This is a genomic window from Maricaulis sp. (genome assembly GCF_039978735.1).
In the GTDB taxonomy this organism is placed as follows: Bacteria; Pseudomonadota; Alphaproteobacteria; order Caulobacterales; family Maricaulaceae; genus Maricaulis.
The window spans coordinates 109,172-212,639 of record NZ_JBDWAS010000043.1; the positions used below are offsets into that span (position 1 = coordinate 109,172).

General features: G+C 64.7%; 96 protein-coding genes and 1 tRNA gene (1 of these 97 only partly in view). 32 read left to right on the plus strand and 65 right to left on the minus strand.

The features are described 5' to 3' along the window. Positions 1-502: the 5' end (the start) of a pentapeptide repeat-containing protein gene (locus tag ABJO18_RS11895; RefSeq protein WP_348506722.1), read on the minus strand. The gene continues 605 nt to the left of window position 1, outside the view; the window shows 502 of its 1,107 coding nt (coding positions 1-502); its start codon is at positions 500-502; the stop codon falls past the left edge of the window. 190 nt (positions 503-692) lie between these two features. Here ABJO18_RS11895 and ABJO18_RS11900 point away from each other — a divergent pair, with 190 nt between their 5' ends. After that, entirely contained in the window at positions 693-1,376 is a 684-nt protein-coding gene (locus ABJO18_RS11900; protein ID WP_348506724.1) for a helix-turn-helix domain-containing protein, read from the plus strand. On the opposite strand, the gene ABJO18_RS11905 is transcribed toward ABJO18_RS11900, so the two are convergent. The 3 genes from ABJO18_RS11905 to ABJO18_RS11915 form a co-directional block, all read right to left on the minus strand. After that, entirely contained in the window at positions 1,328-1,723 is a 396-nt protein-coding gene (locus tag ABJO18_RS11905) for a VOC family protein (protein WP_348506725.1), read from the minus strand. The two genes, ABJO18_RS11900 and ABJO18_RS11905, sit on opposite strands and share 49 nt — an antisense overlap. A gap of 93 nt (positions 1,724-1,816) precedes the next feature. Continuing rightward, positions 1,817-3,253: a serine hydrolase domain-containing protein gene (locus ABJO18_RS11910; RefSeq protein ID WP_348506727.1), complete on the minus strand. Its 1,437-nt coding sequence runs from the start codon at positions 3,251-3,253 to the stop codon at positions 1,817-1,819. Continuing rightward, positions 3,250-4,626: a hypothetical protein gene (locus ABJO18_RS11915; RefSeq protein WP_348506729.1), complete on the minus strand. Its 1,377-nt coding sequence runs from the start codon at positions 4,624-4,626 to the stop codon at positions 3,250-3,252. Before ABJO18_RS11915 ends, ABJO18_RS11910 begins: the two co-directional genes overlap by 4 nt. Positions 4,627-4,739: 113 nt before the next feature. Between ABJO18_RS11915 and ABJO18_RS11920 the strand changes: the two genes are divergently transcribed. The 3 genes from ABJO18_RS11920 to ABJO18_RS11930 all read left to right on the plus strand — a co-directional run bounded on the left by ABJO18_RS11920 (position 4,740) and on the right by ABJO18_RS11930 (position 8,179). Beyond that, positions 4,740-5,978, plus strand: a complete 1,239-nt coding sequence (locus ABJO18_RS11920) for a winged helix-turn-helix domain-containing protein (RefSeq protein WP_348506730.1) — start codon at positions 4,740-4,742, stop codon at positions 5,976-5,978. 611 nt (positions 5,979-6,589) lie between these two features. Then, the gene (locus tag ABJO18_RS11925; protein ID WP_348506732.1) at positions 6,590-6,997 is read left to right on the plus strand and encodes a helix-turn-helix domain-containing protein; all 408 of its coding nucleotides are present in this window, start codon (positions 6,590-6,592) and stop codon (positions 6,995-6,997) included. A gap of 114 nt (positions 6,998-7,111) precedes the next feature. After that, entirely contained in the window at positions 7,112-8,179 is a 1,068-nt protein-coding gene (locus ABJO18_RS11930) for an alkene reductase (protein ID WP_348506734.1), read from the plus strand. A gap of 382 nt (positions 8,180-8,561) precedes the next feature. On the opposite strand, the gene ABJO18_RS11935 is transcribed toward ABJO18_RS11930, so the two are convergent. Beyond that, positions 8,562-8,649 (minus strand) — tRNA-Ser (locus tag ABJO18_RS11935). A gap of 169 nt (positions 8,650-8,818) precedes the next feature. Here ABJO18_RS11935 and ABJO18_RS11940 point away from each other — a divergent pair. The 6 genes from ABJO18_RS11940 to ABJO18_RS11965 all read left to right on the plus strand — a co-directional run bounded on the left by ABJO18_RS11940 (position 8,819) and on the right by ABJO18_RS11965 (position 14,298). Further along, positions 8,819-9,727 carry a septal ring lytic transglycosylase RlpA family protein gene (locus ABJO18_RS11940; RefSeq protein WP_348506736.1) on the plus strand — a complete coding sequence of 303 codons (909 nt, stop codon included), beginning with the start codon at positions 8,819-8,821 and terminating at the stop codon, positions 9,725-9,727. Between the two features lie 99 nt (positions 9,728-9,826). After that, positions 9,827-10,972, plus strand: a complete 1,146-nt coding sequence (locus ABJO18_RS11945; protein ID WP_348506738.1) for a D-alanyl-D-alanine carboxypeptidase family protein — start codon at positions 9,827-9,829, stop codon at positions 10,970-10,972. A gap of 5 nt (positions 10,973-10,977) precedes the next feature. After that, a complete protein-coding gene (gene tmk, locus ABJO18_RS11950; protein ID WP_348506740.1) occupies positions 10,978-11,610 on the plus strand; it encodes a dTMP kinase in 633 nt (210 codons plus the stop codon). Continuing rightward, entirely contained in the window at positions 11,607-12,650 is a 1,044-nt protein-coding gene (locus tag ABJO18_RS11955) for a DNA polymerase III subunit delta' (protein WP_348506742.1), read from the plus strand. The genes tmk and ABJO18_RS11955 overlap by 4 nt, the downstream gene beginning before the upstream one ends. 8 nt (positions 12,651-12,658) lie before the next feature. Continuing rightward, a complete protein-coding gene (locus tag ABJO18_RS11960; protein WP_348506744.1) occupies positions 12,659-13,441 on the plus strand; it encodes a TatD family hydrolase in 783 nt (260 codons plus the stop codon). Next, complete coding sequence (locus ABJO18_RS11965; protein ID WP_348506746.1) at positions 13,438-14,298, plus strand: MBL fold metallo-hydrolase; 861 nt, start codon at positions 13,438-13,440, stop codon at positions 14,296-14,298. Before ABJO18_RS11960 ends, ABJO18_RS11965 begins: the two co-directional genes overlap by 4 nt. 6 nt (positions 14,299-14,304) lie before the next feature. Here the strand turns inward: ABJO18_RS11965 and ABJO18_RS11970 are convergent, their stop codons facing one another. Continuing rightward, positions 14,305-14,754, minus strand: a complete 450-nt coding sequence (locus ABJO18_RS11970) for a DUF411 domain-containing protein (RefSeq protein ID WP_348506748.1) — start codon at positions 14,752-14,754, stop codon at positions 14,305-14,307. A gap of 93 nt (positions 14,755-14,847) precedes the next feature. Beyond that, positions 14,848-16,713 (minus strand): glycoside hydrolase, encoded by a 1,866-nt coding sequence (locus ABJO18_RS11975; protein WP_348506750.1) that lies wholly within the window; start codon positions 16,711-16,713, stop codon positions 14,848-14,850. 568 nt (positions 16,714-17,281) lie between these two features. Between ABJO18_RS11975 and ABJO18_RS11980 the strand changes: the two genes are divergently transcribed. After that, entirely contained in the window at positions 17,282-17,746 is a 465-nt protein-coding gene (locus tag ABJO18_RS11980) for a hypothetical protein (protein ID WP_348506752.1), read from the plus strand. A 160-nt stretch (positions 17,747-17,906) separates the two neighbouring features. Here the strand turns inward: ABJO18_RS11980 and ABJO18_RS11985 are convergent, their stop codons facing one another. After that, positions 17,907-18,125 carry a hypothetical protein gene (locus ABJO18_RS11985; protein ID WP_348506754.1) on the minus strand — a complete coding sequence of 73 codons (219 nt, stop codon included), beginning with the start codon at positions 18,123-18,125 and terminating at the stop codon, positions 17,907-17,909. Between the two features lie 216 nt (positions 18,126-18,341). Between ABJO18_RS11985 and ABJO18_RS11990 the strand changes: the two genes are divergently transcribed. The 3 genes from ABJO18_RS11990 to ABJO18_RS12000 are packed head-to-tail and all read left to right on the plus strand — an operon-like array spanning position 18,342 to position 21,964. Then, the gene (locus ABJO18_RS11990) at positions 18,342-20,015 is read left to right on the plus strand and encodes a DDE-type integrase/transposase/recombinase (RefSeq protein WP_348506756.1); all 1,674 of its coding nucleotides are present in this window, start codon (positions 18,342-18,344) and stop codon (positions 20,013-20,015) included. Beyond that, positions 20,008-20,850, plus strand: coding sequence for a TniB family NTP-binding protein (locus tag ABJO18_RS11995; RefSeq protein WP_348506758.1), 843 nt, complete (start codon positions 20,008-20,010; stop codon positions 20,848-20,850). The genes ABJO18_RS11990 and ABJO18_RS11995 overlap by 8 nt, the downstream gene beginning before the upstream one ends. Beyond that, positions 20,840-21,964, plus strand: coding sequence for a TniQ family protein (locus ABJO18_RS12000; protein WP_348515925.1), 1,125 nt, complete (start codon positions 20,840-20,842; stop codon positions 21,962-21,964). The genes ABJO18_RS11995 and ABJO18_RS12000 overlap by 11 nt, the downstream gene beginning before the upstream one ends. A 61-nt stretch (positions 21,965-22,025) precedes the next feature. Here ABJO18_RS12000 and ABJO18_RS12005 read toward each other — a convergent pair whose 3' ends face one another. Beyond that, complete coding sequence (locus ABJO18_RS12005) at positions 22,026-22,442, minus strand: antitoxin Xre/MbcA/ParS toxin-binding domain-containing protein (RefSeq protein ID WP_348508020.1); 417 nt, start codon at positions 22,440-22,442, stop codon at positions 22,026-22,028. A gap of 328 nt (positions 22,443-22,770) precedes the next feature. Here ABJO18_RS12005 and ABJO18_RS12010 point away from each other — a divergent pair, with 328 nt between their 5' ends. Then, entirely contained in the window at positions 22,771-23,475 is a 705-nt protein-coding gene (locus tag ABJO18_RS12010; RefSeq protein ID WP_348508021.1) for a hypothetical protein, read from the plus strand. A 309-nt stretch (positions 23,476-23,784) separates the two neighbouring features. Here ABJO18_RS12010 and ABJO18_RS12015 read toward each other — a convergent pair whose 3' ends face one another. The 5 genes from ABJO18_RS12015 to ABJO18_RS12035 form a co-directional block, all read right to left on the minus strand. Continuing rightward, a complete protein-coding gene (locus ABJO18_RS12015) occupies positions 23,785-24,204 on the minus strand; it encodes a DUF3703 domain-containing protein (protein ID WP_348515926.1) in 420 nt (139 codons plus the stop codon). 35 nt (positions 24,205-24,239) lie between these two features. Next, positions 24,240-25,205, minus strand: a complete 966-nt coding sequence (locus tag ABJO18_RS12020; protein ID WP_348508023.1) for a cation diffusion facilitator family transporter — start codon at positions 25,203-25,205, stop codon at positions 24,240-24,242. A gap of 222 nt (positions 25,206-25,427) precedes the next feature. After that, positions 25,428-28,565, minus strand: coding sequence for a CusA/CzcA family heavy metal efflux RND transporter (locus tag ABJO18_RS12025; RefSeq protein WP_348515927.1), 3,138 nt, complete (start codon positions 28,563-28,565; stop codon positions 25,428-25,430). Beyond that, entirely contained in the window at positions 28,549-29,787 is a 1,239-nt protein-coding gene (locus ABJO18_RS12030) for an efflux RND transporter periplasmic adaptor subunit (RefSeq protein WP_348515928.1), read from the minus strand. Before ABJO18_RS12030 ends, ABJO18_RS12025 begins: the two co-directional genes overlap by 17 nt. Then, positions 29,784-31,031, minus strand: a complete 1,248-nt coding sequence (locus tag ABJO18_RS12035; RefSeq protein ID WP_348515929.1) for a TolC family protein — start codon at positions 31,029-31,031, stop codon at positions 29,784-29,786. The genes ABJO18_RS12030 and ABJO18_RS12035 overlap by 4 nt, the downstream gene beginning before the upstream one ends. 231 nt (positions 31,032-31,262) lie before the next feature. Between ABJO18_RS12035 and ABJO18_RS12040 the strand changes: the two genes are divergently transcribed. Beyond that, entirely contained in the window at positions 31,263-31,406 is a 144-nt protein-coding gene (locus tag ABJO18_RS12040; protein WP_348515930.1) for a hypothetical protein, read from the plus strand. Positions 31,407-31,545: 139 nt separating this feature from the next. Here ABJO18_RS12040 and ABJO18_RS12045 read toward each other — a convergent pair whose 3' ends face one another. Further along, a complete protein-coding gene (locus ABJO18_RS12045; RefSeq protein WP_348515931.1) occupies positions 31,546-31,755 on the minus strand; it encodes a hypothetical protein in 210 nt (69 codons plus the stop codon). Between the two features lie 176 nt (positions 31,756-31,931). Between ABJO18_RS12045 and ABJO18_RS12050 the strand changes: the two genes are divergently transcribed. The 8 genes from ABJO18_RS12050 (at position 31,932) to ABJO18_RS12085 (ending at position 41,089) form a co-directional block, all read left to right on the plus strand. Further along, entirely contained in the window at positions 31,932-32,318 is a 387-nt protein-coding gene (locus ABJO18_RS12050; protein ID WP_348515932.1) for a hypothetical protein, read from the plus strand. A 64-nt stretch (positions 32,319-32,382) separates the two neighbouring features. Continuing rightward, positions 32,383-33,651: a TolC family protein gene (locus ABJO18_RS12055; protein WP_348515933.1), complete on the plus strand. Its 1,269-nt coding sequence runs from the start codon at positions 32,383-32,385 to the stop codon at positions 33,649-33,651. Beyond that, positions 33,648-34,904, plus strand: a complete 1,257-nt coding sequence (locus ABJO18_RS12060) for an HlyD family efflux transporter periplasmic adaptor subunit (RefSeq protein WP_348515934.1) — start codon at positions 33,648-33,650, stop codon at positions 34,902-34,904. The genes ABJO18_RS12055 and ABJO18_RS12060 overlap by 4 nt, the downstream gene beginning before the upstream one ends. 9 nt (positions 34,905-34,913) lie before the next feature. Beyond that, on the plus strand, positions 34,914-38,081 hold the full coding sequence (locus ABJO18_RS12065; protein ID WP_348515935.1) for a CusA/CzcA family heavy metal efflux RND transporter: 3,168 nt from the start codon (positions 34,914-34,916) through the stop codon (positions 38,079-38,081). Between the two features lie 64 nt (positions 38,082-38,145). Next, a complete protein-coding gene (locus tag ABJO18_RS12070; protein ID WP_348515936.1) occupies positions 38,146-38,862 on the plus strand; it encodes a HupE/UreJ family protein in 717 nt (238 codons plus the stop codon). Positions 38,863-38,884: 22 nt separating this feature from the next. Further along, complete coding sequence (locus ABJO18_RS12075; protein WP_348515937.1) at positions 38,885-39,583, plus strand: transmembrane anchor protein; 699 nt, start codon at positions 38,885-38,887, stop codon at positions 39,581-39,583. A 53-nt stretch (positions 39,584-39,636) separates the two neighbouring features. Next, positions 39,637-40,686, plus strand: coding sequence for an acyltransferase (locus ABJO18_RS12080; RefSeq protein WP_348515938.1), 1,050 nt, complete (start codon positions 39,637-39,639; stop codon positions 40,684-40,686). 46 nt (positions 40,687-40,732) lie between these two features. Further along, positions 40,733-41,089, plus strand: coding sequence for a DUF3147 family protein (locus ABJO18_RS12085; protein WP_348515939.1), 357 nt, complete (start codon positions 40,733-40,735; stop codon positions 41,087-41,089). 202 nt (positions 41,090-41,291) lie between these two features. Here ABJO18_RS12085 and ABJO18_RS12090 read toward each other — a convergent pair whose 3' ends face one another. The 5 genes from ABJO18_RS12090 to ABJO18_RS12110 all read right to left on the minus strand — a co-directional run bounded on the left by ABJO18_RS12090 (position 41,292) and on the right by ABJO18_RS12110 (position 48,028). Continuing rightward, complete coding sequence (locus tag ABJO18_RS12090) at positions 41,292-41,921, minus strand: tyrosine-type recombinase/integrase (RefSeq protein ID WP_348515940.1); 630 nt, start codon at positions 41,919-41,921, stop codon at positions 41,292-41,294. A 229-nt stretch (positions 41,922-42,150) separates the two neighbouring features. Next, a complete protein-coding gene (locus ABJO18_RS12095) occupies positions 42,151-42,573 on the minus strand; it encodes a DUF3703 domain-containing protein (RefSeq protein ID WP_348515941.1) in 423 nt (140 codons plus the stop codon). Continuing rightward, positions 42,570-45,761 carry a CusA/CzcA family heavy metal efflux RND transporter gene (locus ABJO18_RS12100; RefSeq protein WP_348515942.1) on the minus strand — a complete coding sequence of 1,064 codons (3,192 nt, stop codon included), beginning with the start codon at positions 45,759-45,761 and terminating at the stop codon, positions 42,570-42,572. The genes ABJO18_RS12095 and ABJO18_RS12100 overlap by 4 nt, the downstream gene beginning before the upstream one ends. Before the next feature lie 9 nt (positions 45,762-45,770). Further along, positions 45,771-46,769, minus strand: coding sequence for an HlyD family efflux transporter periplasmic adaptor subunit (locus ABJO18_RS12105; protein WP_348515943.1), 999 nt, complete (start codon positions 46,767-46,769; stop codon positions 45,771-45,773). Continuing rightward, the gene (locus ABJO18_RS12110; protein ID WP_348515944.1) at positions 46,766-48,028 is read right to left on the minus strand and encodes a TolC family protein; all 1,263 of its coding nucleotides are present in this window, start codon (positions 48,026-48,028) and stop codon (positions 46,766-46,768) included. Before ABJO18_RS12110 ends, ABJO18_RS12105 begins: the two co-directional genes overlap by 4 nt. Before the next feature lie 689 nt (positions 48,029-48,717). Here ABJO18_RS12110 and ABJO18_RS12115 point away from each other — a divergent pair. Continuing rightward, on the plus strand, positions 48,718-49,311 hold the full coding sequence (locus ABJO18_RS12115; RefSeq protein ID WP_348515945.1) for a DUF6088 family protein: 594 nt from the start codon (positions 48,718-48,720) through the stop codon (positions 49,309-49,311). Next, positions 49,304-50,329: a nucleotidyl transferase AbiEii/AbiGii toxin family protein gene (locus ABJO18_RS12120; RefSeq protein ID WP_348515946.1), complete on the plus strand. Its 1,026-nt coding sequence runs from the start codon at positions 49,304-49,306 to the stop codon at positions 50,327-50,329. Before ABJO18_RS12115 ends, ABJO18_RS12120 begins: the two co-directional genes overlap by 8 nt. 36 nt (positions 50,330-50,365) lie before the next feature. On the opposite strand, the gene ABJO18_RS12125 is transcribed toward ABJO18_RS12120, so the two are convergent. The 10 genes from ABJO18_RS12125 to ABJO18_RS12170 form a co-directional block, all read right to left on the minus strand. After that, positions 50,366-50,782 (minus strand): ribbon-helix-helix protein, CopG family, encoded by a 417-nt coding sequence (locus tag ABJO18_RS12125; RefSeq protein WP_348515947.1) that lies wholly within the window; start codon positions 50,780-50,782, stop codon positions 50,366-50,368. A 14-nt stretch (positions 50,783-50,796) separates the two neighbouring features. Further along, positions 50,797-52,803, minus strand: coding sequence for a conjugal transfer protein TraG (locus ABJO18_RS12130; protein WP_348515948.1), 2,007 nt, complete (start codon positions 52,801-52,803; stop codon positions 50,797-50,799). 24 nt (positions 52,804-52,827) lie between these two features. Further along, positions 52,828-54,597: a DUF3363 domain-containing protein gene (locus ABJO18_RS12135; protein ID WP_348515949.1), complete on the minus strand. Its 1,770-nt coding sequence runs from the start codon at positions 54,595-54,597 to the stop codon at positions 52,828-52,830. A gap of 247 nt (positions 54,598-54,844) precedes the next feature. Beyond that, positions 54,845-55,498 (minus strand): lytic transglycosylase domain-containing protein, encoded by a 654-nt coding sequence (locus tag ABJO18_RS12140; RefSeq protein ID WP_348515955.1) that lies wholly within the window; start codon positions 55,496-55,498, stop codon positions 54,845-54,847. Between the two features lie 119 nt (positions 55,499-55,617). Further along, entirely contained in the window at positions 55,618-56,196 is a 579-nt protein-coding gene (locus ABJO18_RS12145) for a S26 family signal peptidase (protein ID WP_348515950.1), read from the minus strand. Then, positions 56,193-56,705: a DUF2840 domain-containing protein gene (locus tag ABJO18_RS12150; RefSeq protein WP_348515951.1), complete on the minus strand. Its 513-nt coding sequence runs from the start codon at positions 56,703-56,705 to the stop codon at positions 56,193-56,195. The genes ABJO18_RS12145 and ABJO18_RS12150 overlap by 4 nt, the downstream gene beginning before the upstream one ends. A gap of 5 nt (positions 56,706-56,710) precedes the next feature. Next, positions 56,711-56,992: a helix-turn-helix domain-containing protein gene (locus ABJO18_RS12155; protein ID WP_348509023.1), complete on the minus strand. Its 282-nt coding sequence runs from the start codon at positions 56,990-56,992 to the stop codon at positions 56,711-56,713. A 198-nt stretch (positions 56,993-57,190) separates the two neighbouring features. Further along, the gene (locus ABJO18_RS12160; protein ID WP_348509024.1) at positions 57,191-57,562 is read right to left on the minus strand and encodes a DUF2285 domain-containing protein; all 372 of its coding nucleotides are present in this window, start codon (positions 57,560-57,562) and stop codon (positions 57,191-57,193) included. A gap of 169 nt (positions 57,563-57,731) precedes the next feature. Next, the gene (locus ABJO18_RS12165) at positions 57,732-57,914 is read right to left on the minus strand and encodes a DUF6499 domain-containing protein (protein WP_348509025.1); all 183 of its coding nucleotides are present in this window, start codon (positions 57,912-57,914) and stop codon (positions 57,732-57,734) included. Between the two features lie 117 nt (positions 57,915-58,031). Beyond that, positions 58,032-58,325 (minus strand): DUF2285 domain-containing protein, encoded by a 294-nt coding sequence (locus ABJO18_RS12170; protein WP_348509026.1) that lies wholly within the window; start codon positions 58,323-58,325, stop codon positions 58,032-58,034. 145 nt (positions 58,326-58,470) lie between these two features. Between ABJO18_RS12170 and ABJO18_RS12175 the strand changes: the two genes are divergently transcribed. Next, positions 58,471-58,689, plus strand: a complete 219-nt coding sequence (locus tag ABJO18_RS12175) for a helix-turn-helix transcriptional regulator (RefSeq protein WP_348509027.1) — start codon at positions 58,471-58,473, stop codon at positions 58,687-58,689. 22 nt (positions 58,690-58,711) lie between these two features. On the opposite strand, the gene ABJO18_RS12180 is transcribed toward ABJO18_RS12175, so the two are convergent. After that, the gene (locus ABJO18_RS12180; protein WP_348509028.1) at positions 58,712-59,002 is read right to left on the minus strand and encodes a DUF2285 domain-containing protein; all 291 of its coding nucleotides are present in this window, start codon (positions 59,000-59,002) and stop codon (positions 58,712-58,714) included. Positions 59,003-59,087: 85 nt separating this feature from the next. Between ABJO18_RS12180 and ABJO18_RS12185 the strand changes: the two genes are divergently transcribed. Continuing rightward, positions 59,088-59,318 carry a helix-turn-helix transcriptional regulator gene (locus tag ABJO18_RS12185; RefSeq protein ID WP_348509029.1) on the plus strand — a complete coding sequence of 77 codons (231 nt, stop codon included), beginning with the start codon at positions 59,088-59,090 and terminating at the stop codon, positions 59,316-59,318. A 146-nt stretch (positions 59,319-59,464) separates the two neighbouring features. Here ABJO18_RS12185 and ABJO18_RS12190 read toward each other — a convergent pair whose 3' ends face one another. From ABJO18_RS12190 to ABJO18_RS12285, 20 genes are all read right to left on the minus strand, one after another. Then, positions 59,465-60,697 carry an ATP-binding protein gene (locus ABJO18_RS12190; protein ID WP_348509030.1) on the minus strand — a complete coding sequence of 411 codons (1,233 nt, stop codon included), beginning with the start codon at positions 60,695-60,697 and terminating at the stop codon, positions 59,465-59,467. Between the two features lie 345 nt (positions 60,698-61,042). Then, positions 61,043-61,375 carry a DUF736 domain-containing protein gene (locus ABJO18_RS12195; RefSeq protein WP_348509031.1) on the minus strand — a complete coding sequence of 111 codons (333 nt, stop codon included), beginning with the start codon at positions 61,373-61,375 and terminating at the stop codon, positions 61,043-61,045. Between the two features lie 465 nt (positions 61,376-61,840). Then, positions 61,841-62,275, minus strand: a complete 435-nt coding sequence (locus ABJO18_RS12200; RefSeq protein WP_348509032.1) for a hypothetical protein — start codon at positions 62,273-62,275, stop codon at positions 61,841-61,843. A 129-nt stretch (positions 62,276-62,404) separates the two neighbouring features. Further along, on the minus strand, positions 62,405-63,325 hold the full coding sequence (locus tag ABJO18_RS12205; protein WP_348509033.1) for a DUF2493 domain-containing protein: 921 nt from the start codon (positions 63,323-63,325) through the stop codon (positions 62,405-62,407). Between the two features lie 245 nt (positions 63,326-63,570). Then, positions 63,571-64,623 (minus strand): toprim domain-containing protein, encoded by a 1,053-nt coding sequence (locus ABJO18_RS12210; protein ID WP_348509034.1) that lies wholly within the window; start codon positions 64,621-64,623, stop codon positions 63,571-63,573. Positions 64,624-64,717: 94 nt separating this feature from the next. After that, positions 64,718-66,841 (minus strand): ParB/RepB/Spo0J family partition protein, encoded by a 2,124-nt coding sequence (locus ABJO18_RS12215; protein ID WP_348515952.1) that lies wholly within the window; start codon positions 66,839-66,841, stop codon positions 64,718-64,720. Between the two features lie 127 nt (positions 66,842-66,968). Then, positions 66,969-67,925, minus strand: a complete 957-nt coding sequence (locus ABJO18_RS12220; protein WP_348509036.1) for a zincin-like metallopeptidase domain-containing protein — start codon at positions 67,923-67,925, stop codon at positions 66,969-66,971. A 455-nt stretch (positions 67,926-68,380) separates the two neighbouring features. Continuing rightward, positions 68,381-69,463, minus strand: a complete 1,083-nt coding sequence (locus ABJO18_RS12225; RefSeq protein WP_348509037.1) for an acyltransferase — start codon at positions 69,461-69,463, stop codon at positions 68,381-68,383. Between the two features lie 73 nt (positions 69,464-69,536). Continuing rightward, entirely contained in the window at positions 69,537-70,268 is a 732-nt protein-coding gene (locus tag ABJO18_RS12230; RefSeq protein WP_348509038.1) for a PepSY domain-containing protein, read from the minus strand. A gap of 75 nt (positions 70,269-70,343) precedes the next feature. Next, complete coding sequence (locus tag ABJO18_RS12235) at positions 70,344-70,724, minus strand: hypothetical protein (RefSeq protein WP_348509039.1); 381 nt, start codon at positions 70,722-70,724, stop codon at positions 70,344-70,346. Between the two features lie 40 nt (positions 70,725-70,764). Beyond that, positions 70,765-71,298: an RNA polymerase sigma factor gene (locus ABJO18_RS12240; RefSeq protein WP_348509040.1), complete on the minus strand. Its 534-nt coding sequence runs from the start codon at positions 71,296-71,298 to the stop codon at positions 70,765-70,767. 34 nt (positions 71,299-71,332) lie between these two features. Continuing rightward, complete coding sequence (locus ABJO18_RS12245; protein ID WP_348509041.1) at positions 71,333-71,767, minus strand: periplasmic heavy metal sensor; 435 nt, start codon at positions 71,765-71,767, stop codon at positions 71,333-71,335. After that, the gene (locus tag ABJO18_RS12250; protein WP_348509042.1) at positions 71,764-72,075 is read right to left on the minus strand and encodes a hypothetical protein; all 312 of its coding nucleotides are present in this window, start codon (positions 72,073-72,075) and stop codon (positions 71,764-71,766) included. Before ABJO18_RS12250 ends, ABJO18_RS12245 begins: the two co-directional genes overlap by 4 nt. 15 nt (positions 72,076-72,090) lie before the next feature. Then, positions 72,091-72,519 (minus strand): hypothetical protein, encoded by a 429-nt coding sequence (locus ABJO18_RS12255; RefSeq protein WP_348509043.1) that lies wholly within the window; start codon positions 72,517-72,519, stop codon positions 72,091-72,093. A 418-nt stretch (positions 72,520-72,937) separates the two neighbouring features. Next, positions 72,938-73,696: a polyphosphate kinase 2 gene (gene ppk2 / locus ABJO18_RS12260; protein ID WP_348509044.1), complete on the minus strand. Its 759-nt coding sequence runs from the start codon at positions 73,694-73,696 to the stop codon at positions 72,938-72,940. Next, entirely contained in the window at positions 73,683-75,062 is a 1,380-nt protein-coding gene (locus tag ABJO18_RS12265) for an APC family permease (RefSeq protein ID WP_348509045.1), read from the minus strand. The genes ppk2 and ABJO18_RS12265 overlap by 14 nt, the downstream gene beginning before the upstream one ends. Positions 75,063-75,074: 12 nt before the next feature. Further along, the gene (locus ABJO18_RS12270; protein ID WP_348509046.1) at positions 75,075-77,450 is read right to left on the minus strand and encodes a heavy metal translocating P-type ATPase; all 2,376 of its coding nucleotides are present in this window, start codon (positions 77,448-77,450) and stop codon (positions 75,075-75,077) included. Between the two features lie 123 nt (positions 77,451-77,573). Next, positions 77,574-80,714, minus strand: coding sequence for an efflux RND transporter permease subunit (locus ABJO18_RS12275; protein ID WP_348509047.1), 3,141 nt, complete (start codon positions 80,712-80,714; stop codon positions 77,574-77,576). Then, a complete protein-coding gene (locus ABJO18_RS12280; protein WP_348509048.1) occupies positions 80,711-82,315 on the minus strand; it encodes an efflux RND transporter periplasmic adaptor subunit in 1,605 nt (534 codons plus the stop codon). The genes ABJO18_RS12275 and ABJO18_RS12280 overlap by 4 nt, the downstream gene beginning before the upstream one ends. After that, on the minus strand, positions 82,312-83,562 hold the full coding sequence (locus ABJO18_RS12285; RefSeq protein WP_348509049.1) for a TolC family protein: 1,251 nt from the start codon (positions 83,560-83,562) through the stop codon (positions 82,312-82,314). The genes ABJO18_RS12280 and ABJO18_RS12285 overlap by 4 nt, the downstream gene beginning before the upstream one ends. 856 nt (positions 83,563-84,418) lie before the next feature. On the opposite strand from ABJO18_RS12285, the gene ABJO18_RS12290 reads away from it, so the two are divergent. Next, on the plus strand, positions 84,419-84,640 hold the full coding sequence (locus ABJO18_RS12290) for a hypothetical protein (protein WP_348509050.1): 222 nt from the start codon (positions 84,419-84,421) through the stop codon (positions 84,638-84,640). A 6-nt stretch (positions 84,641-84,646) separates the two neighbouring features. Here ABJO18_RS12290 and ABJO18_RS12295 read toward each other — a convergent pair whose 3' ends face one another. Together ABJO18_RS12295 and ABJO18_RS12300 are read right to left on the minus strand one after the other, a co-directional pair. Further along, entirely contained in the window at positions 84,647-85,903 is a 1,257-nt protein-coding gene (locus ABJO18_RS12295; protein ID WP_348509051.1) for a site-specific integrase, read from the minus strand. A 557-nt stretch (positions 85,904-86,460) separates the two neighbouring features. Continuing rightward, positions 86,461-86,667 (minus strand): hypothetical protein, encoded by a 207-nt coding sequence (locus ABJO18_RS12300; RefSeq protein WP_348509052.1) that lies wholly within the window; start codon positions 86,665-86,667, stop codon positions 86,461-86,463. Positions 86,668-86,797: 130 nt separating this feature from the next. Here ABJO18_RS12300 and mazG point away from each other — a divergent pair, with 130 nt between their 5' ends. Then, on the plus strand, positions 86,798-87,616 hold the full coding sequence (mazG, locus tag ABJO18_RS12305) for a nucleoside triphosphate pyrophosphohydrolase (RefSeq protein ID WP_348509053.1): 819 nt from the start codon (positions 86,798-86,800) through the stop codon (positions 87,614-87,616). A 9-nt stretch (positions 87,617-87,625) separates the two neighbouring features. Here mazG and hflX read toward each other — a convergent pair whose 3' ends face one another. From hflX to dusB, 10 genes are all read right to left on the minus strand, one after another. Continuing rightward, on the minus strand, positions 87,626-88,975 hold the full coding sequence (gene hflX, locus ABJO18_RS12310; RefSeq protein ID WP_348515953.1) for a GTPase HflX: 1,350 nt from the start codon (positions 88,973-88,975) through the stop codon (positions 87,626-87,628). Then, positions 88,972-89,247, minus strand: a complete 276-nt coding sequence (gene hfq / locus ABJO18_RS12315) for an RNA chaperone Hfq (RefSeq protein ID WP_291887800.1) — start codon at positions 89,245-89,247, stop codon at positions 88,972-88,974. Before hfq ends, hflX begins: the two co-directional genes overlap by 4 nt. Positions 89,248-89,354: 107 nt before the next feature. Next, entirely contained in the window at positions 89,355-90,203 is an 849-nt protein-coding gene (locus ABJO18_RS12320; RefSeq protein ID WP_348515954.1) for a D-amino-acid transaminase, read from the minus strand. 10 nt (positions 90,204-90,213) lie between these two features. Continuing rightward, positions 90,214-91,617 carry a potassium transporter TrkG gene (locus tag ABJO18_RS12325; RefSeq protein ID WP_348508251.1) on the minus strand — a complete coding sequence of 468 codons (1,404 nt, stop codon included), beginning with the start codon at positions 91,615-91,617 and terminating at the stop codon, positions 90,214-90,216. A gap of 3 nt (positions 91,618-91,620) precedes the next feature. Further along, the gene (gene trkA / locus ABJO18_RS12330) at positions 91,621-92,994 is read right to left on the minus strand and encodes a Trk system potassium transporter TrkA (RefSeq protein WP_271186658.1); all 1,374 of its coding nucleotides are present in this window, start codon (positions 92,992-92,994) and stop codon (positions 91,621-91,623) included. A 21-nt stretch (positions 92,995-93,015) separates the two neighbouring features. After that, on the minus strand, positions 93,016-94,404 hold the full coding sequence (locus ABJO18_RS12335) for a sigma-54 dependent transcriptional regulator (protein WP_348508252.1): 1,389 nt from the start codon (positions 94,402-94,404) through the stop codon (positions 93,016-93,018). Positions 94,405-94,407: 3 nt separating this feature from the next. Next, positions 94,408-96,621: a PAS domain-containing sensor histidine kinase gene (locus tag ABJO18_RS12340; RefSeq protein WP_348508253.1), complete on the minus strand. Its 2,214-nt coding sequence runs from the start codon at positions 96,619-96,621 to the stop codon at positions 94,408-94,410. 77 nt (positions 96,622-96,698) lie between these two features. Further along, on the minus strand, positions 96,699-97,967 hold the full coding sequence (locus tag ABJO18_RS12345) for a response regulator (protein ID WP_348508254.1): 1,269 nt from the start codon (positions 97,965-97,967) through the stop codon (positions 96,699-96,701). Beyond that, the gene (locus tag ABJO18_RS12350) at positions 97,964-99,016 is read right to left on the minus strand and encodes an ATP-binding protein (RefSeq protein ID WP_348508255.1); all 1,053 of its coding nucleotides are present in this window, start codon (positions 99,014-99,016) and stop codon (positions 97,964-97,966) included. Before ABJO18_RS12350 ends, ABJO18_RS12345 begins: the two co-directional genes overlap by 4 nt. After that, positions 99,013-100,014 (minus strand): tRNA dihydrouridine synthase DusB, encoded by a 1,002-nt coding sequence (dusB, locus tag ABJO18_RS12355; RefSeq protein ID WP_348508256.1) that lies wholly within the window; start codon positions 100,012-100,014, stop codon positions 99,013-99,015. Before dusB ends, ABJO18_RS12350 begins: the two co-directional genes overlap by 4 nt. Before the next feature lie 84 nt (positions 100,015-100,098). Between dusB and ABJO18_RS12360 the strand changes: the two genes are divergently transcribed. Both ABJO18_RS12360 and ABJO18_RS12365 read left to right on the plus strand, forming a co-directional pair. Continuing rightward, a complete protein-coding gene (locus ABJO18_RS12360) occupies positions 100,099-101,250 on the plus strand; it encodes a bifunctional 2-C-methyl-D-erythritol 4-phosphate cytidylyltransferase/2-C-methyl-D-erythritol 2,4-cyclodiphosphate synthase (RefSeq protein ID WP_348508257.1) in 1,152 nt (383 codons plus the stop codon). Further along, positions 101,247-101,747, plus strand: a complete 501-nt coding sequence (locus ABJO18_RS12365) for a nicotinamide-nucleotide amidohydrolase family protein (RefSeq protein WP_348508258.1) — start codon at positions 101,247-101,249, stop codon at positions 101,745-101,747. The genes ABJO18_RS12360 and ABJO18_RS12365 overlap by 4 nt, the downstream gene beginning before the upstream one ends. Here the strand turns inward: ABJO18_RS12365 and ABJO18_RS12370 are convergent. Both ABJO18_RS12370 and lipA read right to left on the minus strand, forming a co-directional pair. Beyond that, entirely contained in the window at positions 101,718-102,218 is a 501-nt protein-coding gene (locus ABJO18_RS12370) for a type II toxin-antitoxin system RatA family toxin (RefSeq protein WP_348508259.1), read from the minus strand. The two genes, ABJO18_RS12365 and ABJO18_RS12370, sit on opposite strands and share 30 nt — an antisense overlap. A 10-nt stretch (positions 102,219-102,228) precedes the next feature. Continuing rightward, positions 102,229-103,206, minus strand: coding sequence for a lipoyl synthase (gene lipA / locus ABJO18_RS12375; protein WP_348508260.1), 978 nt, complete (start codon positions 103,204-103,206; stop codon positions 102,229-102,231). Positions 103,207-103,468 lie beyond the last annotated feature (262 nt).

The following is a 103,468-nucleotide window of genomic DNA, read 5'->3' on the forward strand; positions in this document are numbered from 1 at the left end:
CCGAAAAGTCAGCCCCCTGAAGCCGCGCACCATTGAGACGGGCGCCTTTCAGCGAGCAGTGTGAAAAATCCACGCTGGCGACCAGGCCGTCCGCTCCGTCATGCGTCTGGCGGTCACTGTGGACGATATGGCGAACGAAACGCTCTTCTTCGTCAATCCGGGCCAACTCCGCGCTCCGGAAATCGGCTTCGTCGAGCCGAGCGCCGTTGAGGCGCGTTCCCCGCAGGGATACGCCCCGGAGGTCGGCACGGGTCAGGTCGCTGCCCCGGAAGTCGCATTGCTCAAGCCGTGAGCAGTAGAACGACGCAAAGCGCAGGTCGCTTTCGGCAAAGCGGCCGCCCGAGAGGTCACAGCCAATAAACTGGATTCCCTCCAGTTTGCGGCGAAGCAGGCGCAGGTCACAAAGCGCGTCGAAGCGGAAGACGGTGCGGCATCCGCCCGGCACGCCCTGCGCGAAATCCTCGTGCGCTGCGATCAGCTCCTCGTTGGAGGTAAGCCCCATATCCCGTCAGTCCCGCGCTTGTGCAGCTGCCAGACATCCGCGGCCAAGCTTAAAACCGGGTCAAGTTCGGGCTGTTTCCTGCTGATATTGCGGCATAATTTATTACGGCGAGCGTGGGCCGGACGAACACGAACACCAGGCGGCAAAGCGCGCCGACGCGGACGCGCTTATGGTCTAGGCAGTCTGTGCAATGCTTGCTACTCCCCGCCGGATGATGGCTTCGCACGGATATGAAAAATGGGCGTTCACCGCGGCTGGCGACGATGACGCGCCTGTCTATCCCGATGGTTGCCGCGACGTCCTCGTGATCGAGACGCAGGGCGGGCCGCCGCGCATCATTCTGACCGATCACGACCTCGTGCCGCGCCAGGCTCGCCTGACAGCGGGAACACGCATCACGGGCTTCCGGCTTCGTCCCGGTTCGCAACTCGACCCGGGTGTCCTGGATGCCATCGCAAGACAGCCCGGGGAGGCGGTGAACATCCTCGCCGAAGCCCGGCGCGATCCCGAAGATCTCGGCGATGCGATCAGGGCGCTGACCCGGCCGGGTGCCAGCCTTCGATCCGTGGCCGCAGCGGCCGGCGTATCGCAACGCACCCTGCAGCGGCGGTTTCGCGAATTCGATCTGCCTGCGCCGGACTATTGGCGCCTGCTGGCGCGGGCGCGCAGCGCGGCCCAACGCCTGGCGTCTGCATGCACGCTCGCCGACATTGCCGGTGAAAGCGGCTATGCCGACCAGGCCCACATGACGCGCGAATGCCTGCGCTGGTTCGGCGCGACGCCGGCCAGCCTGCGCCGGGATCCGCGCCGTCTTGCGTTGATATCTCAGCCGGCGCTGGGCAACTGGACCGGAGAACAGATCTCCACCAGATAGCCGTCCGGATCGCTGACATAGGACGTGATCTGGCCCCAGGGCTCCTCGCGCGCGTCCTGCTTCAGCGTGGCGCCGGCCTTGACGGCGCAGACGAGGGCGGCCGCCACATCGTCCGTCTCGAAGGCCAGTTCGAAGACCGGCGCATCGGCGTCCGGCTTTTTCGGCGACTTGCCGAGCTGCCGCATCAGGGCCGTCGAGGAAAAGGCCAGGCGCGTCTCGCCGGTTTTCAGCTCGCCATAATCCCCGCCCTCATGCAGGAAATTCCGCTCCAGTCCGAAAGCGGCTTCGTAGAAGGTCATCGATGCGGCGACGTTGTCGACATAGAGAATGGTGTAGCGAAAGATCATGCGAGGCTCCGGTGTTGCAAAATCGATCCGGGCGTCTAGCGCATGCCACGCCGGTCTGTCTTGAAGGATCGCGACAAGGGTTCGGCGCAGGTATCACTCCTGCCGGATATGGATCACGATTTCCCGCGAGCCGATTGCGGCTTCAAGCACACCATCAAGCATTCCTGCGACAGGAAAAACACCGACAGGTGTAACCAGCATCGCCTCGATCTCGTCGCCGATCTGACCACGCACGAGCAGAACCATGTGATCGGTGTCGGACTGGTCAAAGCCATTGAACCAGGTTTGCAGCCTGCCTCTGACAGCGAGTGTGACACGGCATATCTCTCCGGACTGCATGGCACGCGATCGCGCGCTTGCCGTCTCTTCTTCGAAGCCGATCGTGACCTCACCCTCGAACAAGCTGCAGTCCGCGAAGGGTTCGAGTGCCGGGATACTGTCGCTGGCCCGAGCAAGCGTCATCGCTGTGGCTTCGATCGCCGACGTCCAGGCAGAATTGGTCAGAAGCGCGACGGCTTGCCCGCTATCGGGAAAGACAACCAGCGCAGAGCGTCCCCCCGGAGAAAGGCCGGAGTGATGCCAAACCCGTTCTCCCCAAGGGGACTCGGAAAGGCGCCAGCCCAAACCGATCCGGGAGCCCGAGGTCTCGATCAGGCTTCCATCGGCCACTCGGCCAGGCGTTGTCATCTCTGTCAGAGTCGACGCTGAAACCAGGTGCCCCGCAGCAAAGTTCTGTCCGAACCGGGCGAGCCCCAGCGCACTCGCGGTCAAACCGCCGCCCGACCAGGTATAGCTGTAGTCATGGGGCGGAACCGCTTGCGGGCGGCCCTGCGAGAACTCAAACAGATTGCCTGTCAGGCGATACGTGCCCCAATCCGCTCGCGGACCGTCATCGCGCGGGAAGCCTGCGGCCATCTGTTCAGGAAAGGGCGTGTTCGTCACGGTTTCCAGAACGGCTGCAATCACCGTGTAGCCATAGCTCGAGTAGATGTACTCCGCGCCGGGCTCGCTATTGCCGGCCCTGTCCTGGAACAGGGAAAATGCATCGCGTGACCGGTCATAGTGTTCCTGGCCGAGCGTCGCGCGTTCCACGCCGTAGTGCGGCAGGCCCGACGTGTGGGCGAGCAATTGCCTTAGCGTCAGCTGGCGCAGGGACGCCGGCAGGTCCGGGAGGTAGAGCTCGATCGGCTGGTCGAGTTGCAGGCGGCCGGCATCGATTTCCCGGCCGACAAGCACCGCTGTGACCGGCTTTGAAATACTGCCGATTCTGAAACGCGTCCGCGGCTCCACAGCAGTGCCAGATTGCAGGTCGACGATCCCGGCTTCGGCATGGAGTTCGCGTCCATCTGCGGCGACAACCGCCAGCGCCATTCCGGGCACGCCGGTCATCTCCTGAAGCGTCTCCAGCGCGATTTCGGCCACATCCGGAGTATCCGGGTTCGATTGGCAGACCGCTATGCCGGTCGCGCCGAGAGCAAGCGAAACAGCGGATATCGCCAGGCGGGAGGAGTTCAAGCCTCGCCGCGTCATGGCGCCAGCACCTCGCCATTGAGGTCGAAACGCTGGACAGCGTCAGCGAACCCGAACTCGCCATAGATGTAGGCGATGCGAGCGACACCGGTCTGCCGATCCTCAACCGGATTTCCAGCCGCATCGACATACTCGCGCGCGATCAGGCGGCCGCGGCCGTCATAGGTCTGAAGCACCCGGGCATAGCCGGTGTCGTGCCGGGCAATGACAGCGCCATCCGTGTCGAGATAGCGGATCTCGATGACATTCCCGTCTGCGTCATGATCGAACTCCGTGCGCGCCCAGCCCTGATCGGCACGCGCGACCGGCGCTCCGGTTTCGTCGAACAGCTCCAGGCTTGTTCGCATTAGTCCCGTGGGATCGAACTCCATGCGATATCCGGCATAGCCGTCAGCGCGCGCCTGCAAATGAGCACCGTCGAGGGTGTAATTGGCCCGTTCGATGCGGTTTCCGAAACGGTCATAGCTGGCGCGTGTATACCCAAAACCATAGGCGCTGTGCATCGCGGCACCCGACGCGTCGGCATATCGTTCAACGCTTTCATAGCCGTATGCGTCCCGCTCGATGATGCCATGGGCGACGGCGGGGCCATTACCCTCGGCGGGCCGACCCTCGGCATCCAGCACATTCCAGGACAGAAGATCGCCGGCGGCGGTGTATTCCAGCCTGTCCTGGGCGGCATTCAGTTCATTCACGACCGGATTACCCTCGGCGTCGACGTTTCGCATGACGGCAAGCCAGCCATCCGCGCCATAGTGGAAATGGACGGTGTAGAATGGCAGGCCCGGGCGCAGCGGCAGAAGGCTGCCGTCCGCCGCATGACGCGTTTCCACGACAACGCCGTCCTCGCGGCGCAGCCATTCATAGCGGACCACGCCCCAGCTGTTGGCTGCAGGCTGGCCATCCTCGTCGAAGAAATCGAGCCGTTCCGGATAACCGTGCTCGTCGAGTGTGTAGACTTCCGTGAAGACATCGCCGTCGCTGCGGATGCCGTTGCCATGACGATCGAAGAAGCGCCTGATTTCCTGACCGTCCCGGTATTGAACCTCGACCTGTGGCGCGTGGTGATAGTAGTTCGCCGTATCATTGAGGCCGCGAACCGTCTCGCCGAGGCGGAACCGGATCCAGGTCACGCGGCCGCACCCGTCATAGTCGAACCGGTAATGATTGCGGTTGGCCGCCATTTCGGCCGTCATGGGATGAATGCCGCGCTGCGGGGCGAACGGAGTTTCGCGGAAGGGCAGGGTCGCAAAGTATTGCGGCTCCATCATGCCTGTCGAAGCGGTGCATCCTTCATCCCCCGATGCCGCGGCATTGAGCGCACAAACCAGCCCGCCGGCGATCACTGCGTTGTGAAGTATTCGAGTATCCATGAGGTGCTTCCCTGCCTATTCTCTCGAGCAATCCGACTCTATCGCCGGTCCGGACGAGCGCTTTCACGAGATGCCGCGACGCGACAGCAAATACGGGTGAAAAAGGGTGAAAAATGGTAGGGGCTGACACCCATGGCACAGGCATCCCCGTGTTGCGGCTTGATCCGGTCGCGATGACTGCGGAGTGGGGCGGCAAAGCCGTCAGCTTGCCGGATCTCTCGTTCAAACTGCTGGCACTTCTCAGCGAGCGAAGCCCGGAACCGGTTGCCTTTTCGGAGATCGAAGCGGCTGTCTGGGGGCATTCTGTCACTCGCGAGACACTCAAGCAGCGTGCCCGCCTTGTCCGCAGCGCGCTCAAGGAGACCGGCGCACCGGACGACCTCATCCGGCCCGTTCATGCCAGAGGTTACAGGCTCGCTGTCGCCTCGCAGCCCGCGACGGCCATGCCGGCGCCGGCGAACTCCAGGCTCGTCCTGCGGATCGCCGCAGGCCTGGCCGGTATGCTGCTGATATGCGCCGGGCTCGCGACCGGAATCTGGAACAAGGCCAGCAGCGCATCGGAACGTGATGCTCGCGTCATCGTGCTCGACACCGGATCCTTTGCGCGCTCAACGCCCGAACAACGCATCCGGCGGAATGAGATCAACCGCGACCTGACGTCCCGCCTGTCGCGCCTGCAGCGGGTTCATGGCCTGATCGCGCTTTCAGAAGCCCAGGGCAGTGTCGCGGATCAGGCCCGGCAAGCCGGTGCGGACTATCTCGTTGATATGCGGGTTACCGGCGGTGAGGGCGGAGATGCCGGATCTGTCGATCTCCGGCTGGTTTCAGTTCGTGACGCCCGGATACTCCATACGGCGCGCTACGGGCTGGCTGACGCGTCGATGGGGCGAGTACTGGATCACTTCGCCCTGGATGTTCAGGCTGCCCTGGAGAGCGATCGTCGCCTGCGGCGTGCGGACCTTCAGAACGACCCGGCTGCGCGCGCCTATTTCTCAGCGCTTGAACTTAGCGAAGCGCCCACACGAACCAATCTTGAGCAGGCGATCGCCTTGCTGTCCGCCGTCGAACCGGACGAGAGCCAGGCCTTCATCCTGTCGCTACGCGCACGCCTGCGGGCCGATCTGGTGCTCAGGCATGGGGCCAATGCCCAGCTGGCGGCTACGGCCTTGCAGGACGCCGAGACCGCCATTGCCGCGGCACCGGAACTTGCCGAATTCCGCTATAGTCTTGCACGGGCGCAACTCGCATCGGGTCAGCGGGAGGCGGCCCTGGAAACCCTGCGATCGATCGAGCCCCACATGCCGGGCGTGGCACGTGACATTGCAGCGCTGGATGCGGGTCAGGAAGGGTAGTGAGCCTGGTGGCGGTGCTCGACGAACTGATATCGATCACTGGGTTCGCAAGCGCGGCGGCGCGCCGCCCCATCGGAGGCATCTGCGAAGCAAATCGCCGTGAGATCGAGACAATGGCGGGCCGCGCCCGATAAAGATGAGCACTACGACATTGTCATAACCCTTTGACGATCATGAAGATACTTCGTGTTGTGCGGTTATCGGCGGGTTTCTGCGGCATTTGGGTGGCTAACGGCGCCCATTTCGGGCGTTTGACGGGGTATTTCCGTTTCGTCGGCGGATTACCGCCATGCACTTGCTCCTTGGATCTGCCGGTCTGGCAAACCTGCGCGACCGCTTAATCAAACGGCAATAACTGGGACCAAGCCGTCATTCCGGTCTCGCCCGTTGAAGGGCGGCTTCCGGCGAGAGCTGACGCTCCCTCCACCGGAGCAGGCAGCTTAACGCGTTAGGCATCAGCGGGGAGTCCGTCGGTATGAGAGTACAAGTGCTGATCTCGGCAGGAACTCGACGTTCCAGATACGAGCGGAGCTCCGAGATACAAAAGTTTACAATGTATACTAGGGCGCGTTAAATACTGATTTTGGATGAAACGTTAGGTGTACGCCTCCATGGAACTGGAATCGATCTGCTTCTCGTCGGACTGCCGCAGCCGGGGCGTTTTCGATCAGATCGCCGACAAATGGTCGGCAATGGTATTGGCGATCCTGTCCGCTCGGCCGCATCGGTTCAACGTAATTCGCAGGCGATTGGAGGGCGTTAGCCAGAAGGCGTTGACACAATGTCTCCGCCGGCTTGAACGCAACGGGTTGGTCAACCGTCGCGTCGTCTCCCTCTCACCGGTGGCCGTCGAGTACGAGATCACTCCGCTGGGACGCAGCCTACAAAAGCCGCTGGGCGCATTGCACCAGTGGACGCTGGACAATCTCGCGGAGGTCGATGCGGCACGCGAGGCCTTCGATGATCGACAATCGGACGACGCTTTCGGCGGCGTCCAGGTGGGGAATCGTACGGACTAGGACCCGGCGGGTCGGATGTCAGGTTACCTCAGCCCTACCAAGTCACCTTATGGTTCCTAATTGACACTTGGTCTACAAGTTATACCTAGACGTCCAGATTAACTGGAGTGTCAAATGACCGACCTGAAACTACTGTCCCCGCTGAAAACCGACGCGTTCGAATTCAAGAACCGCGTCTTCATGGCTCCCATGTCGCGAGGCAGGTCGCCCGACCGCGTCGCGAATGAACTGACCGCACACTACTACGCCCAACGCGCCACGGCTGGCCTGATCATCACAGAAGGCACGCAGATCAGCGAGCAAGCGATCGGCTGGACGAATTCGCCCGGGATCCACACCGAAGACCAGATTAAAGGATGGCGAAAGGTCACCCATGCCGTGCACGAGGCCGGCGGCCTCATCTTCGCGCAACTCTGGCATACGGGCCGGGCGTCACATCCGGACTTTCACGGCGGTGCCCTGCCCGTCGCGCCATCGGCGGTACCCTTTGACAGCCAGGTCTTCACGCCCGAAGGACCGAAGCCTGCCGTCACTCCCCGGGCGATGACTTTGGAGGAGATCCAAAGCACGATCCTGGACTATGAGACGGCCGCACGCGCAGCAAAGGCTGCGGGTTTTGACGGTGTGGAGGTGCATGGTGCCAATGGCTATCTGCCGGCTCAGTTCCTTGAAGACGGGCCCAACAAACGAACCGACGCCTATGGTGGGCCGATCGAGAACCGCGCCCGCTTCCTGCTCGAAGCGACCGATTCCGCCATCCGGGTCTTTGGGCCATCCCGCGTGTCCGTCCGGCTTTCGCCCCGCATCCCCTATAACGACATGGGCGATAGCGACCTGGAAGGCACGTACATGTTTGCCGTCGAAGCCCTTGAGGCGAGGAAGGTAGGGATGCTCCACTTCATGGAGCCGGCCCAGCTTCCGGACGGTCTCAAGCTGCTGGCACCCGAAGCAAGAAAGCGGTTTACCGGTAAGTTCATCGTGAACGTTGGATATGATCGCGACACTGCCGAACGGGCGATAGCCACCGGTCTGGCCGATGCGGTGACGTTCGGAACGCTCTTCATCAGCAACCCTGATCTCCCCGAACGCTTCCGTCGCGACGCCGCCTTGGCTCCTTCCGACACCGCCACATACTATGTGGGTGGCGAGCAGGGTTACACGGACTACCCGCTTCTCGGCTGAGGCTTCTGCCCAGGCAGCCTTCTCGATCCAGCCGCCCCGTTGCAAAAGGATAAAGCGAGCGGCCGGATCGAGATTTTTACAAGTCTTGTCCCGCTGTCACGTTCTGCCCAGAACATTTCCGCTCTGGGGAAAGGCTAAGCTGTTGGCTCATATTTGGCGTCAACCGACCGGGAGGACGGCAAGGCGCGGACGGCCGGTTTCATCAGAAGAGGTCGTTCGCTCGGACGTAAAGGGAGGTCTTGATCTGGTCGAAAGCTACCGCGCTGTCGGTCTGGGCACGGAAGTATCGGACAATAGCGTGGAAACGGCGGTTCGCTATACCGCATGGTGGTGTGCGGTGATCGGCGGCGATATCGGGTCATAGAGGGACCCTGGGTGGGTATGGCGGAGGGGGAGGGATTCGAACCCCCGGAACCTCGCGGTTCAACGGTTTTCAAGACCGCCGCAATCGACCACTCTGCCACCCCTCCGGTCCCGTGCAGATAACGGCGATGCGTTCTGCAGTGCAAGTGCGGATGCAGAACGCATGGCAGCCGAGGAGCCTGCCCAAGACAGTCGCGACATGAAACAGGGTTACCCTCCCTTCACCAATCCGGGATAATCTCGCAGGAACTTCGTCAGCGGAAATCCGGTTCAGCCTTGTCCAGACTGTCTCTCGCTCTTGTTGGCCTCGCCGCTGCGTCGCTCGCAGCGTGTGCATCCTCGCCCGAACGCTATTCCAGCTATCCGGCTTCGGTACCGTCTACACCGCCACAGACGAGCGGGACAGCGACGCCGGTCGATATCGATGTGGCAGGACTGATTGCGACAGACAGCGGTCACCAGAAGGTCGGCAACCCCTATCGCGTGGGAAGCCGGACCTATAGACCGCAGCGCGACGATCGCTATGACCGCACCGGCATTGCGTCCTGGTACGGTCCAAATTTCCATGGAAGGCCAACGGCTAATGGCGAAGTCTTCGACCAGTACGCGATGACGGCCGCGCACACGACCCTGCCGATTCCCTCGATCGCGGAAGTCACCAATCTGGAGAACGGGCGCAGCATTATCGTTCGCGTCAATGATCGCGGCCCCTTCGTGGACGACCGGATTATCGACCTGTCACGGGCCGCGGCAACCGAGCTCGACTATGTCGGCTCGGGCCTTGCCCGCGTACGGGTCCGCTATCTCGGCCCGGCCCATCCCGACGCGCCGCCGCCTCAGCGCAATGTCCGGGTCGCCGGCGCGCCGCCGGCCGCCGCGCCCGCCATGCAACCATCCAGCCCGGCCACAGCGCAGACCGTAGCTGCCGTCGAGAACATCCCGGTCCGCGCGGGACGGGATGTGACGCTGCAGCTCGGGGCTTTCAGCGATGCGGACAATGCCGACCGGCTGGTCCGGCGTGTCGCCGGAGCGGGCGAGGTGTGGGTCGAGCCCGGCCAGTCCGACCATGGCCCGATATACCGGGTCTTCTTCGGACGCTGGGCCGATCGCAGCGGCGCCGATGCGGCACGGGCCAGCCTGGCCGACTGGGGCGTTTTCGGCGCCCGGATCGTCGCCCTCGACTGAGCCTGCTGCGTCCGTGACGCTGGACGCCATGGTCTTGCCGCGCTTTGATGCTTCCTGTTGCCAAGCCGCCCCATCTGATTCCGGCCAGGGAGTTCCTCCGTGCGCAGTCTTCTTGCGATTCTTCTTCTCGCCATTCCGGTTGCAGCCGCACCGGCCGTCGCCCAGAACACCTATGAGACCGATGCCAGCCATGCGGTGATCATGGATTTCGAGACCGGCACGATCCTGTTCTCGAAAAATGGCGACGAGCCCATGCCGCCGGCCTCAATGTCCAAGATGATGACGGTGCTGATGACGCTCGAGGCTATCGAGTCGGGCTCGCTGTCGCTGGATGACGAATTGCCCGTCTCCGAAGAGGCCTGGCGCCGCGGCGGCGCGGCTTCGGGGTCGTCGACCATGTTCCTGGACGTGAACAGCCGGGCGCGGGTCGAGGACCTGCTGCGCGGTGTCATCATCCAGTCCGGCAATGATGCCTGCATCGTTCTGGCCGAGGCGATCGGCGGCAGCGAGGCGGCCTTTGCCGACATGATGACCCAGCGTGCCCGTGAACTGGGCCTGGAGAACGCGCATTTTGCCAATGCGACCGGCTGGCCTGATCCCGGCCACATGGTCAGCGCGGAAGACCTTGCCCGCATTGCCCAAATCCTGATCCGCGATCACCCGGATTTCTATGGCATCTGGGCCGAACGGGAATTCACCTATAACGGCATCCGCCAGTATAATCGCAACCCGCTGCTGGGCGTGTTTTCGGGTGCTGACGGTCTGAAGACCGGCCATACGGAAGACAGCGGCTATGGCCTCGTCGGGTCTGCCGAACGCGATGGCGAACGCCGTATTATCGTGTTCAACGGCATGGACTCGAATGCGGCCCGCGCCGCCGAGGCCGAACGCATGATGCGCGCGGCGCTGACCGATTACGGCGTCTACGATCTTTTCGCGGCCGGTGACACCGTCGAGCATGAAGCCGAGGTCTTCATGGGCACGGCGTCCACCGTCGCGCTTCGTGTCGATGAGGACATTGCCGTCGGCCTGCATCGCCGGGCCCGCCGCGACATGACGGTTTCGGTGAACTATGACGGCCCCGTTTCCGCGCCGATCGTGGAAGGCGATGTCATCGCCACGCTGACCGTCGAAGCGCCCGGCATGGAGCCGCAGGATTTCCCGCTGGTCGCAGCGAATGACGTTCCCCGCAAGGGGCTGATGGGCCGTATCGGGGCTGCACTTGTCCACATGATCCGGGGCTGATTGGCGTGCGGGGCAAGTTCATCACACTTGAAGGCGGCGAGGGCGCCGGCAAGACGACGCTGATCAAGGCCTTGCAGGCCGCTCTTGCGGCAAAAGGCCTGGATGTGGTCGTCACCCGGGAGCCCGGCGGCACGCCCGGCGCCGAAGTCTTGCGCGACATCCTGCTCAAGGGCGCGACGGATCGCTGGTCCCCGGTCACCGAAGCGCTGTTGATGTATGCCGCCCGTGTGGATCATGTCGAACGGTTGATCGAGCCCGCGCTGGCCCGGGGTGCCTGGGTGATTTCCGACCGCTTTGCCGATTCCACCATGGCCTATCAGGGCACGGCAGGTGGCGTTCCGCTCGACCGTATCCGTCAGCTTCATGGCGCCGCATTGGGCGATTTCCGGCCGGATCTGACCCTGGTGCTCGATCTCGACCCGCGGACCGGGCTGGAGCGGACGGTCGCGCGCGGCGAGGATGCGACACGCTTTGAGCGTTTCGACGCGGACTTTCATGCGCGCCTGCGCCAGGCCTTTCTGGATATCGCTGCGCGCGAGCCTGAGCGCTGCGTTGTGCTGGATGCGGGGTCCGATGCGGATGCCGTTGCCGCGGCGGCCCTTCAGGCCATCGAGACGCGGCTCGGCGCCCCGGCATGAGTACGGATCCCGACATCGGGTCCGACGTCCAGCCGGGCTGTCTGCCGCCGCGCGAGCGCTATGACCTGTTCGGCCACGAGGCCGCAGAACAGGCTTTTGCAAAAGCCTGGCAGAGCGGGCGCCTGCATCACGCCTGGATGATCACCGGACCGCGCGGCGTCGGCAAGGCCAGCTTCGCCTGGCGGGCCGCACGCCGGGTTCTCGGGGCCGCGCCGATGGACGAGGGCGGCCCGCTCGGTTCCAGCCCGCAGGACCCTGTCTGCAAGCTGCTGGAAGCCCAGGCCAATCCGGACCTCCTGCTGCTGCGGCGTCCATGGGACGAGAAGCGCAAGCGCTGGCGTGCCGAGATCACCGTGGAAGAGGCGCGCCGGGCGCCGCATTTTTTCGAGATGAGTTCCGGTGCCAAGGGTGGTTGGCGTGTCTGTATCGTCGATAGCGCCGACGAGATGAATACCAATGCCGCCAACGCCTTGTTGAAAACTCTTGAGGAGCCACCCAAACGCGGTGTCCTGTTTCTGGTGACCCATACACCGGGCCGCCTTCCGGCGACGATCCGTTCACGCTGCCGCCGTCTCGATCTGCGCGCGCCATCCGTTGAGGCGACAGCCGGGTGGCTTGCCGGAATCAGCGATGCCGGTGCCGGCGATGCGCTGGCTGCGTCCAGGCTGGCTGCGGGCGCACCGGGCCGGGCGCTGTCCCTGCATGTCTCTGGCGGCGTCGGTCTGGCCCGCGATGTCGAAGCCATCGTCGAGAAAGGGCGGTCCGCGGGTGAGCCGGAGATGCGCCGTCTGGCCGACCGGATTTCCACCAAGGCCGGCGAGGATCTGCGCGGCCTGTTCTACGAGGCGCTTGCCGGCGCCCTGCGCAATCAGGCGCGCCGCCGCGCCGCCAATGGCGAGGATGTGACGGCCTGGCTTGCTGCCTGGCGGGAGCTTGGTTCGCTTGTCCGCGATGCCGAGGCACTTTATCTCGACCCGAAACAGAGCGCGCTTGCAGCCCTCTCGCTCGCCCGGGATGCCGCGCGCAAGGAAACCGCCTGAGACCTGCCATGTTCATCGACACACACGTCAATCTTCACGGCGAGCAATTTGCCGACGATCTGGACGCCGTCATTGAACGGGCCCGTGCGGCGGGCGTTGAGCGCATGATCGCGATCTGCTGCCGCCTGAGCGATTTCGAAGCCGTCTCCGCCATCGCCGAGGCCCATGACGACATCTACTGTACGATCGGCGCCCATCCGCACCACGCCAAGGACCGGCCGGACATCACCGCCGGCGAACTGATCGAGATCGCCCGCCATCCCAAGGTCGTCGGCATCGGCGAGACGGGGCTGGACTTCCACTACGGCTATTCCCCGCGTGAGGACCAGTTCGCCAGCCTGAAAGCGCATATCGAGGCGGCGCGCCAGACGGATCTGCCGCTCGTGCTGCATACCCGCGAAGCGGATGAGGCGATGGCGGACCTTCTGGAAGAGGAAATGGGGAAGGGGGCCTTCCGGCCCTTGCTGCACTGTTATACCGGCGGTGCCGATCTGGCCCGCCGGGCCGCCCGTCTGGGCGCGTATTTTTCGGCGTCCGGGATTGTCACCTTCAAGAAGGCCGAAGATGTGCGGGCCGTGTTCCGCGACGAGGTGCCGGATGACCGGGTGATCCTGGAAACCGACTGCCCCTATCTCGCCCCCGTGCCGCATCGCGGCAAGCGCTGCGAACCGGCCTTCCTGCCCGATGTTGCGGCCGGACTTGCCACGGTGAAGGGCTGGACGATCGAGGAGTGCGCGACCCGGACTACACAAGCCGCGCTCAACCTGTTCGACCGGATCGTGAAACCGTGACGGGCCTGGTCCGGATAACCCTGCTGGGCACGGGATCCTCGGGCGGTGTGCCGCGTGCAAACGGTGACTGGGGCGACTGCAATCCGAACAATCCCCGCAACCGCCGCCGCCGCTGTTCTGCCCTGGTGGAGCGGGCGCACACCCGTGCCGACCTGGACGGCGGGGAGGCGGTGACGCGGGTCGTCATCGACACCTCGCCGGACTTCCGCGAGCAGATGTTGTCGGCCCGGGTGACGCGGATCGATGGTGTCGTCCTTACCCATGACCATGCCGACCAGACCCACGGCATCGACGACCTGCGGGCCTTTGCATACCTGCAACGTCAGCGCATCCCTGTGTGGATGGACAGCCCCACAGCAGCAACATTGGTGTCGCGTTTCGGCTACACATTCGACACACCGCCGGGCTCCAGCTATCCGGCCATTCTCGATCGCCGCGACATGCCGCATTTCGGCGAGCCGGTGACGATTAACGGGCCGGGCGGTGAGGTTTCGCTCATTCCGGTCGACCAGGAGCACGGATCGATCCGCTCGCTCGGCTTCCGGATCGGCGACATCGCCTATTCGCCGGACATCAACGCCCTGCCGGAGGCGAGCGTACCGCTGCTGGACGGTGTGGGCTGCTGGATTGTCGATGCCCTGCGCCGCGAACCGCATCCCACCCATTTCACCGTCGACGATGCCCTGGCCGCGCTGGAGCGGGTTGGCGCCCGCTTCGGCGTGCTGACGAATATGCACATCACGCTGGATTACGACGTTCTGGTCGACACGCTGCCCGAGCATGTCTGGCCCGGCTATGACGGGATGCGGCTGATCTGGGATGGCGAGCGCGTGCGGTTCGACGACCTGCCGGAATAGGGCGCCTCAGCCCTCATGGCTGGCAAAAACCGACAGGTTGTCGCCGGAAAAGGCATAGACATCATAGGGTTCACTATAGCCCGGGACTTCCATGCCCGGCGATCCGGCCGGCATGCCCGGCACCGCGATACCGGCAATCTGCGGCCGGGTGTCCAGCATCCGCAGGATATCCTCGGCCGGGACATGTCCCTCGATCGTATAGTCGCCGATCCGGGCCGTGTGACAGGACCACAAGGCCTGCGGCACGCCGAACTCGGTCTTGACCGGCACCACATCCGGCATGTTGCGGACCGCAACCCGGAAACCGGCCGCCTCGACATGCTCGATCCATGCACCACAGCAGCCGCAGGTCGGTGACTTGTAGACCACCATGACAGGGTGATCCTCTGCGCGGGCGCGACCGGCGAGCGCCAGGCAGGCCAGACCGGTCAGGACAAGGGTGCGGCGGTCGATCATGAGAGGCTCCGGATTTTCGCGTTTCTTCGACATAATTAGCAGATGAGCGCCGGCAGGACGATGCGGCGTTCTGCGCGTTCCAGTTTGGCGGTGCTAGTTCGGCGGGCAGACGATCTGGCTTTCACCGTCACGCTCGGCCCGGACGCAATCGGGCTCAAGCCCGCCACGGACCTCGCCGGAGAAGTTCGCGGTCACCGTCAGGCCATTGGCGAAGCTTGTGCGCTGGACCAGGCGGTCATCGCTGACCCATTCGAAGCCGGTCATTGCAGCAGGCGCATCCGTGCCGTGAACTGCGCGGAAAGCGGTCTCGGCAGCGCGCAGCTGAGGTGCGATCCGCGCCAGCTCCCGCCGGTCGAGATGCCAGAGCGTGGGTGTGCCGTACAGGAGGGCGAGGGCAAAGCGGCGCGGGGCGAGGGCGGGGAATTTCGCCTGTCCGAACTCCCAGCGATCCGTGGAAATCATCGCATCGTGGAAGACCGCCTCGAACAGCGGCAGGCGCCGGGCTGGCGAGAACAGGGCTTCGGCTTCCGCATCCGTCAACTCGGCCGGCTGGAAATAGCGACGAGGGCGGTCTTCCGGCCAGTAGCCGCCAAACCGCTCACGCTGGCGCAGCAGCGGCCAGATGGCGTCGAGATTGACGCTGTTGCCACCATGCGAGTAATGCGTCACGCCATGGGCCCAGCCGCCGACATGCTCGGACCCCAGGACAAGATCGTGATCGTCGATCGCGCTTCGCATCCGCTCGAGCCGGTTCTGCCGGTCGCGGACGCGGTCCATGGGGTGATCGGGGTGATGGTCGGCATAAAAACTGCCGAAAGCATCGACATCGAGGAAGACATGGCGCGCGCCGGCTGACGCATGACCGGCATAGCGCGAGGCCACATTCGGTGCGCCTTCACGGCGGCGCAGGGCCTCGCTGGAGAGCTCGCAGCCGCGACCGGCAAAGCCTGTGTGACGCGCGCCGTCTTCTCCGGTGATACAGCCGGCCGGGAAAAGATCGCCCCAGTCGGCCGTGACGGTATCGGCCTCGCCGGAGGGCTGGGCGTTGGCAAAGCTTTCATAGGGGCCGGCCAGCCATCCTGCAGCATCCGCAGCCGCCAGATAGGCCGGACGCAGGGCTTCATCCCAGCCATCGGCCTCATAGGCCAGCAGGATGCGCTCAATGCCGGCGGCTCCCAGATCGTCCAGAAAGGCCGGACTACGGCCATCGCCCCAGACATAGGCGTGCGGCGCTCCGAAAAGCCGCTCGATCGGCGCGGTGGCCGGCTGCTTGTCCGCAAAGGTGACCAGGCCGTCCCGCATCTGCAGACGTTCACGATAGAGCCGGGCCGCGGCGAGCGGGTCGGCCGGCCCGGCGGACAGGGCCAGTTCCAGGGCCGGCGCATCCGGCGTGAAGCTGTAATGCAGACGAACGCGGCCATCAGCGTCTTCGGGCCAGCAGATTTCCGCCTGCAGCCCGTCCGACAGGGCGTATGCGCCGCTGTGCTCCGCGGTCAGATAGGCCCAGGCGGGATAGGACAGGGCGCCCGTGCCCGCCCGGCATCCGGCCAGATCCGCGTGTCCGGCCGGCAAAATCACACCCTGGCCATCGGGTAGGGCCCATTCCGCTGCCGCCGGTGACGCCAGCGGCCAGTCCAGCTCCGTCACGTCATGCGATGTGACACGCAGAACCAGTTTCTCATGTTCGATCCGGACAAGGAACGCCAGGCCGGTCCCGGGCCATTGCCAGCTCGCGCTCGCACCTGACGTTTCAAGCGAGCCGACCACACCGGCGGTTTCGACCGCGGACATCAGCGGGACCGGAGGTCCGTCCGGCAATATCCGGACGACGGCCAGTGTCGCGGTGTCGATCCTGTAGTGCGCGTCACCCTCGGCCAGCTGGACCTCGGTGCCGGTGATCGCCGCGACGCCCTGAAGGCCGGTCAGGGTGCTGAGGATGACAAGAGCGGGAAACGACATGAGGAACCTCTAGAGACGCGATACCAGGAGCACTTCGTTACAAGTGTAGCATCGATTCCCGCCATGTTTTCGTGACATCACTGCCGGATGCGAAATCTGTGGTCTTCAAGAAGTCGAGAACCCGACTGAGCGCCCTGAACTCCGGTCACGGGGCGACAGAGTCCGCCGAGGAAAGAAAGGCCGATGGCACCGTCAAGCGATGCCCGCCGACGCCGGGGGCGGTAGTTCGTGTCGCGCGCGCTCAAGGAGGGGCAAGAGCGAGCCATGCACCGCCTGCCCGATCCGCGGTGTAAAGTCCGAGACTTCGCGAGATCAATTGTAATTCCATAAAAAACGGATCATATCTAGTATTCATAAAAACACATTATGGAGTGAAAAATGTTGCCTCCTGAATCTCCGATAAAAAACAAGAAAAATATTTCAGAAAACCTCAAAGAAGCAGAAAGATACGGAATAAAGTGTCTTCCTGTAGATTGTTTTCATTATCGCGAATTTCGATATACGAGCCTGACGGATGCTATTGCGCAAGCCAGGCGCGATGAGGAAAGCCGTGAACGGGAGGCTTGTCATGCCAACCGCACGACCTAACCCGCCGGAAATAACCGAACTGGAGCGCCGCGTTCTGGCACACGAGCGTATTCTTCAGTCACTCATCGCCTACATGTCCAGAACCGAGCCGCGCTTTCTGGACCACCTGCGGGATCGGTTTGTCGAGCCCATGAAGATGGCCCGACACGAGCACAACTACAGGGAGGTGGATGATTTCGCTGAAGAATTCATCCGCGCGATCATGTTGATCGGGGAGACAGGCAAACCCGCCCGTCCGGTAGAATACGCTGCTCGAACCGCGGGGACACCGGCTGCGACTCGCGAACAAACCTGCGGCCCCGCCAAGCTGCCGGCCGACCGGATACAGCTCAAGGAGACGGGCGGAATCTGGCGCGTCACCGTTGATGGCGCGTTTTGGGGTGACTTTCACAGGGAAGAGCAGGCGCTTGCCGGCATGGCGTTGGCCAAGCTTTCTCTTCGCTGACCCCCGGCCACAGCGACGACCTACGGTCGACGCACTGCGGACCGGAAAGCCAAGTACCGTTCATGGGCCGATCCGGAAACCGGGGCTTCATGACCGATCGGATCCAGCCAGAAAGGCCTTGTGACGCCGCCGGTCGGATCACGAAGTCGTTCGCGCGATTTCAGAAGATTAGGGCGGCGGCATGCGGCTCGCTGTTGGCGAACGCGCTCGGGGTGTCCGGAGTGGAACTCAGGTGTGTCAAACGTCCGATGGTTTCCCGGACTCGGTGGCCATGCTCGCGTCTTTTGATGGCGCTTTCCAAAAATCCTGAGAATTGAACCGCTGATTCCCCACAGATTTTTGGAAAGTTTTGGTCAAAAATGCTGAGAATATCGAGCATCGTTGATCAAAAATATTGAGAATCCCGTTCTCAGCCGTTTTGACAAAATTCCATATAAACAATGAGTAACAGTCTTTTTTGCGCGACCCGGATATTTACCTGCTTTCAATTTTAGCGAATAATAGAAACAATTCTTATTTGAGGATTCGAAAGCGCCTGCGTTGTTAGAATAGATTTCGTATAGTTCGCGCGCATCACAAACAGGTAGCGCGATTCATGAAGTCATCGCGAAACGAGTACGAAAAGCATCCGGGATGGAAGTTCGCTCAGAAGGCCTTTGCGGCGCTCAGGCCTTGTCTGAGCTCGGGGAAGCTGGCGGAAGACGTTCGTGCTGAACTGATGGAAGAGCTGGGTATCAGTGAAGCCACCCTGTACCGCTATCTCGATAGGCTTCGCGCACGGCCTGTTGCTTCTTCTCTCTTGCCCAAGCGGGCAAGCACTGGTTCAGGGCGAAATATAGACGGGGGCGTTTCCGCTGAGGCGCTCATGCAAACCGTCATAGAGAAATACTACCTCGCGGCGCAGAAGCGCACCGTGGCTGCTGCCTACAAGCAGCTCCTAAGGGTTTGTGTCGAGGAAAACGTCGACGTGCCCAGCTACTCCACCTTTCACCGCCGCGTTCGCGCATTGTCGAAGGCAGCTGCCAGCGAGCGCCGGCTTGGTGCACGCGCGCACCGTAGTAAGTATTCACCCAAGACAACCCATTTCGAAACCAGCGCTCCGATGGAGATTGTCCAGATCGACAGCACCATCATGGATGTCATGCTTGTCGATCGGAACCACCGCGAGGAAATTGGCCGCCCCGTCCTCACCGTTGCCGTCGATGTCTACACGCGGATGATCGTCGGTTTTCACATCGACTTCATCGGGCCCTCGACCGAGAGTATTGCTGCGACTTTGCGCCAGCTGGCTTTCCCGAAAGACGATTTTCTGCGTCGATACGGCATCACCGGAGACTGGCCGACACTGGGTTTGCCTAAAGCCCTGCACATGGACAATGGCAAAGAGTTTCGGTCGACAGCTATGAGCCGGGGGGCAGGGGAGCACGGCATCGAGCTGCTCTATCGGCCGGTCGGGACCCCACACTTCGGGGGGCACGTCGAAAGCGTCATACGTACCTTGATGCTCAAGACGCACGAATTGCCGGGCACGACCTTCTCCAATATCACCGACAAAGGGCGATACGACAGCAGCGCTAAAGCGTCTCTGACCATGCCTGAGCTGCTGACGTTCATCGGCCGCTATATCGTCTGCCAGTACCATCATACGGTCCACTCGCGCACCGGCATGACTCCGATCGCTCGGTATCAAGTAGCTCTGGAGAACGGCTTCGCGCCTCTTATTCCGGCCAAGGAAGCCGCACTCTTCGAGGCGGACTTTCGTACGCGAGTTGTACGGATGACGGGACGCGGCGGCATTCAGTTCGAGCGGATCGAGTACTGGAGCCCAGACGTGCAGGCTTGGTACGACAACAACGTTCGGAAAATCAGCGTCCTCCCGGTTTCCTACGATGTCAGCGTGATCGATGTCATCGGTCCCGACGGCGCTCTCTACACCGTGCCGGCCAAGAGCGATCGAGTTCCAAACATCAGTCGAGCCGAGTGGAGGGCATATCGCGACACTATCGACAAACGCCAACCCCTAAACGCTCTCACAGATCGAGAGCTCGCGAAACTGATTGAGCAGGAACATCAACATGTTCAGCGGGCAAAGGAGCTGACGCGCAAGGCAAAACGCTCGCGAGATCGACAAGCCTACTACAGCGAGGTGGCAACATCCTCTCCAGCGATACACTCGTCAAAAGCGAGCCTGGACAGCGAGGTTACGTTCGACGCTTCCGACATGCTGCCCATCAGGCTTCGCCGAGAGGGAATGATCGACGATGACTGATCTCCAACATCTCGAGCTCAAGGCCAGCGACGAAGTTCTCAGAGAGTTCTTCGCGGACCGTTTCGTCGAACATCCGTCCGCCACGGCGATCATGGAGGAAATGAGGTTTATTTACGAGACTGGCGCGCTAAAACGGCGCCCGTACAACCTCATGGTCGTCGGCGATTCCGGTGCCGGAAAAACCGCGTTGCTTGAAGAATTTGTGCGTCGCTATGCAAAAGTCGATCTCGCAGAAGGGATCGTGAACCAGGTACGCACGATTGCGATCACCGAAATGCCGGTGAACCCATCTGAGGGAACTCTCCTATCGGCGATCTCGGAAGCCGGCGGCCTGGGGCCTATGGACAAACCCAATCTCGGACGGTTCGTCACTGGAGCGGACCGCAGCGGCCTAAGGCTCATCATCATCGACGAGTTTCACAATCTTGATGCCGCCACCCGCAATCACAAGCTCGCCTGCCTCAACCTTCTGAAATGGCTAGGCAACCAGACCGGGCTCTCGCTGATTATTGCGGGCACCCAGAACATCTCGAGAATCATGTCCTACGACGAACAGTTCGAGAAAAGATTTCGAGCTCTTAAGCTGCCCAATTGGCGATCCGACAGACATCTTGAGCGTTTCGTCTACAGCTATCTCGCCTCGCTTCCGATCGAGACACCCAAATCGCTTCCGCGCCGGTTATTCGTCGCGCTTCTTAAGGGGCCCAGCCCACGAACGGTGGATATCGCCTTTACGCTGTCTCAGGCCGCCTACGAAGCACAGCGATCGGGCGATCCCGGACGATTGACCGAAATCGTCGAGGAAATAATTGGGCGGAGCGGATATGTCTCCTGACATGGGCTATGCCAGCGCTCGAGAGCTTCAGCCTCATCCCGGGCAGAGGCTTACGGAGTGGGCCCGGCGGGTGGATGATCGCCGGCCGGAATCCAAAATAAAAGTGACGCCCCTGCCGTGTTTCGAAGTCACTTGGGACGGCGATGGGAAGCGCAGCGTGAAGAACCCAGACGCTGCGGGCGAGATGGCCGCACTGACGGGCGTCGCCGCAATGGCTGTACTTGAAATGCTTGAGCGGGAACTTAGGGTTTTTGACCGATACGCACCATGGATACGGCTCAGCGCCGAATACGGATATCTGACGACGACCTTTCCAAGGAAAGAAGTGCGAATTTGCCCGCTGTGTGCTCTGGGAAATGTCGAACGCAAAGCGCTTCCGGTGGCGCGGCCAGAACATCAACTCCCGCTATCCACGGTATGTCTGAAGCATAACACCTCCTTATTCGCAATCGGATCCGAACGCCGGGGCTCGGAGTGGGAACCGGATGTCCTGACTCCGCCATTTCCGGGCGAGATATGGACGACCATCGAGCGGCTCACCGGCGGACGGGGCAGGGATCTCGATCGGCGAAAGGGCACCATCACTCCGAACGCAGTCAGGATGAACGGGCTCTTCGGAGATGATCGGCGGGCCGCCTCAACCGCTCGGGACCTCGGCTTTGCCGGCGTGGCGGAGGCTCGAGAAGCTTTCTTTGGAATGCTATTTTTGCTAACCCGCAAGCGGCCGGAGGGAAACGGTGTCGTGGCTGACCTGTTTCACCCGTCGCATCGTCAACACCGCATCTTTTTCTACCCCGGCGCGACGAGCCTCGATAATTTCGGGATCGGCGACGACGATCCCAACACCGCGCTCGACATTATTGGTGCGCTATTGTGTCGAAATCCAAACCTCTTCCCGTATCGCCTGAGCGGGATCTCCGGCGTATCGCGAACCCGTTTCATCAATCGCTATCGCAAAGACCTCGGCGAATTGTCGACGGAGCCGTTGCTGCTGCTTGCTAGCTTGTTCGACCAGCATGTCGGTCAATTCTTCGAGACTTCGATCTCGAAGTACTTCCCATTGTTTGCGAGTAGCTGGCACGAGGCAGTGCGACGATACTACGAGGCCAAATAGGACCTCCTGGGTGCGCGACGCTCCTGCAGCGCCCGAGGGGCCAATGCCCGAGTTGGATCTCTCAGGCAGACGAACAGAGCTCGGCGTCCAGGTAGTTCCGCACGCGCATCAGATCGGTGATGTAGCCGTTCATCATGAGGTCGAGCGCGGACCTTCCTCCGAATGTGTCGTTAGGCTTCTTGATCCAGGCGTCGCCGCGAGAGGGATCGCGAAACAAGGTGCGCAAGGCCTTGTGGATGCCGAGTAGAATGCCCAAGCGCATGCCGCGATCACGTGATATGCGGCCAGGGCCCGCACTGCACCAACGACGGTAGGTCGACTTCGGCATGTCGAGCAATGCCGCCGCTTGAGCCTCCGACAACTCCCACCGGGTGAACAGCTTCGTCGCCGCGCGAAACCCCGCGGCGGCCTCCTCGGGGGAAATCGGCCCGGGCGTGAACTCTCGCGGCGCGGTGTTGATCGGAACGAAACGGACCATGATTGCTGCTCCAGACCGTGTGATTATAGCGGCGCGAAAGGACAAAGCGAAGAGAAGGCAGAGCGTATGTCGGAACAAGGAAGCTAATGGGTGGGCACGCGGCTCCAAGCTGCGTTCGACATCCACGGAAAGGTGCCTCAGATGACGCTGGACGAGTTGGATTGGCCGACATTACCAGAACTCAGCCAAGAGGAGGCCGAGTAGCTGATACCGACGGAGAACATACGAAATGCTGAGCCTCAATCGGGTTCTGCCGCCCCGACAATAAGGCGCTCGATTTCCCGCGCTGGAGACTCGGGGTAGCTTCCCGCTCCGATCGGGAAGGACGATGATGAAGCTGTATAGACATGCGGACTGGCTACTCTTCCGCCAGGAAGTCATCAAGCTCGATGGTGGTCGGTGTGTGCGCTGTGCCCGCGGTCCCGAAGATGGCGCTGTACTGCAGGTGCATCACAAGGCTTATGTGCCGGGCCGCGCGCCTTGGGATTATCCTTACCGCGAGTGCGAAACTCTGTGTAAAGGTTGCCACGCCAGAGAGCACGGGCTCATCATGCCGCAGTTCGGGTGGAGCCATCTCGGTACAGACGATCTGGAGGATATCTCCGGAAATTGTGAGCTTTGCGGCAACAAGATTCGCTACGTCTACGCGATTGGACATCCCACATGGGGCGCCATGGTAGTTGGCACTGACTGCTGCGACAAGCTGACGGGAACGACGAATGCTAGCGAATTCCACGACCGTCGCATTAGCCAGTGCGAAAAGCGCAAACGCTTCGTCGACAGCCCCCGATGGAAGCCAGACGGTAACGATGCCCTGGCGATCACTAGGGCGGGTATCGAGGTCCGGATCTCATCCGACGATGGCACCTTTCAGCTCGCCATCGACGGCATCCGAGGCAGGGCATCCTATCCGACCATCCTCGACGCCAAAATGAAGGCCTTCGAGTTCATCGAATCTGGCGACGCTGCGGCCTATCTTGCAACGCGTTTAGTACGCCGTAGCCGGGAGCGGCGGCAGGGGCACCCTTCTTAAGCAGGGCCGGCAGTGATTGGGCCATGAGCATAGTTTGTCTCGGATGGGGTTCGCTCTGCTGGACCCGAGTAATCTCCCGGTAGTCGGGCCGTGGCAAGCGGATCGCCGGACATTGCCATTGAACTTGCGCGCGTGTCGGGCAAAAAGCAGGGACGCCCCCATCGCCTCCTCCAGGCCATGCTTCCAGGTGAAGCCTCAACTAGGTGAAGAATATCGTCCGCTTTATCCCGAAAGCGGACGAAGTCTTCCTTTAAGCCGGATTCGATACGCCGGAGGCATCCCCCTCGCAACAGGTGCCCATCCATAGCGTCAACGGAGCAGGACGGGTGTGGCCAAGGCTGCGAGAACGGCGAGCAGCAGCCGGACAGCCACGTCGCGGGTCACCGAATAGTCCTGCAGCAACGCTTCGAGGTCCTCCGGGACCGGCATGGGCTTGATGGCGGAGACATCGGCGCCGCCGGTATTGCCCTTCGGTACCCAGCCGGAGATATAGCCGGGAATGACGGCAATGAGTCGCAGCATCTGCCCATGGATCTCCCGCCGGTCGGCCCGGCGGATGCCGAGTTTCAGCATCCACCAGTGCGTGACCCAATGGGCAGCAAAGTAGCGTTGGCTGAGAATGTGCGCACGCTCGAAATGACACAATGCCACCTCGTCGTCCCGGGCCGCATAGGCCGCGCGCGCATTTCCCATTTCTTCGGCCAGGGCTGTTTTGAGGCACCGATTCACGATCGGCCTCGGCCTTGTTCCCGGCACATGTGTCGTCACGGTCCGTCGGGGTTTCGGTAAACATCAGTGTCCTCCTGTTCAGCCGGCTCGTGGTGACCGTAGAGGCCGGCATTTTCGTGCGCGCGATCGGCATGCTCGAACTCAAGGGTGGAATGCGCAATGCCGAAACGGCTTTTCAGCCTGTCTTTGAGATCCGCCTTGACGGCCTCGATGCGCGTCCAGCCCTTCTCGGTCAGGACGACATGGCAGTCGAGCGCTGCCGTGTGCTCCTGCATCTGCCAGAGATGCACGTGGTGAACGTCCGTCACACCCTCGATGGTTCGCATCGCGTCGATGACGGCGGCACCGTCTATGCCGGACGGGCTGCCCAGCATCAGCGTGCGGATCGGTGCGCCGATCTCGGTGACGGCCAGATAGAGAATGTAGAGCGCGATGGCGATCGTAATAGCCGGATCGACCCAGCGCATGTCGTAGAGCACGATCAGCACTCCGCCGGCGACCACGGCGACCGAGGCGAGCGCGTCCGACAGATTGTGCAGGAAGAGCGCGCGGATGTTCACGCTGCCTTTCTGCATCGAATAGGTTAGCAGCGCCGTCAGCGTGTCGATCGTGATCGCGACACCGCCCAGGATCACCACGGTCCAGCCGGCGACCTCCGGCGGATCGATCATCCGCATGCCGCCCTCGTAGATGAGATAGAGGCTCAAGAGAATCAGCGTCGTATAGTTGATGAGTGCGGCCACGATCTCGATCCGGCCGTACCCGAAGGTCATCCTCTCGTCCGCAGGCCGACGCGCGATCTTGCGTGCGGCATAGGCGATAGCCAGCGCGGCCATGTCGGAAAAATTATGAAGCGCATCGGCGATCAGGGCGAGGCTGCCCGACAGGATGCCGCCCACGATTTGCGCGACTGTCAGGAGGGCGTTGGCCCAGATTGCAATGGAGACGCGGCGGTCGCCGGATTGCGGATCGATAGGGGTGTGTCCATGATCGTGTGGCACGGGACATCTCCTCGATTGGCCCAGAGTGGTCGCGTGATCAGGTGAAGTGGAAACCGGTGCACCTGATCAAGCTTTGGAACCTGGCGTAATTCCTATAGTCCCTAGAGGGTCAAGGCCCTGTTTCGTGGCCAAGGCCGAGGCGGCGACCTTCGTCAACTAGCCCGACCAGGTTCCGGACCGGCGCACCGGTCCGGAACCATGGTGTCGAACGCCGTTCTACGGCTAGGCCTGCTCCTCCTGTTCCGGCAGCACCGGCCGCGGCGCAAACCATTTATAGACGGCCGGCAGGACCAGCAGCGTCAGCACGGTCGATGTCACCAGTCCGCCGATCACCACCGCCGCCAGTGGACGCTGCACCTCCGAGCCGATCCCGCTGGCGAAGAGGAGCGGCATCAGGCCAAGTCCGGTCGTCGTGGCGGTCATCAGCACCGGCTGGGCCCGCATCACCGCGGCCTCGACACTGAAGGCATCGACATCCCGCCGCGTCCGCGCAAAGCGGTCGAGGAAGGAGACCAGCACCATGCCATTGCCCAGGGCGATGCCGAACAGGGCGATGAAGCCGACCGAGGCCGGCACGGACAGGTTCTGGCCGGTCAGCCAGAGCGCCGCGATACCGCCGACCAGGGCCAGCGGAATGTTGGCCACGATCAGCAGGGCGCTTTTCAGGCGGCCGAAGCTGAACAGGAGCAAGAGCAACACGATGCCCAGCGTGACCGGGATCACCACGGCGAAGCGGGCATTGGCCTGCTGCTGCAGTTCGAACTGGCCGCCCCACTCGACGTAATAGCCGGGCGGCAGGTCGATTTCGGTGTCGACGGCCGCTTGCCCCTCAGCCACGAAGGAACCGATATCACGGCCGCGGACATTGGTCTGGATGGTGATGAAGCGCCGCCCGTTCTCGCGGGTGACCTGGCGCGGCCCCTCGATCCGCTCGATGCCGGCCACCTGGCTCAGCGGGATCAGCTCCCCGCCAGGTCCGTTGAGCACGATGCGCCCGATGCGTTCGGCGTTGGCGCGGTCGGCCTCGGGATAGCGCACGACGATATTGAATCGCCGGATGCCCTCGAAGACCTGCCCGGCGGTCTCGCCACCCACCGCACTGCGTACAACCGACAGGATGTCCTCGACATTGAGGCCAAAGCGGCTGATCGCGTCGCGATCCACCGTGATGCGCAATTGCGGCGCACCGGTCACCTGATCGGCCTGCACATCGGCCGAGCCGTCGATACCCCGGATCACGCGGGATATCTCCGCCGCTTCCCGTTCCAGAACGGCCATGTCCTCGCCGAACAGTTTGATGGCGAGGTCCGCCTTGGTGCCGGTGAGGAGTTCGTCCGTCGCGGCCGCGATCGGCTGGGTGATGTTGAACCGGGCCCCGGGGAAGTCCTCGAAGCGCTCGCTCATGCGGGCCAGGAGGTCTGCCTGGGTCCGCGCCGTCGTCCATTCCGATCTTGGCCTCAAGGCGACGAAGGCCTCGCCGCTGTTGACCGGGTCGGCATGGGCGCCGACTTCGCCGCGGCCGACCCGTGTCACCACGCGCTCGACCTCCGGGAAATCGTCGAGCAGGGTCTGCTCGAACCGGGTGACCGTATTGCGGGCCTCCGGCAGGCTGATGGAGGGTGCCATCGTCAAACGGATGAGCAGGTCGCCCTCATTCATGCGCGGTGTGAACTCCGAACCCAGACGCGGAAAGATCAGCGCGCCCGCGGCCAGCATGACGCCGGCGAGCAGGACGGCTGCCCAGCGCCGCGCCACGAAGAAGCCGACCGCCGGGCCGAACCAGCGCGCATAGAGGCCACCACCTTCCGCACTGGCCGGTCTTGGCCGCAGGCCCAGAAAGGCCGCGGCCGGCGCCAGCAGGACGGCGAAGATCAGCGAGCCCGCCATGGCGAAGACCACGGCAAAGGCAAGCGGCCGGAACGTCTTCCCCTCGACGCCATCGAGCGTGAGGATCGGCAGGAAGACGACCACGACGATGAGGATGGCGAAAACCAGCGGCTGCAGCACCTCGGCGCAGGCCTGTGCCACCACATTGCGCCGGTCTGCGTCCGCTTCGGCCTCGCGCAGGCGCCGATTGGCGTTCTCCACCATGACCACCGCCCCGTCGACCATCATGCCGATAGCGATAGCGATCCCGCCCAGCGACATCAGATTGGCCGACACGCCGAAGATTTGCATCGCGACGAGAGCAAAGCCGACCGAGAAGGGTATGGACGCCACCACGATCAGACTCGGCCGCCAGCCGCGCAGGAAGGCGAACAGGATCGCCGCAACCAGCAGGGCGCCCTGCCAGAGCGCTGTCGTCATAGTCGAGACAGCGGCACCGACCAGTTCGGACTGGTCGTAATAGGGCACGGCCTCGACACCGTCGGGCAGGGTCTCGTTGATGCGGTCCAGCCGGTCATGGACGCGGCCGATCACTTCGTTGGTATTGGCCCCGATCAGCTTGAGCACCAGCCCGGCGACAATCTCGCCCTGGCCGTTCATCGTGGCCAGGCCTTGGCGGGGCGCGCCGCCGATTTCGATCCCGGCGATATCCCGAACGCGCACCGGCACGCCGTCGACGACCTTGACGACGATATCGCCCAGATCGTGCTCGCCTTCGGCCAGGCCAACCGCCCGCACCGTATACTGTTCGGAGTTCTCGACCAGGAATTGTGCACCGGCATTGGCGTTGTTGGCCTCGACGGCTGCCACCACATCTGCGACTGTGAGGTCGTAGCGCAGGAGTGCGTCCGGCCGCACATCGATCTGGTATTGCCGTTCGAACCCGCCCAGCGAGAGCACTTCCGTCACGCCGCGCACGGTTTGCAGGTCGAACTTCACCAGCCAGTCCTGGATGGTGCGCAGTTCGACACCGTTCAGGGGGCCGTCGGCGCTGTCGAGGAAGTAGAAGAGGATCTGTCCGAGCCCAGTGGTGATCGGCCCCATGGCCGGTTCGCCAAAGCCGTTCGGTATGTCGTCGCGCGCCAGCCGGAGACGTTCGCCGACAAGCTGGCGGGCCCAGTAGATGTCGGTTCCGTCCTCGAAATAGATGTTCACCACCGACAGACCGAAATTCGAGGTGGAGCGGACTTCCGTCAGCCGCGGCAGACCGTTCATCGCCGTCTCGACCGGGAAGGTGACATAGCGCTCGACCTCTTCGGGGGCGAGGCCTTCGGTTTCGGTGAAGACCTGCACTAGGGTCGGCGTCACGTCCGGGAAAGCGTCGACCGGCATGGATCTAAAGGTGATCCCGCCCGCCAGGATGACCGCGACGAAGCCGAGTACCGCCAGGAGGCGACCGCCGGCGATGCGGTGCAGAAGCCGCGTTGCCGCCCCCTGGTTTTGCGGGGAGAGGTTGTCAGTGGGCGTGTCCATCTTCGAACTCCCCTTTTTGAAGTTCCGACTTGAGGGCGAAGGCGCCGGCAGTCGCGATCCGTTCGCCCGGCTCGACCCCCGCGAGGATTTCCGCGAAACGGTCGGAGCGCCGTCCGATCCGGACCGGACGAACTTCGAAACCGTGATCGGTGCGAACAAAGACGACATCGGCGCCGTCGACCGTCTGCAGTGCGGTCGCCGGAACGCGGGTACCTGCCTGGGCGGCGAGCGCCTCGGCGTGGACCGTGACGAACATGCCCGGACGCAAGCGTTCGCCGGCATTGTCGATGACGATCCGCGCCCGGCCCGTGCGCGTGCTTTCGCCGAGTTGCGGGCTGACGAAGGCGATCTCGCTGACGATTTCGGGGCCGCCATCGCCTGGATCGATACGGACAGGACTGCCGGCCCGCAGCCGGTCGAGATCGGCGCCGTAGATGGCCGCATCGACCCAGACCGTGGACGTATCGGCAATAATGAAGGCGGGTGGCTGCGCGCCTTCCTCGATCACCTCGCCCAGCACGGCGTGGCGCTCGATGACGTTACCGGAGATCGGTGCCGCGAGCGCGTAGCGTGTCAGGGGCTGATCGGTTTCCGAGGCAAGGGTGGCGCGCGCCGCCTCGTCAATGCCCAGCGCCTCCAATTGCTGGCGGGCGCTGCGCACCTCGATGCGCGATTCCTCCAGCGCCTGGCGGGCGTCGAGGAAGTCCTGCTCCGCCGAGATCTGCTGCTCCCACAGCCGGTTCTCACGCTCGAAGCGCGATCGGTCTAGGTCAAGGCGGGCCAGGGCGGACAGGTATCCGGCCTTGGCGTCCGCCAGGGCGCGACTGTCGAGCACGGCGAGGAGTTGACCCGCGTCGACGGTGTCGCCCTCGGTGACGTGGACAGCATGCACGATGCCCGATACGCGTGGCGAGACATGCGCCAGCCGCGTCTGGTCGAACCGGACCTCGGCGGGCAATTCCACCTCGCCGTCGACCGGACCGGTATCGGCCTGGCCGATCGTTACGCCCAGCGCGTCGATGTCGCCGTCGGTCACCTCCACGTATCCGGCTCCATCGGCGTGATTATCCCCTGCACGACCGGTCTCGGCCGTGCTCTCGTAGGTGTCCGTGCCCGCAGGAGCCTCACGGGCGGGCGCTTGCGCCGACGGTTCCGAGCAGGCGGACAAGAGCGCCAGTGTCGCCGTGCTGGCGAGGAGTGTCTTGGTCAGCGTCATTGTCATGGGTTGGCCTCCGCGCCGGCGAGTTGTTTCAGGCGTGGTGCGCCAAGGAGCACGTCGAGTTCGATGGCCGCGCGGGCGAGCTGCGCCCGGGCCTCAATCGCCTGGATACGGGTGTCAAAATAGGTGCGCTGGACGTCCAGCAGGTCGAGAAGCTGCAGCGCGCCCTCGCGATAGGCGAGACTGGTACGGGAGAAGGCGTTCTCCGCGGCCGGCAGCACGCGTTCGCTCAGTGCTGCATAACGCTGCTGCGCGTCGCTCCACCGACGGTAGGCGGCTGCATGTCGCGCCAGCAATTGCCGCCGCAGAGCCTCCTCGTCCAGTCGGGCCCCGGTCTCGCGCGCCGCGGCTGCGGCGATGGCGCCCTGATTCCGGTCGATCACCGGGATCGGCATTTCGACCATGGCGAGATACGCCGTCTCGTTATCGCTGCCGTACCGCCTGATCCCGGCACCGAGTGTGATATCCGGGATGGCTTCGGCCCGTTCTCTGGCAATCTCTTCGCTTCGCGCGCGGGATGTCTGCTGTGCGACCGCCAGATCCGGATTGCGCCGCATCATCGCCTCCGGCGTCAGTGCCGACAGTTCCGGATTGTTCACGAACACGGACGGGGGCGCGACCTCGCCCGCCGTCGCGCCGCCCCATATCGCGGCCAGCGCAAGACCTGCACGCCGCGCCTCGGTCAACGCCGATGCCGCCTCGATGCCGGCCGTGGCGGTCAGAATGTCGGCCCGCTCGAGATTGATCGGCGAGGACCGCCCCGCCTCGACGCGCTGGCGTATGGCCGACGCGGCGGTTTCCGCGAGATCCTGGAGTTCCGCCCTGACGCGAGCGGTTTCCTGGGCCGCACGGGCGTCCACGAACGCCGTGGCAGCGTCGCCGAGCAGGCTGGCGATCTCCGCGTTCAGCTGCGCGGTCTCGACACCGGCCCAGGCCTCGGCCGCCTCGCGGGCGCGGCGCCGGTCGCCGCCCAGCGGGATAGTCTGGCGCACGGCGACGGTCACATCGCCGTCGCCGATATCGCTGCGGTCGCCGCCGAAGTCCTCGGCTTCGGCTTCCAGGGAGGGGTTGTCCCAAAGGCCCGCTTGACGGGCTTCGCCAAGCCGTGCGGACACGTCCGCCCGGGCCGCCCCGATGCGCGGGTTGGATTGCGCGGCCCACTGCAGGGCCGTCGCGAGATCGAGCGGGGCGTCCCGCGGAGCCGGCTGTGCCAGCGCCGCAGACGCGAGGAGAGCACTGCAGGCCACGCCTGCAAGTCCTCGGCCCGGCCATCTCGGCCGGGAAGATTTGTCTGAATACATCCAGATATCCCGATTGTCTGAAGAGAACGAAGGGTTCGAACGCTCTCGTCAGGCAATGGGAGGCTGGTGGGGCGGCGCGAGCGCCCGGCCCGGGCCACGTTCGTGGCGGAGGCGGTATGTGACGCGGTTCGCGGGCACGCTCAGGGACGGCGCGCCGGTTTGAGCGGCGATCGCGTGATGGCAGGCGCCGCAGGCATGTACCGGATGCTGGGCGTGGCGGTGCTCGCTCTGCCCGGAACCGCCCGTTGCGAGGTCCTCATGGCCGACATGGTGGTCGTGTCCCGGCACAGCCGCTTCTGCCGCCTCTCCAGCGAAGGATAGGACGGTCAGGACGGCCAGTAATGTGCGCAGCAGGGTGAGCACGAACACCTCCGGTTCGACAGGGGACCTACAGGGGCAGACCTTTTCGATCAAGTCCTCAAGCGCCGGGAACAGCCTAATTCCTCTAGCTGCTAGAGGTTCAAGCCTGAATTTGCAGTATCTCCCGCGAGGCGAAAATCGCTTGTCTGATTTTGCGCCTGGCCGGTTTCCCGATAGCGGTCATGCCGGCGAACAGCTTAGGCAGGCCGCGCTGAAACATGAATGCGCGGTTCGCGAGCAAGTTGCCGTCGGGGCTTAGATCTGAGACGCTGCGCTTGCGTACCAGATCGGTGACATAGTCCTTCATCATGATTCGAGGGTGGATTTCCCGTCGAAACGCGGCTGGACCGCGCGGCCTGGCAGTTGCGGGCGGGCTGAAGCCTCGCAGCGTGCGCGATCGGCAGGGCAATAATGGCGATACGCCATTGCTTGACCCGGCGGTGCTCGGCAGGTACGAGTTCTGCCTCGAAAAGCGCCTTGGGGACGATGCGACAGGCTCTGACTCTTCTCCTGATTGCCATGCTGGCTTGTCTCGGACCCGTGTCCGGGGCGGCAGCGCATGCGCATGCGGTTGATGCGGACCACCATCATTCGATCCCGTCGCCCGACCTTCACGAGGATATTCATGTCCACCGGGGGACGGACCGCGAGATCGATCTGGAGCGGGGTCTGGCCGGTGCCGATACCGAGGCTCCCGAATCCGGCGATATCGTGCTTCACGCCCACGTCCATATGGACGGCGCTCCGATCGCCACGACCGACGGCCGTGGCATGCCGCAACGCGTCGGCATGATCCGGGAGCTGACCAATTCCGCACCTTTACGCGATCCCGGCTCGACCGGACCGCAACGCCCGCCTCGAACGATCCTGTAGCGACCAGACCGTGCCGCCGGCCTTGACCGGCGGCTTGTCCGCATTCGTTTTCGGGATCGAGTCCATGAAACCGCCATTCTGCCTGCTCGCGCTTGCCGCGACGCATTTCGCCCTGGTGCCGGCCGCGGCCGGCGCCCAGGAGGTGTCGCCTCCAAGCCTTACAATCGACGAGGCCATCGTCCGCGCGCTCGACAGCGCTCCGGAACTCACTGCTGCCGGCGCCCGTGTCGATGCGAGTGAACAGCGTATCGACGGCGCGTCCCGCCGGCCCAACCCCACGCTCGACTTCACGTCCGAAGGCGTGCTGGGCAGCGGGGATCACAATCTGTTCAACGAAGCCGAAGCCGCCGTGGGGGTGATGCAGCCCTGGGAACGCGGTGGCGATCTTGACGCCCGGCGCTCGCTGGCCGAACGCGAACGCGACGTGACCGCCGTCGAGGCCGAGATCGCCTGGCGCGACCTGATCCGGGCAGTGGAACTGGCTTATCTCGACATCCAGGCCGCCCGGATACGTCAGACCATTGCCGAAGCCCGCGTCGCAGCACTGCAGGCGCTGGCTGGGATCGTCGACCGTCGGGTCCAGGCTGCCCGCGATCCGGTGATGGCCCGCGACCGGATCGGAGCCCGCCTCGCCGAAGCGGAGATCGAGGCCGGTCTGGCCCGACGGCAGGTTGTCACGAGTGCCACGATCCTGGCCTCCTACTGGGGCGGCCTGCCGGACTTCACGGTAGAGACGGAGAGCTTTCTGAGCCTCGGCGGGTTGGGGAATGCCTCTGCCGATGCCGCCGCCCCGGAACTCGCACTGCTGCGCGCTCGCCGGGCCCGCAGCGATGCCGAGATCGAGCTGGAGACCGCCCGTGCCGTGCCGGACGCCAATGTCGGGCTCGAGCTGCGCCACTATCAGGCTTCCAACGATGTCGCGCTCGGCGTGCGGTTCTCAATTCCGCTGCAGGTGTGGAACGCGAACCGGGCCAATATAGCCTCGGCCCGCTCGGAAGCCGCCGCCATCGACGCCGATTTTGCCGCGCGGCAACGGCAAGTGCAGCGGGATGTCCAGGCGCTTGCCCTGCGGCGCCAGGCTGCGGCTGGGGAGCTGGCCGCGCTCGACGAAAGCGTCCTGCCGCGCCTCGAAACCGCGCTCGAACAGGCCCGGACCGGATTTGCCCGTGGCAGTTTCTCCTTCCTGGAAATCTACGACGTCCAGCAGGCGCTCATCGAGGCCCGCCTTCGTCGGACCGATGCGCTCTTCGCCATCCACCAGGCCGATATCCAGCTGCGCCGCCTGACCGGCGCGCCCCGCACTACGCTCCAGCGCCCGGGAACTCAACAATGACAAGATACAAGCTTTCTTCTTTCCTCCTCCTGTCCTCTATCGCCTTTGCATTCGCGGGCTGCTCCGCTGAGACTCCGCAGGGCGAGAGCGGCTCCGGCCATGGTGAAATTGCCGCCGGCGACGAGTATGAGCGCGGCCCGCATCGCGGCCGCATGCTCCGCGAGGGCGATTTCGCGCTTGAACTGACCATCTTCGAGGACGGCGTCGACCCGGAATTCCGCCTTTACCCCTATCTTGACGGCCAGCCGGTGGATCCGTCCCGCGTGACGGCCGCGGTGGAACTGACCCGTCTGGGCGGGCAGGTCGACCGGTTCGCGTTTGCACCGCAGGAGGATTTCCTCCGCGGCGATGGCGTGGTCACCGAACCGCATTCTTTCGACGTCGCCGTGACGGCCTCGATGCCGGGTTTGAATGCGCGCTGGCAGTACGAGTCCTATGAAGGCCGCACGACCATCTCTCCGGCACAGGCCGAGGCCGGTGGCATCGCCGTCGACCGGGCGAGGCCGGCCACGCTCGACGAGACGATCGAGGTCTATGGCGAGATGGAGCTGTTGCCGGAGGGTCGCGCCGAGCTGCGCGGCTGGCTGCCGGGGCGCATCGTGGCGCTCAATGCCAGCATCGGCGATGTGGTGGAGGCCGGGCAGACGCTCGCCCGCATCACCGCGACGGACAGCCTGCAGACCTATTCCGTCACAAGCCCGATCGGCGGCGTCGTGGTGGAACGCCGGGCCACGCTTAATGCGCCGGCCGGCAGCGAACCGCTCTACGTGATCGCCGACCCCTCCCAGCTGCATGCCGAGCTCTTAGTCTATCCGGGTGATCTGCCGGATCTCGCGCCAGGCCAGCCGGTCCGGGTGACCAGTACCGATGGACGCCGTGCGGTGGAGAGCGAGATCGAATTCCTCTCGCCGATGATCGACCCCGACAGCCAGCGCGCCATCGCGCATGTGGAGATTCCCAACCAGGACGGGCAATGGCGTCCCGGCGAGCGGATCCGGGCGCGGGTCGAGATCGGCGAGTTCGAGGTGCCGCTCGCCGTACGCACCGGTGCGCTCCAGCGCTTCCGCGACTTTACGGTGGTCTATGCCCGCGTGGGCGATACCTATGAGGTGCGCATGCTGGAACTGGGCCGCCAGACGCCGGAATGGACGGAAGTCCTCGGCGGCATCGAGCCGGGCGCGACCTATGTCAGCGAGAACGCCTTCCTGATCACCGCCGACGTGCTGAAGTCCGGCGCGAGCCACGATCACTAGGAGCGGATCATGCTGAAATCGATCATCTATCAGTCGATCCGCTACAGATGGCTGGTTCTCTTCCTCGTTATCGCCCTGGCGGCGCTCGGGGTGTGGAACTTCCAGCGCCTGCCGATCGACGCCACGCCGGATATCACCAATGTCCAGGTCCAGATCAATACCGAAGCGGAAGGCTTTTCGCCGCTCGAGGCCGAACAGAGGATCACCTTTCCCATCGAGACGGCCATTTCCGGCATTCCGGGACTGGACTACACCCGCTCGGTGTCGCGCTACGGCCTGTCCCAGGTGACCGTGGTCTTTCAGGACGGCACCGACATCTATTTCGCCCGCCAGCTCGTGAATGAACGGCTGCAGGCGGTGCGAGAGGAATTGCCCGAAGGCGTTACGCCGGAGATGGGACCTATCGCCACGGGGCTCGGCGAGATCTTCATGTACACGCTGGAGATCGAACCGGGCGCAACCCGCGACGACGGCACGCCGTGGACCGCAGAGGATTTGCGTACCCTGCAGGACTGGGTGATCCGGCCGCAGCTCCTGCGCACACCCGGCGTGGTGGAGGTCAACACGATCGGCGGCTATGTGCGCCAGTATCATGTGACGCCGCATCCCGACCGGCTCGCGGCCTACGGGCTGACCCTGGACGATGTCGTCGAGGCGCTGGCCCGCAACAATGCCAATACCGGCGCAGGCTATGTCGAGCACAGTGGCGAACAGCTCCTGATCCGGTCGTCCGGTCAGGCGCAGAGTATCGCCGATCTGGAAGCTTCGGTAATCGCCAACCGCAACGGCCAGCCCATCCTCGTGCGTGATGTCGCGGACGTGATCATGGGCGAGGAATTGCGGACCGGAGCCGCGACCGAAAACGGCGAGGAAGTCGTTCTCGGCACGGTCTTCATGCTGATGGGCGAGAACAGCCGCCAAGTCGCGCACGACGTGGCGATCCGTCTGGAGGAGGCTGCAGAAGCGCTTCCGTCCGGCATCCGCGCAGCGGCGATCTACAACCGGACCGAACTCGTGGACCGCACCATCGAAACGGTCGAAAAGAACCTCGTCGAAGGGGCTCTGCTGGTCATCGTCGTGCTCTTCCTGTTGCTCGGCAATGTGCGGGCGGCGATCCTGACGGCGCTGGTCATTCCCTTGTCCATGCTGATGACCATCACCGGCATGGTGGAAAATCGCGTCTCGGGCAATCTGATGAGCCTGGGCGCCCTGGATTTCGGCCTGATCGTCGATGGCGCGGTGATCATCGTCGAGAATTGTCTGCGGCGGCTGGGACTGAAACAGCACGAACTCGGACGCCTGCTGACCCGCCAGGAGCGCTTCCACGAGACCGCAGAAGCGGCGGCGGAAGTGATCCGCCCGTCGCTGTTCGGCGTGCTGATCATCACCCTGGTCTACGTTCCGATCTTCACGCTGACAGGTGTGGAAGGAAAAATGTTTCACCCGATGGCCTTCACGGTGATCTTCGCGCTGACCTCGGCGATGATCCTTTCGCTCACCTTCGTTCCCGCCGCAGTCGCCATGATCGTGACGGGCAAGGTCGAGGAAAAGCCGAATCTTGTGATGCGGGGCGCGGCGAAACTCTATGCGCCGCTGCTCGGCTTCGCCCTGCGGCTACGCTGGGTCGTGGTGGCGGGTGCGGTGGTGCTGGTCGTCATGGCCGGCCTGGCCGCCTCGCGCATGGGCTCGGAATTCATTCCGCAGCTCGACGAGGGCGATATCGCCCTGCACGCGCTGCGCATTCCGGGCACCAGTCTCAGTCAGGCCCTGGAGATGCAGACCCATCTGGAAGACGAGCTTCGCGATTTCCCGCAGATCGAACGCATCGTTTCCAAGATCGGCACGGCGGACGTCGCCACCGATCCGATGCCGCCGAGCGTGGCCGATACCTTCATCCTGCTCAAACCGCGGGAGGAATGGCCCGATCCACGCATGCCTCGGGACGCGCTGGTCGCCCAGCTGAACGACGCCGTCCAGCAGGTTCCGGGCAATCGCTACGAATTCACCCAGCCGATCGAGATGCGGTTCAACGAACTGCTCTCCGGCGTCCGGGCGGATGTTGCGGTGAAAGTGTTCGGGGACGATCTCGACGCGCTGCTGGCGATCGGCCAGCGGATTGAGGGCCTGATGGGGCAGGTCGACGGCGCCCAGGACATCTCCCTGGAACAGGCCACCGGACTGCCGATGATGCAGATCGAGCCCCGGCGCGAAGCGCTGGCCCGTTACGGGCTGACCATCGACGATGTCCAGTCCGTGATCCGGACTTCGCTGGCCGGAACACGTGCGGGTCTGATCTTCGAGGGCGACCGGCGGTTCGACGTCATCGTCCGCCTGCCGGAGGAGCTCCGGTCGAATGTGGCGCTGCTGGAACGGCTCCATATTCCGCTGCCGGCCGAGGCCGGAGCGCGGGTGGAGACCATACCGCTGCGCGAACTGGCCGATATCGAACTGGTCATCGGCCCCAACCAGATCAGCCGCGAGAACGGCAAACGGCGCATCGTCGTCACGGCGAATGTCCGCGGCCGCGATCTCGGCTCCTTCATCGCTGAGGTGCAGGATCTGGTGCGCAACGAGGCCGAGATCCCGCCCGGCTACTGGGTGGAGTATGGCGGCACGTTCGAACAGCTGATCTCGGCGGCCAACCGGCTCAGCCTTGTGGTGCCGGTCGCGCTGGCCATGATCTTCCTGCTTCTGCTGGCGCTGTTCCGATCCGTCGGCGATGCGGCGGTCGTCTTCTCGGGCGTTCCGCTGGCCCTGACAGGTGGTGTCGCAGCCCTCCTGCTGAGGGATCTGCCGCTGTCGATTTCCGCGGGTGTCGGCTTTATCGCCCTGTCGGGTGTGGCCGTGCTCAACGGGGTCGTGCTGGTCACCTTCATCCGCTCCCTGATGGATGAGGGCAAGCCGCTGGACGAGGCGATCCGGGAAGGGGCGCTGACGCGTCTGCGACCGGTGCTGATGACAGCGCTGGTGGCGAGTCTCGGCTTCGTGCCGATGGCCTTCAATGTCGGCGCCGGCGCCGAGGTCCAGCGCCCGCTGGCCACGGTGGTCATCGGCGGTATCGTCTCCTCCACCCTGCTGACCCTGCTGGTCCTGCCTGCCCTGCTGCGCATCGTGCGGGGCATGCTGGGCGAGAGCGCCGAACGGGCCCGGCACCTCGCGGACGAGGAACCGGCCTGATCGCACGACCTGCCCCGGCCGCCGCAGGCCGGGACAGTACTTTTCATTTCACGCGGAGTCATTCATGAAATTTCCCGATCTGACCGGCCCCACGGGCCGCATCGGCACACTCCTGTTTGCCGCCCTTGCCATCGCCCTCGTGACGGGAAGCGAGGCGCTCGCCCACGGCGTCACAGAAGGCGACAAGGGCTACATCCAGGAGATCACGGGCATCCATCTCCTGCCCTTCCTCTATCTCGGCGCCAAGCACATGGTGACCGGCTACGATCACATCCTCTTTCTGTTCGGCGTGGTCTTCTTCCTCTACCGGCTCAAGTATATCGGCATCTATGTCAGCTTGTTTGCGATCGGGCACTCCACCACGATGCTGGCCGGTGTCTTCTTCGATATCGGTCTGAACGCCTATCTGATCGACGCCGTTATCGGCCTCTCAGTCGTCTACAAGGCCCTCGACAATCTCGGCGCGTTCCAGCGCTGGTTCGGAGTGCAGCCCTCTACCAAGGCGGCAACCCTGGTTTTCGGGCTCTTCCACGGCTTCGGCCTGTCGACCAAGCTGATCGACTACGACATCGCTCCGGACGGTCTGCTGCCCAATCTCCTGGCTTTCAATGTCGGCGTCGAGGCGGGCCAGTTCCTCGCCCTCGCTGCCATTCTCATCGCCATGGGCTTCTGGCGCCGGACGGCAAGTTTCGCCCGCCATGTCTATGCCGCCAATGTCATCCTGATGGCCGCAGGCTTCATCCTCATGGGTTACCAGCTCACCGGCTATATCGTCGCGTGACCCCGAATTCCGGAGATACACAATGTTCAATTCCCAACTCCCGCCCCGCGACGATCTGCCGTCCAGCGAGAGCCTCCTGAAAGCCACCGCGATCGCGCTGCTGGCCGCCATCGTCATCCTCGTGACCATCGTGCTACCGGCCGAATACGGTGTCGATCCCACCCGTATCGGCCGCGTGCTGGGCCTCACGGAAATGGGCGAGATCAAGATGCAGCTTGCTGCCGAAGCCGAGGCCGACCGTCAGGGCGAGACCGCGGCTGTAGCGGCACGGGCCCCCGCATCCGAAACCGCCGCTGCCGCGCCCGACGAGGCCGATCCCACAGATACTCCGTCCGAAGCGGCGGAGGCATCCCCGATCGAGGAAACCGCAGCTGCGACAGACACCAATGAGCCGGTCGCCGCACAATGGCGCGACACAATCTCGATTACCCTGCAGCCCGGCGAAGCGACAGAAGTGAAACTGACGATGAGCGCCGGCGAGATTGCCGTCTACGAATGGACCACCGACCGGGCCGGCCTCAATTCGGACCTGCACGGCGACAATCCCCAGGACGCTTTCATCAGCTACCGGCAAGGGCGCAACGAACCTGGCGACAGCGGCGAATTCACGGCCGAATTTGACGGTGCGCATGGGTGGTTCTGGCGCAACCGTTCGGATGTCACCGTGAGGGTGACGCTGCGGGCGCGTGGTGCCTACAGCGAATTCAACCGGCTGTTCTGAAGGGGTGAGGGCTCGGCATTTGCGTCGGGCCTTCTCCTTTGGGGGAGATTGCCATGACCCGCATCGGCGAGGCCTTTCAGGGCCGCAATAACCGCTTCACGCCGGTCCGGATGGTTCTGGCGAGCCTTGTCATTCTGGAGCACGTGTTCGTCGTCGCCTATGGAACGGGCAGTCAGGGCCTCGTAAGCATCCAGGGCTGGTCGCCCGGCTATCTGGCGGTCAATGGCTTCTTCATCCTGTCCGGCTTCCTCATCGCCGGCAGTCTGGAACGGCGGCAAGACCTGGTCCGCTTCGTGATAGCCCGAATGCTGAGACTTTGGCCTGCGCTCATCGTGCTGGCTCTCGCGGCCGTATTGATCATCGGGCCGGTCGCGACCGGTCTGTCGCCCGCGGCCTACTGGCAGGACCCGCAGACCTGGCTCTTTATTCCCAACATTGTCTTCTTCGCCGACACATCGGGCGGTCCGGCGGCGGTCTTTCCGGACAATGCGGTGCCGGGCGAGTTCTCCGCCTCGCTGTGGACTCTGCGCTATGAGGCTCTGGCCTATGCGGCGGCGGCCCTGTTGTTTTTCACGCGCGTACTGTGGAGCCCGCTGGGCGGCGTGCTGTTGTGGGTGGCGGTATCAGCACTTACAGTCTGTCTCGCCACCCGCTTTCCCGAGGCGCCATCCATGCTCGTTGAGGGGACTCGGCTCGCTGCAGCCTTTCTCCTCGGTGTGGCGGCTTACATGCTGAGAGGGCGCATCGCGTTGACGCTGATACCGCTTGCCGCCCTTTTACCTGCTGCCTGGCTACTGGGCGAACACCCGGCGGCGCAGATACCCTGGAACCTCGCCCTGGCGAGCATCATCCTGTGGATCGGCCTGGTCCGGCTGGACCGTGTGCCGACCGGTGCCGGGCTGCCGGACTGGTCGTACGGCGTGTATATCTGGCACTATCCGCTGTTCCAGCTGGTCTGGCACTGGGGTTGGGCCTCGTCGCCCTTGCAGCTAGCCATCCTTGGAATACCTGTCACCGCAGTGATTGCTGCCATCTCGTGGCATATCGTGGAGAAGCCGTCGCTCGGGTTGCAAGCGCGGCTGTTCAAACCACGCATAGGCTGAAAGCAGCGCGACGCGGTCGTACACTTTTTGGTTCATGGAGAAGGCAATGTTCTGGCTGATCGTCAAATCCCTCCTGTCCGGCGTACTGGTCGGCATTGTTTCGGAGACCGCCAAGCGCAGCGCTGCCTTCGGTGCCCTGATCGCGTCGCTGCCCATCGTTTCCGTCCTCGGCATGCTGTGGCTCTGGCACGATACGCGTGACGCGGACCGGCTCGCCGATCATGCCGAGGCGACCTTCTGGTACGTTCTGCCCTCTCTGCCCATGTTCCTCATTCTTCCCGCTCTCCTGCGGCGAGGCATGGGTTTCTGGCCGTCCCTCGGCATCGGCTGCGCCATCACGATAGCGCTCTATTTCGCCATGACGGTATTCGGACCGAAACTGGGCCTGCGCCTGCCGATCTGAGCACGCTTGCAACGGCGCAGTGGCCGGTTCAGGACTTTTGAACGCACATCCCGTGATGTGCGGCAGGACGGGGACTTTTGGGAAGAGCGCTGGTTCTTGGGGCAGCGGCATCCCGTCCTGCGTCTGATCGGCGAGCACACGGCACCGACACGCCGGATTCGTGCTGGATATCCGACTTGGGAGTGTTCAGCGCCCTTCAGCGTCACAGCTCGATGCTCTCCGCCAGTTCCAGCGCATCCTCCAGCTCGACGCCAAGGTACCGCACCGTGCTGTCGAGCTTTGTATGGCCGAGCAGGAGCTGGACCGCCCGGACATTGCCGGTCTTGCGGTAGATGAGCGTCGCCTTGGTCCGGCGCAGGGAGTGCGTGCCATAGGCGGATATCGGCAGCCCGATCATGCCGACCCAGCGGTTGACGATGCGGCCGTATTGCCGCGTGCTGATAGGCCGGGCCGGGTCCTTGCGGCTGGGGAACAGCCAATCCTGCGGGTTCAGTCCCTTGAAGCGTCGCCAGGCCTCGAGGGCGTCTCGCGTCTGCTGGGTAACCTCGAACTGGACCGGCGCACCGGTCTTGCTCTGAACCAGCTTGGCGCGATGGCGGATCTCGCCGCCGATCCAGAGGTCGTTGACGCGCAGCCGTACCAGGTCGCAGCCGCGCAGCTTGCTGTCGATCGCCAGGTCGAACAAAGCCAGATCCCGCTTGTGGTCGGCGATCTGAAGACGAATCCGGATCGACCAGACCTCCTTCGCCTTGAACGGCGGCTTCTGCCCGATCAGCTTGCCCTTGTTCCAGGGCTCCGGCCGCGTGCGGTCCGAAAGATAGATCGTGTCCATAGTGGCCTCCATGTTGGGAAGCCGTGGATTATGCGCCTGGGGTGACCTGGGGCCAAAAGCGCCACAGATCCTGTGAGCTGACGTGACTGACCCAGCCCCGTGATCCGGGCCTTGTATGTCCCCTCCTGCGCCTGACCGTCCGATCTCCGAAAGCGGACAAAGTCTTCCCTTAAGTCGGGTTCGATACTCCGGAGGCGTCCCCCTCGCCACTAGTGCCCACCCTGCAGCGTCAACGGAGCAAGAGGAGTGTGGCCAAGACGGCGAGGGCCGTGAGCACCAGTATCCGGACAGTCACGTCTCGGGTCACCGAATAGTGCTGCAGCAGCGCTTCAAGGTCTGCCGGAATCGGCATGGGCTTGATGGCGGAGACGTCGGCCCCACCTGTATTGCCCTTGGGGACCCAGCCGAAGACATAGCCCGGTATGACGGCGACGAGCCTCACGATCTGTCCGCGAATCTCCCGCCGGTCGGCCCGCCGGAGGCCGAGTTTCAGCATCCACCAGTGCGTGGCCCAATGAGTGAGGAAATATCGCTGGCCGAGGATGTGCGCCCGCTCAAGATGGCGAAACGCCTCGGCGTCGTCGCGGGCCGCGCAGGCGGCCCGCGCCAGGCTCATTTCCGCCCTCCAGGCGGCCTTGAGGGTTCGCTTCATGGCCGCGCCTCCGCTTCTTTGTCGGCTGGCGTGTGCCGTGGTGGCCGGAGCCCCGAAAGAGCCAGCGAGGTGCCGTGCACCAGCCGGTAGAGGGCCGGCAGAACGACAAGCGTCAAAAGTGTCGAGGACAGGATGCCGCCGATCACCACGGTCGCCAGCGGACGCTGGACCTCGCTGCCGGTGCCTACATTGAAGGCCATCGGCACGAAGCCAAGGCTTGCCACCAGCGCCGTCATCAGCACCGGACGCAGGCGCTGCAGCGCTCCGTCGCGTATGGCGTCAACAAGGCTTGCGCCGCGATCCCTCAGCGCCTTGATGAAGGTGACCATGACAACCCCGTTCAGCACCGCCACGCCGGACAGCGCGATGAAGCCGACACCCGCGGAGATCGACAGGGGCATATCGCGAAGCGCCAGGGCCGCGACACCGCCGGTGAGCGCCAGCGGCACGCCGGTAAAGACGATTGCGGAATCCCGGACGGTACCGAACAGCATCATCAAAAGACCGAAGATCAGTGCCAAGGCGACGGGCACGACGACGGTCAGACGCTGGCTGGCCGAGATCAGCTGCTCGAACGTGCCTCCGTAATCGATCCAGTAGCCGGCGGGGATGTCCACCCGTTCGTCAACCGCCGCCCGTACATCTGCAACGAACGACCCCAGGTCGCGGTCACGAACGTTCGCGGTGACGACGACGCGCCGCTTGCCATTCTCGCGGCTGATCTGGTTGGGGCCGGTGACGATATCCACGCGTGCTACCTCGCTGAGTGGAACGAACAGCAGACCTTCCGGATCGGCCCGACCGCCGTCCAGCGGGACCGGAAGGCGTTCGATGGCGCGAATGTCCTCCCGCACCGCATCGGGAAAGCGCACGACGATGTCGAACCGCCGGTCGCCCTCGTAGAACTGACCGGCTCTCCTGCCGCCGATGGCGGCGCCGACGACGTCCTGGACATCCGAAACGCTCAACCCGTAACGCGCCACGGCCTGCCGGTCCGGCGTGATAGACAGGATCGGCAGGCCGGTGATCTGTTCGGTCCGCACATCCTGCGCGCCCTCGATGGACGCGACGACGGATTCGATGTCCTCGGCGGTCGCCAGGAGCTGATCGAGATCGTCGCCATAGACCTTGATGGCCAGATCGCTGCGGACGCCGGAAATCAGTTCGTTGAACCGCATCTCGATCGGTTGCGTGAACTCGTAATTGTTTCCGGGGACGCTCTGGGCCACCGCCTCGATCTCGGCGATGAGGCGGGATTTCGGCTTCCGGGAATCCGGCCACTCGCTGCGGGGCCTGAGGATCAGGAATGTGTCGGAGAGGCTGGGCGGCATCGGATCGGTGGCGATGTCCGGCGTACCGATACGCGAGAACACACGCTCGACTTCCGGTACCGTTCTGAGCCGGGCTTCGAGCTGCAGCTGCATTTCGATCGACTGGTTGAGGCCTGTGCCGGGAATCCGCATCGCATGCATCGCGATGTCGCCTTCGTCGAGGCTGGGAATAAATTCCGTACCCATGCGTGTGGCCCCCAGGCCCGCCATCACGACCAGGACGGCGCCCAGCATGGCCGGAATGAGCGGCCAGCGGAGCGAGGCGTCCAGAACGGGCCGATAGAGCCAGCTTGCACCGCGCACCACGCGGCTTTCCTTCTCGTCGATTTTGCCGGTGACGAATGTCGCCACGGCGGCCGGAACGAAGGTCAGGGACAGGATGAGCGCCGAAGTGAGGGCCAGCACGACCGTGAAGGCCATCGGGTGGAACATTTTTCCTTCCACACCGGTGAGGGCGAAGATCGGCAGATAGACCACCGTGATAATGACCACGCCGAAAATTGAGGGTTTGATCACTTCCGATGCGGCCGAGGCGGTGAGATCGAAACGCTCCTCCCGGCTGAGGAGCCGCCCCAGTTCGCGCTGAGCAATCGAAAATCGTCGCAGACAATTCTCGACGATGATCACCGCCCCGTCGACGATCAGTCCGAAATCGAGCGCGCCCAGGCTCATGAGATTGCCCGATACGCGGTTCTCGACCATGCCCGTCACCGTCATCAGCATGGAGAGCGGAATAACCAGCGCCGTCAGGATCGCCGCCCGGACATTGCCGAGCAGCAGGAAGAGCACAACGATTACGAGAAGGGCACCTTCGGCAAGGTTCTTCTCGACAGTCGCGATGGTCCGCTCGACCAGGGTGGTGCGATTGTAGACCGTCTCCAGAACGACGCCATCGGGCAGACTCGGGCGGATTTGGTCGATCCGTTCGTCGACAGCGTGAGCCACGGCACGGCTGTTTTCGCCGATCAACATGAAGGCGATGCCCAGAACGACCTCCTCGCCATTCTGCGTCGCCGCGCCGGTGCGAAGCTCTTCGCCGGGACCCACGCGCGCAATGTCGCCCAGCCGGATCTGCGTTTCGCCGGTATCGCGGACCACGATAGTCCGCAGTGCATCCAGGCTTTCCGCCTGGCCCGGCACGCGCACCAGGTTCTGCGCGCCATGGCGTTCGATGTAGCCGGCGCCGACATTCTCGTTGTTGCGCTCTACGGCTTCGACGATGTCGCGCAGGGAAATGCCGAACCCGGCGAGCTGCGCGGGGTCGGGGACGATGTGGATTTCCTTGGTGAACCCACCGAATGTATTGACCTCGGTCACACCGTCCACCGTGCGCAGCTGCGGCAGGACCACCCAGTCGTTCAGGGTGCGCAGGTCCATCGGCGTCCACGGCTCGCCGTCATCCCGGACAGCGCCCGGTTCCGCGGCGATCGTATAGAGGTATATCTCGCCCAGCCCCGTTGCGATGGGACCCAACTGCGGGGTGATACCCGGCGGCAGGGTGTCCGCGATCGATTGCAGCCGTTCCGAAATCAGCTGGCGGGCGCGGTAAAGATCGCTCCCGTCCTCGAACACGACGGTGACCTGGCTGAGACCGTAGCGCGAGATCGATCGCGTATAGTCGAGCCCGGGCAGACCGGAAATTGCAGTCTCGATGGGAAAGGTCAGACGCTGCTCGGCTTCAAGTGGCGAATAGCCAGGCGCTTCGGTGTTGATCTGGACCTGGACATTGGTGATGTCCGGTACGGCGTCGATCGGCAGCCTGGTGAAATTCCAGACACCGATGCCGGCGATGACCGCCGTCAGCACCAGGACGACCCAGCGGTAGCGGATGGACAGGCGGATGAGGTTTTCCAGCATGGCGCGGTCCTAGTGATTGTGTCCCGCACCGGCCTTTTCGATATCGGCCAGGATGAGGAAGGAATTCTCGACGACATAGGTCTCGCCGGGTTCGAGACCGGACAGGACTTCGGCGAAGACCCCGTCGCGACGTCCCAGTTCGAGCAGGCGCGCTTCGTAGACAGCTCCCTCCTGCACGAATACGGCCTGCCCGTTGCGATAGCGCTGGATGCCGCTTTCGCGCACGGCGAGCGGGACGTCGTATTCCGCCGTCGCCACGCGCGCCTCAACGCGCATTCCAGGCCTGAAACCGCTGCCCTCGGGCAGTTCCACACGCGCGATCAGCGACTGTGTCGCTGTTTCCGAAAGCGGCAGGAAGGCAGTAATCCGGCCATCGGCTTCTATGTCGCCGCCCGCCAGGCGGACGGTGACGGACTGGCCGGCCTCGATCCGGGCGGCATCGCGCGGGAAGACGTGCAGTTCGGCCTGGAGCGCATTCAGGTCTGCCAGGCGGTAGAGCGGCCGATCGTTTGCGACATCGCCAGGATTGGAGAACCGCTCGAGCACAGTCCCCGAAATCGGGGCCGGCACGCGATAGGCCTGCAGACTGCTCGCGTTCTCGACGACGGCCAGCGTATCGCCGGCCTCGACGGTGTCGCCTACGGTGGCCGTCGCCTCAAGCACGCGTCCCGGATAAACCGCCCTCACATCGGCCCGTGCCGACGGCTTGAGCCGGACGATGCCGAATAGTGCAGCGGTTTCGCGCATGACGGCGGGCCCGGCCGGCTCCGCTACCACCCCCAAAGCCAGCGCGACATCGGGAGCAATGCGCGTACGGCCTTCCTCATGTTCGTCGTCATGCTCGTCGTCTTGACCGTCTTCGCCATGGCCCGCCTCGTCGCCATGACCGTGGTCGTCGTCCTCATGAGCCTGCGCCCGCAATGTCGTCCCGCTATCGCCGCAGGCCGGCAGAGCCGCGCTGCAAGCCATCGCGAGCAGGACGGCAAGGAGTTTACGTTCGTGCATCATCGCTGGGACTCCGGGAGAGGCCGGGACCGTGACTCGATGCCCAGACGGGCGAGCGAGGCCTGGGCCTGGAAATAGGTTTCGAGAAGATCGATGCGGCGGGCATGGAGGTCGAACAGCGTGCGCCGCGCCTCAATGACGTCGAGATAGGTGAAGGCGCCGCGCTCATAGCCGTCGGTGGCAAGGTCGAGCGCGTCTCGGGCGTCGGCAATGGCGCTGGTTTCGAGCCGGCGCCAGGCCTGTCGCGCCGTCTCGGCTCTTTGGCGCAGGAAACGACGCTGCCGTTCGGCGCCCTGCACCAGGGCGTCGGCTTCGGCGGTGATCCGCGCCTGTTGTGCCCGGTCGCGGGCGACGCGGGCGCTGGACCGCGGCGGGGTGCCCAGGGGGATCGAGACGCTGCCGACCAGCGCGACATCGTCGTCGAGCCCGAAACTGCGTACGCCCATTCCCCAGGTTACGTCAGGCACGGCCTCGGCCTGCGACAGGCGCATGCGGGCCCGGTTTTCCGTCTGCTGCGCTTCGTAGCGGGCCAGCTCGGGCGGCTGAACCGCGCCAGCTGACGCGCCTGTTTCAGGTGCACGGGGGTGGAAGGAACAGGTGTCGAAATTCCCGCTGTCCTCGTTCCAAAACGCCGCAATGGCGGCGCTGAGTGTGTCGCGCTGCATCTCCAGCGTGACGATATCGCTCTCGGCAAGCGACACCTCGGTCGCCGCGCGCCGCGCAGCCAGCTCCGGATCCCGCGCCGCCGCAACCCGGCGCGTGACGAGAGCCTGGACGTCGCGCGCGACCGCCAGCCGCTCCTGCGCAAGTTCCAGGCGGGTCCGGGTGCTCCACAGCGACACGAACAGGGTCTCGATTTCGTAAGCGATGTCGGCCTCGACCACAGCCATGTCCGCCTGCGCGACCCCAACGCCGGCATCGGCCAGGGCCTCGCGTGCTTCGCGCTTGCCGCCACGTTCCCAGACGCGGGTATAGCGGCCGGTGATGTCGAGGTTCTCGATATCGCTACCCAGGCCGAAGCCCGGATAATTCTCGGTGGACAGCTCGAAACGGTCCTGCGGGCGAAAGCCGGCGATCGCGCGCTCCGCCCGGGCCGCATCGATCGCCGCGCGTATCGCATCGGGCCGCAGGTCGGCGGTTCGGGCCAGCGTGACGGCCTGATCGAGGCCGATGCCGCCGGGCGAGCAGGTCTGAGCCGCCGCAGGCATGGCCACGAGCAGCCCGCCCAGCGCGGCGAGCGCACCCATAGATTTGATTTTCATGTCTCGATTGTCCTCATCTCATTCCGAACGGGAGCCGTCGCGCTGCGACAGCCCGGGTTTCGAAATCAGATGCGGGGCGGGCGAAAATGGCCGCAATCGGTCCGGGTCGGTCCCGCGATGACTTCCAGCCTGGGACGATCCTGCGGCTCAGCGGCGATTGTCAGCGCGGTGTCGTGGGACGATGCCAGGAGACAAAGATGGCAGCCTCCGCACTGGACCGCCGCGGAGTGGTGCCCCGCCGACGGCTCGGCCGGTGCTTCGCCGTCAAACTGCCCACGGTCCGCGAGCGCGCAGATATCCCGCTCAGTGCCGCATCCATCGCCTTGTTCAGCCAGCGCACTCACAGGCACAGCCATGACAATCATCGTCATGAAAATGGCGATGACGGCCCTGGCCCGACTGAAGAGTCCGCGTCCTGTCATGCGCATACCAACGTCCCCCCGGGAGCGTTCGACCAAGCTACCGCTCGTCTCTAACACCTAAAGTCGCTAGAGGGTCAAGCCCGGTTATGGTTTTCATCAATCGAGAGCCAGCCCGAGCGCGGGTTCGGCTACCCGGGTATTCCGACACAAGGGAATTCCAATGTCCGCTGCTGCGCCAAAGCGGCAGTGCGCCGTCAAGCTGGGCCCGTAACGAGTTATCATTGAAATTTGTCAGAAATTCGCATATATTTCTGACAGGAGATTGAGATGACACGGCTTGCTGAGCAGATTCTTGCCTATGCGAAAGGCCTACCCGAAGGCACACCGATCACGGCGAAAGGCCTGCTCCACCTCGGCAACCGGGCCGCGGTGGACCAGGCCTTGTCACGTTTGGCTGAGCGGGGCCACCTCGTCCGGGCTGGTCGGGGTGTCTATCTGCACCCGGTAGAGAGCCGTTTCGGGACTCGCTCGCCGTCGGTCGAGCAAGCGATCCACGCATTCGCCACGCAGCGCGGCGAAGTGATCGTGCCGACGGGGGCGGCTGCTGCGAACATGCTGGGCCTGACGACACAGGTGCCCGTGCGGTCGGTCTATCTGACATCGGGCCGCAGTCGAAAGATGACGATCGGTAAGCAGAACGTTGAGCTGCATCATGCGCCACACTGGCAGTTGTCGATGGCCGACCGGCCGGCGGGACGGGCTGTTCGGGCGCTGGCTTGGCTTGGGCCGGAAAAGGCCGAGGCGGCGTTGAAGGCCCTGAAGCGCAAGCTGCCGCCAACGGCTTTTGGCGAACTCGTTGCCGCTGCCCCGCAATATCCGACCTGGCTGGCGCAAAGCGTGGGCAAGGTCGCCTATGGCTGATCCATTTCTTGCCCTCACAGCCGAGGACCGGCGCGATGCTTTGGGCGTGGCGGCGGATCGATCCGGACGGCCTGCCCATCTGCTTGAGAAGGATGTCTGGGTCGTCTGGGCCCTCGCCACGCTGTTCGGTTCTAAGTTGGGCGAGCACCTCGTTTTCAAGGGTGGAACCTCGCTGTCGAAGGTCTATGGGGCGATCCGACGCTTTTCCGAAGATGTGGATCTGACCTACGATATTCGGGCTATCGCGCCGGATCTGGTCGATGCGCAGGGCGAGCCCTTGCCGAAAGCCCGGAGCGAGGAGAGGCGATGGTCGAAGGCCGTGCGCCAGCGTCTGCCGGCCTGGATTGCAGACACGGTGCAACCCCTGATCGCCGACGCGCTCACGCGTGAAAGCTTGCCGGCGACACTGCGCCTCGACGGCGACAAGCTGTTCATTGACTATGACGCGACGGCCAGCGGGTCAGGCTATGTGGCGCCGAGCGTGATGCTCGAATTCGGGGGCCGCTCCACGGGCGAACCCGCCAGCGTGCGGGATGTGGTCTGCAATGCGGCCGATCATGTGGACGGAGTAGCCTTCCCGACAGCACGGCCCCGCGTGATGCATGCCGAGCGCACGTTTTGGGAAAAGGCGACGGCGATCCATGTCTATTGCCGGCAGGCGCGGCTTCGCGGCGACCGGTTTGCCCGTCACTGGCACGACCTCGTCCGGCTGGACGCGGCCGGTATCGTCGCGGCGGCCATCGCCGATCCGGCGCTCGCTCAAGCTGTCGCCCAGCACAAGACCATGTTCTTCGCTGAGAAGGCGGCGGACGGTGTCGCGATCAACTATGCGGCGGCGGTGGGCGGCGATCTTCAACTTGTCCCGACCGGAGAGGCACGCGCCGTTCTGGAGGATGACTATCGACGCATGGTGGAGGATGGCTTGTTGCACGACGATGCGGAACCCTTCGCCGTGCTCATGGCGCGATGCGCCGAGATTGCCGATCGAGTAAATCAGGCGGCACATTCTAGAGGATAGACCCGGCGTCTGGCAAAGGGCCGTGCAATGCTGCCGTCAGGCGGTTTTCGGCTCCACGTCCTGCAGGACCTCTTTCGTCAGCGTTTTCCCCTTTGCCAGCCGCCGGCCGAGTGTTTCCACAAACCCCTCATAGCGCTCGCGGCCCTTGGCCCGGGCGGCGTCGCGCATCGTCTCCGGCAGGGGCGAGGTCGTGGTCAGCCAGAACTGAATGAAGAGCGCCAGCGCTTCGGCGGTGATGGTCTGATCGCGCTCGAGCCGTTCGATGGCACGGGTCAGCCGATCGAGGCGCCGGACAAAAGCGGCCTCGCGCTGATCGGCGCCATCGGGTGAGAGATAAGCAGCCAAAGCCGCCTCGACGATGCGGGATTTCGACACGTTGCGGCGCGCCGCCAGCGCATCGAGTTCGGTCGTCAATGCACCGTCGAAATAGACATTCAGCCGGTCCTTCTTCATTGGGCGCCTCTTTTTTAAAGCTCGATACCGTCGTCGGGATCCAGGGCGGCCTGCCGCGCGACGGTCTTGGATTGCCGCTGCATCTGACGGGCGCGCAGCGACTCGTCGTCCGAGTCCGCGTCCAGATCCGCAAACTCCGTGCGCGCCGGTGTGGGCGGTTCGGGCGTCACCGCCTCGTGATCGGGAAGGTCCGGTTCGCGGCGCACGCCGCCCTCGCTGTCCTCATCGACCGTCTGCGTTGGCGGCTCCGGCTTCGGAGCCGAGACCGGCGGACGGCCACTCCAGTCGTCGGCTGGCGATGAGGGCGTCTCTCTCATAGTCTGCGTCTGCCGCGGCGGTGCCAGAATGCGCCCGGCCAGCTGCCGGTCCTCATAATAGCGGACCTTCTTGGCCCGGATGGGTGGCGTGCCCGAGACCAGCACGATCGCGTCGTCCGGCGGGAGTTGCATGATCTCGCCGGGAGTGAGGAGGGCGCGGGCCGTCTCCTGGCGCGAGACCATGAGATGCCCCAGCCAAGGCGAGAGCCGGTGACCGGCATAATTCTTCATCGCCCGCATCTCGGTGGCCGTGCCCAGGGCGTCCGAGACGCGCTTGGCCGTGCGCTCGTCATTGGTCGCGAAGGCAATGCGGACATGGCAGTTGTCGAGAATGGCGTTGTTGGGCCCGTAGGCCTTTTCGATCTGGTTGAGCGATTGCGCGATCAGGAAGGCTTTGAGCCCATAGCCGGCCATGAAGGCCAGCTGGCTTTCGAAAAAATCGAGTCGGCCGAGGGCGGGAAACTCGTCGAGCATGAGGAGGAGACGATGTCGCCGGTTCGCATCGCCGAGTGTCTCGGTGAGACGGCGGCCGATCTGGTTGAGGATGAGGCGGAGGAGCGGTTTGGTGCGGGCGATATCCGAGGGCGGCACGATCAAATAGAGCGTGACCGGCCTGTTGCCGGTGACGAGATCGTCGATGCGCCAGTCGCATTGCCGGGTGACCCGGGCGACGATGGGATCGCGATAAAGACCCAGAAAGCTCATCGCGGTCGAGAGCACGCCCGAGCGTTCGTTCTCGGACTTGTTGAGCAGTTCGCGCGCCGCCTGGGCAACGACCGGATGCGGGCGATCGCCCAGGTGCGGCGTCGTCATCATCGCCGCCAGTGTTGCGGCAATCGGCCGGTTCGGATCGGACAGGAAGCCGGCCACGCCGGCGAGCGTCTTGTCCGCTTCCGCATAGAGCACGTGCAAAATCGCGCCGACGAGGAGGGCGTGGCTGGTCTTTTCCCAATGATTGCGGTGTTCGAGCCGGCCATCCGGATCGACCAGGAGGTCGGCAATGTTCTGAACATCGCGCACCTCAGTATCACCGCGGCGCACTTCGAGCAGGGGATTATAGGCGGCGCTCGTCGGATCGGTTGGATCGAAGCGCAGGACGCGTGAATGCTGCGCCCGCCAGCCGGCTGTGAGATCCCAGTTTTCGCCCTTGATGTCGTGGACGATGGCCGAGTCCGGCCAGGTCAGAAGACTGGGCACGACCAGGCCGACGCCCTTGCCCGACCGTGTGGGCGCAAAACACAGCACATGTTCAGGCCCATCATGGCGCAGATAGCGGGTCTCGACCCGGCCCAGCACGACCCCGTCGGGGCCGAGCAGACCGGACGCGGCGAGATCGCGTCGATTGGCCCAGCGCGCCGATCCGTAGGTGATGACATCGTGTGCTTCGCGAGCCCGCAGCGTCGACAGAAAAATGGCCACGGCGATCGCGGCGATCCCGCCGCTGGCGGCGATGATAGCGCCCTCGACGAAAACTCGCGGCGCATAGGCTTCATAGCCATACCACCAGATGAAGACCCTCCAGGGCGTATAGACCGGCCAACCGAAGAGTTCGGTGAGGGGTTGGCCGAGCTGGGGTTGATATCCCAGCTGCCAGGCCACCCATTGTGTCGCCGCCCAGACGAACAACACGGCGACACTGCAGACCAACAAGATCTGCCCCCAGAGGATGGTGGTAATCGGCGACGGGCGCGGTGGGGTTGGCATAGTACAGTCTCTGCGAAATGGGGTTTAGCGGCTGGGTCCGCGCGTGCGGCCAAAAGTCCAATCGACCCGGCCACCGGGGATGAGCGTCCCGGTCACGCTCTGGCCGAGATGCTTGTCCAGCGGCGGGGTCCAGGGCACGAGGTAAAACCCCAGCCCGTCATCGATCATGGCGAACCGGCCCGAGGCGAGATCGAGGCGCCGGCGATAGGTGCCGGCGAGAGGCTCGCCTGGCTCCGGTGTGCGGGACGTCAGGCCGGTCTCGGCCGCCAGGCGCCGCGCCGTGGCGTCGAGCTCGCGTTGGCGCAGCGTGGTCAGGAGATCGCGCGCGAAGGTGACCCGATTGCCGCGGCGCGTGGCGAGGCCCTCGGCGATCAGATGCTCGGCCCGGCGATCCAACGCTGCGCGCACCTCGGCGCCAAATCCGCCCGTGCTGAGCGGCGCGCGAGCCGGCGCGAGGGCGAGCCGGTCGAGCCAGGTGGCGCCGGTCGCACCGATCTGGGCCTCCAAACTGAGATCGGACCGCCCGGCGAGGGTGAGGCGCGTCCGCCCGCCGGTCTTGGGTTGCCATGTGCGGGTTTCGACGATGCCGCCCTGCGGTGTGTCGCCGGTCGCATCGATTTGGGCGAAACGCAGATGATGGACCCGGCCATCGACCCCATCGATCACGGCATAGGCTTGCCCCGAGAGCTCGTCGTGCAGCCCGCGCTCGACCAGGCGGCCGAGCACGGGGTCGGCGGGAATATCCTCGATGGCAAAATCCGCTTGGGCGCGTTCGGGTTCGCCGGCGAGCGCGCGATGCATCGTCTTGATGATGTCGTGACGCGTGCCCATGGCGCGCAGCGTTGTTTCCAGACCGGGTTTCAAGCGCCAGACGGCCGGGGCGAGTTGTTCGGCGAGCCCCAAGCGTTCAAGCGTCTGCGCGCGGCCGATCATCAGGCGGTGCAGTGACGGATCTCCCGATTCGGCCGCCTTCAAGGCCGGAGCGTTCGGCCGCAGATCCACCGCGCCGGCGCCGTCATCGCAAAGAACCCGCAGGGCTCGATCCAGGCCGGTCCAGCGTTCCGCGCTCACCTCGGCCTCAAGGCCGGTGGCGATTTCACGGCTTGTGCGCGGGCCGAGTTCGAGCGCGACAAGATGTTCGGCCCGGACCCGCAGCCCGTGGCTGATATAATCGCGGGCGATCACCAAATCGGACCCGTCCTCGGCCCGGCCGCGCACGAGGATATGGATGTGTGGATTGTCGGTGTTCCAATGGTCGGCGGCGATCCAGTCGAGCCGCGTGCCCAGATCGCGCTCGGCCTGGCGCATCAGGTCGCGGGTGAAGCCGCGCAGATCTTGCATCCGGTCGGCGTCTTCCGGTGAGACCGTGAAGCGGAAATGATGCCGGTCCGTCTCGCAGGCGGTGGCAAAGGCATGGTCGTCGGCCCTGTCGGTGTCCGGGCCGAACATCGTCGCCTCGCGCCCGTCCCGAGTGACGCCCTCGCGTTTGAGATAGACGATATGCTTGGCCAGCGGCGCGGACCGGAAGCGCGCGCCGCGATGGCGCACCACGCGGGCTTTCACGATCACGCGCCGTCGGGACCGCGTGAGTCCGCGCACCGCGCCGGCAAACCGGCCGCGCCCGAAAGACGATCCGCCACCGCGTCCGCCCGCCCTTCCAAACCGGTAGCCGGTATGGCCGGCCTGGCGCGCCGCCCGCAGCACCTGCCCGACGAAACTCTTGGGCTTGCGCACCGAGCCCCGATCGCGAATGCGGCCCGGCCGGATGTGGAATTTCTCCTCGCGCTCGCTCATCGGCCGGCCTCACGGTTTTCGTGCGCGGCACGGTGAAAACGTCGCGAAGTCAAGCGCGTAACCAGGAGTGTGGCACGCCGACCGACCGCGCGGCGTGCAAAATCTTCAACACCAACAACACCATAGCGCACCGTAGTGCCGCGCCTTTTATCTTGCCCTCCCGTTGTTGTGGGCTCCGCTCCCGGTCGGTTCCTGGCCAGGGCCCCGCCGCCGTGCGACGGACGACGACGTTGTGCGATGGCGGCGATCATGGCGTGTCCGCCCTGTTGGCTGGCACGAACAGGTGTTCGGACGGTGCGGGCTCGGTCACTCGATCGACATCGGATGCATGTCCGGCTTGCGGCGGCCACAGCCTTGTCGTCGTGTCGGATGCATCACCGGTCCGGTTGTCATGCGACACAGCGAAGAGGCGCGCGCGGCGCCAATCGCGGACCGCCGGGATGTCGGGCGCAGGCGAATCCGCTGCCATGTCGATCCCGAGCCGCTGCGCGAGGGCGGCGAGATATCGGCGCGTCTCGCGCGGCAGCGGCCGTCCGGTGTCGCGATGGTCGCGATAGCGATCGGGTCCGGCATTGTAGGCGGCAAAGGCGCCGGGCACGCCGAAGCGATCATAGAGTTCGCGCAGATAGGCCGTGCCGGCGAATACATTCTCGCGCGGATCGAAAGGATCGTGTCCGAGGCCGTAGCGGGCCCGAAGGTCGCGCCAGGTGGCGGGCATGATCTGCAGCAGCCCCCTCGCGCCTTTGACACTAATGGCAGCCGCGTCACCGTCGCTTTCGACCGCGATTACGGCGTCGATCCAGCGCGCTGGAATGTCGAAGCGCTGCGCGGCTTCGACGATATGGCGCTCAAATGGTGTCTCCACGACTGACGGGCCCGATGCGTACGGCTGAACAGCCATGGCTGCCGACGTCGAGTCCAGCGCGAACACGCTGGACAGCAGTGACGCTGCAACGGGGCGCCAGGCGGGAACGACGCGGATGCGCGCGATGAGATCGAACCGGGTCACCACATCCCCCGTCAGCGCTCATGTGAGGGCAAACGGGGAGCCTCGTCGCGGCCGAACCCGTGCCAATCATAATGGCCGTCCGCATCGTCATCGGTGTAGATCGCGCGCACCCGGCCAAGGACGGCGCGCGCCGGCACCGGCCCGAAATACCGCCCGTCGAGACTGTCGGGATGATCGCGATTGAGCAGGAAGAGCATGCCGTCGGCGAGCCGCCGGCAGCCCGCCCAGCGGGGCAGGACGCGACCCCTCCGGTCACGCGCCTGGGCCCGCGCGACGGCCTTACCGTCGATCGACACAATGGCGCCGTGGCGACAGACACGCTGGCCGGGCCCGGCGGCGATACGTTTGATCAGCGGGACGCCGCGCGGCAGGTATCCGCGGCGCTCGAGCCAGGCGGCCAGTGGGCCGGGCGGCGCGACGGCGACCCACTCGCCGACCGCCAGATCGTCGCGCGATCCCACGGTATAAAGACCCACCGGCGCACTCGCCGAGGTATTCCAGATCAGTGTCGGGGTAGGGCGAAGGATGGGCAGGCCGCCCAGTGCGATCGCTGCGACCGCCGCCGCCAGGAGGTAGCTGAACCGGATCATGGCGCATCTCCAGGGCGTGGGCGGAGCGCCTTTGACCCCCGATCCGCGCCAGGCGGTGGGAGCGGCCGGCGCAGACACCAGGCCCGGTGTTGCGCGCGCGTATAGCGGCGCGGCGTCATGCCGACGCTCAGCCGGTTGTGGACATGATGCCAATAATCCGGCGCGGCCTCGGCCGGATCGAGGCCCAGCGCTTCGATCGCATCGATCCGCTGCAGCACCTGCTCAACTTTCGGCCAGCCCGAGAGATGCAGAAGAAGTTCACCGCCGGGTGTGACATGCGGCAGCGTCGAATAGGCCGCGCCTGCGCTGCACGTGCGCACGATGTCGATCCGGCTGAGCGCGGTGCCATAGGCATTGGCTGTCCAGCGCACGAGCGCGAACACCGCATCCGGATCGAAGGCCACGATGCGCCGGGTGCGGCTGACGATCGTCGCCTCGACGATCGCGCCGAACCGGATCCAGCGTTCTTGCCGGCCGTCGATCCAGATGAGATCCACCTGCGTGCGCATGGCGTTCAGCGGGGCTTGTGCGTATAGGCGGGCGAGATGGCGGCGTGCCGCTTGGCCGGAAGGACCGTGTCGCCGGTGAGGTCGGAGGTGGAATGTTTTTCGCCGCGGCTGACCCAGGCCTGCAGATCGTCCAGCGCGTAGACGACCCTTCCGCCGATCTTAGAATAGCGCGGGCCGGTGCCGTAGGTGCGGTGCTTTTCCAGCGTACGGCCGGACAGGCCGAGAAAGCGGGCGGCTTCGGGGGTTCTTAAATAGCGCGGCGGCAGGCCGGCATTGGGATCGGGCATGGTCAGGTCTCCGGTCGTTATGGGCCGCCGCGACCTGCGGCGGACCGAGGTCGACGAGGAAAGCGGCAAAGCCCGGCCGGGAGGGATGACGATGTTGGGACGACGAGACCGTCACTCCTGCGGCGGCGGCGCGAATGCGGCCCGACATCGGCGCTGGCATCGATACGTGGCAATAGCGCACACGACGGCGAGGGGGGATCAGCGGGATTTGCCCTTGAGCAGCGTGCGATAGCCCTGCGCGATCATCTTGCGTCCATATGCGGCCAGCCGGGCCATCTGCGCTTTGAGCGAACTCGTTTTCCAGGCCTCCTGGGCGACGCGATGCGCGCCGAAGACATGGGTCGCGATGGTGCGATAGCTCGCACCATCGCCTTGCGCATCGATTGTGCGCAGGGCGCGTTTGAGGCGCGCGCGGCGCTGCGGTGAGAGCGGAGGCGCTGCGTCCTCGCTGCCGGTCAGGCGACGATACAGTCGATCGGCGGCGGCAAGCCGGATGGCCCACTTGTCGTCGAGCGGCAACACCAGGCCGACCGGTTCGGTCTGTGTGGGATCGATCGGACCAACTAGCACTGTGCCGTCGCGCAGACGAACCCAGGACAGACCGTTGGCATCGGTGTGGTGTGCGACGATGCGCTCGGTCAGCGGGAGCGACGGCAGGCCGATATCGGGGAGGGGCGCGATGAGATGAACGGCCGCCGGCGCAGCGGCGGGTAGCCAGAAAACCGGCGCCTCGGGCGCCTCAAGCGCAGGATCGACCGCGAAATCGAAGCCCCCAATCGGCGGGTGTGCCGATACCCTCCTTCAGCAAGGGATAGGCCTCGCGATAGCGGTCGTTCCGCCTAAGACACTCCCAGGCGAAACCCGCAAGACTCAGCGTGTCGAAATGTTCGTAGGCGTCGTCGTCGCGCCAGTCCTTCGCCATGGCGAAGCCTCCGGGGCAGGGCTCAAACACAACATGACGTCCCACGCGCCGGATCATTCCCGGCGAGCGTGTGTCTGTACAGCGCAGCCACATGCATCGCTTGATGCGCGCCGTGCATCACGAAGTGAGTGGAGATTCTGGGCGAGGCGCGGTCTTGAGGAGCTCGCGATAGCCGTGTTCGGTCATCCAGCGCGCACGATTGAGGTGGCGTTTATGCACTTGGCGCGCGCGGTCCGGCTCGGCCTTGGCGTCGATACCGAGCAGAACCGGCGCGATCTCCTCCAGCGCGGCACCCGCTTTTTCCGCGTCGAGCAGGCGCGCATAGAGCTTTGCCTGATGGCGGTCGTAGTCGGTCACCGCATCGCCATTGGGCGGGATGTCGAGGATGGGTGCTTCGCTGGATGCGGACATGAAAGATCCTGATGCGGAGACCGTGACCATTGATGACTCTGAAACCCTGACCGCTGCAAGGGATATCCCCGTTGCAGCGCGCGCTTCTGTTTCCGCGTATTATAATACGTCGCATTAAAATGCGCGATCCGCATTTTTCTGGCGGATGGATATCCGCGACGTTTTTGGCCGCAATCTCAAACGCTATCGGTCGCAGGCGGGCCTGAGTCAGGATGTCCTCGCCGCGAAGATGGGCGTCGACCGCGCTCATGTCAGTGCGATGGAGCGCGGCCAACAGAATGTCACGATCATCACGCTTTGGCATGCTGCGCTGGCGCTGGAGGTGAAACCGGCCGCGTTGCTGGAGGATGGTGACGAGCAGTGAGCATGCCGACTTGGATTGCCCCTCATGTCGGCACAGCGTCTTCGGGAAATCCGGTTTTGAGCAGATCGCGATAGCCGTGCTGGACCATCCAGCGGGCGCGATTGAGATGGCGCCTATGCACGTGGCGTGCCCGGTCCGGCTCAATCTTGGCGTCGATGCCCAGCAGGATCGGTGAGATTTCTTCGAGCGGTGCACCGGCCTGTTCTGCGTCGAGCAGGCGTATGTAGAGCGCCAGATGATCGCGGTCGTAGGCGGTGATGGCATCCCCGTCCGGCGGTTTGTCATCGACGGACAAGTCGTTTCTGGTAGCCATGAGATATCCCGCGGCAACGGTTCGGATGCGGATTGTAGAGTATACTCCGTGGTAAGATACTCTGCAAACGCGGCCTCTCCTCGTCATGACGATACGAGAGGTTCTTGCCGCCAATCTGAGACGGTACCGGCAGTCTGCGGGGCTTTCTCAAGAAGAGCTGGCGCATCGCGCGGGCATCGACCGCACCTATGTCAGCGCGCTGGAGCGCTGCCAGTATGCGGCCAGTATCGATGTCGTCGACGGTCTGGCGCGGGCGTTGGCCGTGCAGGCCTACATGCTGGTCAAGGACGACGGGAAGGGCGATGGCGCCGAGTAAGACCCACGCCGTCAACCGGCAGCCGGTTCAGACAGCGCAACAACGTCATGAGAAACGACAATCAGATATCATGCCCCGGTCATGGCGACGACGGGGCGTCGATAGCCGACGCTTCGACTAAGATGACCCGTTTAAGCGTTTGCGACTCAGCTCCACATCGACGCAAACGGGACCGCAGTGAGCCGATCCCCAAAACTAAGCACCTCGTCACCGGCGTAGATGACGATGCCTTGGAACGGGAAATCTCCGGCGAGATTGTCGCGGAACCAGGCCAGATGTTTGAAGTCCTCAGCCCGAACGGTCGCCGAAGCCTTTACCTCTACGCCCAAGCGGGCGCCATCCTCAACCCGCTCAACCAGGAAGTCGATCTCTCTCTTCTCCCAATCGCGATAGTGATAGAGCAGGTAATCACTCGTCGTGTCGATCTGTGCGGAGAGCTCACCGAACACCAATGTTTCAGCCAGTTTCCCCGAACGGTCAGCATCCAGCTTCATTTGTGCGGGACGCCAGTCGAGTATCGATCCCATTAGACCGCTGTCGGTCATGAAGACCTTCGGATGCTTGGCGACACGGGCATAGTCGTTTTTGGTCCAGGCCGGTACGCGCTCCAAAAGATAGAGCGCTTCCAGCGCGTTGAGATAGGACTCGACGGTGGGACGTTTGATGGCCAAGCTGGATGTGATGCCGGCAACATCGAGCAGCTTCGAAGACCACGCCGCCGTCACTTGGACGAGTTTGTGCATCGCATCGGCACGTCGGATGTGCAGAATGTCTTTGAGATCGCGGTCAAGCAGAGTGCTGACATAATCTCGGTGCCATTGCCGCCGTTCGGTGAACGCAGACGACAGCACTTCAGGGTAACCGCCGCGAAGGCCGATCTCCAGAAGGGCGTCTCGGTCGACTTTGCTCGTCGGACGGCCAATGCCGGCATTCAGGGCCCGTTTCAAAAAATCTGGCTTGGCCCCGGAGATTTCCGCCTGAGACAGAGGGCGCAGGCGGACCTTTGCGATGCGGCCGGCCAATGATTCCTGGACACTCGGAAGTGCGTTCAGATTGGCGGATCCGGTGAGAAGGTATTGTCCGGGGCGGGTATCTTCGTCCACCACCATTTTTATCGAGGAGAGAAGTTCCGGTTCTCTTTGCACCTCATCGATTATCAAGGTGTCGGCGTCGTGTTTGACGAAGCTAACCGGATCAGCCGAAGCGGCATCGCGCTGCGTTTTATTGTCTAGCGTGCGATATTCGAATTGAGCGCCATTGAGCGATCTGGCGAGCGTTGTTTTTCCGCATTGGCGTGGCCCGGATAGCATCACGACTCGCCTTTGGCGGAGCATTTCCTCAATTCGGTCTTTTTGCCAACGCTCGATATATGAACACATAAATTTGCTTCGGAGTTACAATTTCCATTTTGGACGCGAAATTCGCATTCCGGGAAATTGTAACTAATTTACCCGGGAAATAGCAAATGCCCTTTTCGGGGAATTCTAATTTTAGATGTCGGGAAAATGTAAGTTAGAGCATCGGGAAAATCCTATTAGCGTTAAAGAGGGCGCGAACCGGGAAATTGGTCCTCAAAAGCACAAACCCGAATTTGTTCCGTTCGCGCGTGAGAAGAGAGACCGAAAATTTAGGCGCTCATTGCTGCAAGCGGGCGACAAAGACGGAGCCTCGAAACGTCGGGAACATGCCCCGCCCGACGGATCGAGCGGGGCATCGAGGGCATGTCAGTCGCCATTGCGGCGGCTGGGGCGCGACCAGATCAGGCTGTAGCTGGTCTCGTCGTCGCCCGTTGCATCGTCGAAAAGGTTGGCGTAGATCGGTGCGACGAAGCTCGGATCGTCGAGCTTGAGGCTGAGATAATCGCGGCCCTCGTTCGAGCGCTTCGACCAGGCGGCGCCAATCTCGGCGCGGCCGACGAAGACGCGGTGGCTCGGGGCATTCTCGCCGGACGAACCGGTCTCGGGAACGATGCGAACGCTCTTCGCCTGAACGCTCAAGGTGACAATTTCACCGACGAACTCGTTGCCGGATTTCTTGAAGGTACCGATGGTGGCCATGTCAGTTCTCCTTTGGCTCTCGAGCCCGCGCCCGTCGCGGCCTCGATGGCGATCGACCCGGCCGGGACGGCCGCCGGCGCAGCCCCTTGGGCCCGTAGCGGCAGCGGAGGAGGGCGCGCTCGGGCTTTCTTGTGTTTCGCGAGGAATGGGCTTCGCCCAGGGGAAGAAAGCGCGCGCGCGCCATTGCGCTAAAGGCGGCCGAGGCGTCCGCCGGTCCCGGCCAGATCCGGCCATGAGAGGCCGCAACGGACGCGGATATCGAACAGGAAGACACCAGACGGCCACCGATCCGACCCGGCAAGGTCCCGGCCGTGTGTGTCGTGCAAGGACAGGACGGCGCGCGCGGATCGGCGGGAATGCCCGGCACCGTCATCCCGGGCGCGGCTGTTGCCGAGGATGGCCGCCACTCGTCACGGGGTCTGCATGACGGCGCGGCTACGGGATCGATGTCCGAGGTCGCCGCGCTCAGCGGGGTGCCGGTTCGTGGGGCAGCCTTAGCAATCGGTGACGGGAGGCGATCCGCACCCAGGCGGTCCCACCGATGACGAGCGCACCGGCACTGGCAAGGATCGCCGTCCAGATCTCGCTGGACCCGCCCAAGGCGAAGACGCCTTTGACCATGTGGAAGCCGGCAAGACCGGCCGGCAGGGCGTAGAGCATGGCGAGCGACACGCGCAACAGCCTCGACCGGAGTGTGGCGATGGCGGTCTGGCCGAGCCGCCATATTATTGCCCCGCCGAGGACGGCGCAGGCCCCCGCGCCGAGGGGCCCCGCGCCGCGATCGAGCGCGATGTGTCCGGCGGTGACCGCAATGAAGACGGGAAACGCGTAGACGGCGAGATTGAAGAGCCATCGGCAAACGAGGCCCAGGCCGAGCAGGCCGAAGAGGGTGGGTAGCATTACGGGCGATCTCCTATTGAGGGTGAACGCGCCTCCACCGCCGCCACGGCGCTATCAAAATATAGCAAACACGATCCCACCCCGGAAGGTCCGGGGCGAGATCGCGCGATGTCGACATTGCATCGCCGCTCAGGTGGATGCGCGGGGTCCGCCCCGAAAATCGAAGAGCGGCACGCCCATCTGTCGGGCCTTGTCGGCGAGATTGTCGGTGATACCGGAACCGGCAAAGACGATGAGGCCGATCGGCCCGGTGTCGAGCAATTGGTCATTGCGCTTGAAGGGGGCTGCCTTGCCATGCCGGGTCCAGTCCGGCTTGAAGACGATCTGGGGGCATCCGCGATCTTCGGCCCAGCAGGCGGCGATCCGGTCCGCGCCGCGCGGGGCGCCCCCGTGCAGCAAGACCATGTCGGCATGTTTGGCGTGAACGCGATCGAGAGCCGTCCAGATGGCATGATGATCGGTGCAGTCCAGACCGCCGGCAAATGCGATCCGCGGACCGGACGGAAGCAGGGGTTCGATCTCGGCCTTTCGCTTGGCCTGGAGAAAATCGCGGCTGTCGATCAGTGCCGCCGTGAGGGCGCGCCGGTGGGTGTGTGAGCCGGCGCGCGGCCGCCAGGCCTGCCCGGTCTGCGTTTCAAAGAGGTCTGCGGCCAGATCGCGCATGTCTTCATAGCTGTCGCGCCGTGCGATGAGGGTACGGCCCGCATCGATCAGGGTTTCCAATTCGACCGAGCGGATTTCCGACCCGTCCTGCGCCCGCTGGGACTGGCGTTGCGCCTGTTCGTTGGCGTCCAGTTCGCGGTCGAGACGCACGGTCTGCCGGTGAAAGAGATTGACCGTCGACCAGAGCAGAGCGTCCAGATCCGGTTCGAGCCCGGTATCGGTGACCAGGGTGACAAGACTGTCGAACATGTCGCCGAGCGCGCCCTTGAGCGCTTCGGTCTCGGGCAGGGGGCGGGGATCGGCCTCGTCGGCGGTGTGGCGATGGCCATAGAGTCGCAAGGCCTCAAGGGCGTGTGCGGTCGGGGTGTCGGTCGTGTCGACTGTCATGATGATCTCTCCTGGATGATGCGCGCCGCGCCGGTCGCGGCCTGTCCGGGCGGATCCCAAGCGGGGGCCGTCCGGGCCGGCATGGCCACAGCCGCCGCAGCGTGAGCGAAGGACGGCGACGGCGCCGCCGGAGCCGTTGCCGGACCGGAGGGGCGCCGCTCTTTGCCGCCCCTCTTGGACAGGCCGACGGCGCGGTGTCATGCAAAGAGACGGCGTGTGACGAGGTCGAGGAGCGGACCGACCGGTCAGAGCGAAGAGGATGTGAGCCCCTGCCGGATATCGTCGGGCGCGAGTTGCGGCCGCAGATGGCGGCGAAGACGCGCCACGCCGTGGGCCTGAAGATCGTCGTTGAAATCCGGCTTGTGCGGCCAGAGCCGGATCGTCTCGATGCCGTCCCGTTCCGCCTGCGCCGCGAGATGACCGGCCGCTGCGATGCCGGCCTTATCGGCATCGACAGCGATATAGAGGCGTTTGAGGCCAGCGGGCAGGATCAGGGCGGCGAGATGCGGGGCGGAGAGGGCGGCGACGGCCGGCAGATGGGGCAAGGCTTTGCGCAGCGAGAGCACGGTTTCCAGCCCTTCGCCGGCGACCACCCGGTCCACCACCCGACCGAAGTGTACGCCGTGACCGCGCCAGGCCCCCATCGCCTTGCGCGGATTGTCGAGCGGGGCCTTGCCCGCTGTTGCCGGATCGAGCCAGGTCCGGTGCAGACCGGTGATGTGGCCCTCGATATCGGTGATCTGGGCGAGTAGGGCCGGCCAGGCCTCCGGGCGGGCGGTCTTTGGCCGGCCGTCGCGCCGATAATAGCAATGCGAATGAAAGCGCAGGGCCGGTAGTGGCCCCAGGTCCGACAAGTGGCGGCCGGCGAGATAGCGGTCGGCGAGCGTGCCGGCGATCGGTTGACCCCCGGCCCAAAGCCGCCGGGCGGCCGCGATCGATCCGGTGCGCGTCGGGGCGGTGCGCCCCGGCGTCGTCCACGCCGGAGCGGGATGCGGCTGGTTGAGAAAGCGGCGGGCCTCGTCGAGCGTGTCGCCGAGCGACGTCAGCCCCAGTTGCGCGGCGATAAGATCGAGAAGATCGCCATGATCGCCCGTGGCGGCATCGGTCCATTTGCCGGCCGCGCCGGGACCGTGCGATGGACCGGTCAGGCGCACGAACAGGCTGTGCCCGGGAGCATTTTGGACATTGCCGACGATCCAGTAGCGGCCCTGCTTGCGGCCCTTCGACAGATAGTGCCGGCAGATCGCTTCGGCGTGTCGTGAAAGCTGCCGGGCCATCTTCGATGCCGTGCTGGTCATAGGGGGCCCCCCGGATGGTGTGGGCGAAAAAGGGGGGAGCCCGCCACAGCGGGCGGGCTCCAGGGGAGGGACGGGAGCGTGAGGCGGCTCCCGGTCACGAGGCCGCAAGGGCAGGGGCGGCGTCGATGACAGGTTCATCATCTCCGATCGGGTCGGGATCGCCCATGGCCGTTTCGCCGCCGTCGGCGGCCGATTGCGCTTCGCCATCCTCGACGGCGGCCATCGGCGGCTCGGGTGGGCGCAGAGGCTCGGGCAGCCAACCGGTGCCGTCGAGCAATTGCGCGGCGCGTTCGGCCATCTCCGTCTTCTTGAGATGGTCGATCGTCTGGGCGTCCGCGTCGCCCTTGGCCTCGCGCACGGCTTCCAGGATGCGGGCCTTGGTGACCCTGCCGAGATAGGTATCGACCGTCGCCCGCCAGCCGGCCTCCACCATGTCGAGACTGACGGCGCGCGCCAGCCGATCGGCGTCATGGATGCGCTGCCGGACACCCTGCGCGGTGGGCCCGGCGCCGTAGGGGTTGGTCTTCTCGTAGAGCGCGTTGACGCCGAAAGAGACGCAATGGGCCAGCAGCGCCATGCGGCTTGCCTCGTCAAGCTTGTCGATCCAGTCCCACAGCGTGTCGTCTTCGGCTGGCAGATCGGCCGTCCAGGCATCGTGTCGCTCTGCGATCGCCTTGGCCGAGGAGCTGTCCTTCAGGTCGTCGGCCTGGACGGGGAAGAAGACGTGCCGCACAGACGCCTCCAGGCATCCCGGCGACGCGGCATGCCGGAAGGTCCCGCGCACGAGCGTGTGCAAGAGCGCGGTCAGGGCGACATGGGGATGGATCGCGACCGCATCGCGTAGCGCCAGCGTGCGATGGGCTGTCAGTTCGGCCACCAGCCGGTCGGGCAGGGGCTTGATCGCATCGTCCTCGTCGTCCTGAGACCGGGACTCGCCGTCAGCGCCAATGACGGTGGGCTGGGCGGCGCTATCAGGCTCGCTTTCCGTCTCACCGTCAGGGTCGCCGTTCGTGTCGTCGTCGCCCTCCGGCGCCTCGTCCTCCGGGCGCACATAGCCGCGATCGACCGAGAGACGGCCATCATGACGGATGCTGATGAAGGTGCCGGCCCGCGCGATCTCGGCCGGATCGTAACACATCGGCCGTTCCTCGAAGGCCTCCAGCGCCGTCTCGATTTCGCCGAACCGCGCGTCCACGGCGTCGGGCAGGTCGTCGGCTTCCGCATAGTCCGCTTCCAGACGATCGTACTCCTCGCGCAGCGCCTCGCATGTGGTGCGTTCCTCGTCGGTGAGATCGACGGGCGTCCCGGTCAGGGCGCGCAGGCCGTGGGTGTGGCCGTAAGGGAAGTCGATCGCTACCTCGATCCACGTCCAGCCTTCCAGGGCGACGCTTTCGGCCTCCGCTTTGAGCTTGTCGGTGACAAGACGGTCCAGGAGCGGCACGTCCTCGATCCAGCCGCCATCATCGTCCTGGAAGAGATCGCGCACGACCGTCCCGCCGGCCTCTTCATAGGCTGCGACGGTGACGAACCGCACGCGCCGATCGGAGGCATGCACCGTGTTCTGCGTCAGCATGCGGCGGATCTGGTAGGGCTCCTTGGACCAGCTGTGCTGGATCGCCTCCCAGACCTGTTCCTGGCGAGCGTGGTCGTTGGAGACGGTGAAGGCCATGAGCTGTTCCAGCGTCATGCCGTCCTCGGCATAGACCGCGAGCAATGTCTCCGACACGGCGACGAGCCTCAGGCGTTGTTTGACGACATTGACCGAGACGAAGAAGCGCGCGGCGATCTCCTCCTCGCTGAGCCCCGTCTCGCGCAGGGCGAGGAAGGCGCGGAACTGGTCGAGCGGGTGCAGGGCCATGCGCTGAACATTCTCTACGAGCGAATCCTCCTCGGCCGGAATGTCGGTGCCCGCCTCGCGCACGACGCAGGGCACCGGCGCGGTCTTGGCGAGCCGCTTCTTCCTGGCGAGCAGTTCGAGCGCCCGATAGCGGCGCCCGCCGGCCGGGATCTCGAACAGGCCGGTCTCATTGCCCTCGGCGTCGAGCATCGGCCGGACATTGAGGCTCTGCAGGAGACCGCGCCGGGCGATGTCCTCGGCCAGCTCCTCGACCGAGACGCCGGCCTTGATACGGCGGACGTTCGCCTGGGACAGCACGAGCTTGTTGAAGGGGATGTCGCGCGAGGGCGACAGAGTGATTTTCTTGGCTGCATTTGCCATGATGAGGTTCTCCGTGACGGGCGCCGAGAGCCTCTCTCTCGGCATCCAACCCGTCACAGAGAAGGGCGCAGCCCTCTCACTCTGCGCGCTCCGGCGGGACGTGCCGACCCGACAGGCGGGGCCGGTGTCACCGCTGTATTTCAACGCTCAACGCCGCCTGATCGTCCGCGTCCGCCGTCTCCGGCAGGACGGCGAGCAGCCAGTCCGCCGCCTTGCTGGCCTGGCTCGCCGCGCGGATGATGGCGCGGTTGTCGTCGCGCAGCACCTCGAGCCAGGCCCCGATATAATCGGCATGTCGCACCGTCGGCACGACGCCGAGGGCGGCACAGCAGAAGGCGGCGGATATCTCGGCAACGAGTTCCTCGAAGGCGTATTTCTTCGAGCCGAAGGCGCCTGACAGGTCGCGGCCGAGCCGGGAGGCATGACCCGTCGCGTGCGACAATTCGTGCAAGGCCGTGCGATGCCAATTGATCGGTTCAAAATAGACGTGCGGGGGCGGCACTTGCACATAATCGTCTGCGGGCGCGTAGAAGGCTCGGTCGCCGCCGATGTGAAACGGAATGCCGGTGGCGTCGATCAATGCCTCCACCGTCGGCGCGACCAGCTCTTCCGGACGGCGCGACGACGGGGCTGCGATGTCGCCGGGGAGGTTGTCGCACTGATCGGTATTGAAGACCGTGAAGCGCTTCAGGAAGGGAATGGTCTGGGCATCCTCGCCGGTCTCGGCCGCGCGCCGCTTTTCATCCTCAGGGATGAACCGGTCGGCATAGACGATTGTCGTGCCGTGCATGCCTTGGCGGACGTGCCCGCCGAGCGCGCGGGCTTGGCGGAAGGTGAGCCAGCTCTGACCGGAAAAGCCGCGCTCGATGACGGCGCTCCAGAGCAGGAGGATGTTGATCCCGGAATAGCACCGGCCGGTCGCGGCATTCTGGGGCAGACCGAGCGGCGCCGTCGTCGCCGCTTCCCAGGGCTGGACCCAAGGGAGTTGGCCGGCCTCCAGCTGGGCGATGATCGTGTTGGTGATGCTGGTATAGAGGCTGGTCCGGTCGCGCTGGACGCTGGCGTTATGAGAGCGTCGGGACATGGCGGATCTCCGCGACGGGCGCCGAAGGCCTCTCCCGCGGCTTTCAACCCGTCACGGCTCTCTCCACCGAACTCTCACTCTTAGTGTTGCGGCGCCGCGAGTAGCGCGCCGTTGACTGAAACATCCCGAAAGCGGACATTGGCGAGCTGGATCTCGAATGCCAGAACTTCACCAGAAGTAAAATGCTAAAGACTGTACCGCAATACGATCACCAAAAGTGGGCTTCTCCTTACTGGAGCGCGGCGTCTTTATACCCATCTCTGACCATCTCTGGGGGTGGTGGCCCGCAATCATCCTGAAGAGAACCCGCTTCATCGGTCGATTTGGGCTCGAACTAGCTGCAATTATCAATACACCTTGCGCTCACTTCGCCACCTTTCCCAAAATTTACCAAAGGGTGTTGTCACAAAACATGGAACGGTCTCGAAGTCCGCAGTGAATGCGATCCGGGACAATCACGCCGACCGGGTGACGCGGAAAAGCCAGGCCGCAGGGACTTTCAGGAACAGGCTGGGGCGTTCGACGAAATGCCAGGACGCCGCGGCGATCGGCATCGTGACAACGAGCGCTGCGAGTCCTGTCTCAACCGGGCTTGCCTCCGGTTTCATCACCAGGACGGCCTGCATGACAGGATAGTGCCAGATGTAAACGCCGTAGGACCAGTCTGGCATCCGGTGCCACGCCGGCAAGCCCCCGAGCCGCGCGAAGGCGATCCAGAACAGACCGGTCGCCAACGCCAGATTGAGGAAAGGCTCGGCCAGCGGTGACGCGCCGGCCAGCCACCAGGCCCCCGCAGCAGCGATTGCGGGCCACGGAGACACCGGCCAATGGCGACGCAGGGCATGGATGAGCATGCCAAGCGCGAAGGGGGCCGACAATCGCGCGGACGCGGTCAGCATGCCGGGGATATCCTGATCGGCGCCGGTCAGAGCCGCATGCCCGAGTGTTGTGACCAGATAGAGGCCAAGCGCCGTGCGGAGTGTCCATGGCAGGGGCGACAGCACCAGAACGCCGGCACCGATATAGGCCAGGACTTCGTAGCGCAGCGTCCACAGGGGCGCCGAGAACTCCCCGCTCCAGGGGTTGTCCGCAAAGACGCCTGCCGGACCCTGCGAGGTATCGAGAAAGCCCAGGACATGAAGCGGAAACCGCCATGTCGCCGGAGACGACCAGTATTCGCCCGCCGATACCGTCGTGACCAGCGGTCCAATCACCAGGACTGCGGCCAGCGACAGCACGACAAGTGCCGGCATGATACGCAGGGCTCGGGCCACTGCAAAGGAAACGGCGTCCTTGCGGCGCTCCAGACTGCTGGCGATCAGGAATCCCGATACGATGAAAAAGCCATTCACGGCGGCATAGCTGAGCGACCAGCCATGAAGGGCGAGCGGCGGCGGGTATCCAGGCCCCTGCGTCACGATCACAGCATGCTCGATCAGTACAGCGCCAGCCAATATCAGCCGGATGAGCGTGAACCGGTTTCTGGTGCCCTGAAAGGCCTCGGCGATTGTTGTGGCGCGAAAGATTGGCATCCCCATCTCGATTTGATGGGAATACGCAGCGAGCCCCTTTAGCCCTCATGCAAAGACGGGCCCGAAAAAGCCGGGACAGTCAGACCGCGGCCCGACGGCGGGCGAGCTCCATGCGGACCAGTCGCTGAAGGCGCAGGACAAGAAGCACAAGCCCCGCCAGCACGGTCACGAGGGCAAGGGCAGCGGCCGTGATCACCAAGGGATTATTGAAGTTTTCCCGCGCCTTGTAGTCCATGATGTGGAGCATCCAGAAGAAGTCGTAGAAGCGCCAGGCATCATTGCGCCGGGCGCTCACGAGACCGGTCTGCGGGTCGACATAAAGACGTGTGCCTTCACCGTCGGAAAAGCTGATCCGCCAGGCTGGCCCGGCCCGCCGGTATTCCCAGGTTGGCGTCTCGAAATACTCAACCGGGCCGATGTCCGCTCGACCGGCATAATCGCGAAGGGCGACAGCCTGTGCGGTATCGCGATCGAGCGGTGTGAGGCGTTCGCCCGACCGCGCATCTATGAGATCGTGTCCGCCGTCCAACCGGACAAGGCTGTAGACCGGCCGGTCAAGCCAGGTCTCCAGCGTGACCGAGCGGATGCCTTCACCGATGTCCGCAGCGCGAATGGCGGCGTCCAGCGGCATCAGCCCGTCCAGGGCGAGCGGCCGGTCGATCGCCGGCGCGATATTATGCTCGCCGCGCACCCGCTCTATCGGGATTACACTCATCACCACGCCGCCCGTGACCCAGAGAATAATCTGTATTCCCACAGCCAGCGCCAGCCATTTGTGAACACGGATTGTCCAGCGCAGCAAAGCGGTCATCTTTCTATACTCCGGTCATGAAAAGGGGTTCCGGAGTGCCCGGAACCCGGTATGTCTGGAATGCACCGGTTGATGCTAGCCGTTGTGGTGGGACCGGCCGGCTTGCGGCGCGTCGTCAGTGCCGTGATGACCGGAATGCGCCGCGCCGTGGTCATGCTCTTCGTGCATGTGCTGTTCCGCGTGCCCGCCCATGCTGTCGTCAGCATGCATCATGGCGTGACAAGCCTGCATGCGGTTGCGGGCTTCCTCATCCATATCGGCCATGGCCGCGTCATGGGTTTCGGCATCGCCCATATGTTGCTCGTGCAGCGCGTGGCATTCCGCCATGGTGACCTGAGGCGCCTCATTTTGCGCGCCGTGTTCACCGTGCCCGCTGTGCTCCTGCGCGAAAGACGGTGCCGCGGACGAAGCCAGCAGAATGGCCGCAATGGTCGTGTATGCCTGGAAGTGGGTCATGTCAGATCCTTGTTCTGGTTGGCGCAGTACAAGGACTACGTCAGCGGGAAGCATCTCCCTCATCGCCGAACTGCACTTTCAGCGCCTTCCGGGCCCGGTAGATCCGCACTTCGACTGCTTTCGCGGACAGCCCCATCAGCGCTCCGATCCCGGCCAGGCTCATGCCTTCCATCGCAGAAAGGAGCAGGGGGGTGCGCAACCCCTCAGGCAGCTCTGCCACCAGGGCACTGACACGGCGCAAATCGTCACGATCTTCGGTCACACGCTCCGGTCCGGCCTCTGCGGAGGGCATGCCGGAGAAATCCGTCTCCGCGCCGACCCAGCGCAGCACAGCCCGGCGGCGATGGTGATCGCGGATCTTGTTGCGCACAATGGCGAACAGCCAGGTCTCGAAAGGTCGCGCAGAATCGTACCGGTGAAGGTTGCGATGCAGGGCAACGAAGCTTTCCTGGGCAATATCGTCGGCCTCGCTGGCCGATCCCAGGTTCGCCCGGGCAAAACGGACGACCCGGCCCGCATGCCGGGTCATCAGCATGTCGAACGCCCGGCGGTCGCCATCGGCCGCCCGGCTCACGAGTTCAGTATCCGAAGGGGCATGTTGTTCTGCGTTAGTGCCCGGCATTGAAGGCTTGCACCAGTTTCTCGTCGAACCGGGCCTGCTGCTCCGGATCAAGCGTGGCGCGCATCGCCAGGATATGGTTGAGACTGGCGAGCTGCAGCTCGCCCATAACATCGTGAAAACGCGCCGCCTCGGCCCGCACCTCCGGCGACAGGGCCTTGTCGCGCACCAGAACCTCGCCGAGTGCCTGACGAGCGTCGAACACGTCCTGCTCAAGCCGGACGCGTTCGCTTTCAAAGGCAGTTTCCAGCTCGGCGATAGCCGTTTCCTGGCGCGTACTCAGGACGAGTTCGTGATGCACGATCTCATGAAGGCCATCGGCTTTCGCATCTTCGGCTTCGAAGACGTGCAGTCCGGTCCAGACACCGGCCAGTCCGGCAAGAAACCCCAGGATCGAAGCAAAAATACCGGCTCTGATCATCATCGCGCTCCAGCCCCTGTGCCAACGACAACAACGATGGAGTAGGCAGATTCAGGATCGAACACGTCCAGAGCGTCGCCCTGATGTTCGCGAACAATCATCGAACCGGCGACCGTTCCCACAACAAGTGCAAGACATGCGGGGGCCGCACGCCATCCAAGCGCGGGGACGAAATCGTCAAACCACTTTCTGCGGTCCCGTGGCGATCCGTCGATCCGCTGCCAGACAGCGGCATTGAACGCCGGACCGGGCGTCGGCTCGGGCAGACCCGACAGCCGGTCAAGCATGTCGTCGGGTGTTTTTGAATCCATCTTCTCCGAACTCCTTCAACCGCCAATCAGATGACGCAATCCGCCATGGGCCAGGCTCCCGCCCAGAAAGCCGTTCATCGCAACCGCGAGCCCCGCGAGATAAACGCCCGACGGTGCCAGCAGACCAATGATCCGTCCGGGCCAGCGGACGCGCCACTCGACCAGCCCGACAAGACCAAGCGACCCCACGGCCAATGCCGTGCCCAGCACCCGGTGGGCGAACATGACACCGTCTTCGCCAGACGTCATCGGACCGGCATGTGCCCATCCGAGAAACCCCGCTGCGACGCCGCCCAGTGCTCCGATCCAGACCAGGAAGCGGACTGTCTGGACATTGCCGCCGGGAAGGCCGGCCTGCGTCAGGATCTGGGCCAGTGCCGCCGCCATGAGCAGGGCGATGGGGAAATGAACCGCAACACTGTGCAGAACACCCAGGCGCGCCATGGCCCGTTCGAACGCCGTCTGTGGCCCGTTCTCGCCCCAATGGGCATGTCCCGATTCCGCTGCCCCGGCGGGGGCGCCGTGATCGTGCTGATCCTCATGGCGAGCACCCGGCTCCCGGTCCGGACCTGCATGATCATGGGTTACCCCATGGTCGACCGCGCCTTCAGCCCCTTGCTCAGGGGCGGTTGTCTCCTCATGCGCGGCTTCAGCGGGATGCTCGGCCGGCGGATGTGCCTGTGCCGATGGAGCCCAAACGGCGAGGACAAGAAAAAGACCGGCGATAAGCCGAAATATGTTTGGACCCGTCACGCGCTGCTCCCGAATACTGACACGGAGTCTACGCATCGTATTCCGCAATCCCTCGCGGACATGGCAGCAGTTGCGCGGCCCCGCTCTGCCGGCCCGTGGACCGGCAGTCTCAGAGCGCGAGGAAGCCGGGCTCCGCCAGAGCGTCCTGACCGTGGCGGAGCCGTCCGCCGAAAGCCTCGAGCGCCGGCGGATCGACCCATTCACATTCCACTGCGCCCAGGATTTCGGCCATGACCGTCAGACGGGCGCAGCGCTTGTCGTCGGCCGCGACGACACGCCAGGGCAGGTCGTCAGGACCGGTCTCGGCGAGCATGCGGTTGCGGGCCTGCGAATACGCGTCCCACTTGTCGAGCGCGACGGCATCGACCGGGCTGGACTTCCAGGCGGTCAGCGGGCTGGTGCGGCGTTCGGCGAGGCGCCGAGCCTGTTCGTCCCGCGAAATATCGAGATAGAATTTCAGCACTGTCGTGCCGGACGCAGCGATCAGCCGTTCGAAGGCGAGCACATCGCGATAAAAGGCCTCGCACTCGTCTTCCGAACAGAACTCCATCACCCGTTCGACGCCGGCCCGGTTGTACCAGGACCTGTTGAACAGGACGATTTCGCCATCGGCCGGCAGGTGCGGCACGAAGCGCTGAAAGTACCAGGACGCGCGATCGCGCTCGGTCGGCTTTCCCAGGGCGACAACCCGCGTCTCACGCGGGCTCATATGCTGCACGATACGCTTGATCGCACCGTCTTTCCCGGCCGCGTCGCGACCTTCCAGGATCACGACGAGCCGCTGTTCGTGCGCAATGAGGTGGCGCTGCAGCGCCACCAGCTGGATCTGCAGCGCCCGTTTGTGCCGTCTGTACTCAGTGCGATTCATCAGATCTCCCCGCTTGTGAGCGCGCTTCGTCGGGCAAGGGCCCCGGACCGGGGTCGTGCTGACGCCAGCGCGACAGGTAGAGCCGTTCGAGCCCGAAGGTTGCCACAACGCCACCCACCGCGATCACGATGATCCACGGGTCCTGCATCGCCTTGAGGCTCATGAATGCTCCCAGCGCAAGCAGGTCCAGCACGATTGCCGCGACCAAAACAGCCGGGTGTGCGCCGATATCCTCGCGCATCCGCCGCAATACGCCCCAATGAATGATGATGTCCATGACGAGATAGAAAATCGCGCCGAGCGAAGCGATGCGGCCGAGATCGAACAGCGCAGCCAGCAGACCTGCCAGTACTACGGTGTAGACCAGCGTATGGCTCTGGATCCGGCCCGGCATGCCGAAATGCCGGTGCGGGATCAACTTCATGTCGGTCAGCATCGCCAGCATACGCGAGACCGCGAATATGCTGGCTATCACACCAGAGGCTGTCGCGATGATGGCGAGGACCACCGTGAACCAGACGCCTGCATTGCCCAGTGCCGGGCGCGCGGCTTCGGCCAGAGAATAGTCCCGCGCTGCCGAAATCTCCTCGACCGTCAGCGCCGAGCCGACGGCCAGGCTGACGAGCACGTAGATGACGAGGCAGATTCCCAGCGAAATCATGATCGCCCGGCCGACATTGCGCTTCGGATCTACCACCTCGCCGCCGGAATTGGTGATCGTGGTGAAGCCCTTGTAAGCGAGGATTGCCAGCGCAGTGCCCGCCAGGAAACCACCGGCCGAACTGAGCACACTGCTGTCATCACCGCCGGACCCGGACGCTGCATACTCAAAACCGGAGGCCCACAGCGCGATGACGGCGAAGATGAGGACGCCACCCACCTTGGCGATAGCCGCCAGTTTGGAGAGTGTGCCGATCGCCTCGTTTCCGGCGATATTGACCAGGAAAGCCGCCACGATCAGCCCGATCGACAGGACTGGCACTAGCCAGTCCAAACCCTCGGCATCGAAAAGCTGCAGCGTGTATGTGGCGAAGGTTCGTGCGACCAGGCTTTCATTGATCACCATCGAGAAAGCCATCAGCAGTGCTGCGCCGCCAGTCACCGTCACGGGGCCATACGCCTTTTCCAGGATCATCGCGATCCCGCCAGCGGAGGGATATTTGGCTGACATCTTGATGTAGGTGTAGGCACTCAGCGCGCTGATCACCGCCGCTAAGACAAAGGCGAGCGGAAAGAGCGGGCCGGCAAACTCCGCGACCTGTCCGGTCAGTGCGAAGATGCCGGCCCCTATCATCACCCCGGTCCCCATGGCCACGGTTCCTGCCAAGGTCAGACTGCCAGATTTGTAACCGTGTTCCACAGACATCTCCTGCAGGGACTAGAGTTTCACGCGCCTCAGCCGCAGCGCATTGGTGATCACCGAGACCGAGGACAGGCTCATCGCGGCGGCGGCGAACATGGGGGAGATCAGCATGCCCATGACCGGATAGAGCACACCGGCCGCGATCGGCACGCCCGAAGCGTTGTACACCAGGGCAAAGAACAGGTTCTGCCGGATATTGTGCATCGTCGCCGTCGACAACCGGCGTGCCCTGACGATACCCGTGAGGTCACCCTTCACCAGCGTAAAGCCGGCGCTCTCGATGGCAACATCCGCCCCGGTGCCCATGGCGATGCCGACATCGGCCTGGGCGAGAGCGGGCGCATCATTGACGCCGTCGCCGGCCATGGCGACACGGGCGCCATCAGACTGGAGCTCCCGAATAATGCGGGCCTTGTCTTCCGGCAGCACATCGGCCCGTATCTCGTCGATACCCAGCCGGGCAGCAACGGCTCTGGCTGTGCGTTCATTGTCGCCGGTCGCCATGATGATGCGGAAGCCCTGCGCGTGCAGCTGCTTCAGTGCGTCGGGAGTGGTCTGTTTTACGGGGTCGGCAACGCAGACCAGACCGGCTATCCGCCCGCCTATGGCCACGAACATGACCGTCTCACCCTGATCGCGGCGGCGGTCGGCGTCGGCGGCAAGCGGGCCAGGATCGAGGCCGAGCCCTTCCATCAGCCGCACATTGCCCAGGGCAATATCGTGCCCGTCCACCCGGCCTGTCACGCCCTGGCCGGTAACCGCCTCGAAGTCTGCGGCCTTGCCGGGCTCCAGGCCCTTCTCCCGCGCGCCCGCGACGATCGCTTCGGCGAGCGGGTGCTCGGATCCGTTTTCCAGGCCCGCGGCCAGGCGCAACACCGTGTCGGCATCGAAACCGGCCTGCGGGAGCACGCTTTGAAGCTTCGGCCGGCCTTCGGTCAGCGTGCCGGTCTTGTCGACGATCAGCGTGTCGACCTTCGCGAACCGCTCCAGCGCCTCGGCATTCTTGATCAGCACGCCGGCCTGCGCGCCGCGGCCGGTCGCTGTCATGATCGACATCGGCGTGGCCAGGCCCAGCGCACAGGGGCAAGCGATGATCAGCACTGAGACAGCAGCCACCAGGGCGTAGGCCATGGCGGGCTCCGGCCCCCACACCGACCAGCCGATGAAGGCCAGGATGGCGACGCCGATCACGGCCGGCACGAAGCGTCCGGAGATCACATCGGCGAGTTTCTGGATCGGGGCGCGGCTGCGCTGGGCCGCCGCAACCATTTCCACGATCTGGCTGAGGACGGTGTCCTTGCCGACACGTTTTGCCTCGATCACCAGCGAACCGGTGCCATTGATCGTGGCGCCGGTGACGGCGTCGCCGGCTGTCTTCTCCACCGGCACGGGTTCGCCGGAAATCATCGACTCGTCCACCGAGGACCGGCCATCCACAACATCGCCGTCGACCGGGATTTTCTCGCCCGGACGTACGCGCAACCGGTCGCCGACGGCAACGTCTTCCAGCGCGATCTCTTCCTCGCGCCCGTCCTCGCGGATAATGCGGGCCGTCTTCGCAGCGAGATCCATCAGAGCCCGGATCGCCGAACCTGTCCGCTCGCGCGCGCCCAGCTCCATCAGCTGGCCCAGCAGGACGAGGACGGTAATCACAGCACCGGCCTCGAAATAGACGGCGACATGCCCGCCCGCATCCCGGAAACCGTCCGGGAAAATACCGGGCGCGATCGTGGCGGTGACACTGAAGAGATAGGCTGCCCCAACCCCCATCGCGATCAGGGTGAACATGTTGAGATTGCCGCTGATGACGGATTTGTAGCCGCGCACGAAGAAGGGCCAGCCCGACCACAGCACGACCGGGGTCGCCAGAACCAGCTCGACGAGGATTGCCAGCCCTTCGCCAAGCGACTCCCGGATAAATCCGAGCCCCACAAACGGTCCCATAGACAGAACCACCAGCGGCAGGGTCAGGATGGCGCCGACCCAGAAACGCCGCCGGAAGTCCACCAGTTCGGGATTGGGGCCCTGATCCGCAGCCGGCACGCCCATCGGCTCCAGCGCCATACCGCATATCGGACAGTCCTCGGGTTTGTCGCTGACGATCTCCGGATGCATGGGGCAGGTGTATTGCGTACCCGACGGCATGTCCTCATAGGCCTGCCGGTGGGCACCGGACAGATAATGATCCGGATCCGCGGCGAACTTGTCGTGACAGGATTGCGAGCAGAAGTGCCAGGTCTCGCCCCGGCGTTCAAAACTCGGCTTGCCCGCATCGATCCGGACATCCATGCCGCAAACCGGATCCTTTACCGTCTCACTGGTGTGACCGCCGGATTCTGTCTGTGCACGTGTGCTGCAGCACCCCTGTGCGTGTGCCTGGTCAGATGTCATGCCGGACTCCTTTCACCGCTGACACAGACTATCTGGACTTTCCAGTAACTGGAGGGTCAAGCCCCTTCGGGACCGCGCTGCGCATTTGGTGCTGCGGACGGGAATACGGAAACAAGATGGCCATCACCGGTCTCCCGCCGGACCGCTCCGCAGCCGCCAGCGCTGCCAGATCAGGAAAGCCGCCGGCAAGACGAGCAGGGTCAGCACGGTCGCGCTTGTCATGCCGCCGACCATGGGGGCTGCGATGCGCCGCATCACTTCCGACCCGGTGCCCGAGCCGAACATGATCGGCAGGAGGCCGGCGATAACGACCGCGACGGTCATCATGATGGGGCGAACACGCAGGAGCGCCCCCTTCACCACGGCCTCCCGCAGGTCCTCCGACGTAAGGTCCCGTTTCTCCGCCGCAGCCTGTTCCTGCCGGTCCTTCAGCGCCTGTTCGAGATAGACGATCATCAGCACGCCGATCTCCACCGCGACACCGGCGAGCGCGATGAAGCCCACCCCGACCGCCACGGACATGTTGTAGCCCAGAAGGTCGAGCAGCCACAGCCCGCCGACGAGCGCCAGCGGCAACGTGCCCATGATCAGGAGAACCGGAACCAGACGCCGGAAATTGAGGAAGAGCAGCAGAACGATGATCGCCAGGGTGACCGGAACCACGACACTGAGCCGCTCTTTTGCGCGCTCCATGTACTCGTACTGGCCCGACCATGAGAGCGAGTAGCCCGCAGGCAGTTCGATCTGCTCGGCCACGGCGCGCTGCGCCTCGGCGACATAGGACCCGATATCCACGCCGGTGATGTCGACATAGATCCAGCCGTTGAGCCGGGCATTCTCGCTGCGGATCACGCCGGGTCCGTCGGAGATGGATATTTCCGCGACCCGGCCGAGCGGGATTTCTGCGCCGGTCGGCGTAATCAACGGCAGCGCACGCAACTCCTCCACGGAGCCACGGTAGTCGCGCGGATAGCGCAGATTGACGGGATAGCGTTCCAGCCCCTCCACACTCTCGGTGATGGTCATGCCGCCGATGGCGGTGCGCACGACGTCGTGCACATCGGCAACGTTGAGGCCGAAACGGGCCGCCTCACGCCGGTCCACATCGATATCGACGAACCGCCCGCCGGTCACACGTTCGGCATAGACCGAGGCCGTGCCGGGCACCGCACCGATCACGTCCTCGATGCGTTCGCCGATCTCGGCGATGGTTTCCAGATCCGGGCCGGCGACCTTGATCCCGACCGGCGTCTTGATGCCGGTGGCCAGCATGTCGATCCGGTTGCGGATCGGCATGATCCAGACATCGGTGAGGCTGGGCACATCGACCAGGGCGTCGAGCTCGGCGCGGATGTCGTCCATCGTCACGCCGGGCCGCCACTCCTCGCGCGGACGCAGCTGGATCGTGGTCTCGACCATGGTCAGCGGTGCCGGATCCGTCGCGGTTTCGGCGCGGCCCGCCTTGCCGTAGGCGGTCTCCACCTCCGGCACGGTCATGATCAGCCTGTTCGTCTGCTGCAGGATCTCGGCCATCTTGCCGGCGGAGACGGCCGGATAGGCGGAGGGCATGTACAGCAGGTCGCCCTCGTCCAGGTCCGGCATGAACTCGCTGCCCATGCGCGACAGCGGCACCGCCGCACTCACCAGGATCAGCGCGGCCGCCCCGATCACAGCCCAGGGATGGGCCAGCACCAGCCGGATGAAGGGCCGGTAGCCGGCGATCAGGAGACGGTTGACCGGGTTCTTGTGTTCCGGCGTGACCCGGCCGCGGATGAAATAACCCATCAGCACGGGCACCAGCGTCACCGACAGGCCCGCCGCGGCAGCCATTGCATAGGTCTTGGTGAAGGCCAGCGGGTGGAAGAGCCGGCCTTCCTGCGCTTCCAGTGCGAAGATCGGCACGAAGGAGAAAGTGATGATCAGCAACGAGAAGAACAGGGCCGGCCCGACTTCGGTCGCCGCCCGCGTGACGATCTCCCAGCGGTTCTCCCGTGTCACTTCCTCGCGCTCGATATGCTTGTGAAGATTCTCGATCATCACGATCGCCGCATCCACCATCGCACCGATGGCAATCGCGATCCCGCCCAGCGACATGATGTTGGCATTGATGCCCTGGGCGTTCATCACCGCAAAGGCCGCCAGCACGCCAAGGGGAAGACTGAGCACGATCACCAGCGAGGAGCGCAGATGGAAGAGAAAGATCGCGCAGATCAGGGCGACGACGATGAATTCCTCGATCAGCTTTTCCTGCAGCGATTCCACCGCCCGCTCGATCAGTCCGGCCCGGTTGTAGGTGGTGACGATCTCGACACCCTCGGGCAGTGACTCTGCGAGTTCGTGCAGACGCTCTTCGACCCGCTCGATCGTGGCCAGCGCGTTCTCGCCATAGCGCATGACGATGACACCGCCGACCGCCTCGCCCTCGCCATTGAGCTCGCCGATCCCGCGCCGCAACTCGGGGCCCGTTCGGATGTCGGCCACGTCGGAGAGGAGGATGGGCGTTCCGGTATCGGTGACGCCGACCGGGATCGCCTCAAGATCGTCGATGCCTTCGATATAGCCCGAAGCGCGGACCATGTATTCCGCCTCGGCCATCTCGATCACCCGGCCGCCGCTTTCCTGATTGCCGCGCTCGATAGCCTGGCGGACACGGGAGAGCGGGATGGAGAAAGCGCGCAACCGGTCCGGATCCGCGACAACCTGGTATTGCCGCACCATGCCACCGATCGTGGCGACCTCGGACACACCCTCAACCGTCTGCAGCTCGTATTTCAGGAACCAGTCCTGGATCGAGCGCAGCTCGGCCAGGTCGTGCGCACCCGTCCGGTCGACCAGGGCGTACTGGTAGATCCAGCCGACGCCCGTCGCATCCGGCCCGAGCGCCGGCGAGGCACTGTCCGGCAGGGTCGGGGCGACCTGGGAGAGGTATTCCAGCACCCGCGAGCGGGCCCAGTAGAGGTCGGTCCCGTCCTCGAAGATGATGTAGACATAGCTGTCGTTGAAGAAGGAATAGCCCCGCACGGTCACCGCACCCGGCACGGCCAGCATGGCGGTGGTGAGCGGATAGGTGACCTGGTCCTCGACGACCTGAGGTGCCTGGCCCGGATAGGTGGTCTTGATGATCACCTGCACGTCGGACAGGTCCGGAATGGCGTCCAGCGGTGTGCGGGCCAGCGACCACGTGCCGTAGGCCCCCAGCAACGCAGCAAGAATGAGGACGATCAGCCGGTTGCCGACCGACCAGCGGATGATGGCGGCGATCATCGGCGGTGCCCCCCGTGCGGATCGGCATGGCCGGAATGGTCGGTTTCCTCCATCTCCGGCGTCTCCGCCATATCGTCCGGCTCCGCATCGGCTGGCATGTCATCCATCCGGTGCATGTCGTGACCGTTCACGGTCCCGGCCGTTTCAATGTCCGAGATCAGCCAGTCTCCACCCTCCGTCTCGCGCAGGGTGAAGGTGACGCTGTTGCCGGCGGCCAGGCCGGAGAGGTCCACACCGTCGACCGTGCGGAAGGACATGCTCATGGCGGGCCACCCGATCTCGGGGATCGGCGCGTGGTCGAGATCGATCATGCCGTGACCGGCCATCACCGACGTCACGGTTCCGGTGCCATCGACTTCACGGGGTGCGGCCTCTGCCTCGGCTTGCACCGGGCCCGGCGGGCTCATGCGCAGCATGGCACCCTGCAGGCTCGCCTCGGAATCGATCAGGAACTGGCTGGACACGACCACGCGCTCGCCCTCGGCCAAGCCTTCGAGGATCTCGATCCGGTCCTCCGACAAAATCCCCGGCACGACGCGCGCCGGGCGATACTGCCCGTCTCCCTCGGCCAGGATCACCCGGTCGGACCGGCCCGTGCGGATAACGGCCTCGCGCGGCACGGTGAGGACGCCGGAGCGCGGCTGCGCCTTGATGACGACATTGACGAAACTGCCGGGCCTGAGATCGCCCTGCGGGTTGTCGAACCGCATGCGGACCGGCACAGACCGGCTTTGCGGATCGACCGTGGGATAGACGTACTCCACCGTGCCGTTCCATACGCGGCCCGGATAAGCCGGCGAGCGCATTTCGACAGCGAGGCCAGCCGCTACGGCTTGCGCCTCGTCCTCGAACACATCGGCCACGACCCAGACAGACGAGAGATCGGCAATGGTCATCAGCGTGGCGCTGGGGTGCACATGCTGGCCCTCGCGGACCGACAGGTCGATCACGATCCCGCTGCGGGCGGCGTGCACATCGACCAGCCGCGCCGGCTGACCGGCCCGGCCGACCGCTTCGATCTGGCCGGCCGTCATGCCCAGAGCCCTCAACCGTGCCCGGGCGGCCTCGACGAGCTCGTTGCGGCCGATCCGGCGGGCCTGCAGGAATTCCGACTGGGCGGCCACGAGTTCCGGCGAGTACATGCGGAAAAGAAGCTCGCCCGCTGCCACCGCCTCGCCCATGGTGGAGACGCGCAGATCCTCGACCCAGCCCTCGCTGCGCACGTCCACCGCGGATGTCAGCGCGTCGACCGGCCGGACATAGCCGACCGTGGCGATATGGCGGTGGAAGTCCTCGCGGCGCACGAGCGCCGTGCGCACGCCGATATTATTCTCCACGGCAGGATCGATACGAACGATGTCGGCGCCCGCGCCCGCCGGTTCCTCGCCGGCATAGACGGGGACCAGGTCCATGCCCATGGGCGACTTGCCCGGCTCGTCGCGACGGTAGCTCGAATCCATCGGCGCCACCCAGTAGAGGACTTCCCGCTCGGCGGTCCCGCCAGACGCATCGTCACCGGCAAACAGGGCCATCCCGGCCATCCCGGCAGCTGCGCCGGCCAGGAGCGAGAGCGCGGCAATCATGAGGCTTGTGCGGTTCATTGCACGTCTCCCGTGAGAAAGAGGATGTCGGCCAGCGCCTGGCCTGCGTCGACCTGCATGCGTACCAGGGCGAGTTCCGCGTCGAGCAGTGCCAGTTCGGCGCGCACGAGTTCGGCAAAGTCGGCCTGTTCGTTCTCGTAGGCCGCCAGTACCGCTTCCACCGTTTCGCGGGCCCGCGGCAGGACTTCACGTTCATGCAGCGCGATCGTGTCGTCGAGCCAGCGGTGCTGGCGGACAGCACGGTCGAGCTGGCGGCGCAGATCGAGCAGGCTTGCCTGGCGCGCCAGTTCTTCCGCGCTGCGCGCCTGCCGGGCCGCACTCACCCCGGCCTCCCGGCCGGTCCGGTTGAACAGGGGGACTTCCACACTCACGCCGATGCTGGCGACATCGGACCGGCTGCCACGCAGGCCATAGCCCGCATCGAGAGCCCAGGCGGGGCGGAAGGCCTGGCGGGCGATATCCAGCTCGCGCTCGCTCGCCTCGATCCGGGCATTATGCGCCCGGATGCCGGGATGGGCGGCGAGCGCGGCGACAGCATCCGTCCCGTCCGGGAGCGCGGGGAGAGCCGGCATCTGCGCCGTGAGCGGACGATCGGCATCGGTGCCGAGATAGCGCGCGAGATCGGCCCTTATGGTTTCCGACTGGCGCTCGATATCGACGAGCCGCGTTCCCAGCATGGCGGTTTCCAGATCGACCCGGATCACGTCATGGCTGTTGGCCCGGCCGCTGGCGAATACGGCCGTCGCAACCTCGCCCAACCGGTCCATTTCCTCGCGCCGGCGGAGCGTGAGATCGCGGGCCCGCTCCCAGTAGTAGAGTTCCAGCCAGCGCTGGCGGACCGTGCGTCTTATTTCGCGCGCCTCCAATGCCATGCCGGCCCGCGCACCCTCGGCCTCGGCCTCGCGCCGGGCCCGCCGCAATTGCCGCGTTTCGCCGCGCGGGAACATCTGCCGCACCGAGACCTGTGCCTGCGTCATCGCCTCGCGCTCGAGGTCGAAATCGCTCAACGGCACGCTGGCAACCCCGACACGGACCGACGGGTCCGGCAGGGCGCTCTCGGCCTCGCCGCGCGTTTCGAGCGCTTCGGCCCGCGCGCGCCAGGTCTCGATGCCGGGCTCTTCCCGGCTTTCGGCAATGAGAAGGGCTTCCGCCAGGCTCAGCGGCGGCGGACCGGTATCGGCAACCGGCTGGATCGCGCCGGACGCCAGGACGGCTGCAAGCGCAGCCGGCAGTATGGACAGGGACATGAATAACTCCACGAGGTCTCGAACCAGTCGACGGACGTACTGCCGGCGCAAGCCGGCATGTCACAGGTTCAGCCTCGCGGAGGCTGTTCAGGCAGGGACGAGGGGGGAAGCGGAGCCCTGATGCCATCCACCGGGCTGCCGTGTCGTTCCAGGAGGAGGCGAGGCAATTGCACCGCGCGCGACAGCACGGCCTGAGCGGGTGCAGCGCAGGTTGTCATCACCGCACAATCCATATCGGAACAATCATTGTCCGGGACATCGGGGCTCACGGGGCCGGCCATACTGCCGTCGTGAGCCGCGCGGGCATGATCCATCCCGTCGCAGCAATCCGACACCATTTCCGGCATGCAGGACGCCGTGTCGGACGGGCCGGCATGCGCAGGTGCGCTCATCAGGACCATAAGCGCAGCCAGCAACGCAACCAGGCTGTTCATCAGCCTGGCCGGGCTTGTGCGCGCTATCTCTCTGGCTCGTCGCATTCGCTGCAGGTTCCGGCGGTTTCGAACGCATCTGTGAAGAGCAATACGCAGGGCGAGGCATATTCCCTCACGCCTGACCCCGGCTTGTACAGCATCCTCGGCAGCAGCGCCAGAATTGGGATCGGCAATCTCACGGCAGACGATCGCATCTTCCATCGCGCCCCGGAAGTCGGTGGCGCAGGCGATGCAGGACGGTCACGGCAGGCAGACGACGGAATGGTCGTCCCAACCCTTGTTCTTCACGGCAATTCCGAGGGAAGGTTCGACGGCTATCGCTGTTGACATACCCGAAAACCCATCGTCAGCCGGCCCCGCGTCTTCTACCTTGGCTCGCCGTCACTCCTGCGCTAGGTTTCCTTGAAGAGCCGAGGCCCTGCATGTCCCGAGAAACATCACCGAAAGGTGCGAAGAGCAGCGTCGGCGACCGCGTTTACACATCCCAGGCTGAGCTGGATGCCGACATCAAACGCTTCGGCCGGCTTGCATTGAAGGCCCATCAACTTCCCCGGGACTTGCTCGACGAGATAGCGCAGGCGGTGGTGGCGGCCGAATACAACTATCTGGACGAACTGATCGAGGTTTCGGGGGCAGGGGAGTAGTCCACTCTACTCCCGCAGCGGCTTGCGCTTTCCGGACGCGTGCCGCTCGCGGCGATCACTCTCCACGTAACGATCGGTCGTCGCCATGGTCGCGTGGCCGGCATCGTCACGGACATGCTCGCGCGGCCTCAGTTTGACGTCCTCGGAAATACCGGTGTGGCGCAGCCAGTGCACCGTCGCGGCCTGAAGGTCGTCGGCATCGCACTCCAGCCCGTGGGCTTTCATTCGTTCGAAAGCGGCATCGAAACACTCCTGGACCAGGCGCCGGACCTGCCTTGTGCTGGTGAGGGGGCCCCGGCCCTTGGCTTTCGTCAGCAGCGGCGCCGGATCGTTCGGCGAGGGCAGGGGGGAGAGGCCCCGTGAGAGCCTGTAGCGTTTCAGTGCAGACAGCATGTTCTCGGATACCACGATCGTCCGGTCCTTATTGCCCTTACCGGTGACGTGAAACCACCAGTTTTGGTCCTGATCTTTCCGGAAATCGCCCATCAAAGGGCAGGACCGCTCGTCGGCCACCAGTTCGGAGATACGCAGATACATCGCAAAGAGGGCATGCATGACGAACAGGGTGCGCTCGTGACGTTCCGGATCCCGGTCTGCCATCGCGTTGGCGGTATCCAGGACAAATTCCCATTGCAGCCGGGTGATCCGGCGCACGACCGGTGCATTGTGCTGGATCCGCAGGAACTTGCTGCGCTGGCGGATGAGGGCGACCGGGTTGACGTCGACGAGCCCTTCTTCCAGCAGGAAGTCGTAGAAGGAGGACAGGACAGCGAAAGTTGCCCGCACCGACGCCTGCGACGCCTCATAGTGCGTCCGGTCTGCACGGCTTCCATTGCGTACCTCGATCTTCGATACCGTCGCCACAAAAGGCCGCCAATGCGGATTCGGGACCGTCTCGCCGCCGCGTATCAGGAAGCGGGCAACATTCCGGTCTCCCACCCACGCCACCGGTGGCCGCACCGCGAACCGAATGAAGCGCTCGATATCCTCGCGTGCCAGCCGGCATACCGATCGCGATTCGACGCGCCAGGACCATTGAAGCAAACGCTCGATCTCGCGCCGGTAGGCATTGAACGTCGCGGAACTCCCGTCATAGGCCACGAGGAACTTCGCCGCGATCCGGTAGTCTGCCGCCATGTCCGAAACAACGACGAGCCTCGGGTCGGCGATCAGGTGGGCAGGAAGCGGCCGATCCGCTCCGAGACCGTCTCTGAGCTGGCCGAGGCTATCCAGAATAGGCGGTGGGGCGTAGAATTCAGGCATCGTATCCAGGGGCGACTTTTCAGCCTAAGTTATGGATATTCGGGATCTTACACAATGTCCGATAATGCCAGTTATCGGACATTGTACCCATGTCCATCTCGGCGCCCTCTCAGTAGGACCTCGTGTTGACCGCGCGGACATGAGCCTCGTTCAACAGGGGCAAGCTCCTCTCTCGTGACCTTCGTACTTCGTAGGGCTGTCACCTCAAACTGACCACCCTAAAGCTACCGATGGCGCCCAACACGGCTGGCCGGTACCGTTGGGCGTCAGCGACGGTCGCCAGAGCGGGCCGGCTCTGAGCTCGTCGCACAACACTCGACAGACTGATTACTGATCGCGCCATGCTGAGCACCGGACCTGGCGAGTTCACTGATGGCGAAGCCCGGGGAACCTGAGCCGCCAGGCGCGGCAGGCAGCGGGTGCACTCGGCGCTCGCTGCTGTCAGCCTGACAGTAGGGCGTATCCATCTCAGAACCGCTCTCCCGCAGGCCATTCTCAGAACTTTTGACCAATTCTCACGAGTTTGACCAAGGTAATCCCTTGTTTGATGAGGATTCTCACATCTTTTGAATATCGCCATTTGAGCATTCTCGGTTGTCTTGACACACCATGCCGATACCGGTCCAATATTTCTCATAATATTTATTATGCGCTAAATTGATGTCGCAATCCGGCGCTGCGGCTTCGGCGCCCTCGTCGACTTGAAAGTCAAATTCCGAAGCGATTTCAAACTCAAATGCCCGACTGTCAAACCAATGCCTCATTCGGGTTTCTGGTTCGCGTGGTATGGGAGGTGTATTCTGTGTTGCGGCTTGAAGTATCCTGCATCGCGTCGCGCGGCCGTTACGGGCTAGCATCGCGTTCGATTCCCGCGACCGCCGCCACGGAGCCGACATGACCGCGCCATCGCCCGATCTCGCCCCTATCGACCGCCTGCTCGCCATCATGTCGAAACTGCGCGATCCGGATGGCGGCTGCCCCTGGGATCTGGAACAGGATTTCCGCTCGATCGCGCCCTACACGATCGAGGAAGCCTATGAGGTTGCCGACGCGATCGAACGCGGCGCCCATGGCGAGCTGAAGGACGAGCTGGGCGATCTTCTCCTGCAGGTCGTGTTCCATGCCCAGATAGCGCAGGAAGCCGGCCTGTTCGACTTTGCCGATGTCTGCCGGGCCATCAATGACAAGATGATCCGACGCCATCCGCATGTTTTCGGCGACGCGGATACGCGCGACAGCGAGACGCAGACTGTCGAATGGGAGACCATCAAGGCGGCCGAGCGCGCCGGGTCGGCCAAGGGCGATCGCGTGCTGGACGATGTGCCGGTCGCCCTGCCCGCACTCAAGCGCGCCCAGAAGCTTCAGAAGCGCGCAGCCCGCGTCGGGTTCGACTGGCCGGACGCCGAGCGTGTCCTGGACAAGGTGGATGAGGAAATCGCCGAGGTCCGTGAAGCCATCGCTTCGGGCAATGCGGCGCATATCGCCGAGGAGATCGGCGATCTGATGTTCGTGTGCACCAATCTCGGCCGCAAGCTGAAGGTCGATGTGGAGACCGCAACGCGCGATGCCAACGCCAAGTTCGAGCGCCGCTTCCGCCATATCGAGGACCGTCTTGCGGCACAGGGGCGCAAGCCCGAGGATGCCAGCCTGGACGAGATGGAAGCCTTGTGGACCGAGGCAAAGCTCAAGGAAAAGGCTGCGGCACCAGCCTGAATCCCGCCCCTAGAATTCGTCCTCTTCCACCTCGCCAATCCCTTGCGGGATAGCCAGGTCTGGGAATTGCGCCCGGAAGCGTCCGGCCTCGGCCGGCGCGAGACGCACCCTCACCGTCGTCACGCCGGTTTCCGGATCCATCCGGCTGTCGCGGATCTCGCCATGGGAATGCAGCCAGGCCAGCGCGCGCGGCTGTTCCGGCGGCACGCGCACCTCGATCCGCTCGTCATCGGTCGCCAGAGCTCTCTCGATCGCGTCGACCAGCGCATCAACCCCATCGCCCGAGATCGCCGACAGCGGGAGTTTGACCGCCCGGCCCGCCTTCATGTTGGCGATATCCGCCTGGATGGCGAGATCCTCGGCCTCTTCAAGCGACAGATTGTCGGCCTTGTTCCAGGCTTCGATCATCGGCTGTTCGTGCGCGGGGCCGGCCTCGATCGCATCGAGCACGCTCATCACATCGCCGATCCGGCCTTCGTGATCCGGGTCGGAGGCGTCGATGACATGGACCAGAAGGTTGGCTTCGCGCACCTCTTCCAGCGTGGCCCGGAAGGCCGCGATCAGCTCGGTCGGCAGGTCGGTGATGAAGCCCACCGTGTCGGACAGGAGAATGCGCGTGCCGCCGGGCAGGTCCACGGCCCTCACGGTCGGGTCCAGCGTTGCGAAGGGCATGTCCTGTGCGAACACCCCTGCCCCGGTCAGCTTGTTGAAAAGCGTGGACTTTCCGGCATTGGTATAGCCCACCAGCGCGACGGTCGGGAACGGGACCTCCTGGCGCTGCGCGCGGTGCAGGCTGCGTGTGCGCCGGACATCCTCGAGCTGGCGGCGCAGCTTGGCCATTTTCTCGTTGAGCAGGCGCCGGTCGGTCTCGATCTGGGTCTCGCCCGGACCGGCGAGGAAGCCGCGGCCGCCGCGCTGGCGTTCCAGGTGGGTCCAGGTCCGCACCAGGCGCGAGCGTTCATAGGCCAGGCGCGCCAGTTCGACCTGCAGCACACCTTCCTTGGTGCGCGCACGCTGGCCGAAGATTTCAAGGATCAGACCAGTCCGGTCTATCACCTTGACGTTCCAGGCCTTTTCCAGATTTCTCTGCTGAATCGGCGACAAAGCCGTATCGATCACGGCGACATCCGCCGTGTTTTCCTCGATCCGCGCCTTCAATTCATCCAGCTTGCCGCGGCCGAAATAGCGTCCCGCATCGATCTTGCGGATCGGTGCGATGAAGGCCTCCGCCACTTCCAGGTCCAGCGCTTCGGCCAGACCGGTGGCTTCTTCCAGACGCGCCTCGGAACGCGCCACGCCATCGCGGGCAGTGGGATGAATGACAAGGGCGCGCGATACCGGCGCCTCGCGATCAATCAATCCGCGGTGCTTTCATCCGTTGCGTCATCCTCGTCCGCCCTGTCCGTATCGAACAACTGAACCGGCGCAGCCGGCATGATGGTCGAGATGGCGTGTTTGTAGACGAGCTGGGAAAGCCCGTCGCGGCGAAGAAGAACACAGAAGTTGTCGAACCAGGTTACGACGCCCTGAAGCTTCACACCATTGACCAGGAAAATGGTCAGCGGCGTTTTCGTCTTACGCACTGAGTTCAGGAAGACGTCCTGCAGGTTTTGTTTTTTATCGTGCGACATGTCGGCTCCACATGACTCGCTTGAAGCAAGCGATTCGCCAAACAGGGTATACAGCCCCCGCCATGGCCTGCAACCATCTCATCTTTCTGAGAAAGCCGGAATGTTGATCACACGGCAGCCAGATAGGCCTGACGCAGCTCGGCAGAAACCGAACCCGGTTCGCCATTTGCTACCGGACGACCGTCGATCCGCGTCACGGGCATCACGAAATTCGTGGCCGATGTCAGGAAGGCCTCGCGGGCTTCAAGCGCTTCGGCGATCGTGAAGGGCCGCTCTTCCAGACGATAACCGGCAGCCGTCGCGGCGCGGATCAGCGTCGCCCGTGTGATGCCGTGCAGGATGGCGTGATCGGCGGGCCGCGTGACCAGCGCGCCGTCGGCCGTCAGGATCCAGGCGTTGGACGACGTGCCCTCGGTGACGAAGCCGTCAGCATCCACTTGCCAGGCTTCATAGGCGCCGGCATCGCGCGCCGCCTGTTTGGCGAGCGTGTTGGGCAGCAGGTTCACGGTCTTGATATCGCAACGCGCCCAGCGCTGGTCGGGTACGGAGATGACCGAAACCCCCTGCTCTGCCCGTCTGGCCACGGCATCCAGGTCGAGACGCTTGGTCGTGAGGACGAGGGTCGGCCGGGTACCGGGGGGCGGAAATCCATGGTCGCGGCGCGCCCGGCCGCGGCTGATCTGGAGATAGACCAGACCATCGCTGATGCGGTTGCGGCGGATCAGTTCGCGGATCAGGATCGTCAGCGCCGCCCGGGTGACCGGGTGCGCAATGCGCAGCTCGTTCAGGGAGCGGTCGAGCCGGTCGAAATGCCCCTCTGCGTCCAGCAGCTCGCCCTTGCGCACCGCCCAGACCTCATAGATCGCGTCCGCGAACTGGAAACCCCGGTCCTCGATGTGTACGGCGGCGAGGTCGTGGCGCTGGAAGCGGCCGTTGACGTAGGCAATCCTGGACACGCGTTCTCTCTTATTTCCTGATGAAGAGCGCCCATATCGCCGCGACCGCGGCGAGCACCTCCAGACGCCCGAGAATCATGGCTGAAATAAGGATCGGTTTGGCGTTGTCCGCAAGCTCGTCCCACCCATGTCCTGCATTGGTCTCGTGCAGCAGCGGCCCGGCATTCGCCAGCGCGGCTGCATTCGCCAGAAAGGCAGTCTGGAAATCCAGCCCGGTCAGGGTGAGCGCGAGACCACCAATGCCCAGACAGGCCAGAAAACCCAGCACATAGGCCCAGATGCCGATCAGCGCCGTATCGCGCACCGAGCGTCCGCGGAAGGTGACGGGCACCAGGCTGGACGGGTCGGTCAGAACCGCGAGTTCCGATCCCATGCGCCGCCAGAGCAGAAGAATGCGGGAGATTTTCACACCGCCCGTGGTCGATGCCGCCGCCCCGCCCACAAGCGCCACGAAAACCGCCGCCACCGGGACCGGCGATGCCGGCGCGGACACTGTGTAGCCGCTGGTCGAGACGACGAAGAAGGCGTCGATGAAGTGCGAGGGGATGTGCGAGGTGTCGGCGATCACATAGAGCCCGCCCAGGCCGATAACGAGCGCGGCGATACCGGCAAGGTCAGGGTCCCGCAGCACGCCCCGGTCGCGCAAGACATCCCAGAACAGGGCGATATTCACCGAGCCGGCCAAACAGGCCAGCGCCACGATCAGCATCGATACCGTGCCGAAATTCGTCGCCAGCCCCCCGTCGAGCGGCGCATAGCCGGAGGTCGAGATCGCGGACATGGCCAGCACGCTGGCGTCGAAGAAGCCGTTGCCGGCAAACAGCAGCATGAGCCAGGTGACAGCGGTCAGCACGGCATAGACCAGTCCCACCCGCCGTGCCGCGACCGGCAGGTGGGAGAGGATATTGTCGGGCCGGACGGTGAGGAGTGCCGATTTCCGGATCGCCGGAACATCCCGGTCGAGCGCGGCGAAGACGGCAATCGCCAGCAAGAGGGTCGCATACCCGCCCAGCCAGGCCAGCACGGCGCGCCAGAAGATCAGGGAGCGCGGCAATTCGTCGGCGGGCAGCAGGGTCGCGCCGGTTGTGGTGAGGGCCGAATAGGCCTCGAACAGCGCATCCATCGGCCCGAAATAGCCGGTCAGCCAGAATGGCAGCGCTGCGAAGGCGGGCGTCGTCACCCAGGCCAATAGGGCCAGGCCCAGCGCATCAAGCGCGCTGGCGCCGACCTGGATGCCCCGGGTGGCCGCCAGGACGAGCGCTCCGGGCACGAAGGCCAGCCCGGCCGTGGTGATGAAGAAGGGCGCCAGGTGCCATTCCTCCACGGCTGGCGCACAGACAGCCGCCAGCAATGCGATCAGCGCGACCAGCACCCACAGGGCCCCCAGGGGGCGGAAGAGCGCCGCGGGCGACATGGATCAGAAATATTCCAGGCTGACCCGGAACAGGTGCTCGACCTTGGGCACCAGCGCCTTGTTGCAGAACAGGAGAACGCGGTCGTTTTCGCGGATCCGGCCCTCGTCGCAGGGCAGGATCACCTTGTCGCCGCGCACCACGGCGCCCAGCGCCACCCCGTCCGGCAATTCCAGCTCGTCCAGTGTCTTGCCGACCAGCGGCGAGGTCGACAGGGCGATGCCTTCCAGCGCTTCCGCCTCGCCGCCGCCAAGCGTCTGCAGGCCGGTGATCCGGCCGCGGCGGATGTGCTGGAGAATGGTCGACACGGTGGTCGCGCGCGGATCGATCAGCACGTCGATACCCAGCGGTTCGCGCATGCCCTCGAAGGTACGGTCATTGATCAGGCTGAGGGCGCGCTCGGCCCCTTCCCGCTTGGCCATCACGCCGGAGAGCATGTTCACCTTGTCATCATTGGTGACGCAGATGACCAGCTCGGCATTGGCGACCCCCGCCTCGCGCAGCATGCGGGCATTCAGACCGTCGCCATGCAGCACGACTGTCCGCTTGAGGCGTTCCGCGGCGTGTTCGGCGCGAGCCTTGTCGGCCTCGATCAGGCGCACCTTCACCCCGCCGGCGCGTTCCAGGGCGCGGGCGACATAAACGCCGATATTGCCGGCCCCGACCACCACGACGCGGCGGATCTGCTCGGCGCTGCGGCCGAAAATGTCGAGCAGGCGCCGCACCTGCGCGCTTTCGGTGACGACATAGACATCGTCGCCGGGCAGCAGCGGGTCCTTGAGCTTGGGAATGAAGAGCGTGCGTTCGCGCTGCACGCCGACAACGGCCAGGCGCAGGTCCGGGAACAGCTCCATAACCTGTTCGGTCGTGGACCCCGCCACCGGCGAGGTTTCTTCCAGACGCAGACCCAGCAGCTGCACCCGTCCGCCGGCGAACACCGCCGTGGAAAAGGCGCCGGGCGTTTCCACCCGCTGCAGGATGGCGCGGCCGACCTCGAGCTCGGGCGAGATCACCACATCGACGGGCAGATTGCCGGTGGAGAAGAGATCGCCCCAGGCCGGGTCGAGATATTCCTGGGCCCGCACACGGGCGATCCGCATCGGCGTGGAGAACAGCGAGTGCCCGACCTGGCAGGCGATCATGTTCACCTCGTCCGAATAGGTCACGGCGACCAGGAGGTCGGCTTCCGCCGCCCCGGCCTTTTCCAGCACATCGGGGTGCGAGGCATGGCCGACCACGCCGCGCACGTCCAGATCGGTCACGACATTGTCGATCAGCTCGGTCGACCAGTCGACGACGGTCACCGCATTGCCTTCCCGGGCCAGCGCCCGGGCGATGCCCACGCCGACCTGCCCGGCTCCGCAGACTATGGCTTTCATGTCGTCTCCGTTGGGTGCGGACTAGGCCGCGCCGTCGCGCTGCGGCGAGGTGACGCCGAGCGATTTGAGTTTGCGGTGAAGCGCCGACCGTTCCATGCCGATAAAGGCCGCCGTGCGGGAGATATTGCCGCCGAACCGGTCGATCTGGGCCTTGAGATATTCACGCTCGAAATTCTCCCGGGCCTCGCGCAGCGACAGGGCAATCATCTTCTCGGCATCGAAGCCGGTCTCGTGATTGTCGCGCGTGACGACTTCCGATGGCAAGGCATCCAGCGTGATCGGCTCGTTGGCCGGACCGGTGGCAAGGATCAGCAGGCGCTCGATATTGTTGCGCAGCTGGCGGACATTGCCCGGCCAGCTGTGCGCCTGCAGAGCCGCCATGACGTCATCGCCGAACGCCCGCAGCGGCAGGCCGGCAGTTTGCGTCAGGTTCTTCACGAAATGATCGACCAGCGCGGGAATATCCTCGCGTCGCTCGGCCAGGGCCGGCACGGTGACCGGCACGACGGCGAGACGGTGGTAGAGGTCCTCGCGGAAACGGCCTTCCTGGATCCGCACGGCGAGATCCTGGGCGGTCGAGGAGATCACCCGTACATTGACCTGCACATCCCCGGCCCCGCCGATCCGGCGGAAGCGCTGTTCCACCAGCAGCCGCAAGAGCTTGCTCTGGGTGGCCGTCGGCATGTCGGCAATCTCGTCGAGATAGAGCGTGCCGCCATGGGCGCGCTCCAGCAGGCCGACATGCTTGACCGAGCCGTCATCATTCTCGCGGCCGAAGAGCTCCTCCTCGACCCCTTCCGGCGACATGCCCGGCGCGCTGACGGCAACGAAGTCGGCGCCGGAACGCGGCGAGTTTTCGTGGATCAGGCGGGCGACAAGTTCCTTGCCGGCCCCCGAGGGACCGCGGATCAGGACACGGCTGTTGGTCGGTGCAACGCGCTCGATCAGCTGGCGTACCTGCAGGATGCCGCTGGAATCGCCGATCAGCGTGCTCTGGGCCTGGGTGCGGGCGCGCAGATCGGCATTCTCGCTGCGCAGGCGGCTGGTCTCCAGCGCCCGTTTCACGGTGAGCAGAAGCTTGTCGCTCTTGAAGGGCTTTTCCAGGAAGTCATAGGCGCCCTTGCGGATCGCCGCGACGGCGGTCTCGATCGTGCCGTGGCCGGAAATCACGATCACCGGCAGGTCCGGATCGAGCGCGCGGAATTCGTCGAGCAGTTCGATCCCGTCCAGCCGGCTGCCCTGCAACCAGACATCCAGGATGATCAGCGACGGTTTGCGCTGGCGGATCACCGCCAGGGCACCATCGGCATCCGCTGCCTCGCGCGGCTCATAGCCGTCATCCTCGAGCAAGCCGCCGATCAGCTCACGAATATCGGCCTCGTCATCGACGATGAGAATATCCCGGGCCATCTATCAAGCCTCCTTCAGGGATTGCGGCGCCGGATCGGCCATGTCCGCAAGCGGGAAAACGAGCCGCACGACGGCGCCCTGCCCGCTTCGCGGAATGTCCAGTTCCAGACGTCCGTTATGGTCTTCCATCACGCGCTTCACGATGGCGAGGCCAAGGCCCGTGCCCTTTTCGCGCGTGGTCATATAGGGTTCGGTCAGGCGTTCGCGATTGGGGGTCGGCCAGCCCAGACCGTTGTCGGCGACCTCGATCACAGCATAGCCGTTCGCCTCGGTCAGGCTGACGACCAGCTGTCCCGGGCCGCCATCCTGGTCCATGCGGGTCGAGACGCTCTCGCAGGCATTCTTGAGGATATTGGCCAGCGCCTGCACCGAAAGCCGGGCATCGCACATGGCGTGAACCGGCACACCGGGATGCTCGAACACGATCTCGATATTCGGCGAGGCGACCCGCTGGGTGAAGACCGAGGATTTCACCAGCTCGCCCATCTCGACCCGCTCCACTTTCGGCTGGGGCATGCGGGCAAAGCTGGAGAACTCGTCGACCATGCGGCCGATATCGCTGACCTGGCGCACAATCGTGTCGGTACAGCGGTCGAAGGTCTCGACGTCGGAGGTGATCTCGTCGCGATATTTGCGCCGGATACGCTCGGCCGACAGCTGGATCGGGGTCAGCGGGTTCTTGATCTCGTGGGCGATGCGCCGCGCAACCTCGCGCCAGGCCGCATTGCGCTGGGCGGTCACCAGGCGCGTCACATCGTCGAAGGTGATGACGAGACCGGCCTCCTCGTCCATCGAGGCCCGCGCTGTCAGGTGACGGATCTGGTCGTCCGGCGCGTTGAGATCGATCTGCGCCTCGGCGACAGCGCCCGGACGGCGGCGCGCTTCAGTGGCGATCTCGGCCAGTTCCGGCGTGACTTCGTCGATGCCGACACCGATCAGATCGTCCGTTCCCGGCGCCAGCATGGAAATCGCCGAACGGTTGATCAGCGTGATCCGGTTATCCTTGTCCAGACCGATCACACCGGCCCGCACCCCGGCGAGAATCGCCTCGATAAAGGCACGGCGCTGTTCGGATTCGGCATGCGCCTCGATCAGTTCGCGCCGCTGGCTGCGCAATTGCCGCGTCATCCGGTTGAAGGCCCGGGCGAGCGCGGCGATCTCGTCATCCTCGCGTCCCATCTGGACCCGCGTATCCAGATCCCCCCGGCGCACACGCTCAGCTGCTCCGACCAGGCGCGAGATCGGCGTGACCACCCGGGTCGCCGCCGACAGGGCCAGCCAGATCGAGCCGATCACGATCAGCACCGCGACCTCGAAATAGAGGAAGTAGAAGGAGCCGCGGACGCGGCTTTCCTGATTGCCCGCATCGCGCAATTCATTGCGCGCCTGCGCCATCTCCCGGAACAGATCGATATTCACCGGATAGGAGACGAAGAGATAGGCGTCCGGATAGGCGTCGAGGCGGTAGAGCAGCCGCATCACATCGACGGCCTCGGCCGACGAGCTGGGCGTGGACACCGCGACATCGCCGTCATTGGCATAGTCGTAGAGCACCTGCGACGGTGCGACATATTCCTCGTTTTCCCGGAAACGGGTGCGGGCAAGCAAGGTGCCGCGGCCATCGACGATATAGGCCGCCGCGAAACCACGCCTTGCAGCCTGGTTGTTGAGATAGTTGATGTACTGGATCCGCGAGGTCGTAAAGGCATCAACCGATCCGTCCTGGCTGAGATCGATCGCCATGCTCTCGACATGCGCCGAAGCCGTGATCGCTTCGCGGCCGTAGAAGTCGAACGCCACTTCCTCCAGCCGGTCGACCAGCGTAGCGATCCGGTCGTCAAACCACAGGTCGACACCACGGGTGATCACAAAACCCAGGAAAACGGCCGCAAGAACCGCCGGCGTGGCCGCGGCGATCGAGAACAGTGCCACAAAGCGCAGATGCAGGCGCGGCGTCGGTTCGCCGAAGCGGCGCGCCCTCACCCGCCGTACAAAGCGCAGGACGACAACACCGGCCAGGCCGAACAGAAGCACGAGATTGCCGACAAGAATGCCGATCGCGACCCGGTTGTTGGCGCCGGTCAGTCCGCCTTCGTTGAGCAGGATGAAGGCGGCCACGCCCAGAAGGCCGAGCGAAACCAGAAAGCCGGCGCCGAACAGCGCCGCCGAGCGCGGAGAAATGTTCCGGATCAGAGTGTTCCTGGACGCGTTCGGCAAATCAGCCTCACTTGCTTCAAGCGACCGAGCTTACTCCTGCGTTGCACGAAATCAACATAGTGCCGCACCCGCAACAGTCAGCTTGTTTCCTCGTCTGTTCCGTCCAGCTCGGACAGCCGCCGCGCCAGCGTGTTGCGGTTCAGCCCGAGCAGGTCGGCCGCCCGCGACCGGTTGCCATTGCAGCGGTCGAGCGCCTGGGTAAACAGGGCTCGCTCCAGCGCGTCGACCGCACTCTGCCGCGCATCCGGCCGCGACAGGGCCAGTGCGGCCAGGGCATTGGCGTGCACGGCAATGTCCTCGCTCGCATCGGCACCGTCGGCATTGAGCGCCTGGGCGACATCATCCAGCGCGGCAATCCGGCCCCGCGTTGCCAGCGCCAGGCGCGACAGCACCGAGCGCAATTCGACGACATTGCCGGTCCAGGGCGAGTTCACGAGATAGTCGACAGCCTCCTTCGACAGGCGCACCGGGTCCTGTTTGTCGCGGCGGGCAAACTGGCCGAGGAAGGCCTCGCAAAGGGCGGGAATATCGCTGCGCCGCTCGCGAAGCGGCGGCACGGTGATGACGCACTCGGAAAGCCGCGCCGCCAGCCGGTTGTCGATCGGGTTCGACGGTGCCTGTGATACCGTGGCGATGACGCGGCCGGCGCCCCCGTCCAGCGCATCGCGGGCCGCACGCTGCTGCTCGGCACTCCACTCCTCAAGACGCAGCCAGACCACCTGGCGGGCAGCCTGGGTGGAGCCGAAAATCTCGGTTGCCGTATTGGAGGGCGTGACGACGACGGCATCTTCGGCCGCCACACCGCGGGCACGCAGCAGGGCCTCGGCGGCCTGGCGCTTGCCGACACCGGGCTCGCCCGTGATCATGACGTGGGCCTGGCTGGTGGCGGCGCGTGCGATCGCCTTGAAAGCCGACTGCATCGCGACGGACTGGCCGATAAAGCCCGTCGGTTCCTCGGTCGAGCGCGATTGCTGGCCGGCCCGCTTGTCGCCCAGCGCCGCGGCAACCGCCGAGATCATATCGTCGAGATCGAAGGGTTTGGGCAGGTATTCGAACACACCGCCCTTGGCGGCATTGATCGCTGTGGAGGCCGTTGCCTGGGCGCTCATGACAATGACCGGCATCTGAGGCCGCAGCCGGGCCACCAGGCCGAGATTTTCCAGGAAATTCGTTCCGTCCAGCAGAACGTCGGCCAGCAGGAGATCGCCCTCGCCATTGCGGATCCAGCCCAGCGCGGTGTCCGGCGAGGCGGTCGCGCGCACCTGGTAGCCTGCCGAACCCAGGGCCCGGGAGAGGATGAGTTTCAGGCTTTCATCGTCTTCGAGAAGCAGGATGCGCGCGCTCACGGTGTGTCCTCCCTGGCGACCGGCAGGCGCAGGTTGAAACCTGTCCGTCCCGGTTCGCTTTCATAGTCCAGCTGGCCGTCATGCAGCGCGGCGATACGCGCGGCGAAAGCCAGTCCCAGCCCCTCGCCCGCCGGTTTGGTGGTGACGAAGGGGGTAAAGATACCCGCGCCCAGCGCATCGGGGATGCCCGGACCATTATCCCGCACCACAAGGACCAGCGGCGTCGGATTGGCGCCGGTGCGGCTGCGCGGTCCGGTATCGAAGCGCGTCTCGACCCGGATTTTCGGATCCGGCATGTCGCGCACCGCATCCAGCGCATTCTGCAAAAGGTTGAGCACGACCTGCAGCAGGAGATCCCGGTCGCCATCGACCGGCGGCAGCGAGGGATCGAAATCCTCTTTCAGGATGGATCTGGCGCGCGGATCGGCCCGCACAATGCTCTCCATCGCATCCATGGCCAGGTGGTTCAGATTGATCTCGCCGCGCTCGCCCAGGCGGATATCGCCCACCCGGCTCCAGTGATTGGCCAGGCGAGTGATCCGGTCGACATCCTGGATGATGAGCTGGGCGAGTTCGGCCGCCGCCTCGATATTGCTTTCCCGGCGGATCAGCTGCGCCGCACCGCGCACACTGGCGAGCGGGTTCTTGAGTTCGTGCGCCAGCATGCGGCCGAAGCCCAGCGCGGGCGCCTGGGAGGCCTTGGCGCCGGGTTCCCGGTGCGGCAGCACGGACAGCGTCACCGACGACGTCTCGTCGGACCAGCGGGCATGCAGGTCGAAGGGACCGCCCGGGCCCAGCACACAACCCAGCGCCACGACAGTCCGCCGTGCCTCGCAGGCCTGTTCGACGATCTCGGCCAGATTGGCGCAGACCGGCGACTGGGTGCCGAAATCGCCTTTCATCAGGTGCCGGGCCGACAGGCCCAGCCATTCCTCGGCCTGGGTATTGGCCCAGGTGAAGCGGGCATCTTCGGAGAATTGCAGCAAGGGGATCGCCGCCATTTCGGCAGCGGGTTCGGCCGGCGATGTCGGGGCCGGGCGTCCGTTCATGCGACGGCTCGCTTTTCCGGCACGGCCAGCCGGGCCAGGGCGTCGTGGATCGCGCTGGCATCGGTCGAGCGGCACAGCGTGGCCTTCAGTCCCGAGAGCCAGTCCGGATCGCAGCCTTCCGCTTGCGCCTCGACATCGACAAAGGAAGCGAAATGCTTGCGCATCATGCGAATTCCCAGCTCGCCACCATAATGCTCGAGCGACATGTCGAACTGTGCAGCCAGCGCCGGGAGCTTGTCGGCCCAGGGCGTTTCGACGGGTTTGCCAAGCAGCGCAGCGCCGATCTCGCCGACCAGCCAGGGGCGTCCCTGCGCGGCGCGGCCGATCATCGCCGCATCGGCGCCCGAGGCCGCAATGGCTTTGCGGGCATCCTCGGCGGTATGGATATCGCCATTGACGATCAGCGGGATGGAGATCGCCTCTTTCACCGGCCGCACGGCCGACCAGTCGGCCTCGCCCTTGTAGAATTGCTGGCGTGTACGCCCGTGCACCGTCACCAGCTGGATGCCGGCACCCTCGGCCCGGCGGGCCAGTTCCGGCGCATTGATGCTGTCATGATCCCAGCCCAGGCGCATTTTCAGCGTCACCGGCACGCTGGACGCAGCGACCGTCGCCTCGATCAGGGTCAGCGCATGATCGAGATCGCGCATCAGGGCCGAACCGGAGAGGCCCTTGGTCACCTGCCGGGCGGGACAGCCCATATTGATGTCGACGATGTCGGCGCCGGCATCGACGGCAATGCGTGCGCCCTCGGCCATCCAGTGCGCCTCGCGCCCGGCCAGCTGGATGACACAGGGCTGCAGCGATGCGTCGAGCGCCGCCTTGCGCACCATATCGACCCGGCCGCGGGCCAACGCGTCGCTGGCGACCATTTCCGACACGACCATGCCCGCCCCGAAACGCTGCGCCTGGCAGCGGAAAGGCAGGTCTGTCACACCCGACATGGGCGCCAGAATGGCCGGAACGGTGATCCGGTGGGGACCGATCGAGAAGTGCATGCGTCTGGACAAATCCTGAAGGGGCGTCGTAAGCCGGTCAGGCTAGCGATTATGCTGCGCTGCGGCAATGCATGAGGGTGCCGGATGACAATCGATGCCATCATCGTGGCTGCAGGACGCGGCGAGCGCGCCGGCGGCGGTATCCCCAAGCAATTCAGATCCCTGGCGGGCCGCAGCGTGCTGGCGCGCACGCTGGATGCCCTCGCCGGTCATGCTGCAATCCGCCGCGTCGTCGTGGTCGTCAATCCACAGGATACGGATCATGTCGACGCGGTACGCCGGGAAACCGCCCGCGATTTTGCAACGGTGCCGGGCGGCGCAACCCGCACCGACAGTGTCCGCGCCGGGCTGGCAGCCCTGGCCGGCGATGCTCCCGATGCGGTGATGATCCACGACGCCGCCCGTCCCTTCCTGTCCTCCGCATTGATCGACCGCCTTGCCGGGGCGCTGGTGCGGCACGAAGCGGTGATCCCTGCCCTGCCCGCGACCGATGCGCTGATGCGGGTGATGACCGATGGCATGATCGCCGAACCGGTCGACCGGGCGGTCGTGCGCGCCGCCCAGACGCCGCAGGCTTTCCGCTTCGATACGCTGGGCGCGGCCTATGCCCGGCTGGACGGCGGCGGACTGGCGGATGATGCCGCAGTGATCCTGGCCGCGGGCGGTCAGGTCCACACCGTCGAGGGCGATGCAGACAATTTCAAACTGACCATGCCGGCCGATTTCCGGCGTGCGGAGGCGATGCTGATGGGCGAGACGATCACGGTGAGCGGCCAAGGTTTCGACGTGCACCGTCTGGAGCCGGCCGACACGATGTGGCTGTGCGGTGTGGAATTGCATGAGGGTCTGGGCCTGGTGGGCCATTCCGACGCCGATGCGGGGCTGCATGCCGTTACCGATGCGGTGCTCGGCTGTGCCGGCGCCGGCGATATCGGCCAGCACTTCCCGCCGTCCGATCCGAAATGGAAAGGCGCCGCGTCCGACGCTTTCCTCCTGCATGCGCTGGACCTGCTGCACGAGGCCGGCGGCCAGGTCATCCATGCCGATGTCACGCTGATCGCCGAACGGCCGAAGATCGGGCCCTATCGCGCGGCGATGCGGACCCGGCTGGCGCAGCTCCTGCGACTCGATCCAAAGCGCGTCAACATCAAGGCCACCACGACGGAAAAACTCGGCTTCACCGGGCGCGGCGAAGGCCTCGCCGCCCAGGCCATCGTCACCGCGAGACTGTCATGATCTTCAATCATTCCCTCGTCGACCAGGCGGAAACCCTGCTGGACCGGGCGCGCACCGCCGGCGTGATGATCGCCACGGCGGAAAGCTGCACCGGCGGGCTTGTCGCTGCCCTGCTGACCGAGATCCCGGGCTCCTCGGATGTGGTGGATCGCGGCTTCGTGACCTATTCCAACGCCGCCAAGACCGAAATGCTGGGTATTCCGGCGCGGGTCATCGAGGCGCAGGGCGCCGTGTCCGACGAGGTCGCGCGCCGCATGGCCGAGGAAGCGCTGCTGCGCTCGAATGCCGATATCGCCGTGTCGATCACGGGCGTGGCCGGTCCGGGCGGATCGGAGCGCAAACCGGCCGGCCTGGTGCATTTCGCCCTCGCCCGCCGCGATGGCGCGACGATCACAGAGGTCCACCGTTTCGGCGATCGCGGCCGCGATGCCGTGCGTCTGGCCAGCGTGGCCACGGCCCTCGACCTGTTATCGCAGGGCGTCGATTTCTTCGGATAAGTCCTTGGACGGGTTGCCCGTCCGGCTATAGCGACGCTCGGCCTCGGTGGAGAATTTCTGCACCAGGATACGGCCCGCCCGTTCGCGATTGGTTTCCAGCAGCATTTGCAGGATCGGGTTCTTGAAGGCCGCCCGGATCGAGAATTCCACCAGGGTGGAGCCGTCCGACAATTCCCGGAAACGCCAGGCGTTTTCCAGCACCCGGAAGGGTCCGGCCACGAAACTCACATCGATCGAGCGGCGCGAGGCGTCGGCGATCACCCGCGAAGTAAAGCGTTCCGAGACGAATTTATAGCGCACCCGCGCTTCCGCGGTCAGCTCGGTGAGCGGCCCGTCGCGCGCTTCGTTGAGCACCCGCATCGCCGTGATCTGTTCGATGAATTTGGGATAGCTGCGCACATCCATCACCAGATCGAACAGATCGTCCGGCGCATGGAACAGCCGCAGGCGTTCGCGGGTCTCGACGGTCACGCCGGCCCCGTCAGCCGCGCGCCAGCATGGCGTCGCGCGCCTCGCGGAGCTTGCGGAAATCATCGCCGGCATGGTGGCTCGAACGGGTCAGCGGCGTCGCCGACACCATCAGGAAACCCTTGGCCCGCGCGATCGTCTCATAGGCCTTGAACTCGTCCGGCGTCACGAAACGGTCGACGGCGGCGTGCTTGCGGGTCGGCTGGAGATACTGGCCGATGGTCAAGAAATCGATGCCGGCGGACCGCATATCGTCCATCACCTGCATCACTTCTTCCTTGGTCTCGCCCAGGCCGACCATGATGCCCGACTTGGTGAATTGTGCCGGATCGCGCTCCTTCACCCGCTCCAGCAGGCGCAGGGAATGGTAATAGCGCGCGCCCGGACGGATCGAGAGATAGAGCCGCGGCACGGTTTCCAGATTATGGTTGAACACGTCCGGCTTGGCGTCGATGACGCGCTCGGCCGCGCCCGGCTTGCGCAGGAAATCCGGGGTGAGGATCTCGATCGTCGTACCCGGCGTCTCGCGGCGGATCGCCTCGATCACATCGACGAAATGCTGCGCCCCGCCATCGTCCAGATCGTCGCGGTCGACCGAGGTGATGACGACATGGTTCAGACCCATCTGGGCCGTCGCCTCGGCAACGCGGCGGGCCTCGTCATGATCGACCGGGCCCGGCAGGCCGGTTTTCACATTGCAGAAGGAACAGGCGCGGGTACAGGTATCGCCCAGGATCATGAAAGTGGCGTGCTTCTGTTCCCAGCACTCGCCGATATTCGGACAGCCGGCCTCCTCGCACACGGTAACGAGACCGCCCTTCTTCACGATCTCCTGCGTCTCCGAGAAGGTCTTGCCCAGCGGCGCCTTGACGCGAATCCAGTCCGGCTTGCGAAGGACGGGCGTATCGGCACGCTTCTGCTTTTCCGGGTGACGGGCAGCGCGGGCGTCGGACGCGGCGCTGCGCGCCGTATTGTCGATCAGATTGGCCATGCCCAGCACATAAGCCCGTGCGCGGTTTCCATCAAGTTGAGCCTGCTGCTGACAGGTCTGCGGAAATGCGGGGGCGGTTTCTCTCCCACCTCGCTCAGCACGAAACCCTCCACGGGCAGAACCCTGGAGCGATGAGAGGGGTGCGGGATGCACGGCGGACATCGCGTGTCCGATTTGAAGCTTTGGTGGTGATGCCCGAGGCATCCCGCACGCGGAGATTTACCCGGATCCCTTGCGGGACCGTCTCGAAACCTGCAGGCAC

Excerpts from the sequence above, each read along its gene's own strand:
- ABJO18_RS11900 (WP_348506724.1), top strand. The coding sequence starts at position 693 with ATGCTTGCTACTCCCCGCCGGATGATGGCTTCGCACGGATATGAAAAA.
- ABJO18_RS11905 (WP_348506725.1), bottom strand. The coding sequence starts at position 1,723 with ATGATCTTTCGCTACACCATTCTCTATGTCGACAACGTCGCCGCATCG.
- ABJO18_RS11910 (WP_348506727.1), bottom strand. The coding sequence starts at position 3,253 with ATGACGCGGCGAGGCTTGAACTCCTCCCGCCTGGCGATATCCGCTGTT.
- ABJO18_RS11915 (WP_348506729.1), bottom strand. The coding sequence starts at position 4,626 with ATGGATACTCGAATACTTCACAACGCAGTGATCGCCGGCGGGCTGGTT.
- ABJO18_RS11920 (WP_348506730.1), top strand. The coding sequence starts at position 4,740 with ATGGTAGGGGCTGACACCCATGGCACAGGCATCCCCGTGTTGCGGCTT.
- ABJO18_RS11925 (WP_348506732.1), top strand. The coding sequence starts at position 6,590 with ATGGAACTGGAATCGATCTGCTTCTCGTCGGACTGCCGCAGCCGGGGC.
- ABJO18_RS11930 (WP_348506734.1), top strand. The coding sequence starts at position 7,112 with ATGACCGACCTGAAACTACTGTCCCCGCTGAAAACCGACGCGTTCGAA.
- ABJO18_RS11955 (WP_348506742.1), top strand. The coding sequence starts at position 11,607 with ATGAGTACGGATCCCGACATCGGGTCCGACGTCCAGCCGGGCTGTCTG.
- ABJO18_RS11960 (WP_348506744.1), top strand. The coding sequence starts at position 12,659 with ATGTTCATCGACACACACGTCAATCTTCACGGCGAGCAATTTGCCGAC.
- ABJO18_RS11970 (WP_348506748.1), bottom strand. The coding sequence starts at position 14,754 with ATGATCGACCGCCGCACCCTTGTCCTGACCGGTCTGGCCTGCCTGGCG.
- ABJO18_RS11975 (WP_348506750.1), bottom strand. The coding sequence starts at position 16,713 with ATGTCGTTTCCCGCTCTTGTCATCCTCAGCACCCTGACCGGCCTTCAG.
- ABJO18_RS11980 (WP_348506752.1), top strand. The coding sequence starts at position 17,282 with ATGCCAACCGCACGACCTAACCCGCCGGAAATAACCGAACTGGAGCGC.
- ABJO18_RS11985 (WP_348506754.1), bottom strand. The coding sequence starts at position 18,125 with ATGCTCGATATTCTCAGCATTTTTGACCAAAACTTTCCAAAAATCTGT.
- ABJO18_RS11990 (WP_348506756.1), top strand. The coding sequence starts at position 18,342 with ATGAAGTCATCGCGAAACGAGTACGAAAAGCATCCGGGATGGAAGTTC.
- ABJO18_RS11995 (WP_348506758.1), top strand. The coding sequence starts at position 20,008 with ATGACTGATCTCCAACATCTCGAGCTCAAGGCCAGCGACGAAGTTCTC.
- ABJO18_RS12000 (WP_348515925.1), top strand. The coding sequence starts at position 20,840 with ATGTCTCCTGACATGGGCTATGCCAGCGCTCGAGAGCTTCAGCCTCAT.
- ABJO18_RS12005 (WP_348508020.1), bottom strand. The coding sequence starts at position 22,442 with ATGGTCCGTTTCGTTCCGATCAACACCGCGCCGCGAGAGTTCACGCCC.
- ABJO18_RS12010 (WP_348508021.1), top strand. The coding sequence starts at position 22,771 with ATGATGAAGCTGTATAGACATGCGGACTGGCTACTCTTCCGCCAGGAA.
- ABJO18_RS12025 (WP_348515927.1), bottom strand. The coding sequence starts at position 28,565 with ATGGACACGCCCACTGACAACCTCTCCCCGCAAAACCAGGGGGCGGCA.
- ABJO18_RS12030 (WP_348515928.1), bottom strand. The coding sequence starts at position 29,787 with ATGACAATGACGCTGACCAAGACACTCCTCGCCAGCACGGCGACACTG.
- ABJO18_RS12040 (WP_348515930.1), top strand. The coding sequence starts at position 31,263 with ATGGCAGGCGCCGCAGGCATGTACCGGATGCTGGGCGTGGCGGTGCTC.
- ABJO18_RS12045 (WP_348515931.1), bottom strand. The coding sequence starts at position 31,755 with ATGATGAAGGACTATGTCACCGATCTGGTACGCAAGCGCAGCGTCTCA.
- ABJO18_RS12050 (WP_348515932.1), top strand. The coding sequence starts at position 31,932 with ATGCGACAGGCTCTGACTCTTCTCCTGATTGCCATGCTGGCTTGTCTC.
- ABJO18_RS12055 (WP_348515933.1), top strand. The coding sequence starts at position 32,383 with ATGAAACCGCCATTCTGCCTGCTCGCGCTTGCCGCGACGCATTTCGCC.
- ABJO18_RS12060 (WP_348515934.1), top strand. The coding sequence starts at position 33,648 with ATGACAAGATACAAGCTTTCTTCTTTCCTCCTCCTGTCCTCTATCGCC.
- ABJO18_RS12065 (WP_348515935.1), top strand. The coding sequence starts at position 34,914 with ATGCTGAAATCGATCATCTATCAGTCGATCCGCTACAGATGGCTGGTT.
- ABJO18_RS12070 (WP_348515936.1), top strand. The coding sequence starts at position 38,146 with ATGAAATTTCCCGATCTGACCGGCCCCACGGGCCGCATCGGCACACTC.
- ABJO18_RS12075 (WP_348515937.1), top strand. The coding sequence starts at position 38,885 with ATGTTCAATTCCCAACTCCCGCCCCGCGACGATCTGCCGTCCAGCGAG.
- ABJO18_RS12080 (WP_348515938.1), top strand. The coding sequence starts at position 39,637 with ATGACCCGCATCGGCGAGGCCTTTCAGGGCCGCAATAACCGCTTCACG.
- ABJO18_RS12085 (WP_348515939.1), top strand. The coding sequence starts at position 40,733 with ATGTTCTGGCTGATCGTCAAATCCCTCCTGTCCGGCGTACTGGTCGGC.
- ABJO18_RS12090 (WP_348515940.1), bottom strand. The coding sequence starts at position 41,921 with ATGGACACGATCTATCTTTCGGACCGCACGCGGCCGGAGCCCTGGAAC.
- ABJO18_RS12095 (WP_348515941.1), bottom strand. The coding sequence starts at position 42,573 with ATGAAGCGAACCCTCAAGGCCGCCTGGAGGGCGGAAATGAGCCTGGCG.
- ABJO18_RS12100 (WP_348515942.1), bottom strand. The coding sequence starts at position 45,761 with ATGCTGGAAAACCTCATCCGCCTGTCCATCCGCTACCGCTGGGTCGTC.
- ABJO18_RS12105 (WP_348515943.1), bottom strand. The coding sequence starts at position 46,769 with ATGATGCACGAACGTAAACTCCTTGCCGTCCTGCTCGCGATGGCTTGC.
- ABJO18_RS12110 (WP_348515944.1), bottom strand. The coding sequence starts at position 48,028 with ATGAAAATCAAATCTATGGGTGCGCTCGCCGCGCTGGGCGGGCTGCTC.
- ABJO18_RS12115 (WP_348515945.1), top strand. The coding sequence starts at position 48,718 with ATGACACGGCTTGCTGAGCAGATTCTTGCCTATGCGAAAGGCCTACCC.
- ABJO18_RS12120 (WP_348515946.1), top strand. The coding sequence starts at position 49,304 with ATGGCTGATCCATTTCTTGCCCTCACAGCCGAGGACCGGCGCGATGCT.
- ABJO18_RS12125 (WP_348515947.1), bottom strand. The coding sequence starts at position 50,782 with ATGAAGAAGGACCGGCTGAATGTCTATTTCGACGGTGCATTGACGACC.
- ABJO18_RS12130 (WP_348515948.1), bottom strand. The coding sequence starts at position 52,803 with ATGCCAACCCCACCGCGCCCGTCGCCGATTACCACCATCCTCTGGGGG.
- ABJO18_RS12135 (WP_348515949.1), bottom strand. The coding sequence starts at position 54,597 with ATGAGCGAGCGCGAGGAGAAATTCCACATCCGGCCGGGCCGCATTCGC.
- ABJO18_RS12140 (WP_348515955.1), bottom strand. The coding sequence starts at position 55,498 with ATGGCTGTTCAGCCGTACGCATCGGGCCCGTCAGTCGTGGAGACACCA.
- ABJO18_RS12145 (WP_348515950.1), bottom strand. The coding sequence starts at position 56,196 with ATGATCCGGTTCAGCTACCTCCTGGCGGCGGCGGTCGCAGCGATCGCA.
- ABJO18_RS12150 (WP_348515951.1), bottom strand. The coding sequence starts at position 56,705 with ATGCGCACGCAGGTGGATCTCATCTGGATCGACGGCCGGCAAGAACGC.
- ABJO18_RS12155 (WP_348509023.1), bottom strand. The coding sequence starts at position 56,992 with ATGCCCGATCCCAATGCCGGCCTGCCGCCGCGCTATTTAAGAACCCCC.
- ABJO18_RS12165 (WP_348509025.1), bottom strand. The coding sequence starts at position 57,914 with ATGGCGAAGGACTGGCGCGACGACGACGCCTACGAACATTTCGACACG.
- ABJO18_RS12170 (WP_348509026.1), bottom strand. The coding sequence starts at position 58,325 with ATGTCCGCATCCAGCGAAGCACCCATCCTCGACATCCCGCCCAATGGC.
- ABJO18_RS12175 (WP_348509027.1), top strand. The coding sequence starts at position 58,471 with ATGGATATCCGCGACGTTTTTGGCCGCAATCTCAAACGCTATCGGTCG.
- ABJO18_RS12180 (WP_348509028.1), bottom strand. The coding sequence starts at position 59,002 with ATGGCTACCAGAAACGACTTGTCCGTCGATGACAAACCGCCGGACGGG.
- ABJO18_RS12185 (WP_348509029.1), top strand. The coding sequence starts at position 59,088 with ATGACGATACGAGAGGTTCTTGCCGCCAATCTGAGACGGTACCGGCAG.
- ABJO18_RS12190 (WP_348509030.1), bottom strand. The coding sequence starts at position 60,697 with ATGTGTTCATATATCGAGCGTTGGCAAAAAGACCGAATTGAGGAAATG.
- ABJO18_RS12195 (WP_348509031.1), bottom strand. The coding sequence starts at position 61,375 with ATGGCCACCATCGGTACCTTCAAGAAATCCGGCAACGAGTTCGTCGGT.
- ABJO18_RS12200 (WP_348509032.1), bottom strand. The coding sequence starts at position 62,275 with ATGCTACCCACCCTCTTCGGCCTGCTCGGCCTGGGCCTCGTTTGCCGA.
- ABJO18_RS12205 (WP_348509033.1), bottom strand. The coding sequence starts at position 63,325 with ATGACAGTCGACACGACCGACACCCCGACCGCACACGCCCTTGAGGCC.
- ABJO18_RS12210 (WP_348509034.1), bottom strand. The coding sequence starts at position 64,623 with ATGACCAGCACGGCATCGAAGATGGCCCGGCAGCTTTCACGACACGCC.
- ABJO18_RS12215 (WP_348515952.1), bottom strand. The coding sequence starts at position 66,841 with ATGGCAAATGCAGCCAAGAAAATCACTCTGTCGCCCTCGCGCGACATC.
- ABJO18_RS12220 (WP_348509036.1), bottom strand. The coding sequence starts at position 67,925 with ATGTCCCGACGCTCTCATAACGCCAGCGTCCAGCGCGACCGGACCAGC.
- ABJO18_RS12225 (WP_348509037.1), bottom strand. The coding sequence starts at position 69,463 with ATGGGGATGCCAATCTTTCGCGCCACAACAATCGCCGAGGCCTTTCAG.
- ABJO18_RS12230 (WP_348509038.1), bottom strand. The coding sequence starts at position 70,268 with ATGACCGCTTTGCTGCGCTGGACAATCCGTGTTCACAAATGGCTGGCG.
- ABJO18_RS12235 (WP_348509039.1), bottom strand. The coding sequence starts at position 70,724 with ATGACCCACTTCCAGGCATACACGACCATTGCGGCCATTCTGCTGGCT.
- ABJO18_RS12245 (WP_348509041.1), bottom strand. The coding sequence starts at position 71,767 with ATGATGATCAGAGCCGGTATTTTTGCTTCGATCCTGGGGTTTCTTGCC.
- ABJO18_RS12250 (WP_348509042.1), bottom strand. The coding sequence starts at position 72,075 with ATGGATTCAAAAACACCCGACGACATGCTTGACCGGCTGTCGGGTCTG.
- ABJO18_RS12255 (WP_348509043.1), bottom strand. The coding sequence starts at position 72,519 with ATGGCGCGCCTGGGTGTTCTGCACAGTGTTGCGGTTCATTTCCCCATC.
- ppk2 (WP_348509044.1), bottom strand. The coding sequence starts at position 73,696 with ATGAATCGCACTGAGTACAGACGGCACAAACGGGCGCTGCAGATCCAG.
- ABJO18_RS12265 (WP_348509045.1), bottom strand. The coding sequence starts at position 75,062 with ATGTCTGTGGAACACGGTTACAAATCTGGCAGTCTGACCTTGGCAGGA.
- ABJO18_RS12270 (WP_348509046.1), bottom strand. The coding sequence starts at position 77,450 with ATGACATCTGACCAGGCACACGCACAGGGGTGCTGCAGCACACGTGCA.
- ABJO18_RS12275 (WP_348509047.1), bottom strand. The coding sequence starts at position 80,714 with ATGATCGCCGCCATCATCCGCTGGTCGGTCGGCAACCGGCTGATCGTC.
- ABJO18_RS12280 (WP_348509048.1), bottom strand. The coding sequence starts at position 82,315 with ATGAACCGCACAAGCCTCATGATTGCCGCGCTCTCGCTCCTGGCCGGC.
- ABJO18_RS12285 (WP_348509049.1), bottom strand. The coding sequence starts at position 83,562 with ATGTCCCTGTCCATACTGCCGGCTGCGCTTGCAGCCGTCCTGGCGTCC.
- ABJO18_RS12290 (WP_348509050.1), top strand. The coding sequence starts at position 84,419 with ATGTCCCGAGAAACATCACCGAAAGGTGCGAAGAGCAGCGTCGGCGAC.
- ABJO18_RS12295 (WP_348509051.1), bottom strand. The coding sequence starts at position 85,903 with ATGCCTGAATTCTACGCCCCACCGCCTATTCTGGATAGCCTCGGCCAG.
- ABJO18_RS12300 (WP_348509052.1), bottom strand. The coding sequence starts at position 86,667 with ATGAGGCATTGGTTTGACAGTCGGGCATTTGAGTTTGAAATCGCTTCG.
- mazG (WP_348509053.1), top strand. The coding sequence starts at position 86,798 with ATGACCGCGCCATCGCCCGATCTCGCCCCTATCGACCGCCTGCTCGCC.
- hfq (WP_291887800.1), bottom strand. The coding sequence starts at position 89,247 with ATGTCGCACGATAAAAAACAAAACCTGCAGGACGTCTTCCTGAACTCA.
- ABJO18_RS12325 (WP_348508251.1), bottom strand. The coding sequence starts at position 91,617 with ATGTCGCCCGCGGCGCTCTTCCGCCCCCTGGGGGCCCTGTGGGTGCTG.
- trkA (WP_271186658.1), bottom strand. The coding sequence starts at position 92,994 with ATGAAAGCCATAGTCTGCGGAGCCGGGCAGGTCGGCGTGGGCATCGCC.
- ABJO18_RS12335 (WP_348508252.1), bottom strand. The coding sequence starts at position 94,404 with ATGGCCCGGGATATTCTCATCGTCGATGACGAGGCCGATATTCGTGAG.
- ABJO18_RS12350 (WP_348508255.1), bottom strand. The coding sequence starts at position 99,016 with ATGAACGGACGCCCGGCCCCGACATCGCCGGCCGAACCCGCTGCCGAA.
- dusB (WP_348508256.1), bottom strand. The coding sequence starts at position 100,014 with ATGCACTTCTCGATCGGTCCCCACCGGATCACCGTTCCGGCCATTCTG.
- ABJO18_RS12360 (WP_348508257.1), top strand. The coding sequence starts at position 100,099 with ATGACAATCGATGCCATCATCGTGGCTGCAGGACGCGGCGAGCGCGCC.
- ABJO18_RS12365 (WP_348508258.1), top strand. The coding sequence starts at position 101,247 with ATGATCTTCAATCATTCCCTCGTCGACCAGGCGGAAACCCTGCTGGAC.
- lipA (WP_348508260.1), bottom strand. The coding sequence starts at position 103,206 with ATGGCCAATCTGATCGACAATACGGCGCGCAGCGCCGCGTCCGACGCC.